Raw genomic sequence first — 115,343 nt, forward strand, 5'->3', positions numbered from 1 at the left:
CCCTCTTCACGCAAAATATCGAACATTTTATGATATGCAGGCAATAAAAGACTTTCAGTCTGGAATAGTGTTCCATCCATATCAAAAACAATCGCTTCCGGCTTGTTCAACTTCGAGTGAACCGTGTTCAGTTCTGTTCCTTGTACTTCATTACTCATCTGTTGTTCCTCCCCATTCTCTTTTGCTTTAGGTAAGCACATTCATCTGCACGAAATTTCCAGTACAAGCCTTATGATATATGAAATCACTTCGGAATGTCCATGCTCTCCACATTTCTAGTTGAAACATAAAGATGAGCTATGATCGATTGCACATTGCTAGTCTAAACAAGAGGCAAGTAGACAGTAAGTTTCCTATTATACTATCCCCTCTTATTCATCCGCACCTTTCGCTGAACTAGAGAAACCTGCGTGAGTACAGTTTTTGAGCAGATATTCTCTTCATTAAATCCTAAACCTGTAAATGTGCAGGTATATTCTCACTTATAGCTCGGTGACATCATCTGAAGTAAGAATAACTGCAGATTTGCAGGAATTATCGCTTTAGCCCTCCACGTATCATTAGAAAATGTACTTTTGCAGGTTTATTCATCGGTAATCGTTACAGAATAGTCAACCATCAGCATCTTTGAGCTACACCGTGCTGCTTGTACCCTTGATCGTTCCTTATATTTACGTAAAAAAAGAACCGGCAGCATGCACAAATCGTGTTTGCTGTACCGGTTCTATTTTTAGGAAAAATGTGTGAACAGTAGATTATACTCTGTCAAAGCTAGAGATTAGCTCATCAAGAACATCTTTACTTACCATTTTACCTTTGAAATTAATGAGGTTCTCTGCGCTTCCGGAGAAGATACAAGTAGGCTCGTATTTTCTAAGAATAATCTTTTCTCCATCTACAAAAATCTCGAGCGGGTCTTTTATGTCAATTCCCATCGTTCTACGTAGTTCAATGGGAATTACGATACGTCCCAATTCATCTACTTTTCTTACTATGCCTGTCGCTTTCATCATCGTACATCCTCCCTTGAAATTACATTAATAATCATTTTTGCTAAAAGCTTATGTAGGCTTCTATGTGATAGTAATGATTACGCTATACTCTAATATTAAAGTGCTATTCTTTCCCTGTCAATTTTATTTCTACAAAATATGATATTTATCGACAATTATTCGACAAAAATATGTACGGTTTCGACAAAATGCTGTAAAGCCATCCAAATTATTCGTCTTGAAATTAATAAATATTCAACATTGCGTTTACAAATCAGCTTGCGGAGTAACCCTTTTGATATCCTCTTTTACCCAATACATCAAGTCCGGAAACACTCCAGTGTATATTAGAGCGAATGATACGTTTAATAGATTTAATACAGACTATTTATGCTTTATGCATCTACTTTTTTCGACATTCTAACTCTCTACTATGCTCTGATTTAATATAAGTATGACATATTATTAATAGAAAGATCAAATATTGGATAAATTTAGCATAATTAATTGAATTTAATTACAAAAAAAACCGACCAGTAATCTATCTCTGGTCGATTTACTATACCCTGATTGCAAGCTTACAAAGTAATCTCAAACAGTCTCGCTATTTTTCCTTGTGGGAGAACCACCGTCAATACCCCGGCCGATGGATATAGCTGTATTTCGTACAACTATTCTCGTGATTTACTGCCCTCTAGGTCGATTCTCTAGTTTTTAGTTGCATAGAATACACTTAAATTCAGAATGGTCCGTTTTAGTTATAAAATAATTGTAAAGAATGCAGTTATTTCACTCATTTCGCAATCCAACGAGATCACTCGCTTCATTTTATTAAAGTTGCTTCTCCGTGACCCTGCCATTCGCATCGATAACTGCATTATAAGAGAGGGTATTCATTAGCTTGATTGTCTTCCTATTGTAAGAATCGTCCATAAAGTTGGGCTGGCCACCTATAATTTTGACTGGCGTAATCTTACTCGTCACCTTGGCATCATTAATCTCAAAGTTCACCAGCATCGAGTGAAGTGTCTTCTCTCCCCCACGTGTAGAACGATTAAATACAAAGTTTCCAAGTGAATAATAGATAGGTTTGTTTTTATAGTATTCGATGCCCATCAGGCAATGGCTGTGAGCGCCGAGTATGATATCTGCACCACTATCAATCATCTGTTTGGCTAGCGTGCGAGCGTACTTCTCAGGGTAATCCTTAAACTCTTCATTCCAGTGAATATACACAATCGTGTAATCATTCTCCTTAGACATCTTCTGAATAGCTGTAAGCATAGGCTGCGAGGTGTACGCTGAGGCGGCTCCAGGTCTATTCTTACCAGCATGCCATGAAGGGCCTGAAAGCACTCTGCTTACGCCTAAGATCCCGATCTTCTTCCCCTTTACCGTCTTTGTATACGGTTTGAATGCTTCAGCCTCATCTTTACCTGCACCAGTATGGCCAATCTTGTTTCGATCCAGATGCACTAGCGTGTCGAGCATGGCGTCTTTTCCGTAATCCAAAATATGATTATTAGCCAAGGACACGCCGTCAATCCCAGCATAGGTTAAGCCACCCAGCACTGCTGGTTTGGACCTAAAGGCAAAGGTTTTCTCTGCTGCCTTCCCACGAATAGACACGGGCATTTCCAGATTCGCGAAGGCGATATCTGCCTTTTGCAAGGTAGGTGCGACTTTCGCAAACGGAAAGTTCACTCCGTATTTGGTGATCTGATCACCGACAAAACCGTCCAAGAGAATATCACCGGCAAAAGCAAGCTTTATAGGCTCTGAGGATGGCGAAGCTGCACTGGATGCAATGGCTGAAGGAAATATCAGTGATAACATGAGTGTAATGAGTACTAATCTGCGCAAAACATTCGATCCGAATCTCAAAAAATTCAGCCTCCTATCAACAGTATGTTATCTATTTTAGCTACTATTCTAGCATACTGGAAATAGATTACTAAATTAAGAGTAGGAAGACCTGTTATTCCTTTGATTTTTTCAAAACAGCCCTGAAGCAATGTAACCCACCCCACAAATCTGTATACACAGCATCAGAAGGCAACTCGAAATCGGTCTCCCCCCAATACTGAAATCCAGCTTGCAGCAGTAGATCATTCATAAGACTTAGGTTTACCGTCGGGTAATCAAACGTTAGCACGAGTAGCCCTTCTTCGTTCAACGTTCGGTGAAATTCCCGTAAAGTGCCCACCGTATTCTCTAAGGTCAAATGCTCCAGCACCGATATGCAAAAAATAGTGTCAAAGCTCTCATCCTCATAAGGCAGCTCTGTAAGATTGGCTTGAGCAAAATGTAAGTTGTTAGTTCTTCTCGCGATAACCTGCTTCGCCGCTTTTTCCCCGATCTCATCTGTAATTGTATCTAGAATGGCCTCCCGGTAAATAACCCTGCTGTCCATATCGCAAGCATAGACCTCTGCACAAACCCCAGCTAAATAAAACTTCAAGGGATGAGGAATACCACAAGCTGCATCCAGCACCACACCATGTGGAGAAATGAAGTTAATACACCACTCATATTCAAAGGGACGGCTCCACCAGGATTCCGGAAAATCATAAATTAACTTCTCACGACGAGCATCAGAGTTTACAAAAAAACGCGAGACAAAGGGATGTGTTGGCATGGCCAGGACTCCTTTTTAACGGAATTTTAGGTAGTGAGAGTATATTCATGATTTGCTGATTCATACCATAACCTTACATTGAGCGAGACAAACCTAAAAAAAAACGGCTGCTCCCTTAGGAACAGACCGTCGTTAAATATTATTTATACAAAACAGATTCTCTAAGAGGATTCACGGGAAGCAATTACTGCTTTGCGAATTCCGAGTCAGTAATAGCCCAGCATCCCGCTCCGCCAGTAACAACTACTTTCGCCATGACCGGGTCTCCTTTTCATGACCTATAACTAGCTAAGGATCGCTTCAACTTGTTTCAAAGTATCCTCGGTGAGCTCTATTCCAGAAGCTTTGACACTCTCTTCGACCTGCTCCGGACGACTGGCACCCACCAGCGCACTAGCCACATTAGGTTGACGCAATATCCAAGCTAAAGCCAGATTTCCTACGGAAATATTCAGCTCCGAAGCGACTCCGCTCAATTGACGAACCTTGTCAATCTTCTCTTCCGTAATCGCCTTCTTCAGCCGATCCAGCTTAGCTGCGCGACTATCCTCAGGAATATCGGTGTTATACTTTCCAGTTAACAAACCTTGAGCTAGCGGAGAAAATACAACCTGTCCAATACCACGGCGCTCGCCGAGCGGAATGATTTCTTTTTCAATATAACGTTCGAACATATTATAAATCGGCTGATTAACCACGATATGATCTAGCAAATAGCGATCTGCTACAGCTAACGCTTCCGTCATTTGCGCCGCAGTCCATTCACTAACTCCGACATAATACACCTTACCCTGACGAACTAGATCATCCAGCGCACGTAAGGTCTCTTCAATTGGAGTTTCCGTATCAAAACGGTGGCAATACATTATATCCACGTATTCTACTCCGAGACGCTTCAAGCTGGCATGGCACTGCTCAGTGATATGCTTACGGGATAAACCACGGTCGTTAGGACCCGTTCCCATTTCGCCAAATACTTTAGTTGCGAGCACATAGGATTCTCTCGGATAGTTTCGCAGAGTCTCGCCTAGTACTTTCTCAGCAGCACCCTTTTCGTAAACATTTGCCGTATCAAAAAAATTCACGCCTAGGTCGTAAGCGGTTTCAATGGCTTTAACAGCATTATCTCTTTCTACGTATCCTCCGTATGTCAGCCAGCTTCCCAAGCTAATCTCGCTAACTTTTAGGCCAGTTCCACCTAATCTACGATATTTCATAATAACTGCTCCTCTCCATAGTTCCGTGTTATGATTTCGGCACGTTGCCTAACGCACATATTCATTCTAGAATAGTTTGTATATAATAGGAAGAAGTGAAATTTAGTTTATTATATGATCTCTAGAGTAGTTACTATACTAGAGTATAGTGGCACCAAAACAGGAGGAGATTCCTTGGATACAGCTAAATCTACCAGTAATTATATCCCTAAAACCCCACTTACTATTGAATGTAATGTAGAAAAAACACTTGAAGTATTGGGCGGAAAATGGGCTTTTCTTGTGCTAAGGGAGCTGTTTAATGGCACCCAACGCTTTGGAGCACTACAGCGAAAAATCACTAATGTTAGCCCCCGTGCGTTAACTAGTACGTTGCGCCATTTAGAGGAACACGGTGTGCTTGAGCGCAACGTATTTCCTACCGTACCGGTTACAGTGGAATATTCATTAACTCCAAAAGGTGAGGATTTACATCAAATTTTGAAGGAAATGAAGCTATGGTCGGCCAAATGGACGTAGCTTTGGTAGGTTAGGCTGCGAACTGATTTATAAAAGAGGCTGTCCAAAAAGTAGAAAATTCTACTTATGGATCAGCTTCTTTTTTTATTAATAGACTATATAACGGATTCTTACTTTAACCCATGGAGTAATTAGTTATGATGAACGAAAGGCAGCCCCTGTTCGCACACCGTAGGTTAAAATGGAAGTTGAAGGACAACCATTTCAGAGCTACATGCGAAAGGAGCTGTTAATATGAAGAATACCATAAAATACGTAGGTTTGGATGTATCAAAAGAAAAAATTGCGGTGGCGATTGCAGATGAGGGTCGAGAACCCGCACGATATTATGGAGCCATATCTCATACCCCAGATGCTGTGGCTCGAATGATTCGGAAAATCAAAGGTACAGGGATTACACTGGAGGTCTGCTATGAAGCCGGGCCTACGGGGTACGACTTATATCGCTGGCTGACGAAAATGGGGATTTCCTGCGTGGTAATCGCACCTTCGCGTATGCCACAGCGTCCCGGCGATGCTATAAAAACCGATCGACGGGATGCTGAAAAACTGGCTCAACTGCACCGCGCAGGAGAATTGACTGCGATCCATGTGCCGACTCCTGAACTCGAAGCCTTAAGAGATCTCATTCGTGCACGAGAAGATGCTAGGCAGGACTTACATCGGGTTCGGCAACGGCTCATTCATTTTCTGTTGCGTCACCAAATTCACAAGCCAGAAGGCATGAAAAAACGTTGGACCAAAAGGTACCGGGAATGGCTGTCTATGTTGAAGTTTAATAATGTAGCTCAAGAAAAAGTTTTCGCGGAATCCCTGCAACAGCTCCGGGAAGTGGAGGAGCGAATCAAGCGACTTGAAGCCGCAATGCGAGAAGAAGCACAGATCTGTCCATACGCACCTGTCATTCAAGCGTTGCAAGGTCTGCGGGGAATTGCCCTGCTGACGGCTATGACTTTAGTTGTCGAGATTGGAAATTTTGAGCGTTTTCGTTCACCGGCTCAGCTCATGAGTTACCTGGGACTAGTGCCACGGGAGTATTCATCGGGAGCAAGTACCAAAAGAGGAAGTCTTACAAAAACCGGAAATTCCGGTGTGCGACGTGCACTGGTGGAGTCCGCATGGAGTTACCGTCACCGTCCTGCAGTTAAAGGAGATTTAGCAGTGCGCTTAGAGGGTCAGAGTGCTCATGTCCATGAAACGTCGTGGAAAGCCCAAGAACGGTTACACAGCAAGTATTTAAAGTTAGTCAGACGTGGGAAACACCGAAATTTAACTATGGCTGCGGTAGGTCGTGAGTTAGTTGGATTCATCTGGTCAATAGCGGTAGATGCAGAACGGAAAATGGCGTAGGTGAAATGAAAAAAACACAAAAAGTATACCCAAAAGATTTGAATTCTTGGGGCATGGAGACAAAGAGAAAGGTACGAGGAGAATCCGTGAATTCCCTATGCACAGGATCCCAGATCTGACGTGCGAAATTAGTTTGCGGAAGCTCCTTCGACGTAGGCATAATATGTGGTAACCAACCCACGGATAGCAGATTGCCAGCCGACGACTCGCATTTTGTCTCTGTGCCCAAGGAATTGAAAACCCTTTGGTTTAAAGGGGAAAACAGGGGTATTGACTAATTCGTTCATAGCAGGGAAAAACTCCCTGAAAATAGCCGATTTTCGTTATAAATGAGTAGAAAGAGGGAAATCCTCCCTAAAAATCGGGGTGATTTCGTTATCTTCCACCAAATCAGCTAAATTATAGGGAGGTTTTCCCTAATTAATAGTTGGATGACCAGAGATCTCAGAATTATAGGGAGAAATTCCCTAATTATGATGGAGTCTGAATGCTTGGACAATGCAGAGCAGCGATCCTCCATTAACAGGAGAATCGCTGCTCTGTTGAACACTTAGGGGACAACCCCTTCAGTATTTTTACTATAAGATTTAATATTTATCTACAACCGCTCCGAGAACTGCCGTATTTACATATGGCTTTCCTCTAAGACTTTGCAGCTCCTTCGCAGTTCCAGTAACGACGACTCCGAGTAGCTGTACGTCACTGGCATCCGGCGCTACTTTATTTTTTTTCAAATAATTCGAGATCCTCTCAAACTCTCCGTAATACTTGCCCTTCTTCTGAAGCCCAAATGCTAGTGATTGTAAAAAATCCTCTGGTTTCGGTTTAAATAGCCCTTCCCATTTGACGCCATAACCATATACTTGTCTCGCTGATTCCGGCAACGCGTATTTATTTGGACTACTATCGTTCGAGATAAATTCAAGTTTTTTCTTGTTGTCATACGTATCCACCCAATACCAAGTCTGCGTCAATTCTGTTGGCAGCATTTTCTCTACTTCGGCTTGTGTATAGCCTTTATCAAACGAGACGGCCATCTCTACCAGCTTGCCAGGTTCCATTTGTTCGAGCGCAGGCAGGTCATTCAGTACTTTTCCGTTGTAATTCACTCCTGGCACATAAAACATCATTTCTCGCTGTCCATTTTGACTATTATATCCTCGGTAATATTCATAATTTTGGCTTGTCATAACTGGATCAGGAACATTAATACTAGAGTATCCCCTATTAAGCAGAGAAAAACGACTGCTCATACTAAAATCCAGCTTTTTAGTATCCCACACGACAGGTACACCCTCAACAACCTTGTAAGTACTCAGTTCAACTTTGCCCGATAAAAAGCCTAGATCCAGCTCAGTTCTCAACTCATGAAGGTTAGGACTACTAATTTCCATCATGATCCTTTCCTCATCCAGTCCACGCATCGCTAACCAGCTTGTCAGATGGGCATTACCCAACATCCCGCCGAACAACACTATAATTGTCACAACCAGAGAAATGATCGTATTACGAATCATTGTTTTTCGTTTTGCTTTCTTAATTACTTTTGAAAGGTTCTGATCATCCTTTTCTTCCCATGGTGCTGTCATTCCGCTTCACCTCTATACTTTTTTTGAAATTGCTTGCGGGCGCGAAACAATGCCGACTTGACTGTATCCGTCGTGATCCCAAGAAGCTCAGCGATCTCTTCGTAAGACAACTCCAGCTCGTACTTCATGATAATGAGTTGCTTATGGAGTGGAAGCAGTTCCGCAAGAACGCGGTCGATATCTTCCCGTTTTTCTTTTAACAGCAAATGATCCTCCGGCAGTTCCATGTCTGGCACATCCACATCATCAATAGGAATGACTATCCGCTTGCTGCGGCGGCACAAATCATAATAACGATTAATCGCAACCTTATATAGCCATGCACTGAATTTGTTCTCATCAATGGAGTCGATGTACAAAAGTGCCTTATACACCGTATCCTGTACGATATCTTCCGCGTCGGCTGCAGGTGCCCCGAGACGAATCAAGTATTTTTGGATTTCTAGCATTTTCGGTTGAAGTATCTGATGTAGCTGCCCGGGCTTCATCCTGCACCTCCCTTCGTATGTATAACGATTGAGTTCTCGGAAAGTTAGCTGGTCGTGTAAAAAAACATATAAAAGAAAAAACGGCTGCCTAAGAAAGACATGCCGTCAAAACTAATTGATGAATAAAGCTCCGTACAATTCACTATTAATCCCTAGGGTACTGTGCTTGTTGAGCTGTAGATATCAGTATGCTTTCAACTTTCAGCGATTGTTTATCAATACCAAACCCTATACAGAACCCATTCTCCATATTCTCTATCTCGAAAGGTGACAACCTTGGCTCATACACTCCATCATTGTTCTCAAACCAGTAACTCACTACAATCCCATAATTGTTACTCACTGCAACGTATGTACCATATGCCTTTAGCACATCTGCCATTGTACTTACTCCAGGCCGAATATTTCCAAATGTACCTGTGCGGATAGGCCCCCCCTTTTCAACATCTGTGTCTATCTTCCATGAATCTAGTCGACCTGCTGTATCATAATGTACAGATATCTCGTTATACATTTCATAGTTGAACACATCTTGGCCTGTTGAATCCCCGTAGTGCTTCTCAACTAACCCTCTTGAACTACCAAAATCAATAAAAAGATTACGTCCACTGTCAGCTATTCCAAAATCACGATCAGAAACCGGAAATGTTTCAAAATCCTTCAAGCCTGTACCCTGTTCCGGTAACGGAGGCAATAGCTTACGCTCCGATCGTTCTTCTGGACGAGGACTTACGGTATAAACTCCCTTAAGCTTGAGCATTCTCATCCACTCTATAGCCTCTACTCTTGTAAGCGGGACGTTTCCTCTGAATCCAGCTAAAGTTGGCTCATTGGGAAGTGGAAGTAACTCATTCCCCAGCAGATAAATCACTGAATCCACTTCGTTGTAATTCACTCCTAGACCGGAAGCAACTAACCTTGCAGCGTTCATTCTTGTAATTGGGGTAAATCTTGCCACTTGATACTGAAGCCCAGTAACGGGATGTTTCCACATCTTAGCCATTCTATACGGTGCAGCTGTCCACTCTTCACCAAAGCTAGTAGCCTTTGGATATCCGTAAGAAAGATAATACAATTTCAGAAATTCCGCTTCTGTAATGGACTGATCTGGGCGGAAGCTACCATCCTCATAACCAACCATGAATTGGCTGCCTATCGCCCACCATACCAACGTCTTTGCCCAATGATTTTGAAGATCAGGGAACAATCTAGCTTTCGGATCCTCCTCATAGTCCTCGTCGCCTTCCTCGTCTACTTCTTCATATACTCCTGTATTCTCAGGTGTTATTGTGTCAGCATTAACGCTATAACTCGCATTTCCGCATATTACAATAGCTCCTGTAATAAGACTTAATACCAATAGCTTTGTCATCTTCAACTGTAACAATCCCTTCGCGAATATATATTTTTCCAATTAAAGATCAATATGTATATTCCCCTTCTACTGTTACTATCGGGTGAATTGCAGAAATTCTAAATTAACTTCGCAAAAAAATCCCCCTTAAAAATTCGTTATACAAATTAAATGCATTCGATTATGATTTCGCTATGTTTTATACTTTGAAAATCGGAGGGATTGGTATGTCTAGTAAGAGCAATGTAAGAATAGAACAATTACTAACAATTGAAGAATCTATTGATGAGCTTTCAGAGCTCCTAATACAAGTTGTGGAGGATGGAGCCTCCATTGGTTTCTTACCTCCGTTAGATCCATCAGCTGCTACATTATATTGGCAAAATGTCTTGGCTCCCGATGTTATCCTTTTTCTCGCAAAAATGAATGACATCATCGCCGGAAGCGTACAACTACATTTATGTACAAAACCAAATGGAAGCCACCGAGCCGAAATCGCAAAGCTAATGACACACCCCAATTATCGCCGTAATGGGATTGCTCGTTCACTAATGCAACAGGCTGAAGAAAGAGCTAAGCAGGAAGAGCGGAAGTTATTAGTGCTTGATACAAGAGAAGGTGACCCATCCAACCTCCTTTATACTTCAATGGGCTACATACAAGCGGGACGTATTCCGAGCTTTGCTATATCAGCTAATGGTGAATTACATGCGACGATCTTTTATTATAGGATCATTGGCTAGACATTTTGAACTTTAAAACATTCTAAAAGGAAAAGTGGCGGAGGGGAAGTTTGGAACTGTAGGAGCGATAGCGCCCGCCTGAAAGCTTTCCGTAGGAAAGCTCGCTTCAGAAGCATGGGCTGTCACCGGATTTCAACCGTGAAACAAAGTATATAATCAAGAAAATTGGGGACAACAGCGGCCGGAAGTCCAAACATTCACCGCAGTCACGTAACTACCTTAATAGAAAAATCTTAAGTTCATCTAATATAGACATTTACGAAACACCAAGTTATAGTATTAACAACACTTTTAATAACCATTTTCAAAAGTCTAGAGGTGAATAAAATAACCCAAATCGCAAACAATTCTATTCGTGTTAAAAAGATAAATCAGGAGCTTATCAAGCAAGCCTTGAAGTCGATGAAAGAAGGAACCAAATCAACGATCGCAAGCGCCACCGGGTTAAGTATTGCCACCTGCGGAAATATCTTGAATGAACTTATGGAGACCGGTGAAGTCATTGAGACTGAGCTAGAAGCTTCGAATGGAGGTCGACCAGCTCGAAGATTTATCTATAATGTCGATTTCTCCTATATCGCATGTATCTATGCCAAAATCGAAGATGGTCAGCAATCCTTAACCTACGCAGTGACCAATTCTGTCGGCGAACGTGTGGATGATGGATATATGAAGCTTGAGTGTATTGACGCAGTAACCATTGATCATTTAGTAGGTACACTAATTCAAGCCTATAACAACATCAAGGCAATTGGTATTGGAATCCCCGGACTGGTCCACAGAGGTGTCATCAATATTTGTGATATCAAGACCTTAATTGATGCTCCTTTAGAATCACTGCTGAGAGAGAAATACGAGGTTGAAGTCACCGTCGAAAATGATATGAATCTGACCGTTTACGGATTCTATAAACAACAGGATTACGAAGAGGATAAGACCATCGTCGTGCTGACCTTTATCAAAGGCGCCTTTCCAGGTGCAGGAATGATGATCGACGGGCATATTCACAAAGGTAATACTAGATTCGCGGGCGAAGTCTCATTTTTACCGTTTGGAATCTCGCGTGAGGAGCAATTCATTCGTTTAGGGCAGACGGAAACGTTTATCCCCTTGGCAGCTCATACCATCTCTTCATTGACGGCAGTTATTAACCCTGAGACTATAGCGCTCACAGGCGAGCAAGTTAGACAAGAGGATGTGCCACAAATCTATCAACATTGTCTGGAATTCATTCCAGAAGAGCATATGCCTCACCTAATTGTGCTGGATCACCCTGATGATTATTACATGAACGGATTAATTGCGATCACGCTGGAAAGTTTGACCTATTCGTTGCAACTGGTTGAGAAGCGTCGGTAAGAATTTGTCTATTGCCCTAGCATTTGCATCATGGATCTAAAACAAACAAGAACATCAGGAGGAATCACGAATGGCAACAAACAAAGAGAATATGATTGCAGGAAAGCTCTACATGGCTGGTGGTGAAGAATTAGCTAGAGACAGTAAAAGATCCAGAATGCTTACCCGTTTATTTAACAATACAACGGAAGAACAAGGCGAATATAGAGTAGAATTACTTAAGCAATTATTCGAGTCTACGGGCAAATCATTGCATGTTGAGCCGCCTTTCCGCTGTGATTATGGTAGCAATATTACCGTCGGGAATAACTTTTACGCTAATTTTGACTGCATTATCCTTGACGTAGCAAAAGTAACTATAGGTGAGAATGTTCTCTTTGGGCCCAGAGTAGGCGTATATACCGCTGGCCATCCCATTGATACGGACGTTCGTATTAGTATGCTCGAATTTGGTACACCGATTACCATTGGAAACAATGTGTGGGTTGGCGGAAATGCCGTAATCAATCCTGGGGTAAATATCGGCAACAATGTAATCATCGGCGCAGGTTCAGTCGTAACTAAAGATATCCCTGACAATGTAATTGCGGTGGGGAACCCTTGCAGAGTGCTAAGAGAAATTACTGAGGATGATAAACAACACTGGGAAAAGCTTAAAGAAGAGTATTACAGAGACACCGAGCAATAAAGATACCCGATTCTGGAGGTTCTCAAGTTGAAAAAGCGCTTTGGCGGATTTAATAAGATTTATGCCATGCAATTGGCAACGATCTTTTTGGGGTTTATTGTGTTTGGGATATCAGAAAATATTAAAGGGCCAGCCATTCCAAGAATTCAGTTTGACTTTAGTCTGGATGAAAAGCAGCTAGGTACCCTGTTATCCCTAAACGCACTAGGGTATTTGATCGCCTGTTCCTTTACAGCTGTATTGGTTCGTAAGTGGGGGATCAAGGCTGTCAGTATTATCGCTTTCGCATCCATGGTATTCTCAGGCGTTCTAATTTACATCTCCCATAGCTATCCCCTCTTCTCGGCTTCATACTTCCTGATGTATATCGGAAACGGAATGCTTGAGATTGGACTTGCCATTCTGGGAGCACGTATCTTCGTTAAAAATACCGGGACTATGATGAACTTATCCCATTTCTTTTATGGGTTTAGTTCCACGTTAGCTCCGCTGCTAGCAACAGGGTTAATGACAGTAAGTGTATTCGGTCATACACTTGATTGGCGCGGGATGTATCTAATTATGCTTAGCCTTTCTTTGCTACCTATTCTATTTGCTTTACGGAGTACGTTTCCGGGTGACGATCTTCCGCATGAGGACCGAATTCCATTAAAAACGCTGGTCCGTGATCCGGCTTTGTGGCTAATGGTTCTTATCCTTTCCTTCGGGGTTGTGTCGGAGCTTGCCGTAGGCGGATGGCTCGTAAACTTCCTTGAAAAAGCATATGAGTGGGATACCGTCACAGCTTCTGGAATGCTGTCCACCTTCTTTCTCTGTTTCTCGTTAGCAAGGCTCTTGCTTGGACCGGTAACAGATAAAATTGGATTCAATCTATCGCTCATCATCTTTTCAGCCTTCTCTGCCCTGTGCACATTTGCCGCAATTTTGGGTGGAGAAAAGCTCGCCTTTCTATTCGCCGCAGCAGGCATTGGGATTGCGATGATTTATCCTACGGTTATGGCTTTTATCGCAAAGAGATATCCGCATGGTAGCGACACTGCCATCACATTTACAGTTACATTAATGGGTGTGGGCAGCGTGATTGGTAACTATGCTATAGGTGCAGTGATCGAAGGTGTGAAACGGCTTTACGGTGCAGAGTCGCAAACAGGCTTGCTACGTGGACTTCAAGCAGGATATGGCTTTATTGGATTATGTGCGGCGATATGCGCAATATCCGGTTGTGTGCTGTATCGTTATTTACATCGTCGCCAAGAACTTATCTAGAATAGCTGTTGCACTTATTTCTTCCTTCATACAATCAAAACCCTGCCGATTTAATGGCAGGGTTTTTGGTTGGACTTTGGTTTCGCACTCGTTGCTGCACCGGACGGTGTGGTAAAAAGGTCAGCTGTTAAACAGAGCTATTGAGCTGTGCGCCGCCGAGCAAACGAGTTGTGAAGCTATTGAGATGTTGAGCTATTGGGCTTTTGAGCTAATAATCCGTGTAGCTGTGGAACTGTGGAGCTACTGAGTTCTGCGCCACCGAGCAATCCAGCTCCTGTGATATTGTGCTATTGACCGACCAAGTTCACCATCGGACTCAGATGACGCTATTTGCTTAAAAAAGGGCAAAATCGAGGTTTTTCGGACTCCAGAGGCGTTATTGAGTTGTTTTTGCGCAAAAATAGGTGCTTTTTATCCAGATAACGACTCCTGAGTCCGAACGCTCCGCCAAAAGAGGCTAAATCCTGAAATAGCGACTATACAGTCCGAAACATACTGCATGCATATATCGAGCCTATCCAGACACTTATTGCAGCTCAACCATCAGCTCCATTATTTTCCTGAAAATTTGTTCTTCTTCATTGCTCACCTTTTCCGTTGCCAATTCACCAAGCACTGTGTGCTCTCCAACACAAACTGAGTGAGCCGAATGTCTAAACATTTCTATGTCGTTAGCATCGTTACCAAAAGCGATAAATTGCTGAGGTTCTATGCCTAATTGTTGTAGTCCGGTCCATTTATTTACGCCTTTAGGGCTAATATCAATAATGTCCTCTTGGCCATGACGGTAAATTACAATAGGTAATTTATGTAGCTGATCTAATAACTGTTCACCGTTCAGACTACTCAAAATAACTACTTTTACAAGCTCCTCCAGCTCAGCTGGACTAACATTTTTGGCGCGTTGTTCCGGGTCTACATTTCTCCGAATGGGATGGTCCTCAGTACCCGAATACGCATAGTCCCAGTGGCTGTCAATCAAATAAGCTGCATCGAATTCTTCGATTAATTTCAAGATGTTGTCTGAGGTCTGCGGGTCAAAATGTATTGTCGAAATAACCTTTCCACCCCTTGCTATAAACGCGCCATTCCCGCCAACTATTGAAAAATGGTGCATATGGGCAGGTAACACTGGCAATAAATCACGAATAGGTCTGGCAGACGCAAAAATGACCTCATGTCCTTTTTCAATAAGTGCGTCCAAAGCTTGTACGATTCGTTCACTCAAAGGTTTGCCGCTAAAACAAATGGTTCCATCTAAGTCAAAAATAAATTTCATGTCTATATCCTCCCCTTTTTCTCTATCATACCGAGTTCATATATAATAGAAAGGACCGATGTCCAAAAAGGAGTAAGCTATGAAAACTATTCAGGAACCAAAACTTATATCACATTATATTACACAATTTAATCTAGATCAGGTTTTCCCTGAATCAAAATATTCTTTGATCCATTTACGTATCTACGAGCAGAATGAGATTATTTTACGTGAGGGCGATGAGCTGGACGGAATTTATTTTCAAGTTGAGGGGCGTACAAAGGTTTCTTCTAGTGTGGGGACAGGAAAATCCTTGTTATTACGTCTCTGCTCACCCTTGTCGTTATTTGGAGATATTGAGTTCGTACAAGAGGTTGTCGTCCAATCACAAGTAGAAGCCGTACATCAAACCACCCTCTTATTTGTCCCAAAACAAAAGGTTGAATCTGACCTAATGGATAACCACAGCTTTAAAGACTTATTGCTGAAACATCTTTCTTACAAGCTTCTAACCTGCACATCCGCATCACGAACGAACTTACTTGGCGCTGTAGAGGAACGACTCGCAAGTTATTTATTAACGATACAGCTTCAACGGGAGTTTGGAAAAGAAATTCAGACGCCTTATATTCCAGATATAGCCTCTTTAATTGGAACTACACCCCGCCACTTAAACCGTGTCATTCAAAGACTGACCGACATGGAAATATTATATAAAGTTAAACAAGAAATTATTGTGCTCGATTGGGACCGTCTGGATGAAATGTCTAACGGAATACGTTATGAGTAGGAGCGCAGTTTATAACTCCTCCACTAGACTCTCCCCCGGGCTATTATGGATTACAGAATGACTTTCAAACTGAATCCTTGGATCCGCGATATGTATTACATTAAAAAGAGTAAAGTGACCTATCGGTCGCTATACTCTTTTTGTTCTGCTCTCAGAATACCCGCCTCTGATCACCCATTATCAACATTTTCATAATACTCCAGCTTTATCAGAGCTATCTTTAAAAAGCTTCTTTATAGTTAGTCCAAATAATACACAGCAAGTTAGTGCCGCACAAAAATCAGCAATGGGTTCAGCAATAATAACTGCATCTGTTTTCGGGCTAATAAACGTTGGGAGCAAGAGTACCAATGGAATTAGCAAGATAATCTTACGTAAGATTGCGATAAAAATAGAAACTCGAGCTTGGCCCAAAGCAATAAATACCTGTTGAAAAGCTAATTGAATACCAAAAATACAAGTGCCAAGGAAAAATATCTTCATTAATCTAGCTGTCAGAGCCACAAGCTCAGGATTATTGGTAAAAATGTTAATAGGAAGCTCTGGTATAAAGATCGCTATGCTCCACATCGACAATCCAAAAGCAGCGCAAAGAATACTACAATATATAATTGTGGATTTTACACGAGCAAAATCGCGAGCTCCATAATTATAACTTATAATAGGTTGTGCCCCTTGAGCAAAACTAGATATTAGCGTCCCAAAAATTTGCATCAGTGTTCCCATAATCCCCATGGCAGCCACGTACATGTCGCCTCCAAATTTAGCTAGCGACGTGTTAAATACGATTTGGATTAAGCTTTCGGTTGAATTCATAATGAATGGCGAAAGTCCCAATGCTAGTATACTAGCGGCTTCCTTAGGTTTAATGCGAATGTTGGATAGACGCAAGCGCAGATGAGCACGTTTAGAGGTTAAGAACCCCACTACCCAAATGGCCGAAATAAATTGTGCAATAACAGTAGCCAACGCTGCACCCTTAATTCCCATATTCATCTCAAAAATAAAGATGGCGTCAAGGATGATATTCACAACCGCACCAATGCATACCGAGAGCATGGCTGTTTTGGCATATCCTTGTGCTGCAATGAAGGGATTCAATCCCAAAGAAATGAGCACCGCCACAGTTCCAAATAGGTATATGCCTAAAAAATCGTTAGCGAGTGGCAATGTCTGGTCGCTTGCTCCGAATAGCGTCAAGAATGGAGACTTAAAGATAAGAAACAAAGTTGTTAGTATTACAGATGCCATTAGCAGCATAGAAAAACAACTTCCTAGTAATTCTTCTGCTTTCTTATGTTCACCTTCACCCATTTTTATGGAGGCTAAGGGGGCTCCGCCAGCTCCGATTAGAGCCGCAAATGCTGAAATCAACATTATGATCGGAAAAGATATCCCTATAGCAGATAAGGCTAGCGTTCCCCCCTCCTCCATTCTTCCAAGGAACATCCGATCAACAACACTGTACATGGCATTGATCAACTGAGCTACGACGGCAGGAATAGCCAACAAGAAAATCAGCTTAGGAATACTTTGCTTGGCAAAACGATCCTTCATTTGAGTATTCATTTAGTTCACTTCCGCTATAGATTCTCGGAGGCTTTTAGGAAGCTTTTTGACAACCATATCGTAAGAATGGTCAATCATATCAAAGAGATCCCACTCTGGTAAGGAACCATCGATCATGATTGAATTCCAGTGCTTTTTGTTCATATGATATCCTGGTCGAACGCTCTCATGCTGCTCTCTTAGGTTTTCCGCAATGACCGGGTCACATTTTAGGTTTAAGCGAACAGCCATCCCTGCTTCCTCAAAAATAAGTGCGAACATTTTATCAGCAACTTTGATGACCAATGGGGCTGGGCCAAATGGATGCTCCTGAGTCGCTCCTTTCTTTTGCATACAGTATTCAATGATAGTATTCTTCAAAACAGTCTCTCCCCTTCGCTGATCAACAATCTGATCATTTCTGCCATTAAGCACATTTGTTAATTATATCATTTTGTTCGCCGTACAGGCATTAGCATTGCGATGATTTATCCTAAGGTTATCCTAATGGGAGTGGGTATCGGATGATATGTGCTGCAGCAGCGAATAAAGCCATTTCTCCTTAGTTGATTATACGCTGAAGAGGCCTTCGATAAATCGGAGGCCTTTTTGGTTGTCCTACAAATTGTTTCTTTTGAATAGGCTAGTACTACACACAAACATTAGAGAGAAGGGGAATGCTATCAATACTTTTATTGGATATATTTTTCTTGGTCTTTCGCTATCCGCACCTATTGGTCCCATTAATGCTGCTCAACTGGACAAAGGAATTCGGAAGGGCTTCTGGCATGCTTGGGTGGTGGGGCTTGGAGCTATAAGTGCAGATATCATTTTCATGTTACTAGTTTACTTTGGGGTAATCCATCTGCTCGAATCCCCTTTTATTAAAGCATTCTTGTGGTTGTTTGGTTTCTTTGTGCTGGTGTATACGGGCATAGAGAGCATTAAAAATGCTGGTGTGATTTCAGAAACCGGTATGAGAAGCAGTGATTCATCCTTAACTAAGTCTTATTGGTCCGGTTTACTGATGTCTCTATTCAATCCGCTTTCCATATTATTTTGGCTAGGGATATACGGGTCCATTTTGGCCAAAGCGGCCATGGAGTATCCAATGCAGCAGTTGTTGATTTATAGCGGAGCTATTGTACTCGGAATTTTAATCTGGGATGTCTCTATGGCAGCCGCTTCAAGCATGTTCCGTAAAGTCCTGACAACCCGTGTTTTAAAATCGATCTCCGTGCTATCAGGCCTTTCGCTTGTTGGTTTTGGGCTTTATTTTGGTATACAAGCGGCTCGGCTATTGTTTTTTCATTAAGTTTTGTTTTTTTTCGGTTGAATGATTTTTATCGGATCCTTTGAGTAATCTATTATTCCCTGAATGTCTAACAATAGATTTCCTTTACTCGGTTCCTTATCCGTATCCATGGTACGTTTCTTTCGAACACGTGTCACGATCCAATCACAAACAGCGATCAGAGTGACAAGCATCAGACTAATATATAACCCTGGGCGGCTGAGTGAATGAAAAAGAGTACCTGTGACCGCGAGCCCAATGAGTAGCAATCCTAGCCAACGTTTAACCGTGCTAAATCGACTTCCTTTTAACAGCTTTCCAGATGACAGCAGGATAAACGACCAATTATACAGCAGCATTAAGCCGGCAGCAGTAGTGATATATTCATAAACTTTTCCTGGCAACAGTAGAGACATCACCACAGCCGCCGTAATCCCTACGGTGATTAAAGAAAGGGCATAAAAAGGATATTTATCCTTCCACTTCCGAGAAAATAACTTCGGCGCGTCTCCCTCTTGAGCCAAGGTAATCATCATTGAAGTTACAGCGTAGAGTGACGCAGTCATTGTAGAGAAGCCAGCGACAATCAGCACTCCGTTAAATAGATGAGGCACGAAAGCCAAGTGATCGCTACTTAGTGCCAGAACAAATGGACTTTCTTTCGAGTTAAACGCACTAAAGGGCACCATGATTACAGCTAGACCAATAGACAGGATGTATACAATAACCAAGGCGATCAGCATAACCTTTCCTGCCTTTGGTGCATCCTCTGGCTTTTGAAGTCTACTCGACATAATTCCGAGCACCTCAATCCCTCCGTATGCATAAAAAGCGAACAGAAAGGCAGACCACAGCCCCAGACCTCCTTTAGGAAACAGCGAAGAGTAGTTTAATGGAACCTTCGGTGTATACTTCCCTCCGTCTATCCAACCAACCAATAGAGCAGCCGCAATGATTAAGAACATGAGAATAGCAGCTATTTTTATTACAGCCAACACATTCTCAACTCGGTCAAAACCCTTATTCCCAAAAAAGACGATGACAAGTCCCAATAAAGCAAACCCAGCAGCAAATATCCACATAGGCACCGCTGGGAACCAAAAGCGCGAAAAAATAGATAATGCAGTTAGTTGACTACCCATAATTAACAATTCCGAGAACCAGTAAACCCAACCACTGCAGAAACCCGCCCAGCTGCCAAACGCTTTTTTTGCATAGGAACGAAAAGATCCTTGCTCTGGTTGTTCTACTGTCATACGTGAAAGCGCATCAAATACAATATACGTTCCAATAGCAGCCAAGATATAAGCGAATAGTACTGCAGGCCCGCCGATAGAAATTGCTAAGCCTGAACCTAAGAAATACCCGGTTCCAATTGTACCTGCAACGCCTAATAAGCTTAACTGCCACCATTTCAATTTCTTTTCATTTTTTGAATTACCAGAAGCTTGGTTCAAAGAATTCAGTCCTTTTTTAAAGAAGATATAAGGTCACCTTCTGGATTTTACTCATACTCCAATAGGCTGTCCCTATACTCTTAACTACATGCGGACTTTTTTATTCTATATTAGCTGTCAACAGCACCACGATCTCATACAGTATAAATTAAAAAAGAGTAAAGTGACCTATCGGTCGCTTTACTCTTTTTTAGTATCTCTCAGAACACCCGCTTCTGATTCCGATCATCAATAATAATCTGCACCGCTTCTTTAAAGCGAATCGCATGGATAATCTCCCGCTCCCGCAGGAACTTAAGACTATCCTGCAGATCCACATCATCCGTCATATCAATCAGCCACTGGTATGTAGCCCGAGCCTTTTCTTCCGCCGCAATATCCTCATACAAATCTGCTAGCGGATCACCTTTAGCTTGAATATACGCTGCTGTAAAAGGGACACCCGCAGAGTTCGAATAGAATAACGCATGATCATGCTGCGCAAAATGCGGGCCTAACCCAGCTTCCTCTAATTCGCATACAGAAGCGTCCTTTGTCAGCTTGTAGATCATCGTGGCAATCATTTCGAGGTGGGCGAATTCTTCTGTAGAAATATCATTCAAAACGCCAATCACTTTATCCGGAATCGTGTATCTTTGATTCATATAGCGCAGGGCTGCGGCGAGCTCACCATCAGCGCCTCCATATTGCTCACTTAAATAACGCGCCATCCGGATATCACATTTACCGACCCGTACCGGATATTGCAGCTTCTTCTCATAGATCCACATTCGGGAACTTCCCTCCTCTAGAAACTTAGTTCCTTACAGTACATCCTTCTTACACCTGCCAAGGCCAAGGCGTCTGATTCCATTCCCACGGACATTTAGAATAAGCGCGGCCAAAATTCTGCAGCGGACCGTATAATTCCTGAAATTGATTCGCAAGCATGGTACGTTCATAAGTCAGCTGATTAAATTGTTCAATACTTCTTAAATCATCAGGATGAGTGTTCAGATACAAGTTTAACTCCACCAATGCAAAATCAAGAGTCTGCAGCTGCTCAAGCATTTCATAATAGCGTTGATCGCAAGGATTTGCTTCCATAGTCTACTTTCCTCCTCCTTTGCACTTGGACTCATACGGACTGAACAGTGCTGGCCAGAGCGTGCCGTGCCTCAAAGCTTCTTGTAAACTAAACTGCGGAAGATCCGGGGGCTGAAAGTTGATGAACTGATTCGGTGGAACTACATAGGTCTTGAACGGCACCGGGGGGCAAGGATCGAACGGGCCCCTAAACGGGGTGTAACTTCGTAGCTGTGATTCCATTTTTCGTACCTCCTTTGTTCCTGTTCCTTCTTTATTACTCCCTTAGCTAACTTATGACAGCAGGACACATTATAAAACGTTAATTATAAAAAAAGCACTTGAGCAAGATTTTTCATGCAATTGCACGACAAATAAGCTGCCTTCGGAAAAGTACCCGAAACAGCTTATAACTTGGATCTTATTTAGTATTAAGATCAAGACTTCACTTTTTTGATGAATCTTCGTGGGTAATCTCAAGGATATCCAACATAAATACAAAGATGGGAATGCCAAGAATAAGTCCCCAGACACCTATATAATGCTCAGAAAACAACAACACGATGAAGGTGTAGAACATCGGCAAATTCATTTTTGTGGACATCAACTTGGGATTCAAGAAATATCCTTCGACAAAATGCAACACCGCAATGATCGCCAGCACATAAGTGACTGTTGTCAGACCGCCGATGTTGTAGCCGATGATTAAAAGCGGAATAAGCGAAATCAAAAAACCAACCACTGGAATGAGACTGAACAGAAAAATCAAGATCGACAGGGCAAATAAATATGGGAAGTTAAGCAGCCCCAAGCCAATAACAGTAAGACAGGTGTTGAACAAGGCAATGAGAATTTGAGCTTCAATTACTTTCCCAAAGGAAACGATGAATTTTCGGCTGAAATACTCCAGATCTATATAAAACCAGGCAATCCTGCTCTCTCTCATTCTAGAAGTGAAACTGACAACCCGGTTCTTCTCCAGAATAAACACAAAACTTAGAATGGTTGATACAACGAAAGTCGCCCCCCAGTTGCTAACCTTCAACACATAATCAATGCCTCTTTTGATGTAGGACTGATAGTTAAGGTCCCTGAGCATATCATACAAATACAATGTAATCTTGTTCTGCGGGAGATCATCTGCTTTTAGATTGGTAAGGAAGATGGTTAGTTGCTTAATCTGTTCCAATACCTTAGGAAGATATTTAGCAAGGGCCAGTACAATCACTGCGATTAAAGCGAGGTATAAAATAACAATAATCACCTTACTGTTAACCTTCATAAATTTACCAATTCGTTTACTAAGTAATGTCTGAAAGCTATTCATGACAAAAGCAATCAAAAACGTCAGCAACACTAGATTAAGCATCCCTCGAATACTGTACAGCAGCAACCCGATAAGTGCGAGAATAAAAAAGCGTTTGGTGGTTATATTCGCGTAGAATCGCTTGAATACATTCATTGATCTTGCTCCATTCGATTGCGATTAATAATGCTGATCATCCATTGGCTATAAAAAGGAAAACTTAGCCCCCACAAAAAAGCCGATGGAAACAAAAAGGAGAGACCAGGTTAGCGCTCCTGCAGTCGTTATGAGTATATATTTTTTGAAAGACATAGCACTGATTCCAGAGATATAGCTTGATACATGCCTCAGACCAGGAATAAAATACGCAATGAAAATGGCCCAGTTGCCGAACCGTAAAAACCATTTTTTCATACTGGCAAAACGCTTGGGTGTAAGGCCAACCCACTTGCCGAATTTTTCTACCACAGGTTGCCCTAGTCTTAAACCAATGGTATAGCTGATAAGCATTCCTGTGATAGATCCCATGAAACAAACCAATACCGAAAGTGAAAAGTCCAAAACCATAACCGAGGATAAATAACCTACAAACAGCATTAATACCTCATCAGGTACAGGAAGTCCGATAATCCCAAGTGCCATAAGGGCAAATATGGCTAAATATCCGTACTGCGAAATGATTTCAATAATCCAAGGCATGGGTGTATCACTTCCTGTTGAAGGATTTTTTAAGGGACGGAAATGGGATTCGACTGACCATCATTACGGACAACAATGCCATTAATACGATGATCAGTTCTGGTTTCATGCGTTCATCTAGTAAAGAAATCATCGAAAGAATGACTCCAGCAGCAGTAATGGGCATCCCCACGAACCCTTTGGAAGGCGCCGACATATTAAATCTGGCCAAACGAAGTGCGCCACAGATCAAAAAGAAAACCGAAGCTGCAGGTCCAATCCAGTGAGCATCTTCTAACCTATACAACAAGATAAGGAAGGTTGGCGCTAAACCAAATGATATAATATCCGCCAATGAGTCTAATTGTTTACCGAATTCACTGGTACATTGCAGTATCCTTGCCAGTAATCCATCGAATACATCGCATATTGCCGCGAGCAATATCATTAATAAAGCCAAGCTATATCGTTCTTGAATCGTGAAATACAAGGATAGTGATCCTAGTCCCAAATTTCCGAGTGTGCACATGGAAGGCAACCAGTTCAATTTCATACAATTTCACCCCTTTCATAGCAGTATTTCTGTTGATCCGGTTTAACCTTCAAAGGTCACAGTAAAGCTGACACCGTTCTCCGTATTTTTCACTGTATAAAGACAAGCGTGCATATCTAGTATTCGCTTCGCAATGGAAAGCCCCAGACCCGTACCGCCTGTCATTCGACTGCGGGATGGCTCAGACCGATAGAATCGTTCCCAGATATGCTCCAGCTGATCTTCAGGGATTGATTCTCCTATATTTTGAATAGTGAATACAATAGACTGGGCATGACTCTCAATATTGACGGTGATGGAACTTCTTTCTTCCGCATGCCTAATAGCATTGGTCATAAAATTTAGCACAACTTGTTCGATCCAGTTCACATCAGCATATATCGGTAATTCATTTGCAGGAATAATGATGACCTCCAAATGTTTATCACTCAGTAAGTGAACCAGCTTGTCCGTCACCTTTTCCGTCAGTTCGCTTAACATAAAGGAAGTTTTCCGAAGTTTAATCGTGCCAGACTCCAGCCGTGCTAGATCTAGCATATTTTTAACAAGAAACTCCATTTTATCTGCTTCCTCAATAATCACCTTAATGTAGTGATCCTGCTTGCCGGCGCTAACGCCGTCTTCCAATCCCTCGGCAAAACCTTTGATAATACTGAGCGGTGTCTTCAATTCATGGGAGGCATTGGCAAAAAAGTCCTGCTGCATGATCTCCATTCTTTGTTTCTGCTCCATATCCTCAACCAGCTGCTGATTGGCCTCTCTTAACTCTCGTAAAGCAGAATCCAGACTTAGTGATAAGGTGAACATGCTATTAGAAAGGCTGCCTAACTCATCCTTCTGTCGAATCGATGTATCCCCTGTAAAGTCCAGAGAAACCATCCGTTTGGCTATGTTATTTAACTTAATTAGCGGACGCGTTACCATTTTCGAAAAAAAGAGAGAAAGAACCAGAATCAGGACAATGCCGCCAATTCCCAGATATAAAAAGAACCAACGCAACGCCTCGTTCGAATCCTTGACTTCCTGTAATGAGGTGATTGTGAATAGTAGTTCAATTTCTCCGGTACTTTGCTTAAGGGGCAAAATAATCACAGAATTGCGACTCCCACTCCAGGGAGCAATCCAATCTTGCTTCTGCATTTTCAAATTTTTGAAGTCGTCTATCTGCGCCGGCGTCAAAGGAAACCATTCCTCTAGAGCTTCAAACAGTATTCCTTGGCGTGGATTCCATATTTTCAGATCAGGCAGTACAATTTCTGCTACAGTACCAGATGCATGAATCGTCCCAACTTCTTCCGTTTCCCCTATTGTTCCTCCCCCTTTTTTTGTAATACTTAGGGGGTAGAGTATAGCAGGTGAAGAACTGTCTACATCCAGAAGTTCGCCTTCAACACTCAACAGATCATCTACTTTAATGTTAGCTGCTCTCAGCGCATCTCCGTACTGATTCATGAAAAGGGATAAAGAAACAACCATACTCTTCCCATCATCATCGATTAGCTTTATATGAAATGGATCTTCTGAATTCATCTTTCCATCCAGCTTCAAAATAACCATTTGTGTTTTATTACGCAGCATAAACCGGACAAGCTCCTGAGAGGTTCGAGTGCTTCCCCACGGCTCACTTATATATCTTGCAGCAAAGCTCTTAAGGTGTTTCTCCACACGGTGCTCTTTTTGCTTCTGATAGAAATTGTCAAACAACAGCAATTGGCTTAGAATCACCATGCCATAGAAGCAAAGGAAGAAGATAACGGTCATCACAAACAGTTTGAAAGTAATTCCCCGTCTTCTCATGCCTCTTCCTCGAACATATACCCTGTGCCAATCACCGTACGAATAAAACGTGATTCATAACCCAATTTACTTCGCAGCTTTTTGATATGACTGTCCACAACTCTGGAATCTCCTTCAAAATCAATTCCCCAGATCCGACTAAGGATCGTATCCCTTGAAATGACAATCCCTTTATTTCGTATTAAAAGCCATAAAAGATCATATTCCTTAGGGGTAAGCTCCACTTCCGCATCTTCTACCTCTAGCTGATGAGCCAAGGTATTAAACATCGCGGAACCAAATTTTATTATGCTAGATTCAGGCTGATGGATCCCTTCAACCCGCTTCATAAGTGCATTTGCCCTAGCTACCAGCACCTTTGGACTAAATGGTTTTGTAACATAATCATCGGCTCCTAATTCAAAGCCGTAGATTTTGTCGTCATCTGTGGACTTGGCGGTTAACAAAATGATAGGTACCGCTGATTTCTCACGAACTTCACGGCACACTTCAAAGCCATTCATAACAGGCATCATGATATCCAAAATCAGCAGATCCGGCAGCAGTGAGTCAAACCAAACCAATGCATCTCTTCCATTATCCGCTTCGAGTACTTCCCAATCATTCTGTATGAAATAATCAGACACCAGTTCACGAATACGAATTTCATCCTCAACGAGAAGAAGCTTCTTTTTCAATCTAGAACCCGCTTTCTAACAATTTATAAACATTAGCATAGTCTAGCGTTATGTCCTTTATGTGTCCACAAAAAAATCCCCCTGTCATGAGCCATACAGCTCTTGCAGGAGGAGTTCATTTTATCCCTGATCACTCGGAACAATTCGTTACAATTTTCAATAGGTTATTCTTTGTCCTCGTCTTCTTCAGTAGAGGTTTCTTCCTCCTCGACACGCGGTTCATGATGGATATTAATTCTGGTTATCCGCAGTCTTGTCGATTCCTCTACTTCAAAAACAACATCTTCAACTTTAACTCGTTTTCCCTTACTAGGATTTCCTTCCAGCTCCTTAAATAGCCAGCCACCAATAGAATCCACTTCATCATCTTCAATTACTACACCCGTAAGATCGTTGACATCTTCAATCAACATCCGGCCCTCAACGGAAATATAATCTCCACTACGTTCCACACTCGGACGCTCATCTTCGAATTCGTCATGCAGGTCGCCTACGATTTCTTCCAGAATTTCTTCTGCTGTCAGCAGGCCAGCTGTACCGCCATATTCATCGACAACAAGCGTTAGCTGAGCCTTGTTCTTCTGCATAAATCGCAATGTATGGCTGATCTCCATCGATTCCGGTACGTTTAAGATCGGTCGAACCAGAGTCGTAAGATCATTCTGCTGCTCTGGTGGAGCAAACAGCAGATCGGTAATATGAATAAAACCAATAATACGATCCTTATCTTCAAAGGCTACCGGATAACGCGAATGTCTCGTTTCGGTTATGATTTTCATATTTTCTTCGAGCGAAAGATTGCTGTACAGCACATCCATGTCCGTACGAGGCAACATGACTTCACGAGCGAGCAGATCTGAGAATTCAAAGATGTTATCCATCAGCTTCATCTCATCTTTATCAATAACACCACTCTTAGCACTCTGATTCATCAGGATACGAATTTCCTCTTCCGAGTGGGCGGCCTCACTCTCATTCGCTGGCTCAACACCCACTAAACGAAGCAATGCGTTCGCCGATGCATTCAATATCCAGATAAAAGGCATGAACAGATTATAAAAGAACATCAGCGGTGCCGAGAGCAGTAGAGCTGCCCCTTCTGTTTTTTGAATCGCAAGGGATTTCGGTGCAAGCTCACCAAGTACAATATGTAAAAATGTAATAATCGAAAATCCGATAACAACAGAAACGGTAGAAATCAGAGTACTATCGGTAATCCCCATTTGATACATTAACGGCTCAATAAATAACTCAGAAATGGCCGGCTCACCGATCCAACCTAGCCCCAGTGACGCGAGTGTTATCCCAAACTGGGTGGCAGATAAGTACGAATCCAGTCTCTTATTTACCTTGAGCGCATATCCAGCCATTTTATTACCTTCACTGACAAGTTGGGTCAGGCGAGATTGCCTGACCTTAACTAATGAGAACTCCGCTGCTACGAAAATACCGTTCAATAATACGAGCACCAGAACAAGCAAAAGATTAAGCAATAATCTCCCTACTTCAAATTCCGTATGCACCACTTTAACAACGCCTCATTTCTACAGATTGATCGCTTTTCTTGTTTTGAAATCCACTTCCGGATAATACATATCCGCTACTAACAGATTAGGTCCGCAACAACCTGCTGCATCGCAGTAACAGTTCACCTTTTGATTCAGCGGATGCTTAGTCTGCCAATCGATAAATATATCATCCAGTTTTTGGTTGTCTATGTTGCCAAAAGCTGCGATATCAGCGAAATCTGTAACAAAAACATCTCCAGTAAACATATTAACGTTCACACGATTCCGGCCATCCGGATCATTACGTAGCGTAACATTATTCTCTGCACGCATTCTGCTTAGCAATTTCTGATCTTCCTCTAAGAAGCTGCAAGCAAAAAACGGAAGCGTGCCAAACAACATCCAAATCTCCGGATCACGTTGGTCCAGTAACGAATGGATCGCCGTCCGCATTTCATTCAAAGATAGCACTGGCAGAGCGGAAGCAAAGCTCGAATTGTACATTGGATGAACCTCATGTCGTTTTGCTCCCATGTCGAGAATCAGCTTATGAATTTCAGGCAGCTTTGTGTGGGTACGGTAATTAATCATAGTTTCCGCAGAAATTAACATACCATCCTCACTTAGCCGACGAGAGTTCTCAATCATTGTATTATAAAGCCGGTAAGCGGCTTCCTTGGCAACCGCATGACCACTGTTCGCAAAACCGACTTCATGAAAATCGTCACCGTTCACATAATTAAATGAAATATGCATAACGTCCAGATAAGGAAGCAGCTTCTCATAACGGGAATACGGCATCGTCAAATTAGAATTAATTTGAGATCTGATCCCCCGCTCTTTGGCGTATTTCAACAATGGTACAATGATATTATCCACCGTTCCAGCGCGGAACATAGGCTCTCCGCCCGTAATACTAATGGTCTCCAGATGCTCAACTTCCTCTAAACGGTCCAGCATATTCTTAAGCGGTAGCATTTCCCCTTCTCTAGAGGTTAGACTATCACCTACAGCACAGTGCTCACACCGCATGTTGCATAAATTGGTTACGGTGAATTCCACACTCGTTAGCACATGGCTTCCATGCTTACGTAGAGAAGTGATTGGATCCCACGGATCGTAACTTGGCGACAGCTCCCTCGGTGAAGATGTTAATGGTCTAAAAACATTCATTTGTACTAGCTCCTTTAAAACTTATTCCTATTATTAACCCAAAATCATGAAGAAAGAACGATGTCTTGCCCTATATCATACCACGTTAGTCAGAAAAACTGCACTTCTGATGTCATTCTAGCTGTCTTTACTTACCTTGCCTTGTAACAAAATAGAAGCATCGAGACGAAAAATAGGCTTCCGACATATATTCGGACAAGCCTAATCTTCTCTCCACGCTGCTATTATAATTAATTTGGCGTTTCCAGAGAACCGCCTTGGTCTGCGACGTCAACGATAACTACGGAGAGGGCTTTACTAAGCTCCCGTTCAAACGGTGCGACTTTCTCTCCTTCTGGACCCGTGAGCACACGTACGGTGGGTCTGTGAGGCATACTTGGATCTATTTTGACCACAACCCCGCTCTCCCCCGTACTGAGCTTCACCGTAAGACCCAGCGGATAAATAGCGACGCGATCTCTAAACAACTCTAAATACTTCTGTTCGTACAATGTACCGGAACCAACATAGAGTGCCTCAACGGCTTGATGTGGCAGCATAGCCTTTTTGTAGACTCTATTGGAGGTCATGGCATCGTAGGAGTCCGCTACACCCAGCCACTTCGCGTATTCATGAATTTGAGGTCCTTTTAATCCGCGAGGATATCCGGAACCGTCAATACGTTCATGATGCTGCAAGGCACAATGCGCTGCGAGTAGCGGAATGTTCGGCTCATCCTTGAGAATCTGAAATCCGATCTCAGTATGAGCCTGCATGTGACGGAATTCTTCATCACTGAGCTTGCCGGGTTTCTGTACGATTTTTATCGGGATTTGTGTCTTCCCAATATCATGCAGCAGCGCACCCAGCCCAATCACTCGAAGTTCCTCTTTACTGTACCCGTGAGCAATGCCAAGCACCAAAGTGTACAAGCAGACATTCAGGGAATGGACGTACAAATAGTTATCAGCAGTGTGCATATCCATCAGCATGATCATCGGATCTTCTTGTAAAGACATATCGTCTAAGATAAAGTCCATGATCTTGGAGAATTTTTTATCGAGATGATAAAATCCCTTAGTAATTCCTGAAGTACTAGTCATATCCTGGAATTGGTTGCGAATTACTTTTAGAGCTTGATTCCGCGTCTCATCCTGAAGCATACCTGTAATCACAATATCGTCTGTAATGGAATCTTCTATGTAGATATAGCCGATGTCAATCCTAGCAAGACGCTTGATCAATGCATCAGTAAGCTCCACCCCGTCCGAGAGTAGAGTTAGACCTTCATCATTATATATTTTTTTACCTAATTTCATGCCTGCTTGAAGCTGATTCACGGATACTAAGCGCACTTAACTCACTCCTGCCTTTAACGGTAAAATGCTATTCTGTATTGAAATCCTTGGGTCACACGCTTTGTCTATACCGTTTCTATGAAAGTTAAGACAGGTGTACCTTAGAGAAAATCAGATGTCTCTACACCTATGCCTACAGGCATTAACGCATAATAAACAACCAGAATATAGCAGCAAGAATAAATCGATAGATCGCGAAATGCGTTAAACGAATCTTTTGAATCCATTTCATAAACAAGATGACCACTAAATATGCCACTACAAAAGAAATTAAAAATCCAATTACAAAGTAACCAATCGTCTCACTTGTGAAGTTTTTATACGAATCCAGCAGTTCATACCCGGAAGCCGCGCACATAATAGGAATAGCTATAAGGAAGGAAAAATCCGCAGAAGCTTTATAGCTGACCCCGCTTAACATCCCCCCAGAAATTGTAGACCCGGAGCGAGAGAAGCCCGGCCAGAGTACCGAAATAATCTGATACAACCCAATCGCCAGTGCCTGTCCGTAAGACAGATCATCCAGTTCATGAGCAGTAATTCGTATTTTGCGTTTATTCACCCATTCTGCGACAATCATAAGAATCCCTCCGGCGACAAGCGCCCAGAGCACAGTCGAAGCTCCAAAGAGGCTTTTGATAAAGTCGCGGGCAAAAAATGCCACAGCAAGTGCTGGGGCAATCCCAAGAATCACATGGATTAAGTTCAGACGAGATGCCGGCATAACGCCACCTCTAACCGAGCTTTTACGTCCAATCCCCAGCAAATTAAGCACTCGCTTACGGTAAACAAGCGCAATCGCCAAAATCGCCCCTAGCTGGATTACAATTTCATAAGTCTTCATAATCGAATCCTGCTCAGCGAAACCTAAAAGCTTCGTAGTCAAGATCATGTGTCCTGTCGAAGATACAGGAATAAATTCAGTGATCCCTTCGACAATTGCTAAAATAATAGCTGTAATCGTGTCCATAATGTCCTCCTATTTTTGGGAATCTAGCACTGTTAAATGGAGTCTATAAGTGTAGATTGTGAGCGGCTGGCCTTATTCAGACTTAGCCTCCCAGCGAGTGAGCATGCATTCATCTAGACTGTTTGGACGCTGCAACTCGATCCGCAAAAGATCGCGCAAAAAGTGTGGTAATAGAAACAAAGCATCCTTTCCATTCGCGATCGTCTCATAGCCGGCCTTGAAAGTAAACATGTCCAGCGTACCAACATTATACTCTCTATCATCCTCCAGTGGGTTTCCTTCGACAAAAACTGCAACACTCTTATCATACGGTATCATCAGTGGGTCGTACAAGATTTTTAATCCATCTACTGCCAAGCTGCCCAAATGGTTCCCACGGAATCCGTACCCGTAAATCACCTTATTGTAGAATTCCTCTGTAAGGCTCTGTTCCACAGCTGTGCGAATATCTATACCTCTCAGCTTGATTATGCAAGTATTGATAGGGGAAGGACATAGCGCATGCAGCATCCCTGTGGTTACCTCGCCTTCAGGCAATGGACCCAGCAGCTGACCCGTGTTCACTAGCGACAAACTAGTACCTGTAAATCTACGTACTGCTTGTGCCAAAAGATTGCCGAAGGGAGATTCTCCCTTCAAGCTCAAAGGAAGCTCACGGTCAGTAATCGCAACTATGGTCTGAAGAGCTTCACGCCCATGCTCCAAATGAATAGCTACAGCAGGTCCTATTACATCATCCTGTAGAACTGGGTCTATAGGAATACATTCACCCGTCACAAAGCTGAAATCAGACTGACCATCTTTCCGCTCAAATTGAAGCCGCCCGAGATACCGGCCGAATTTACCGGCACCACATACAGCTGTGCCGTTAATCATAATAGGCACCTCCAGTAGATGATGCGTATGTCCACCAAGAATGGCATGCACACCCTCCAACCGCTCAGCCAATATTTTATCCGTAGGAAGTCCAAGATGCGATAGAATGATTAGAATATCCACCTGTGGTGCTAGAAGTAGGCATTGTTCCCGGAGCGCTGTCTCAGGGTCTAAGGCATCCCAGCCGAGCAGGGAATAGAATGAAGTAAATGCCGCAGTTGCTCCGGTCACTCCTATTCTAATTCCATCTTTCTCTAAGATAACATGACGCTTCATCCAACTTGGTGGCTCTCCTGTCGAAGACTCTACAAAATTACAGCATACTACCGGACATTGTAACCCAGAAAAAACAGACGACAAAATCTCCTGTGAAAACGTAAGCCCCTCATTATTGCCAATGGTTACAGCATCATATCCTGTTAAGTTTAGTACGTCGATGTTAGCCTGACCCATAGTGCCTTCTGTCTCAACAGCTGCACGATCCATATGATCACCAATATCTAGCAGCAGTACAGGCTCTTCTCCCGCTGCAGCCCTCTGTATGGCGATTTCTGCTGCCACCGGACTCACCATCTCAAAATGGCTATGAATATCATTGGTATGAAGTATGGTCAGTCTTTGCGGCACGTGCCCCATAAGCAACATTCCTCCTACCCGTAAAGCTACTTTTTAATGAAGCAGCCGCGTGATCTTATAGAGCCTAGCATAACATTTTCAGACTCATTATGGTATATTGTAGACATCAGAACATACATCAGAGGAGAATAAAAATGCACATTACTATCCGCCTGTTCGCGGGTCTGGCTGAGACAATCGGCTCTTCTTCGCTATCCTTCCATGTGACTGAGATTCCCTTAACAGCTGGAAAGCTTAAGGAAGTTCTATCCGCCTCTTATCCGGATGCAGCATCCCAAATTGGAGCTTCTTTGATTGCCGTTGACCGGGAATACGCTCCCGATGATTCTATCATCACAGAGTCTTCCGAAGTTGCACTCATTCCACCAGTTTCCGGAGGAGAGAATGGTTCATTATATGAGAGCACTACAGATGGTCTTTATAGCATAACAGACCAGCCTTTAAACGCGGAGAAGCTTCTAGATGCTGTCCTCGACGTTAATCACGGAGCATCCTTATTGTTCATCGGCACTACACGTGAAATGACCGGAGAACAACGTACAACTGCACTTCATTATGAAGCCTACATCCCTATGGCCTTAAGTAAGCTGGAGGAGATTGGACAAGAAGTCAAGAACCGTTGGGACGCAAACTGCGCAATATCACATCGCATTGGGCTTGTAGGTCTAAAGGAAGCAAGTGTGATCATTGCAGTCTCAACCCCTCATCGCGATACCTGCTACGAAGCCAGTCGCTTTGCCATTGAACGTTTGAAACAGACGGTTCCTGTCTGGAAAAAAGACATCAATGAATCAGGTCAGCATTGGGTAGGCTCTGATCAAAAGGCTACCGATTCAAACCACAAATAATCTTTTCTCCTTTTTGATTGAAAAATCTGCACTTTGTTGATATTCTGGATAAAATCGGATAAAAGGTGGCATAGGCATTGAGAGTACACGTCTCGGATCTAAAACCTGGTAATCACCTCAACGCGGACGCGTATAGTTCAAGAGGTTTACATGTATTACCAAAAGGATCACTGCTCCAGATCAGTGATATCGCCAAGCTGATGCAGCTTGGAGTTGATTATGTTGATATCGAGACGTTAGAGGAAGAAGCATCCCCCCTCAGCAGACCTTCAATAATTCAGACGGTGACCACTAGTTTTGATACCATGATTGACGGCTTTGAGTCTCTTTATATGGAAGCACTTTTAAAAGGAAGCTTCAACCAATCTGTGGTCAACGACATTCTTCAGCCTTCGCTTCAAACTTTGGACAAGCATAAAGATGTAGTATCCCTCTTGCTTCTACTAGATCGCGAAGATAATTATACCTACAATCACTCCCTTCAGGTAGGCATGCTCTCTTATTATATTGCGATATGGCTTGGTTATTCCAAACAAGAGTGCTATGAAATTGGTCGAGCAGGTTATTTGATTGACATTGGAAAATGCCGAATTTCACCCTCTCTCTTGAATAAACCAGGGAAGCTAACACCAGATGAGTTCGAGGAAATTAAACTACATACTAAGTACGGCTACGAAATCATACGCAATTCGATGGACGATTCTTACACAGCTTTAACCGCCCTTCAGCATCATGAACGTGAGGACGGCTCTGGATATCCCAGCGGTCTAACCAAAAACGATATTCACCCTTATGCACAAATTGCAGCGGTAGCTGACATCTATAGTGCGATGACTTCTAAACGTGCCTATCAGTCCAAGCAAGAGCTAATTTCCGTCCTGCGTGAAATAAACAATCTCAGTTTTGGTAAACTGAACGCTAGAACTGTTCAAGCCTTTATCCAGCATTTAATGCCCAATTTCATCGGCAAGCGAGTGTTGCTGAGTACGGATGATACAGGTGTGATTATCATGAACAATCCTGTTGATATTTTCCGTCCATTGGTAAAGATTGATGGAATGTTTCTTGATTTATCCCGTGAGCGTAACGTTGCTATTGTAGAAATTTACATGGACTAAGGCGTTTCGATCCCTCCCAAACTCTCTGTTCCAAGGCGAGTCCCAAGGGCTCCACCCTCTGGACACCTGAAAGTTTAGTGGAAGCTTGTGACGGTGTGGATAGAAGGAACTCCGAGTGTGACCTTGCCTTGAGGCCCCTGCTTTGCTGTGCAAAGATCGGAGCCTCAAAGCTATCTTTCGTATTCCATGATCCCCCGTTTTCTTTCGGGGGATTTTTTTCTGTTGTATTGTGTGCAACAGAATTTATGGAAATGAAGCTGGATTGGAGTTCTATTGTATTTTGTGCAATCAAAATATGGAAAATCCCCTATAATGGCTCACTTCCCGAATTCAGTTGTACAAAGTGCAGTAGATGCTATTTGGTGAGGCTGAATGATGCTTTCTATTGTAAATACTGCAGGCGTGTTGATTAGCTAATTTTTGGAAGGGAAACGTTGTATTGGCTAAGTAAATACCAGACCAAGAAACCAAGCTAACTAGTTCTCACTCTGCGGGAGATCTTATGTGGACGTGGGGGTTGTTTGTACTTTGTGCAATAGAACGTTGATTAAAGAGACAGAATGGTTATTTCATTGCACTTTGTACAATTAAAATAGTCTAACACCGTCTTTTTTGTGGATTCCTCGATAATCTATTGCACGAAATACATTAGACGACGGTACAATTAGATGGTTTCAGGTCGATTCAATTGTACAGAGTGCAATTGAACGTTACATTTTATAGTGAAAAGCTACCAAACCACAAAGCAATCAAGCCATAAAGCAGGTATCAGCTGCTCTGACGCTTGGTACCTATATCGCTCTGACATCATCCCAGACACAAATAGTTGCATTTCGTGCACTTAAACTAACTTTCCTTAAAGGATTTGGCAATATAGTTGCAGTTTGTACACTTATATCAGCCAAATATCCGCCGAAAGCTCCTAGTAACGTTTTTTAACTGCACAGAGTGCAATTAAAATGGTGGAGTATTAACATACTCAGCAGGATAGTTGCAGAAAGTGCAACTACCCAGTCGGAGAAGGTGCTAGTGTGTCGATCCTAGGAACGGAAGCAAGGAAACGGGAAAGTGAGTGTTGTGATAGTAAAAGGCTAGGCAGATTGGCGAACAAATCTCTGTTTATACCATGATTTAGTTAATCAACAGGCGTATAAATACTGCAATAGAATGATCCGAATTCAGAATGCTAGGTCCCTAACTTCCTAGATCCTTACCATCCTAAATCCCCACCTTCCCCTCTTCATCACAGCTCTTCTCCCTGGCTCGTAAACCCTAGTCATTCGTAACCCTCCTATCATTAATCACATGATGATTGAATTACAAATTTCTTGGCGAGACTAATATGTGGCTTAAATATTTCTAGGAGGTAATAAGTATGCTTCCAGTCCATGAACGTCTTGCCGAGCTGTTCACTCTAAGTCGTCTACGCCAGCTTACAGCCTCCGAAGAAACGGAGCAGCAGCAATGTCTGCAAGTGAACGCCACTTACTGTTGGGAGATGGCTCGACTACAAAATGAAATACTGTTAGCGGAACAAACAACGGATACACGGTGGCATCAGGATATTTGTGCCCAATTGTTTGAGCTGCGTGTAACAGGTAGGTTACCCAAACGTCCAAAGTAATTGGACGTACAATATAAAACAGCCCACTCCTCACTTGCTTTCGCAAGGGGGAATGGGCTGTTCTTCTGTACTATAGGAAGCGGAATTGCGCTTCTATCAAACCGTTATACACACCATCACGAGAAGTCAGCTCCCGATGGGTTCCTTCCTCTTTGATCTCACCGTGGTCCAGAACGACTATTTTATCCGCATGGCGGATGGTAGATAGTCTATGGGCTACGATAAAGGAGGTGCGGCCCTGAAGCAAGATTTTGAGTGCTTCCTGAATCTTCAGCTCCGTCTCTGTATCTATACTGGCTGTTGCTTCATCAAGAATTAGAATCCGTGGATTCGCCAATAGTGCACGGGCGAAGGAGAGAAGCTGACGCTGTCCCATGGACAAGGCACTACCGCGCTCTTCTACCTCTGTCTCATACCCTCCAGGAAGCTTCATAATAAAGTCATGGGCGTCCACTGCTTTCGCAGCATTTTCCACTTCTTCATCGGTAGCATCCAGTCGACCAAACCGAATGTTATCGCGAATCGTTCCTGAGAAAATAAAGGTATCCTGCAGCACGATTCCGATCTGCCTTCTCAGACTATCCAGTGTAACCTCACGGATATCTTCTCCATCAATCGTAATTTGTCCGCTCTTTATATCATAGAAACGGCCAATCAGGTTAATAATCGTACTTTTCCCTGATCCTGTATGACCCACAAGGGCGATTGATTGCCCAGCTTTTACATCCAGATCGATACCTTTTAAAGCCGCCCGACCTTTTTCATATTCAAAGACGACCTTATTAAAGTTAATATCTCCACGAATAGTGCCTAGTGGCTTAGCCCCTGGATTATCTTGAACCGAAGGCTGCTCATCCAAATATTCAAAGATCCGTTCCGAGGAGGCCATCGCTACAAGCAGCTGGTTATACATCTGGCCCAGACGGTTGATCGGGTCCCAGAAGTTACTGACATAAGAGCTGAATGCTACCAGCAAACCGACTGTAAGCTCACCAGATTGGATCAGATAAGCCCCTAGCCAAAAGAGGATCATCGTTCCAAAACCACCAGTAATCTCAATCATCGGCCCGAAAGCTTGGTTCATCGCAGATGCTTTATTCCAGGATTTTTTGCTGTCGGTATTCATAACATCAAAATAATTCATATTTTCACGTTCTTGTGTATAAGCCTGTGTGACCCTGATCCCCTGAATCGATTCATTCAAGTGAGAATTAATTCTGGAGTTCTTCATCCGTACATCCTGCCAAGCGATCCGAATCTTCTGGCGCAGCTTAGTAGAAATAAAGAACATGATCGGAACGGTAACCATTACAGCAAGACCAAGTTTCCAGTTGATCAATAGCAGTATAATGGTTATCCCCAAAAGCTGAACGCAGTCAATCATTAGATTGACTACCCCGTTCGTGAACAAATCCTGCAGTGAGTTGATATCATTCGTCACACGTACTAATACCGAGCCTGCTGGACGTTTATCGAAGAAGTTAAACGAGAGCTTCTGAATATGCTTGAACAAGTCAGAACGCAAATCATAAATCACTCTTTGTCCGATGATGTTCGTGTACTTAATCCGGTACACACCAGCAATCCATTGAATGAGATATAAGACGATCACACCTGCCGTAAGCGAATAAAGAAGTGTTAAGCTGGGATTTCCAACCTTAGGTGCTATGGCACGGTCAATAGCTAAACTTGTCAAGAATGGAACGGTCAGCTTCGTAATGGTTCCCAGAATCATCATGATAGAAACCAGAGGAAGCATCTGTTTAGCGTATGGCTTCATATAACTGAATAGTCTGCTGAACTGCTTCCAGTCAAACGCTTTGTCGATAACATCATCATCTTTGTATACAAAGCGTTCATCCAATGTCTGCTGCTCGGCTGCTTTACTCTTTGCTCCCGTAGCGGTGTTCTGTTTGGCTTCAAGTTTCATATGCCTCACTCCTCCCCTCTTCCGGTAGCTCTTGATAGATAGTCCGCATACTGTATCCGGTACACATCTTGGTAGGGACCTGGAACCTCTATTAGCTCCTGATGCGTACCACGCTGCTGAACATGACCTTCGTTCATGACGATGATCTGATCCGCATGACGTAAGGAGGATATCCGATGAGCGATAATAAGTGTTGTACGCCCATTCATGACCTCTTGGAAACCAGCCTGAATCTCATGCTCCGTTTCCATATCGACAGCGCTGGTCGCATCATCGAGGATGAGGATACGCGGATTCTTAAGCAGTGCTCTTGCGATGGCAATCCGCTGCTTTTGTCCGCCAGAGAGACCCATCCCGCGTTCGCCCACTACAGTGTCATAACCGTCTGCCATCTCCATAATAAAATCATGCGCTTTTGCCAACTGTGCAGCACGGATAATCTCCTCCATGCTTACATTTTTCAAGCCATATGAAATGTTGTTGCGGATGGACGAGGAGAACAGGAACGTTTCCTGAAATACGGTGGCAATCTGTGACCGCAGACTGCGCACATTGTATTCTCTAATATCGATGCCATCCAGCGTAATACTACCTTCATTTACATCGTAAGCGCGCATCATCAATTGTGTAATGGTTGATTTACCTGAACCTGTACCACCAAGAAATCCGATAATCTCACCCGATTTGGCTTCAAAATGGATGTCAGTAACCGCAGGTAATTTATTCCCGTACGCAAACGTTACATGATTAAAGGCGACATCCCCCTTAACCTCAGAAGGTACGAGTTCACGGGCATCTTCTTTATCCTTCACATCAATTCTTTGATTAAGTACTTCAAGTACACGTTCTCCCGAAGCTTTGGACTGTGTATAGTTATTAATATGAAAACCTAGGCCCCATACTGGTCCAATGATGTACCAAATCAAGCTGAAGAAGGCAACCAATTCTCCTAGTGACATTTTCCCTTTAATGACGAGCGTGCCACCTACGCCTAACAGAATCGCTATACTGACTGATGCTAGAAGCTCCATGACAGGAAAAAACTTACTCCAGAGCTCTGCGGCAAAAATCTGATTGTTCTTATAACGTTCATTACGGTGTGAGAATTTCTCAACTTCGTGAGCCTCTCTAGCAAACGATTTGACAGTACGCACACCGGTAATATTCTCCTGTACAGCCGTTGTCAGAGAACTCAGCGCAAGGCGCATCTCTTGAAAGGCCGGATGAATCTTCGACTCAAATCTTAAAGCTACAGCAGCCAGAAATGGCATAGTAATCAGTGTAACCAATGTTAGCTGCCAATTAATGGTGAACATCATGATAGAACCAAAAAGCACCATAAAAAACACATTAAGCAGTTGAGCAAAACCAAAACCGATAAAGTTTCGGATCGCTTCCAAATCCCCGGTCAGCCGGGACATCAGATCTCCTGTTTTCGCGGTATCATAATAACGGAAAGATAGAAATTGCAATTTCTCATAACAAGCGTTGCGTAGCCGGTATGCTAGAAAATTACCTAACCGCCCTCCGTAAAAACCATGTGCAAATTGTAGGCATGCTTTTACGATTACTACTGCTAACACGCTGAGAGCCAACACGGGCACCTCTTCAAACTTGAGTGGAACAATTACATCATCGATCAGCCTTCTTAACAAATTGGGGGTAATTAGCCCCACTGCAGTTGCGGCGGCCAAGCATACAATCGAAAGAATCAAATAATGCAGCTTCTCTCGGTAATAGCCTCGCAGTTGCCTGAGAACATCCATATCTCTCCTCCTTAAAGCTTACAAAGTTTTTTTAGCGCTTACAATTTTATTGACTTTATGCAGTGTATCATCCCTAATTTAAAGCGGCAAAGGGTAGATTTGCGCGTTTATCCCGTTATTTCGGAAAAAAGACCCATATATAGGTGATAAACGACCATCATTGTCTTAAAATACTCGAGTTTCCTCCTTAATGCTGTTGAATTAAGAAACATCATAATCCTCATCGAGATTGGGCACCCCAAAGATACCCTTTATCAGGTTTTTTACATAGAATTTGGATTATATCCTTTCAAAAGAAAACTTCACTTCGATTTCCAAATAAAAATACGTATCCGAGTAACTTGAGCATTAAAGCATCAAGATCACTACGAATACGTATTTGCTATTACCTATAAAAGTGAAGCAGGTCCCCCTTGATTAATCAAGGTTAACCGATACTTCCCTCCATCTCAAACTTGATCAAACGGTTCATTTCGACCGCATATTCCATCGGCAGCTCCTTGGTGAACGGCTCGATGAAGCCCATAATGATCATTTGTGTTGCATCAGCTTCTGTGAGGCCACGGCTCATCAGGTAGAACAGTTGCTCCTCAGAAACTTTGGACACTGTTGCTTCATGCTCAAGAACGATGTTATCGTTCATGATTTCATTGTAAGGAATCGTATCCGAAGTGGATTCGTTATCCAAAATGAGCGTATCGCATTTAATGTTCGATTTCGCACCTTCTGCCTGACGGCCAAAGGAAGCAAGACCACGATAAGTTACTTTACCGCCATGCTTACTGATCGATTTTGATACAATAGTGGATGTTGTGTCTGGCGCCAAATGAATCATCTTAGCACCTGCATCCTGATGCTGGTCTTTACCCGCTACCGCGATGGACAGTACTGAACCTTTAGCTCCACGGCCTTTAAGAACAACCGCAGGATATTTCATGGTCAGCTTGGAACCGATGTTACCATCGACCCATTCCATCGTAGCATTCTCTTCTGCAACCGCACGTTTAGTAACGAGGTTGTAGATGTTAGGAGCCCAGTTCTGGATTGTAGTATAACGAACGCGAGCGTTCTTCATACACAAGATTTCAACAACCGCACTATGCAAGGAATTCGTGCTGTAGATCGGCGCTGTACATCCTTCTACGTAATGCACAAAGCTGTCTTCGTCCGCTAGGATCAAAGTACGCTCAAATTGTCCCATGTTCTCGGAGTTAATACGGAAGTATGCCTGCAAAGGAACTTCGCATTTCACACCCTTAGGAACATAGATAAAGCTTCCGCCTGACCAAACTGCACTGTTAAGTGCGGCAAACTTGTTGTCTGCAGGAGGAATGATCGTTCCGAAGAACTTTTTAAACAATTCCGGATGTTCACGCAGTGCAGTGTCGGTATCTGTAAAAATAACCCCTTGATCTTCAAGGCTCTTCTGCATGCTGTGGTATACAACCTCGGATTCATATTGTGCCGATACGCCAGCGAGGAATTTTTGTTCCGCTTCTGGAATACCTAGCTTATCGAAGGTTTCTTTAATTTCAGATGGTACTTCTTCCCAAGTCTTCCCTTGCTTCTCGGAAGGTCTTACATAGTATTGGATTTCATCGAAATCGAGATCATCCAGGTTGCCGCCCCATGTCGGCATCGGCATTTTATAAAATTGCTCCAGAGATTTCAAGCGGAAGTCAAGCATCCACTGTGGTTCGTTTTTGATTGCTGAAATTTCTTTAACAATTTCGGCCGTCAAACCTTTACCAGACTGGAATATCGACTTATGCTCATCACGGAACCCATATTGGTACTCTTCCATATCAGGCGCTTTTTTAGCCATGGTGTCAGCCTCCTTGTTCTTCTATTAATGATGTTGCTCTTCTTCGTCAATTCCTTTACGAAGTGCGTTCCAAGCCAGCGTTGCACATTTGATTCGTGCAGGAAATTTATTTACACCCGAAAGGGCCTCGATATCTTCATAATCCCCAAAATCCACTTCTTCACCCTTCATCAATAAGGAGAATTTATCGGCCAGTTCAAGCGCACGTTCAACCGTTTGTCCTTTGATCGCCTCCGTCATCATCGAAGCCGATGACATACTGATCGAACAACCTTCACCGTTATAACGGGCATCTTTCACGATTCCATCTTCTACCTTAAGCTGAAGTGTAATACGGTCACCACAAGTTGGGTTATTTAGTTCAATTTTCAGAGCATCATCTTCAAATGAACCACGATTCCGAGGACTTTTATAATGATCCATAATTACGCGTCTGTATAAGTCATCCAAGTTCATAATTGAAGTACTCCTTCGTCTTGATTAAAGCGTCCACCAGTCGATCTACATCCTGCTCAGTATTGTAGAGGTAAAAGCTTGCACGTGCTGTTGAACTGGCTTCCAGCCAGCGCATCAGCGGCTGACAGCAGTGATGACCAGCACGGATGGCAATGCCTTCCGCATCTAGCACTGTAGCGACATCATGCGGGTGAACGTCACCCAGATTAAAGGTGACAACGCCAACTTCACGATTCTTGGGACCATAAATGGTCAAGCCATCAATTTCAGATAGACGCTGCTCTGCGTATGCTGCAAGCTTCTTCTCATGGCTGTGAATCTCATCCATACCGATTTCCTGTAAGAAATCTACGGCTGCACCTAATCCAACAGCACCAGCAATGATCGGTGTACCCCCCTCAAACTTCCAAGGGAGCTCTTTCCAAGTCGATTCATAGAGACCCACGTCATCTATCATCTCACCACCGAACTCAATAGGCTCCATGGCTTCGAGGAGTGCCCTCTTGCCGTACAAAGCCCCAATTCCAGTCGGTGCGAGCATTTTATGTCCGGAAAGTGCATAGAAATCACAATCCAGATCCTGCACATCGACCTTCATATGAGGTGTACTCTGTGCGCCGTCTACGACAATTACCGCACCGTGACGATGAGCAATAGCCGCAAGCTCTTTAATCGGATGAGTTACTCCCATAACGTTGGATACATAAGCGATAGCTACGATTTTGGTTTTATCCGTAATCGTCTGCTCAGCATCTTGAAGTGTAATCGTTCCGTCAGGTTGCAACGGTATATATTTTAGAGTAGCGCCTGTCTTCTTAGCTAGCTGCTGCCAAGGGATCAAATTACTATGATGCTCCATCAGGGTGATGACAATTTCGTCGCCTTCACCCACCGCAGATGGCCCGTAAGAAGAGGCGACAAGATTTAGTGCAGTGGTTGTACCGCGCGTAAAGATAATTTCTTTCGTGCTGCGGGCGTTAATAAACTTAGCTAGCTTCTCCCGGGCTCCCTCGTAGGCATCTGTTGCACGGCTGCCTAAAGTATGGACGCCACGGTGTACGTTGGCGTTATCCCACTCATAATACGACTTGACCGCCTCAATCACTTGACGAGGCTTCTGCGAAGTTGCAGCACTGTCCAGATAGACCAGTGGATGTCCGTTCACATTCTGGTTCAGTATGGGAAATTGCTCCCGGATGGCGTTGCTAATCATTGACCTAACTTCCTTTCCACAAGAGATTGGAGCTGATTGCGCAGTCCCTCTAGTGGAATTTGCGACACAACAGGAGCCAAGAAGCCATAGATGATCAGAGTTTCTGCATCATGCCGTGTAATTCCGCGGGACATCAGGTAAAAGACTTGCTCGTGATTGACCTGTCCTACGGAAGCGGCATGGCCTGCTGTAACATCATCTTCATCAATCAATAGAATCGGATTGGCATCACCACGGGCTTTTGGACTCAGCATCAGTACTTTTTCTGTTTGCTGCCCATCAGCTCTAGTAGCACCTTTCTCTATCTTGGTAATTCCGTTGATGATAGAAGTAGCTGCATCACGCATAACTGCACGAGTGATCATGTCACTTGGTGTGTTTTTGCCGAAATGTTGAGCTTGTGTGGTGTAGTTCAACTTCTGTGATCCCGAACCCACTGCAATGACCTTAGCATCTGAGCTGGAGCCATTACCTTTGAGAATAGACTTAGTGTCACTCGCTGTATCCCCGTAGTTCATCTCACCAACAATCCATTCGATTGTTCCATCATTCTCAACAACTGCACGGCGGTAAGTAACATCCGTAGTATCCACGCCAAGTTGATGCACTGTAGCATAACGTACTTTAGCGCCAGCACCCACGAATACCTCTACTGCACCATTGTGTAGTCCGGCTTCCGATTTATCAGATACATAGTTATCAACGTATGTCAGGGAACTGTTAGTATCAGCTACGACAAGAATGTGAGGAACAAAGGATGCTTCCGCATCATCTGTTAACAGCACAGCCTGAAGTGGAGTTTCAATTACAACATTCTTAGGCACATAGAGGAATACTCCACCAGTCCAAAGAGCAGCATGAAGCGCCGCGATAGAATGCTCATCAGGCTGAATTGCCTTATGCAAGTAACGTTGCACCAAATCTCCATGTTCTTTCACTGCCGTTTGCAGATCCGTAAAAATAACACCTTGTGCTGCAAGCTCAGGAGCAAGTCTTGTATATACTGCACCAGAGTTACGCTGAATAATCAGGCTGCCTTCCTCTTGATCCTTGATCAAGGAAGAAATAGAAGCAGGTGCGTCATTCAAGGAAGCAATAGGTTCGCTTGCTTTATAACTACCGTAATTGTTCACATTCCAACGATCAATCCGTGTCTTCTCTAATTTAGGCAGTGTTAGAGTAGCTGCCAGTTCAAGTGCTTTCAAGCGGCTTTCTTTCAGCCAACCCGGTTCGCCGCTACTATGCGATAATTCGCTCAAGCGCTCGGCATCCACCGGAAGAATGGTCTGTGTCGTCATAAGTGTTCTCCTCCTTCCTGGCGTTTCTTACGCTTCTTGCCCTACTGTTTCGTCTTCAATTCCAAGTTCTTCTTTAATCCATTCATAACCTTCAGCTTCCAGACGCTGTGCAAGCTCAGGACCACCGGATTTCACAATTCTGCCCTGCATCATAACATGTACAAAATCTGGTTTGATGTAGTTCAAGAGACGCTGATAGTGGGTAATAACTAGGAAGCCGCGATCTTCACTCCGCATGGAGTTTACGCCTTCGGCTACAATTTTCAAAGCATCAATATCAAGGCCAGAGTCAATTTCGTCTAGAATCACGATTTTTGGATCTAGCATCATCATTTGTAGAATTTCGTTACGTTTCTTCTCACCACCGGAGAAGCCTTCGTTCAGGTAACGGTGTAGAAACTCAGGATTCATATCCAATTCCTTCATCTTTGCTTCCATTAGACGAATAAAACGAATCAAAGAGATTTCGCTGCCTTCTTCACGACGGGCATTAATGGCAGAGCGCAAGAAGTCGGAGTTCGTTACCCCGGAAATTTCACTTGGGTACTGCATAGCAAGGAAAAGACCTGCACGTGCGCGTTCATCAACCGCCATCTCCAGAAGATCTTCACCTTCAAGTGTTGCCGTTCCTTCAGTTACTTCATATTTAGGGTGACCCATAAGAGCGGATGCCAAGGTACTTTTACCTGTACCGTTTGGTCCCATGATGGCGTGAATTTCGCCACCTTTCATTTGAAGGTTAATTCCCTTCAAAATCTCTTTTCCCTCAATCGTCGCTTTAAGTCCCTCAATGACAAAATCTGCTGCCATAATATTATTCCCTCCATTGATCGATTTGCGAAATCAAAAGTTGTATTGAAACAGGGTGACCCTGATTGCCAGCACAATTAGATTCTATATCACATTATAATTATTATAAATTGAATCACAGTGATTATCAATGATTCTCAACAATTTTATAACAAAGCCTGTCTTTTTACAAATATCTCTTTTTATTTTTCCTATGATGTTTCGCATATTTTCGCTAATTTTAACGTTAATCTTCCTAACACATTTATTTCCTGCCTAACGAAAAAAATAAGACCTCCCGCAGGAAGCCCTATTTAAAATGCTTTATCTTTAGCTAAGGTAGGAACGAAGCATCCATTGATGTTTCTCTAGATCACCACGAATTTTTATAAACATGTCAGATGTTGGCTGATCCTTAATTTCTTCAGCAAGCTCGATACCTTCTGTCAGTTCTTCAGAAATAGTAGCGAAGTCTTCAATCAATGATTGAACCATACCACGCGTATCTTCCTTACCTGTAGCTTCTTGAATCGTAGCCAACTCCAGATATTCTTTCATTGTTGCTGCTGGACTGCCTTTGATGCTTAGCAGACGTTCTGCAACTTCATCCATTTGGAGTGTAACTTCATTATATAAATCCTCAAATTTCACATGTAGAGAAAAGAATTGTTCTCCTTTTACGTACCAATGAAAATTATGAATTTTAACATATAGTACATTCAAGTTAGCAACCTGACGGTTCAAAATCTGTTCTAGTGAAGTTGTATTTACTTTATTAGATGCTTTAGCCATGAGATGATCCCTTCCTTATCCATTATATTTACCGGCCCTACTTTTTCCTTCGTCCGGCAGCAACTTGTCTATTCTTAATTTACCCCTTAGCCTGTACGACGAAACAAGGAGAACTCTTCCATATTATCAATAGAGACACTCTTCATTTTGTTCAAATTCTAGTCCTTGCAAAAAACACAAGAGGCCTATGGCCTCTTGTGTTTTGGATTGTGTAAGATTGTACGGTCAGACCATAAGAAGTAATGCTTCTGCGCCTGTCATGCCTGGTACGATACCTAGACTCTCCGCTTCTATGGTTACAGACTCCAATGGGGCAGCTAGCAGCTGTGACAGTGTACGTACACCAACCGCCCGGGCCGCGATAATATGCCGATCACTGAGCTTCTCATTGAGCAGGCCAACATCCAGCGCACCACACATAATATAACCTCGGCTTGTGCTGATCGAGAGCAGCGTTGTTTTCGGAAGCTTAACCTCTACTCCGATCAGCGTATGTTCACCTACGGTAATGGGCTCCATGGTAACCAATAGCAGCACCTCCTTTATTCACCATCCACGTTGTATATGTATGCGAATTTTCTTGGTATTGTGCTGACGGTAGTCCTATATTTTTCATAAAAAACAGTACAATGGTCCCGATTTCTCCAGTCACTACTATATGATTATTACTTGTTTAATGTTATAGTTTATATACATTCTTATATAAGCAAATGAATGTTCTAATCGAAAAAGCTGGGGGATTTATGGACAAAAAACTACAACACACTGACGGCAATTATTTATTTAACGTCGACATCCTGATTAATGCCCAAACCAACCCGCTTGCATTACAATATCTGCTTGAAATGTTGAACAATAATGACAAAATCACAGATTTCAACATTAACTCCGGTCTCGAATTAGGGAGAACCATTGACAGTTTGCTTCGTTCCGCTAAACTAGCCTTGAATCAAAGTTCTGCTCCTCCTCCCATTTCTTTAAAGCTGCCACCTCAATCCACCAAGAAGCAGCTAGATGAACCGATAAATAAACAGATAGAAATGCCTGCGCAGCAGACTGCAATTGAAACGCCAGCTGATGCACTCGGGAAGATTCGTCAGTATATTCAGAATAACCAATTAGTACGTTTACGAGCAAATCGGTATGGAAAACAAGTGTCTATGCCCTGTCGTATTTTAAACTTTGATGAAGAAGCCCATTCTATCAGTGTTTACCATGTGGATGAGAAGCAGGTATACCGTTTTAACCTCAATGAAATTGACGAATTCATGTAAACGTATACGTTACATTTAAATAAACATCCGCTCCTACACGGAACGGATGCTTATTTATATACCCTCTGTAATTGGTTGTCTAGGATGCCTTTTTGCTACGTGAGAATGCTTCCAAAGCCAAACATAGCCAGCCTGCTATGAAGCACACTCCACCAATAGGTGTAATCGCTCCAAGCACCTTAATCCCGGAGATACTCAGAACATACAAGCTACCTGAGAACAAAATAGTGCCAGCTATTAACAGACGCCCTGCCCAGCGTAACCGGGCACTTTCTCCCCATTGACCTACAGCCAGTGCTATCAAAATCACACCAAGCGCATGTACCAAGTGATACTGTACACCAGTCTCATATACCTTCATATATTCTTCGCTGATAACAGGTTTTAATAGATGAGCGCCAAAAGCGCCTACTCCTACTGCCAGCATCGCTAGCAAAGCCCCCCAGGCCATAAGTTTCCGTTGCATACGATTACAACTCCTTAATATTAGACTTCTTCTATCATAAACGATTACCAGTTGCTTTTTCCAGCAACCATTTATGAATTAGCCACAATCAGGGGTTGCTTTTTTAGCATCAATATGAAAAAGTGGTTATTAACAACATTTCATACATCTCTCAAGGAGTGCAACCCATGGACCTTAATTCTCTCTCAAAATCTGACGTACCTACAGCAGAGGTAGGAAATCCCCAACCTAATATGAGTCAGCCAGATGCTGATTCAGCATCTTCCTATCAAAAAGTAGAACATGACCTACAACACTCTGGACCTGGTATTGCTTCTTTCGTTATCAGTCTCGTGACCATTCTCGGTTATGCCGCCCTCTTTCTCTTCATTATTGTGAAGGCTTCTTCAATGGTTAACGAGAACTCGAATCTACTAGCTGAATCATCGCGGTCTATCATGCTTCTAGGAATGACTGTAATTATTCTCTCAGCGCTTAATGTGATTGGTGTTGTCATCGGCATTATTGGACTTTCCATCCGGAAGCGACGTAAGGTGTTCGGCGTTATAGGTACAATCATCAACGGTGTGATTATCCTACTCTTTATGTTGCTTGTTACTATTTTCTTAGTTAATGCTGGGACGTTATAACATTCAAATCAAACGCCATAACAAAAGGGCTGTTCCTGAATCAATTAGGAGCAGCCCTTTTGTTATTTATAAATGATAGAACTCATTTATTTTGCAAGTGACAGCTTCGATAGCACCCGTTGTTTAACGGTAGCATCGCCTTCCACTGCTTTTTCTACATATTCGAAAACTACGGGATCATCCGTATTCAACTTCTCAAGAACGCTCTCCATTCCAGCTGTAATCTCGAAAGCCGTAGGACCTTCTTTTGTCTCAATCTCAACAGAATGACTATCTATTTGTCCGACGTAAACGCCTGTTCCTTTAATAATTTTAGCTTCTGGATTTGCAGTAGGTTTTGGTGCTGAAGTACTTGGATTCTCTGTAGGTGCAGTTGTACTCGTACTTTCTGTAGGTACAGGCGTGCTAGTGGTCTCCTCTGTTGGTACTGGTGAAGCTGTTGCAGTTGGTTCTGCAGATGGCTGCGCTGAATTATTAGTAGCACCGCAAGCGGTTAAGGCAAGCGTTAATGCTGCGATTGCAGCTATGGCGGGTAAGGAACGTTGTTTTTTCATGTTGACTGCCTCCTCTATGTTTAGCGGTTGTTTTCAAAGTCATTTTCCACAAGCCTACTCCTATAAACGTTATCAACTCTGCTAAGGTTTCATAATACTTTACTTTTTAATAACTTCCATTCTTTAATAGGCATCCGCCGGATGCAGGCTGGAGCAGGGTTAATACAATAATGTTGAGCCTGATTTATCCCTAAGGAGTGGTCCCCTTGAGAATCGATATCGGCTGCGGATCCAGTAAAGAGGCAGGTTATCTCGGGATCGATCATATCGCGGGTCCCGATGTGGATATTGTCTGTGACATTAACCAAGGCATCCCTTTGCCGGACAATACCGCCGAGTTTGTAATGGCTAGTCGTGTTTTACCCTATATGGATGATTTATTCGCGGTTATGTCGGAAATTCACAGAATTTGCATCCACAAAGCCGTTGTTTGCATTCTGGCCCCTTATGCCCACAGCTTTGCCCATATGTCCAATCCTGCCTTCAAGCAAAAGTTTGATGAATATACTCCGCGGTATTTGACAGGATCCTTTTTCCAGCCACCATCAGGTCCAGTATGCCCAGCTATTTCAGACTATCCCATACCTGTTCCACCGTTCGATTATCGCCTGCTCAGGATGGAGCTGTTCTACCAACTCCCTTATGAAGATCCTCTTTATGAAACAGAGGAATTAGAAATACTCAAGACCCTTCAAGCCAATGTTGTGCATGAAATCATGTACCATTTCACCGTAATCAAAGAAGAAATCTCCATTCATGAGCTGGAATTGATGAGTAGAGGTCACTATGCTGAACCCCGTGTTCTTATGAAGCGCAGGCTAAAACCATACATTAGACAAAACTTCCTATAATTTATTGATGGGACATACAATTATACCCGATTTGCGTCATAGGCTAACATACAGATATTAACTGTGCCGTCCTGATTAAGGGACGGTACACTTTTTTCCAATAAATCAACCTCGAAGGAGGTGAGAATCATTCCACTAGTCGTACGGGCAACGATTAATGCGACCGGTGCTATCACATTTACGGGCAACACACTCGGACTTAGTCGCTCCGATACGGTCGGAGTGCCAGGGACACAGGACAGCATCGGCGGCTTTACCACTGTTAACACTTCATCCATTTTTGGCACCTATCCAAATGGGACAACAGGTCTTTATACGAGCAACAGTTCAGCAGCTATATTGATCCTACCCTCAGGAAGCACTGTACTATATGCAGAGCTGATCTGGGGCGGTACCTATATTAATGGAACCGTGAATCTCAGTGCAGCCATAAACAACCCCGTCTCTTTCATAACTCCTGCTGGGACTACATTCAGCGTTACTCCCGATCCAGCAACGAGTAACGTAGTCGATTTGGGAAGTGGTGCATCAGCATATGTACGTTCCGCCAACGTAACCAGCATCATTCAACAAGGCGGTGCTGGCACCTATACTACAGGCGGCGTTGTCGGAACAATTGTAATTCCAGGTGACCCTACAGCCAACCATGCAGGCTGGACTCTAGGTGTTATCTACCAGAATACAGCTCTCCCATTTCGCAATATGTCCCTTAGAGCAGGCGCAATACTTGTACAGGCAACATCAGCCCCGGTTTCAACTACGATAACTGGATTCGCAACACCAATTACAGGTGCGCTTGGGGGCAGGGCACTATTCAGTGCACAGGAAGGAGATGCAAACCGTTCAGGGGATCAGGCCTTGTTCGGTCCAACCTCGGCTACACTCGTAGCATTGTCTGGACCTAACAACTTTGCTAACAATTTTTTCGCATCACAAATTAATAATGATACAGGTAACCTCAATACAACGGGAACGTTTGGAACCCGCAATCAGACGAACGGAAATCCAGGCACCAACATCATCGGTGGTCGCCAGGGCTGGGATATTACGAATGTTGACGTGTCTGCCAGACTTGTAAATAATCAGTCTTCAGCGATCTTACAATTAACTACCTCTGGCGATGCTTATGTACTCAACGGTAATGCCATACAAGTCGATATCAATGCACCCAAAATAAACGTTACTAAAAGTGCCAATGTGTCCGGACCTATCGTCGGAGATACGGTAACTTACACTGTAATTGTCAGTAATACCGGTACAGCGGGTGCGGCTAGCGTCGTTTTATCCGATGCTCTGCCAGCAGGATCTACCTTTGTCACCGGAAGTGTAGTCGTTGCTAGCGTCGCAAAGCCAACCTTTGATATTACAGCGGGAATTCCTCTAGGTTCATTAGCTTTAAGTACTTCAATAACGGTTACATATCAAGCCAAAGTCACTTCATTACCACCAAGTCCGCAAAATATCGCTAATACCGCAAATGCTGCTTTTACATTTCAAAGTGTAGCCGGAGGCCCTATCATGACCGGGGTCATTCCATCCAATACAGTAACTTTACCTGTATACTCTCCCATCCTTAACATCGTAAAATCTTCCAATATTGCAAATGCGACTGTCGGAGATCAAATCACTTATACCCTTCAAATCACAAACACTGGAAATATCGGCGCTGTAACCACCCTAACTGATAACATCCCTACTGGAAGTTCTTACGTTGCGGGTAGCTTCACCGTCAATGGAACACCATTCGCTGGAAATCCTGCTACAGGTATCGCCATAGGGACGATAGCTGCTGGAGGCAGCTCTACGGTTCAGTTCCGCGTACTAGTCAACAGTCTTCCGTCTCCACCGCAACTAGTCGATCAAGCAAGCGCCGCTTATACCTTCCAGATTCCAGATGGGCGGACTGTAGCAGGATCAGCTTCATCCAATACATTATCTATTCCAGTTAGAACACCTAATGTTACCGTAGTCAAAAGCGCAAGCTTTGCTGACGTCGCTGTAGGAGATACTCTGCTCTACACCTCCATAATCAGCAACAACGGGATTGCAGCAGTTACCAACGTATCGCTTTCAGACAGCATCCCTGCCGGAACTTCACTGGTCTCAGGAAGTGTTACGGTCGGTGGCACCGCACAGCCATCCGCTAATCCTGGTACGGGGATTTCTGTTGGTGCCATCCCTCCAGGGAATTCCGTTGCCGTCACCTTTCAAGTCAACGTGGTCTCATTACCCAGTCCCGCACAGCTATTGAATAGATCTTCTGCATCCTTCAGCTCGGGATCGTTTACTGGTATTTCACTTTCAAACACAACTACGACTCCGGTATATCAACCGGTAATCCAGATAGTCAAAAGTTCGAACGTTGCCAGTGCCACTGTAGGTGGCAATATTCTCTACACATTGAATGTTCAGAATTCAGGAAATATTGGAGCAGCTGTAATCCTCAGCGATAATATTCCTTCAGGTAGCTCCTTTGTTTCGGGTAGTGTCACGGTTAACGGAGTTGCTAGGCCTGCTGACTCTCCACTAGCAGGAATTAACTTAGGTACTGTAGCCTCAGGGGTTAGTGTTCCTGTGACCTTTCTTGTCTCTGTGCAATCTTTGCCTTCACCACCTGTTCTGAACAATCAGGGCAGCAGCAGCTACACCTACCAACTACCAAGCGGAAGATCATTATCCGGAACCAGTCTTTCCAACATCCTGAGCATTCCGGTCTCCGCTCCAAATATTACGCTAACCAAATCTGCAAGCCTTACTGCAGTAGCGGTCGGCGAGGATCTGACATACACAGTCGTAGTGTCCAACACAAGCAGCGTTGCTGTGAATAACGTCGTCCTCTCTGACCCCATTCCTTCAGGAGGTAATTTTGTAGCAGGAAGCGTTATTGTTGGTGGTTCATCTGTGGCAGCTGCTAACCCAAGTACAGGAATATCAATTGGTAGTATTGCAGCAGGAAGCTCTATAACGGTCTCTTTTATAGTGAACGTTGCTTCCTTGCCAAATCCATCGCAGTTTGCAAACAGAGCCAGCGCCTCTTTCTCATCTGCTGCCTTCACCGGATCTTCACTATCGAACACGGTAGTAACACCGGTGTACCAGCCGATCATTAGTATGGTCAAAAGCGCTAATACAGCCCAAGCCTCCGTAGGTGGCTCTCTGTCATACTCCATCCTGATCAGCAACAGCGGGAATATTACAACTACTCTGTTGGTAACTGATATCCTTCCACCTCAAGCCGTCTTTGACACGAACAGTGTAATCATCGGTGGAACGCCTCTGCCCGGATATAATCCGGCAACAGGAATCCCAGTAGGCCCTTTGGCACCAGGTGACAGCGTATCTGTAAGCTTTCTGGTCACGATAACTGCATTACCTCCTTCACAGATGTTGCTGAACACAGCCTCGGCAACATATAGTTTCACCCTCCCAGACGGGCGTCAACTCGGAGGAAATGTAGTGTCGAATACGCTCTCTGTCCCTGTTTCTGCACCGAACGTAAGTGTCGTAAAAAGCGTGAACGCTATTTCTGCCGTTACAGGCGATATTTTAACATTCACCTCGGTATTGACAAACAACAGCATTGCTACTGTAAGCAACATCATTCTCAGCGATCCTATGCCTGAGAATGTAGCTTTTATTCCCGGAACCGTAATTGTAGGCAGCATAACCCAGCCGCTAGCAGTTCCGTCCGCCGGTATTCCAATCGGTAGTCTGGGTCCAGGCGCCACAGCTACCGTAACATTTGAGGTGAGGATAACGATGCCGATACCATCACAGATTAATAATCAGTCGTCCGTCAGTTTTACATCCGGTGTATTCTCCGGATCTTCTTCATCTAATATTACAAGCACACCCGTCACTCAGCCACAGATCTCCTTAGTAAAAAGTGCCGCGGATGGAGACGGCGATTTCGATGCCCTAGTTGTAGGTGATACCGTCATCTACACAGTCGTCGTAAGCAATACAGGTAATCTTGCCGCAAATGTAACCCTAACCGATAACATTCCAGCTGGGACTGTTTTTAATCCTAATAGTGTTATTGTCGGCGGAATGCCACAACCAGGTGCAGCTCCAAATACCGGTATATCCGTAGGGAGTGTCGCACCTGGAGCCAGTATTTCTGTCAGCTTCTCTGTCGATATCGTCTCCTTGCCAACACCGCAACAAATCAGCAATCAAGCTTCTGCAAGCTTCACCTTTACTCCACCCGACGGTAGACCCTTAAGCGGAACTGCTGTGTCTAATACCGTCACACTACAGGTTTCTGCTCCTAATATCGTAGTAGTCAAAAGCTCAACCTCTACCTCGGTAGCTATCGGTGATACGGTTACTTATAACGTAAACATCACCAATAACGGTTTAGAGGCTGTTAATAGCGTGTTACTAAGCGATCCAACACCAGCAGGTGCTGCTTTTGTGGCGGGCAGCGTATCTGTAAACGGAGTACCTTTTCCGAATATGAGTCCAGCTTCAGGGATAACTATCGGTACCTTGGCAGCCGGGGCATCAGCGCTAATTGCTTACAGCGTTACCGCCACCTCTGTTCCTCCCACGGCTACACTCATCAATACTGCATCCGTAACCTTTACTTCAGGTGTTTTTTCTGGTACAACTTTTTCAAATGCAGTTACTATTCCTGTATTCCAGCCGAACATTTCTGTTGTCAAAACAGCAAGCACGAATAACGCTACAACAGGTGACGCAGTCAGCTACACACTGACCGTTAGTAACACGGGGAATTACCCAGCAAGTTTAATCGTTACTGACAACATTCCAGCCGGTACCACCTTCGTTACTAACAGCGTGCTTATTAATGGACTCCCATTAGCGCAAGCAGATCCGTCTACGGGTATTCCTGCCGGAGTTATTCCTCCCGGTGGTACAACAGCAGTAGTGTTCACAGTAAATATCACCTCATTGCCAAACCCACAACAACTAGTCAATCAGGGAACAGTGACTTATAGCTTCACGCTTCCGGATGGGCGTACACTAGGTGGCTCAGTCCTATCTAATACGATTACTATCCCTGTCTCTTCTCCTAATCTAGCTGTAGTTAAATCCACTACAACAATATCAACCACGGTTGGGGACACCATCACATATTCCGTCGCTATTACTAATAATGGAATCGAGACTGTTAATAATGCTGTATTCACAGATGCCCTTCCTGCGGGAACTACATTTGTATCTGGCAGTGTGCTAGTAGATGGTGTGCCTCGTACGGGGGTTAGCCCTTCCACGGGGGTAACCTTGGGCAGTATTGCACCAGGTGTAACTGTAACCGTAGTATTCACAGTGAATACAGTCTCATTGCCACCTTCCGGCCTACTAGATAATCAGTCAACGGTCAGCTTCACCTCAGGGGTTCTCTCTAATGTAGCCTTCTCTAATATTGTAACAACACCTATTTACTTACCAATTTTAGCCGCAGCCAAAAGCTCAAACACAATTCAAGCAACAGTTGGGGATACCATTACCTACACGATTAACGTAACCAATACAGGTAATTACGGGGCTTTGGCTACTCTGAGTGATACCATCCCATCAGGTACGACATTTGTACCAAACAGTGTACTTATTCAAGGCGCTCCAGCTCCGGGAGCAGATCCTGCGGCAGGCATTCCACTCGGTGTGATTTCCGCTGGTGCATCTCTGTCTGTCATGTTCTCAGTACTCATTACGACACTGCCTGCAAGCCAGCAGCTGATTAACCAAGCATCGGTAGCATTTGCTTACACATTGCCTGATGGGCGTACCTTTAACAGTTCGATTAATTCCAATACGACAACTATTTCAGTATCCTCACCGAATGTTCTCGTAACTAAGTCTTCACCAGCTACAGATGCCGTTGTGGGCGATACAATTACCTACAACCTGATAGTTACCAATAGTGGAATCGCTAATATCAGCAACGTAAACATTAGTGATCCAATACCAGCAGGTTCTTCGTTTGTTGCTGGCAGTGTGGTCGTTGATGGCACTCCACAGCCTAATGCCAATCCAGCGAATGGTATCTCGCTCGGCACTCTTGCACCGGGTGCATCATTTAATGTCTCGTTCAACACCATTGTAAATGTACTGCCTAATCCTGCAACGCTAACTGATCAAGCTTCCGTCAGCTTCACATCTGGAGCATTCTCGGGATCCTCATTCTCTAATACACTTGTTATTCCGGTATATCAGCCTATCATCGTTGTTGTCAAAGGCGCGGATAGAACTGCAGCAACGGTCGGAGATACAATTACTTACTCCCTGAACGTAACGAACACCGGAAATCTAATAGCAAATGTGGTCATAACTGATACCATTCCTAATGGAGCTATCTTTGTTCCAAACAGCGTATTAGTTAACGGAGTGCCGCAACCAGGCTCCGATCCGTCTACCGGATTAAATATTGGAGCAGTTGCTCCGGGAAGCACGGTAACAGTGACCATAACCCTTCAGGTTACTGTAGCCTCTCTCCCGTCACCGCAGCAATTAGTCAATCAAGCTTCATCAACTTTCTCATTCACACCACCAGATGGTCGACTGCTCACCGGAACTTCACTTTCAAACGTCCTAATTATCCCTGTCTCTTCTCCGGATGTGAGTGTCGTTAAGAGCACTACCTCTATAGATGCCGTTGTCGGCGATATCATCACCTATACGATTGTTGTCACCAACTTGGGGATTTCGCCAGTCAATAACGTCATCATGGTTGACCCTATCCCAGCAGGCAGCCAGTTTGTAACAGGCAGCATCACTGTAGACGGAACCCCACGTCCTAATGGCAGCCCGGCTTCCGGTATTGCCATCGGAACGATTGCTGCTGGTGCTACTTCAACCATTACCTTCCAGGTTCAGGTAGTAGCGTTATGATTCCCGGCTCACGTACCCAACCTGTCGTAACCAATCAATCCATGGTACTCTTCAACTCGGCAGCGGGTGTTGACGGTATTGTCTATTCCAATACCGTTAACACCCCGGTCGTGGGCCCGGTACTTTCATTGCTGAAGAGTACAGATAAACTTCATGCCTCTTTAGGTGACACTCTGGTGTATACCATTAAGGCTGCTAATAATGGAAACACAGAAGCTTTGCTAACGGTGTATGACATTCTTCCAGAAGGTGTATCCTTTATTTCCAACAGCGTGCTTAGAGACGGTGTGCCTCTTCCCGGGGCTACACCGTCTTCGGGCATAACGCTAGGTTCTATCGCTCCGCAAAGTCAAGTGAGCATCGCCTTTCAAGTCGTCATCATTTCACTGCCGTCTTCATTAATGCTGCAAAATAAAGCGCTAGGTCGTTTTTCTTTTGCCACACCGGAGGGAAGAATCGTTAACGGAGATCTATATTCTAATTCCGTACTAGTTTCTTTACGTTCCTACCAGCTCTCTACTTCGTTGTCTTCAAGCACGCCAACTTCTTTTATAGGGGATGTAGTTACCTACACATTGCGGCTTACCAACGAAGGAAACAGTCTTTTAAACCAAATCATCGCAACGATTTCCACTCCGAACGGAGCCGTCTTCATTCCAGGGAGTGTCATTGCTGGTGGAATCTATTATCCAGAATCCGATCCTACGCAAGGAATATTACTCGGTCAACTTGATAAAGACCTAAGCATTGATATTACTTTTCGCGTTCGTGTTATAGAGATCCCTCCATCCTCGGAGCTGACCAACTGTGCAGTTGTCACTTATACCGTTGATGATGATTCCAATACAACTGAGAGTAACACGGTGGTTGTCACACTCGTTCAGTCGGGAGTCACCATCAGCAAAAGAGTAGATCATGTTACAGCATCTCCAGGCGACAGCCTAAGATACGAGCTTACGGTAACCAACAGCGGGAAATTGGCCGTAAATGCGGTCCTGACGGATGCCATACCTTCGGGTACTCTTTTCGTATGGGATAGTGTTCTCATAAACGGAGTGATGCAAAAAGGCGCTCGCCCTGCTGAAGGCATTCAGCTTGGTACTTTAAGAGGGGGAACTACAGCGGTCGTAGTCTTTCAAGTGAGTATACCTGCAGCCATAAACATTCATGCAGTCGCAGCTGTACAAAACCATGGCAGTGTGCAGTATACTTTTGTGCTCCCGGACGGACGAACAGTAAGACAAACCTCACGTTCCAATACAGTTACTACCTTAATAGTCACACCTGTCATTTCTCTCGAAATTCATGCAAAGCCTACTCTTGTGGAAGCAGGAGAGCGTGTCCAGCTGTGGATCTCACTTACGAATAGTGGAAATTGGCCTGCAGAAATATCCTTGAATAGGTTAACACCGGAAAAATGCCTTCTTGATCCCAGCAGCATTGTAATTGACGGCATTCCTAATCCGCAATCTTCATATACAGGCTCCTTGCAGCTAGGTACGGTCAAGGCTGCTGCTACTGTTAACATTAATTATTTTGTCAGGGTAAGTGAACATGTACTAGGTCGTTTCCTTAAAGGCTTAGTAACTGCTCAATATTTTTTTAATCTAGATGGACGTGAATACACTGGCGAGAGCCTGTCGAACAGTTATATTTTGACCGTGGAAGAGATCAGTGAATAAGAAATCACATATCCCCCATCCCCATGAATATACTTTAGTTACAACCCAAGAAGAAACGACGTAGTCGTCTTTTAAAGACGATAACCGTTTCTCGTAGAAATATATTTTCAAAACATCCCCACAAAGTGAAGCCTTGCTTTCGATACGTACTCAGGTACTTTGCGGGGGCCCAACTATTCTTTACCTAAGGTTCCTTCAGTCAGCATTTATATTCCATGGGAGGTGGTCATCCTGTCGCAATCTTCCGGTCCCTTTTCCTTCGTAGTCTCAAAAGAAGACTGGTCCCTTCATCGCAAAGGCCATCAGGATCAGGAACGTCATCAGCAGAAGGTCAGAGAAGCCATCAAGGATAATTTGCCGGATCTCGTGACCGAAGAAAATATTATTTTGTCAGGCGGTAAGCAGATTGTGAAGGTTCCGATCCGCAGTCTGGATGAGTATCGGATTATCTATAACTTCCGTAAGCAAAAGCATGTAGGGCAGGGAGACGGGGAAAGTCAGGTTGGCGATGTACTTGGTCGCGATTCACAGTCGGCACAGCCCGGCAAAGGGGAAAAAGCAGGTGATCAGCCTGGTCAAGACACCGTGGAAGCAGAAGTCAATCTGGAGGATCTGGAGGACATCTTATTTCAGGATATGGAATTGCCACATCTGAAGCCAAAGAATAAGGAAGAGATCGAGGTTAAATCCATCATCTTCAACGATATCCGAAAAAAAGGTATGATGTCCAACATCGATAAGAAGCGCACCCTGCTGGAGAACCTTCGTCGTAATGCTAGCAGAGGCAATCCCGGTATTCACAGCATAAGTCCTGATGATCTGCGATACAAAACATGGGATGACATTCGAACGCCTCATTCCAATGCGGTCATTATTGCGATGATGGATACGTCAGGCAGTATGGGTTCTTTTGAAAAATATTGCGCCCGCAGCTTCTTCTTCTGGATGACCCGTTTTCTGCGCCGTCAGTATGAGAAGGTGGAGATTGTCTTTCTCGCCCACCATACAGAGGCTAAGGAGGTCAGTGAGCATGATTTCTTCACTCGTGGTGAGAGTGGGGGAACCATCTGTTCCTCCGCCTATCAAAAAGCGATTGAGATTATCGATAGCCGATACCCGCCTGCGCAATACAATATTTATCCGTTTCACTTCTCCGATGGTGATAACCTCACCTCCGACAACGAACGTTGTGTGAAGCTAATCGGAGAACTGCTGAAACGAAGCAATATGTTTGGCTACGGCGAAGTGAACCAGTACAACCGCAGCAGCACGTTAATGTCCGCTTATCGTCATCTAAAGCACGAACAATTCATGCATTATGTCATAAAAGACAAAAAAGAAGTGTACCAGGCGCTGAAGACCTTCTTCAGTCAAAAAGGCACTGTTAAAACATAAGCTCCCTTTAAACGGGTGTCCCCTCAGCCATTTCATGGCTGAGGGGACACCCGTTTTTTTTGGGAGGTTCTCCGCTTTGAACCAAATACCAAACTTCGTTTGATTCGGGTAACATTCACGCATACAAAGCAGCCTTCGGACTCAGATGACCTTATACGCGACTTTTAAACACATTTGGCTTACTATCGGACTCCATAGCCGCTATTCGCACAAAAAACACCAAAAATCAACCTCTTTCTATGCAATAGCTGCACTGGAGTCCGAAACTACGTTAAAAAGGCGATTAATTGCTAAATAGCGTCTTCTGAATCCGAAAATATCAGGGGATGAGCTACCTAGTGAACCTTCTCTCTGTCCTTGCCTTTGTCAGATTCACCAGCATTTTTATTCGCTGCTTCCCGGTCCTGCATCATCTCATCAACCGTCTTCACCTTTAGGCGAGCCGCACCTTCATTGTTAGCATTCGTTGGGATCAGCTCTCCGGTGGACAGCCGTTCCTTCGCTTTTGCAATAGCTTCGCTATATTGAGGCAGCCATTGCTCTCCGGCCACAAGCATCTCATCGACCATCTGCCAGATTTCTTTCGGATTACATACTGCACCTACCAGCGGGTCCATCATAAAGGCTTGACGAAGTAGCTTATCATCTCCATGTACAGCGGCTTCAACAGCAAGACGTTGCACCGAAATGCTGACGTTGCACACGGCTGCAGGTCCAAGCTGTAATTCACCTACAAGCGGCATGGAGATTCCATTCCGATCCACATAACCCGGTGCTTCGATGATAGCATCATCAGGCAGATTAGAGATCACGCCGTTGTTCACGATGTTAAAGTGACCTCTGTACACTCTGCCTGTCTCCAACCCTTCAATAATATAAGAGCCATGCTCTTCTCCGCGGTTCTCCGCCTTATACTCCAGTGCCGGATCCTTCATCCAGTTTGGGAAATCAGTCTCGAACCAATTACGTCCTTCCGTGCAGACGCGCAGATATCCACCAGTCTCACCGTTAATCCAGCTTCCGAGGTCAATCCAATCCATAATTTCATCGCTGCGTTTACGGTACCATGGCACATATTCACTTAAATGCCCATTGGATTCAGTACTGTAAAATCCAAAGCGGCGCAGCATATCGATCCGTACTTTTTCCGTCCGACTGAATTCCGGATGCTTCTCAAAAGCTTCTAAAAGTCCCTCAGTCAAATCTTTACCCTCATGGCTTGCAGCAATATACCAGGTCTGGTGGTTGATGCCCGCACAAACGATATCCACTTCCGATTTCTTCAGTCCATACACATCTGCAATCTGTTGATGTCCATGCTGCACACCATGACACAAACCAATCGTCCGTACACCACCGTATTTGTTGCAAGCCCAAGTCAGCATAGCCATTGGATTCGAATAGTTCAGCAAAAGCACATCCGGTGCAGCTACTTCCCTAATATCACGGCATATATTCAGCATTTCTGCAATCCCGCGCTGTCCATACATGATGCCGCCTGCACAAAGGGTATCCCCTACGCACTGATCAACCCCATATTTTAATGGAATGTCCACATCTGTAGCAAAGGCTTCCAGTCCACCCATGCGAATAGTACAAAATACGTACTTAGCATCCTTCAGCGCTTCTCTTCGATCCGTTGTCGCCTGGATTTGAATATTTAATCCATTCTCTTTAATATCACGTTGGCACAGCTCGGTAACCATCTCCAAGTTGTGACTATTAATATCCATAAATGAGACTTCAATATTTTTGAATTCCGGTACAGTTAAAAGGTCCCGCAACAATCCACGAGTAAATCCGATACTACCTGCTCCTATAAAAGAAACTTTAAATGACATCCTTATCATCCTCCGGTAATGAATTGGTTGTTCCTGTCCATTGTAGCAAGGGAGCTATGGAAAGCGTAACCAATATCATGACCTCTTTTGAATGAAGGTGTCAAAAATCCTAACCTATCTATTGAAGATCCATCTCTTCATAGCTCCAGGAGTGACGTTCAATGGAATTTCGATATTGTACAGGCGTGCGATCGGCGTATTTTTTGAACAGGAGGTGAAAATATTGTCTGCTGCTAATTCCTACATAATCAGCGATCTCAGCAATCGGGATATCGCTCTGTCCGAGCAACATCTTCGCTTTCTCCATCCGCAGCATGTTCAAATAATCGCTGAGTGTTCGGCCTGTATGTGTCTTAAAAATACGATGCAGATATCCGGGATGCAGATTGACCGCGGCAGCGATATCTTTAACCTGAATGCTCTGGTCATAATTCTGATGCATAAACTCGATGCTCCGTCGCACATAGAGCTGTGATGGCTGTTGACTAGTATGAAGCTGCTCTTGACGCAATCTAGATAAACGTAGCAGAAGCTCACAGAACAATAAATCAACCATACTTCCACCGTTCCCGCCACTCTGATCAAGCTCCAGTACAAGTCCCTTCAGTACATGATAGATCTCCTCAGGATCTGGCATGACTAAACTGGAAAAGGGAATCTGCAACAGTTCAAAAAGCGCCGATTCTTCCCGTGCGAGCTTGCCGACAGATGGAGCAACCCCTGTGTATTCCATAAATCCAAATTCCACATTCAGCATCCGACAGGGCACACCAGCCTCGACAATCAGTCTGTGCGGGACATTTGCATCGAGGATAATCAATTCTCCCCGCTTCAACCTAAACCGCTCTTCTTGACCCGCTCTTGGATGGACATCTACGATACAGCTCCCGGAGATCAAATACATGATTTCGGTTGAATTATGCTGATGATAAGACATACTATAGTTGTTCCACTGTTTATAATAGTAAGCAAAAAAATGAGGACTATAATCCCCTTCAATTAATGCCTTCTGAAAAAGACTCCCACTAAGACTTTGATGCAAATTCGTCAATTGATCACTTCTTTCTTCTATTAAAATGTTAAACCAAGTGTATCTCCCAAACCACTTCAAAGACAAGAAGAGCTACTTAAAATCATAAAACTAGAAAAAACGAGCAAAACTCCAATACACAGGAGAGTTACTCGTTTTATTGTTATTACTATAAAGATTTAATTCTCATACTTGAAAAGAAACCATAGATTGCTTAAGGTCTGCTGCTAAGCTCTCTAGCTTTTGAGATAAGGCTACAAGCTCTTCACTTACAGTAAATTGCTGTGAAGACATTGAAGCTACCTCTTCCGTCGAAGCCGTCGTCTGCTGCACAATGGAACTGACGCTGGCCATAGATTCACCTAATTGACGCTGAAACTCTATCAGTTCAAGGATAGAAGCAGAGGATTCACTAATATGCCCCATGAAATGTTCCATTTCCTCTTTGACACTCGCAAATATCGTCGATGACTCACGTACAGAAGAAATCTGTTCACGGAACTTTGGAGCGGCCTCATTAATATCTTTTACAGTGTTCTCAATGTGTAGGCCAATCTCTTCCGTAATCTTGGAGACCGATTGAATCGACTCATTCGATTGATTAGCGAGCTGTCTGATTTCATCAGCAATCACTATAAACCCTCTGCCTGCTGCACCAGCTCTTACCGCTTCAATGGTAGCATTTAGCGCCAAAATATTGGTTTGCTTATTTACAGCAATCATAGGACTAAGAATACTGCGAATTAGATGGGTACTCTCTCTGAGCTTGCTGGAGTTCTCTTGTATTCGATTGATCATCTCCACCGTAGATTCACTCTGCTCTACTAACAGCTTCATCAAAGCTGTCCCCTGATCGCTAACCTCAATGACTCGCTCCGCTGAAGCGTCCATCACTGTATTTAGTTTGGTCACTTCACTCATCTTGCTGCCAATGATTTCAACACTATGATGGCTTCTTTCTGCTTCGACAGCGAGGCTTGCTGCTCCAAGTGCAATCTCACCCGTAGCGGAAGCAACCTCTCTAGCATGAAGTGAGGTTGTACCTGATGCTTTAACTAATTGTTCCGAAGTACCAAGTACTTCATCCGCTGACAGCTCACTCTGACTTGCAAGCAGAGAAATCTGCTCCATCATTTTGTTAAAGCTATGTCCAAGCCGGCCAATCTCATCCTTACCTTTAAAATTAGTTCGTACACGAAGGTCTCCTCGCTCGCCTTCTTCCATTAAGCTCGCCAGTTTACCCAGAGGACGACCAACCAAACGAACAAGAATATAGCCAATGAATAGCGCTATTAAGGCAGCTGCCAGCACGACAGAGAACGTGATATAAAGAAGCTTGTCCGCCGACTTCGTAAAATCACTAACTGGTGCATATCCCATGAGCGTCCACTTTGCAGTCGTTAAAGGCTGATACACGACAAGCTGAGGACTCCCCTTCTCATCCGCCGCTGTAAATGAATGACTCTGTTCTACATCTTGCCCTTCAGTAACTTTTATGTAAGAGGGTTGGCCCAATTTAGAATTATCCGTACCATAAACTATGTTACCATCTGTGTTCAGAATTCGAGTCTCACCGGTAATCCCAATCTGAAGATTAGACAACATTTCAGTCATGGCCTTCCCTTTTATTTCAATTAGCATGTAATACTCCGCTTCAGGATGTAAAAGATTGCGCAGCAATCTTCCCATGGTTAAAGACGGTTCAGTATAAGCATCAAAGAAGCCCTTTTCGCGTACGGGAAACCAAACTGGTTCTCCTTTTGCATCTGCGATTTGCTTTAATCTTTCAGCAATACCTTCATCACTCCGAATGCCACTGATACCTGCAGATTTATAAGATGCCACTTCTTCCAAGCTCTTGGATACCAGCCTGACGCCATACATCCGCTCATCTGATCCTTTTACTACGTCTAGTTTTCTACGAATCCGATCTTCTGCGGCAACTTTGGCTACCGTTGTAAGTTCGCCACTATTTATTTTTTCTAAATCACCTTTTAATGCAGCATCGAGTGCAAACTGTCTTGAAAGCGCTTCATATTCTGCCAGGACAAAGTCCAGCTTGTCCGCTGCCTGAACTACAGACTGTGAGGAGGCTGCGGCAACCTCATTCGTAATGATATCTTTAGCGGCATAATATGAAGTCAAGCCTAACACAGAGGATAAGAGCACTATGGAACTGAATAGAATTACGAATAATTTTATTCCAACTGATCTAAAGTTTAGCGTCCATTTCTTTTTCATTAAGTTCACCCCCTGCTGAAATAAGGGTACAGCCTTCCGTTCCTGTACAAAGGCTGTACCCTATCCATTCTTTAATACAAAGCAAATTTGTTTACCCTTTACTAGCTCCTGCAGTCAATCCATCTACAAGCAAACGTTGCAAGAATACGAACAAGATCATAATCGGGATGGAGATCAGAACAGCACCGGCAGAGAACAAGGTAAAGTTAGTGTTTTGATTCGTGTTAACCATATCCCACATTCCGACTGCGACAGTCCAGTTCTCCTTCGTCCGTAAAATAAGTCTGGCGAAAATGAAATCCACCCAAGGACCGACAAACTGAGTCAGTGCCATGTAAGTAATCATTGGCCGTGACAATGGAAGAATAACTCGCATAAATATTCCGAAATTGCTCGCCCCGTCTATTCGAGCCGCCTCATCCAAAGAACGAGGAATCGTGTCGAGGAATCCTTTGGCTATAAAGGTTCCCCCCAGTGGCGCCCCAGCAGCATAAACGATAATCAAGGCAATATGTGTATCCAGCAAGTTAAACTCCTTAAGGAGCATATAAATGGCAATCATACTCATAAAACCAGGGAACATACCCAGGATCAGAACGGTAGATAACGCTGTTTTACGCGCTTTAAACCGGAATCTGGATACAGCATAACTAGTTAACAAGGTAAGAACTACACCGATAAGCATGGAGAAGATCGCTATTTTTAATGTATTAGCATACCAAGTCCCAAACATATAACTCGGTGATGTGAACAATTCTCTGTAGTGATCGAAGGTGAATTGCTCAGGGATAAACGTTTTACTGTACAGTGATTTACCAGGCCGGAAAGAAGCAAATAGAATCCAGAGGGCCGGATAGAGTGCCGCTATCGACAAAGCAATCAAGATGATGTAACTACCACTTAAGCGAATAAAGTTCGCGACCTTTTTGCTCATTGGATCATATCCTCCTCTTTGAATGATTTCGTCCGGCGGTAATTGTACAGGGAGAATGATGCAACAATGATAAAGATAATAATCCCTATTGCCGAAGCCATGTTGTTTTTATTCTGATCAAGTGTTAATTTGTATAGCCAGGTTACTAGCAAGTCCGTAGAACCGGCATATTGATAATCACCATTTACAGGACTACCACCTGTTAATAGGAAGATCGCATTAAAGTTGTTAATGTTACCTGCGAACTGTGTAATTAGAGTAGGTGCTGTGGAGAACAATACCATCGGTAACGTAACAATACGGAACTTCTGATAACCTGATGCTCCATCCACCTCAGCTGCTTCATACATATCACGAGGGATTGTAGTCAGCACGCCCATGATAAGTAACATCGAGACTGGAATACCAACCCACATGTTAACGATAATTACGGTAACCTTAGCCCAGAATGGATCTGTCAGCCATGGTAATCCGCCCATTCCAAAATACCCGAGGTATTGGTTGATAGGGCCGAATTGACCGTTAAATAAATTGCGCATGAGCAGCAAAGAGATCAATTGTGGTACTGCGTAAGGCACAATCAGAATAACTCTCCACATTCCTTTGAAACGAATACCTTTTTGGCTCACCAATAAGGCTACCAATAGTCCTCCGAAATATGTAGTGATCGTTGAAAGAACTGCCCATATAATCGTCCATGTTAATACGCCATAAAAAGTGTGACTCCAGGTTTTGAGAACCAATAAATTACGGAACGTCTGAAATCCAACCCAGTCAACCAATTTAGCGGGTGGAAGATGATCAGGTGCGGAATAGTTCGTAAACGCTAGTAGGATCATGAAGATAATTGGCATAATCGTAAAGAATAGAACACCAATACCCGGCAAGACCAAGAACGTCTGAGCGAACTTGTAATCCAGTATATAGCGAACACTCTGTTTAAAGGTGTTTGCCTGAAGACCGTTATCGCGTTTCTCTCCAGTCTTATAAGCATCTTTAATGTTCAAATACCAAGCGAGGATTATGATGATAAGCATTAGAATGGTGATCAAGCTTTGAATCAAAATATAAATCGAGTGATCCCCAGCTACCATCTTAGCGATGCCTTTTACTTTTACCAAACGGCTAGGGTTTTCTCCTAGTGTGACAATACCCCATAATGCAGTAGCAAGATTCTGAATAAAATAATAAACAGCGGCTGCTTCTACAACTAAAAACATGATTCCTTTGACGAATTGGCGGTTATATATTTGTCCCAATCCCATGAAAATCGTCGACAGTACTGCGGCCCTCGTGCGATGTCGCTGCATTTCGCTTCCGTTCTCCTCTCCGAGTGAAAATAAGAAGCTGCCCTCCGCTAAACATGCGACGGGCAGCTTGATTCACTGTATGCTGTTAAGACTGTGGTTTATGATCCTTATTGCGCTGAACTGTTGTTCAAATCTTTGATTTGTTGAACGGCTTTGTCCATTGCTGCTTTTGGATCTACACCTTTATCCCAAATTTCTGGAAGTGCTGCATTTACAGGGCTCCAAACGTTACCCATTTCAGGGATAGAAGGCATTGGTTGGGAGCTCTTAGCTTGTGCTGCAAAAGCGGAAACAAATGGATCGTTAACGATTTGTGGATCAAGAAGCGCTTCGTTGTTTGTAGGAACAGAACCGATCGTTTTGTTCAGTAACAATTGAGCGTCTTTGCTTGAAGCAAAATGAGCGTACAATTTAGCAGCATTCGGATATTGAGTAAACGAGTTAACCGCGAAAATTTTGATACCAGAGAATGTGATAGATGTTTTGCCATTTACTGTAGGGATCGGTGCGATACCAAGGTTATCTCCAAGAGCTGCTTTGTATCCTCCAAGCTCCCAAGGACCAGTGATATCCATTGCTACATCACCTGAGTTGAACAAGCTGCGTTTGATATCACTATTGATATCTCCGCTCTTAATTGGCAATGCTTCTTTCATTTTCACAAATTCTTTAAGTCCTGCAATAGCTCCATCGTTAGCAAGTCCGATATCTTCTTTATCCGTACCGTTCTTACCGAACAGATATCCACCATCGGAAGCGATAAACATGTAGTTGAAGTACAGGTTTCCTACTTCCCACATAATTCCGTATTTGTTCTTGGATTTATCCGTGAATGTTTTGCTGAATGCAAGAACATCGTCGAAAGACTTAGGTGCTTCTTTAACGAGTGATTTATTGTAGAACAATGCATAAGTTTCTGCTGCTCTTGGGTAGCCATACAATTCGTTGTCGTACGAAGATCCGATAATCGAAGCTTCAGTATTGTTAGCCTTTGTTTCTTCACCGAAAACGTCGTTAGGAAGAACCAAGCTCGCACTTGCCGCTTTACCTAAGTTGTCGTGAGGAATAAGGATAACGTCTGCTGCTAATCCCGAAGGACCATCTTGAGTAAGTTTAGTTACTTGATCTGGTGGTGCCAACTCTTCAATCTTGACTGGAACGTTATATTTCGCTGTGAACTGCTTAGCAATCTCATCTGCGAATGGTCTTTCTTCCTTACTTTCCCATACAATTAGAGTCGCTCCATCTTCAGGTACAATCTCTTCTGTTGCTGCTGCATCTGTGCTCTCTGGCGCAGCAGTCTCTGTAACGTTATTAGCAGCATTAGTAGCTTTTGCCGCGTTGTTCCCCCCGGTATTCCCATTGTTGCTCGAACCACACGCTGTAACGGATAGTGCCATAGAGACAGCAGCGGTGATGACCATCACTTTTTTCAATTTCATAACTTTAACCCCTCCCAATTTTTATAAAAGCTAAGATGGTAAAATAGTAGAGCAGAAACTTGCGCAAACGATTTCAGAAAAGCTAAAAAAAAAGTTCCACTTTTTAGCTTGCTCCTTCAAGAGCTGCATTTAGCAGAGCAAGAAAGCGCTTCATTCATGAATACATCATACAACAGTATCGTTTGTTTTTAAAAACGTTTGCACATACCATATTCGACCATTTTCCATTAATTGATAAACGCTATAGGCATTTATCTCCATTTTTCACATGATATCTTTTAATTAATCAATTATTCTTGTGTTTAAAAATGGAATCTCTATTTTATTCGCCCCTGATATACCACAAATTCACTTTTCCTATAGATTTACAAATATCTAGCCGTAGAAACGCTCATATACTCAAGTGAAAATTTGTGCAATGGTTTGAACAAGAGTATTGAAAGCCCTTTTATTCCATGCTATAATCCAAATCGTTAAGAGGCTATCCAACATGAATCATTGCATCTATTGTCTGCCTCCTGTTCCATATAATTAAAAGGCAATGTTACTTATGAAAGGTACAACCTCGGACAAGCTACTTCGCGGCGGTTGTGCCTCTTTGTTATATGCAAATTTGCTCCATCTTTTGCGCATGTTGCATAAAAAGTTGTGCAACCAATAACAATAGCGACATTCTAAAACCCACGCGCTGTGGTGAATTGTTCGGTGAAGTATCGCTCACAAAACTAAGCGTATACTTTCGAAGTAGTTTTGCCGAAGATGATCGGGGAAGTATTGCTTACAAAACTAAGCGTATGCTTTCGATGTGGTTTTGCCGAAGGTGTTCAGGGAAGTATCGCTTACAAAACTTTAGGAGGATTTATTCATGTTACTGGAAGCAGTGTACCATCGCCCGCGGTTAAATTGGTCTTATGCCTATAATGAGAGCACGATTCACTTGCGTCTCCGCGCTAAAAAAGGAGATTTAACAGAAGTATTTGCTTTTGCAGGGGATAAATACACTTGGGATTCCACAAAAGAGCTGATTCCCATGACCCTTTTCACCTCTGATGCTATGTTCGATTATTGGGAATGCGCCTCGGTGCCCATCTATCGCCGATTGAAATACGGATTCTTACTGCAAAAGGATAACGAGAAAATTTGGATGACCGAAAATGATTTTCAAACGAACCGGCCGGAAAATCCAAACAAGCTTTTCGAGTTCCCATTTATTAACCCCGTGGATGTGTTCACTCCACCTGCCTGGGTAAAGGATGCTGTTTTCTATCAGATCTTCCCTGAACGCTTTGCAAATGGCGACCCTAGCCTCGATCCAGCAGATGTTCAGCCATGGGGAGCAGAGCCAACACCAACCAACTTTTTTGGCGGCGACCTGCAAGGGGTTATCGATCATCTGGATCATCTTAACGAGCTTGGCGTCAACGCTATTTATTTCACTCCAATCTTCACAGCAACCACTAATCATAAATACGATACAGAGGATTACATGAAGGTTGATCCGCATTTTGGGGATATTGCAACATTAAAAAAACTAGTCGACCTCTGCCATAAACGTGGGATCCGCGTGCTATTAGACGCTGTATTCAACCACTCAGGTGGAACCTTCGCTCCGTTTTTGGATGTTCAGGAAAAGGGAGAGGACTCCATCTACAAAGATTGGTTCCATATTCGTGAGTTCCCACTTCAGGTTGTAAACGGTATTCCTACTTATGATACTTTTGCCTTTGAAGCACATATGCCAAAGCTTAATACCGAGCATCCTGAGGTTAAAGAGTACTTACTGAAGGTCGCAGAATTTTGGATCACAGAAGTAGGAATCGACGGTTGGCGCCTCGACGTGGCCAATGAAGTCGATCATGATTTCTGGCGTGAATTCCGAAAAGTGGTGAAACGTGCTAATCCTGAGGCCTACATCCTTGGAGAAATCTGGCATGAATCTGCTCCGTGGCTAGAAGGTGATAAATTTGATGCCGTCATGAACTATCCCTTCACTGATGCCGTTTTAGACTTCTTCGTTCATGGCAGCCTTGATGCAGAAGGGTTCGCCAACTCTATTGGCAGGCAGTTATCGCGCTACCCACTGCAAGCAAGTGAAGTTGCTTTCAATTTGTTAGATAGTCATGACACTCCACGCTTGCTTACACTGGCTGCTGGGGACAAAAATAAAATGCGATTAGCTGCACTATTCCAGTTCACCTTTATGGGTACTCCGTGTATCTATTATGGTGACGAGTTCGGAATGGACGGTGAGGGTGACCCAGGCTGTCGTAAATGCATGGAGTGGAACCCTGAGAAGCAGGATCGTGATCTGTTCGAATTTTATCGTCAGCTCATTCAAATACGCAATGACCAACCAGCACTTCGTACGGGGACATTCACCTTCTTGGAGGCAGGTCGCCAAGGCAGTAAGATAGCCTATGAGCGCCGATTGGATCTACAGACTATAGTTGTACTGATCAATAGCGAAGAGACCGCTCAGACGTTCCGTATTGACGTAGACGAGCGGAATTGGGAGAACTTATTCACTGGCGATACAATGCGTACAGAACGCGGCAAGCTGATTGTGAAGATGCCTGCTTATGGTTTCGCAATACTTAAGGCTATTATCTAAGCACATACGCATTCCAGCAGTATAAAACATAACAAAACAGGGTATTCCACTAGCTATGATAGCTGCGGGATACCCTGTTTCTTTTAATGGTTAGTAAGAATGAACTTTATATTACTAATCAGAAACTAGTACTCCGGTGCACTAAAAATCAGCACACCGGATTCCAGCTTACTTGCTTAGTAGTGTATAAATAACCTGTGCACTCTCAGCGCGGGTCATCCATCCTTTTGGAGCAAATTGATTGTTCTCTCTGCCCTGCAGCAGTCCTAGCTCTGCTGCAGCCTTAACATAGCTAGCTGCCCACTTGCTAATGCTGGAAGCGTCAGCAAATGCCTTAGAGCCCACTACAGGTTCGACCTTCTTGCCAGACCTCGCTTCGAGTGCACGGATCACCATGATAGCCATTTCCTCACGGGTAATGGAAGCATTCGGTGCAAATGTATCCTTGCTTCGACCACTAACAATGCCCAGCTTAGAAGCTGTTGCTACATATGATGAATACCATGCATCTGACTGGATATCAGTAAATTGAACCTGCCCTTCCGCATTTAAACCAAGTGCGCGAACTAGCAATGCGGTAAATTCCGCACGGCTAACATTGCTCTTCGGATTAAACTCGGTTGTTGTAACCCCTGAAACAATTTGTTTTGCAGCAAGAGACTGTATGGCGTGGAATGCCCAATAAGTAGTTGGAACATCCTTAAACGACTTCGCAATCTCAAGTACGGCATATTTACTAAAGTGCGTGACTTGTGCAGATATCACGTCTCCATTCAGCTGTCCACCCACGTACTCAAGCTCACGATTATCGCCTAAATAGAAGATACCCAATAAGTCTTTATTCGATTGACCACTAATCTTAAACGATATCGTAATAGGCTCATCGAACTTCTTGACTACAATCCGGCTACCATCTTTCTTCAGAATGCTAAGTCTCAATTCAAATACATCAGAAAGCGAAGTAACGGTTACACCTTCTTTATTAAAACCATCTACTAATGCTTTCGCAGCAGACTGGGCCAAAGGTTTCAGCTCTAACAAGATTTGAGAACCTTCCGCATCTGTGCCTGAAGCTAAACTTGGAATTGTGCTTAACAGTTTGTTAGGGATAGTAACTAACAGATCCCCCACTTTTAGGACTAAGTCATTAGTTCCCAACGTTTGTGCAGCATGCAATGGTAAGAGGATTGATGTCTTACCGGAGGCGATCTCAATTTGTACCTTACCATCTTTACCATTCTTCAAGCTATTCTCACTGATAACTTGAGTATCAGCAGGAGTTGTAGGGTTAACAGCAGCACCACCACCAGGTGTTTGTGTTACTTTAGATACCCCAGATAGAATAACCGTACCCCCATCATCTCTACCTGGTAGATCAATGATTACTTTTTGATCAGCGTATACTGTGTAGGTTTTACCGCTGTATTCATCTTTTGCCGTCGAATTGGCAACAAACGGTACTGGAATTGTTACGGATTCCTCACTAGTCTTAGTGTTAATAACCGTTACGACGTTCTCACCCAAGTAAGCTTTGTTGAAAGCTAAATACCCCAAATCATCTGAACCTGCCAGCTTCGTGCGCGTACCTTTGGAATACACTTTGGAGTATTTTGCACGAATATTCAGCAGCTTCTGATAATGATCATGAAGTGACTTCTCTGCTTCTAGCTGATCCCAAGGCATATCCTTACGGTTTTCACTGAATTCTCCTTTAGACATTGTTCCAGCAGTTTTACCTGATTTACCTAGCTCTTCTCCATAATAAATGACTGGCTGTCCTTTAGCGGTGATTTGTAGGGCTGCTGCGATCTTCAGCTTACCTTTGTCTCCACCTACTTCTTCTGACAAGAAGCCCTTCTCGTCATGACTACTAAGGAATTGAGCCATCATCTTTGTATTATCAATCATCGACTCACGTAGCTGTAAATAGGAATCCACACTGTTTATCTTTCCTTTAGTAAAATCTAATGCTGCATCATTAAATCCAAAATCAAGTAGGCCGTCCATTTGACCTGTTTCGAGCATTCCACCATTGTTATCAATAGTTCCGCTGAAATACTCACCCGTCATTTTGAAATTTGGATCGATTGCAGTCAGAGCATTTTTAAAGGCTTTCCACGTCGTATCTTCGACATGCTTGACAGTATCCACACGGAAGTAGTCAATCGTGTCTCCACGTTCTGTACGAGCGTTGTCTAACCAGCCTGTTTGCCAAGCAATAATCTTCTCACGAACAGCTGGATCTTCTGTTTTGAAATCCGGTAAACCATCAAGCTCACCTTTAATTTCGTCCGTACCCGTTGCTACACCATCCGTACGAAGCATTCCTTCAAAACGCGCCTTATCTTCAGCTGTAATCGTCGGCTTGTTATCCCCTGGTTTAAGACCGTAACCTGTATGATTGAGTACAACGTCAACCATGATCTTGATGCCTTTGTCATGTGCTTTCTCGATTAGCTCTTTGAAGGTATCCATGTCACCAAGATGCTCATCAAGCTTTGTAAAGTCTTTAGCCCAATAGCCGTGGTAACCGTATTGTTTAAAGCCACTACCTTGATCAAAATCAATATTATCTACGATTGGTGTTATCCATAACGTATTAATACCTAGCTCTTGCAAATAATCGAGACTGTCAATCATCCCTCGGAAATCACCACCGTGGTAGGCTTCCAGATGGTTTTTATCAACATTCTGATTATTCGAAGTATCCCCATCTTTAAAACGATCGGTCAGTGCGAAGTATATACGCGCTTCATCCCAGTCGAAATCGAGCTTGTCACCTGAATAGGTTCTTGCTTTGATCTCAATCGTAGCGTTTTGCGTATGGGAATTACCATACTGGTCTACAAGCGTTACTGGAATATTCTTGATCCCTGCTGTCACTGTATCCTTCACTGCAATCGTCTGTTTCAGCAGTACCGTATCCAGTTGAACTTTACTTGGTCCACCAAGACTGGTCAAATCCATATATCCATCCGTATAGATGATTTCTTCTAAAGTAGAAGCGTTAACGGTCACGACAGCATTCTGATTAGAGGTTATTACCTCTGGACTCAAGGATGTCGTAATCGCAATTTCAGGGGTACGATATTCAAAAGAAGATTCATCATTTACTGTATTCCTTGGATCTGTGTATTCAGTTGTGACTCCGTTCTTCGTGATTAAGTAAGTATACTTATACGTGCCTACTTTTAAATCACTCAGCGTGTATGTGAAGAATTCATTAACGGAATCATAAACCATTGGGTACTCTTTACCATTCACTTTTACGATAGCAGAAGATATCGCATCAACATTTCCAATACGGAACAAGGCAGAATCGCGATACCTAAAAGTAGCCGTTCCGTCCTTTAAGGTCGGTTTTCCAATGCTTGGCTTGATTTCAATATCCTTTACCCCGCTGGTGACATTCACTTTAATGAACCCATCACCCGGTGTCAGCGGAATAAACCGATCAGTACCATAAGGATCCTTATTCGACCAATCATCACCTTGCCCTTTACGAACAACGAACCCTACTTTAGTCGCATCTTCAGCAACCTCAATTAGAACACTCGCTGTACCATTCTTAATGGTTGTAAAATCAATCTGGTCAACTTTAGCTCCTGTACCCCAAACCCAGATATTCCAACCCTCATAGTCCTTGTCACTACGAGTATAAGTGAATTGGACGTATCGCTTGTCGGTAACAGTAACGGTAGCCGTTTTAGAAATACCACCATAAGTTATGATAATTCTGGCCGTTCCTTCAGAAATCCCTTTCACTTGACCTTTACTAGTAACTGTAGCCACTTCAGGGTTATTAGAAGTGTAAGTAGCCATTTGGGAAACGTTTCTTCTGCTGTTGTCATCATATTTCGCGTACGCAGAAGATTTGTGTACTTGACCTATTGGCAGATTGTAGCTCGTGCTGTCAAGCTCCAAGGCTGTAATTCCAGCAGCATCAGCTTCCTTTTTAAGAATTACTGCAGTTAAAGGTTCTAGCGTAATAGAATTTGCTGTTAAACTAAAACCTGACTGATTCTCAGTCGGAATCGCAATAACACCAGCTTCATCATTGTCGACAAGCACCTGACCACTCGTCAAGTCCTCCGATAAAGTCAGTGTTCTGGCTGTGCTGTCACCATTCATGAAGACATAATAGACCCCTGTGCCATCTGTTGCTTTGTTTGAATAAGCAATAACCAGATCCTCAGTCTTCACTTCTGGAGCAGTAATTAATTTAACATTTGAATTAACCAAATCAATATCGCCCAATCGGAAAGCATCCGTAGACTTTCTCAGTTCCATCAGACCCGAAGTGTATTTTCTAGTTGTAGTCTGAACAGGGAATTGTAGCTCATCTGTTGCTTTAGCCCAATCGAACTTATTGACCGCATCCGATGAATCATAGGAATCATGAATGAAATAACCAAAAGATTTGCCCTCGCTATCAAACATTTCAGTGTATTTATCCTGAGGAACCGTGGTTCCATTCCACTGCTTCGTACGCCCATATTCCTGACCCGCATGAATGAAAGCTGTACCTTGGGAGGTTAGAACAAGCATGTTTCCAAGTCTAATCCGTTTTTGGATTTCAAGCTCATTCGCTGGAATTGTAGGATCTTTCTTGATCGTTTGTGCAATAACATCGTGCAGCGTCAGGTTGTCATGCGCTTCGATGTACGGAACGATATCACCTGGATCATCGGCAGGCGTATTTGATGGCTCCGCTTTAATATTGTTAAAGATTGTCGTTATCGGACGCGCTCCGCCCGTAATAAATCTAGGTTGACCTTCAGAACCATAGCCAGATTTCAATTCATTACGGAATTCATCAGAGAACACACCAACGCTATCCGTTTTATCCATCCAGTCCTGATCTGCACCTTTCCCAGCAAGGGAAGGGTCGGCCGCGGCACCACCGAATGTTCTCCAGCCTTCACCGATAAAAAGAGCCTTCGGATTAATCGCTTCTGCGGCATCATAAGCATGCTGAACAGCCTCTGCTGTCGCATCGCCCATCATATCCCAGCGCATTCCATCAATCTTGTACTCTTCAAACCAGTATTTCACGGAATCAACCATTAGCTTTTCAGCCATTTTATGGTTGGTGGCCAGATTGTTTCCGAAACCTCCGATAAAGTTGCCGTTCGCATCTTGGAACGCGTAGTAATTAGGAACGATGTCGTTTAAAAATTCTTTTTTAGCCATATGTGTGTACACTACATCCAGAATGACACCCATTCCAGCTTCATGTACGGCGTCAATCAAACCTTTTAATTCTTTAATCCGCTCTTCAGGATCGGTTGGTTTCTGAGAATAAGCACCGTCTGGAGAGAAGTAGTTGTGAGGGTCATAGCCCCAGTTGTATTCATTGTTTTTAGCGGAATAATCTGTCTCTCTAGTTCCCATCTTCGTTTCATCCCCATAATACCAAGCCATTACAGGAAGTAATTGAATATGAGTTACACCAAGAGATTTAATATAGTCGAGTTTCTTTTCAAAAGCGCTATAAGAGCCCCATCTTTCGCTCCCCAGACTATCCACGATCGATATATCTGATGTAAAGTCTCTAACGTGGACTTCATATACAATAGCGTCTTCACGTTTTTCGTAGCCTTCAATATCAGCATAGCCAAAAGTATCCGGATTCGTCTGGCTTAAGTCAACGATAGCCGCTTTACCGACTATATCCCCGCCAGCACCAGCAGCACCTGTAGTATCCGTAGTAAATACCGCCATTGATTTAGCATAAGGGTCAAGGACCTTATTGGTTACACCGTCATTCGTCACTTCATATTGATAAAAGAATCCTCTTACATCGTTTGTGGTAGCGCCTGTCAAATCTGCCGACTTCAAATTGACCGACCATACTCCTTGTTCGCCGAGTGTTAAATCCACACTTCCCACAAGCACATTGGAGTCATTCTTATCGTATACATTGGCGACAACCGAGCTTGCTTTTGGTGCCCACAATTTAAATGTGGCTGTTTTGTCAGCGTTATACGTAGCACCTAGATCGTCTCCAGTATAGTTGTACATCTCATCAAGATTTCTCCAGCCAGTAACCGCAGATACTGTTTTACCCGAATAAGTAACGCTAAGCGGGATATTAGCCAGATCAAAAACTTCCGTATCGACTTCAATCGAAGTTTTGCTTGTAATCTTTACAGCAGATATAGGAATAGACACACCGTCTTTATCTTTAACGGTAATCTCCTTCTTTAATGATGCTGCTTCCAAGCCGTCGGTTAGCGTAAAGCCAAGCATGAGCTTACTCGACGATAGCACTTCTGCGGAAACTAAGCCGATTGGTGTTTCACCAAATGGAGAAACATATACATTGTTGTCTCCTTCTTTTATCCACAGCTGATTGTAACGATCCAGCAATGTAAATCCTTTATCACCGCCGTCTTTATTATCGCCATTGGTCGGGTCTACTAAGAGAAACCCTATTTTTTTGGCACTTTCTTTCAATGGAACATCGACATAAGCACCAAATCGATCAATTTGATCTGCTGTGAATGGCGTGGCTCCGGACGGCCAACCTGTTGATTCTGCTGCAACATCGCCCCACATCCACAATCCAAACTGACTTTGGTTGGCGTCCGATCTTATATAGTGAATCCGAACAGTGTTGGCAGGTAGCGCAACAGGTTCGTAAGGTGTGACTACATCGGAGCCTTCTGTAATCCAAACTTCGTTCGTTTGTGGAGTTTTAATCGAAAAGTGCTTATCTCCTCCATCCTTATCTCCAGTAGTACGTGACATAGCGATCATAGAGAGCATTTGAGCTCCAGGCTTCATCGGTACATCAACATATGCCCCGAAAGAGTCTTTTTGATCCTCAGGGAAAGGAAAAGCACCATTAGGCCAACCATCTGTAGGATTTTTAACATCCCCAAATAGCCATAAAGCTTTATTAGTATAATCGTTAGCTTTGTAGTGAACACGAATGTGCCCCGCTGGAACAGGAGTAACATCTACAGGTTCAGTAGGGATTTTATATTCTGCGGTCACACTATGATTTGCAGTATTGTACTTGAAGGTTACCTTAAGATCTAACGGTAGGCTCAACGTCAGATCGGTCTCCGGGTATGACATATCTTCTGCTTCTGTGGCTCCCGGAACAGAAACCTTGTACGTGTAATCTCCCTTCGGCACAGTAATAGCAGTACTGTACACACCATCAAAATCAGGATCTGATAAAGTGGATAACGCCTCTGCTGGGAGGTTTCCTGTCAGTCTTGGCAGCTTATCCGCAGCAATTGGAGTGTAGTACGTTGAATCAGCTATTTTATGAGTTATGTCATTATAATAAAAGGTTACAGTCGTCTCTTCGGCTAGCTCAATGTGAATATTATCTGTACCATCGAGTACCTTCTGAGGGTTGGTGTAATTAGGAAATCCACTTCCATCCCAAGTATCATTCAGAGCTATCTTGTAGTTATATTTCCCCTTAGGCAGAGTCCCAGTAAAAGAATAAAGATTATTATCTTTGTCTGAGTAAACCATTTGGGTGACTACTGATTTCTCATCCCAATTCTTACCGGGATTTTCCACCCCAGTGGAAATAAACTTGGACTGCAAATCGCCGACTAAAACCACTTTCGTCGTTTCTGCTGAAACCTTAACTGGGTGCAACCCAAGACTGGAGAACACAAGAGCAACGATCATAAAGATCGCGAACGACCTCTTGCCCCATAAAGTTATTTTCATTTCTGTAAAACCTCCCATGATTATGAATTCCCTTTGTGCAAGCGGATACATGATTTCTCGGAAGTAGTCGATTATTCTTATGTAATGAAATCATGCGGTTTCCTTCTTATAGTTGGAGAAGGTCTATGTTGCGGCTCGTCAAACCGGATTAACAGCATCACCACCCTTATCATAATAAAAAAATTTCAATTAACACAAAAATAGTGCAAACGTTTGCAATTAGTCGTGCACAAACCTAAGTACATAAAACTCACTCCGTAACGCAACTGAGATCAACCCATAATTACCCAATGTAAACGCTTGCTATATTTTGATTTACATACTAATCCTGTATTTATGGTATTGTCAACCAGTATTTTTATATGTTAAACAAACTCGATTTATCATAAAAGGAAAAATAAAGAAAACATAACCTGAGAATCCATTAGAATTGAATTCAATATTTTAAAATCGTCTAAAATTTCATTCTCGATTCAAATTTAAAATATGCTTTACTTATTGTTTCAAAAAAATTCAAGCCACACGTTTGCATTTACCAAATGCTCATTTCGAAAACACTGGATATCATTTATACATTTTAAGTTCATTTTTGCTTAATCATTCCTACTTTTTTGGTGAAAACAAACAAATTTACATTGAAATTTCTAATACTCTTTCCAAAAGTAGCAATATTGCCCTTCCAAATGACTTTATCTATTTACAATTTAGAACTCTTAGATTAATATTACTGTGTAAAGCAAACGGTTCCATAAGGAGGTTTCTATGACAGTTACCATTAAGGATGTGGCCAAGAAAGCGGGAGTATCTCCCTCCACGGTATCCCGGGTATTGTCCAATCACCCCAGAATCAGCCTGGAAACTTCCCGCAAGGTCAAAGCTATTATGGAAGATATGGGCTATACACCTAACATGATGGCTAAGAGTCTAGTGTCGAAAACTACAAACAGCATATGCTTCAGTCTTCCTAAACCAGCTGAAGAGCTGTTCTCAAATCTATTTTTCATGGAATTAATCCGGGGGATCGTTACACAAGCTAGCCGTTCCGGCTATGATGTGTTAATTAGCTCCGGAGCAAACGAGAAGGAAGAATTGGAAGCCGTTTCAAGACTTCTAAAGGGTCGTCGTGTGGATGGTGTTATTCTGCTGTACTCTCGTACGGATGATGCTGTTATTGATTTTCTAGAGAGCAATGATTATCCATTCGTGCTGGTAGGTCGAAGCGATCGATATGAGAATATTTTATCTGTTGATAACGACAATGTGATGGCAGCATACGATGCTACAAACCACCTTATTTCAATGGGGCATGAACGAATTGGCTTCGTAAGTGGACCACCGAATCTAATTGTTTCTCGTGATCGTCTCGCAGGATACCGTAAAGCATTGCAGAATAGCGGTCTTGAAATGCGTGATGAATGGATTGTTGAAGGTGAATTTCTACAGGATAGTGGATATAGAGCGATGTCTTTTTTCATGAATTTGCCTAATCGGCCTACTGCACTCGTTGCAGTCGATGATATGGTATCGTTCGGAATTTTACGCGGATTGAATGAACTGAACTACAAAGTTCCTGAAGATCTCGCTATTGTAAGCTTTAACAATATTCCATTATCTGAATTATCCAGCCCTCCGATCAGTAGTATTGATATTGGAATTTATCATCTTGGGTACACCGCATCTCAGGTTCTTATCCAGAATATCAAGAGTCCGAATCACGATGCTGGTTATACAAACCGATTTGTTATTCCACATCGCCTGATCGTGAGAGAGTCATCCATGTACTCTCATGCTAAGAACAAAACAGAATGAATAAGTGAAGCGATCAAACGCTTCATTTATTTTTTGAAAGTCTGTACAAACGTTTGCGCTAAATCATTAAATATTTCTTGATCCAGTTCTTTTTAGGGTGAAAATTCGGATCTGAGGTTAAGATAAACTTAACCATTTTAAGCGAAGCTTATACGATCGAAATCAGATTCAGATAGATCAGCCAATGGATCACGATATCGTCACAACTTTTAGGAGGTACTACAATGACGGAAATTAAAGCCTGCTTGTTCGATTTGGATGGTGTCATCGTTGATACTGCCAAATACCATTATATCGCTTGGAAAGAACTTGCAGATGGATTAGGTTTTCACTTCACTGAACAAGATAACGAACGCCTTAAAGGAGTCAGCAGAACCGCCTCGCTAAACATTTTGCTGGAAATCGGCGGACTAACTATTGATGAAGAAGAGAAAGCTAAGCTTGCGGAACAGAAGAATAATCGTTATGTCGAATATATTGCGAAGATGGATAGCTCAGAGATTCTGCCAGGTGCACTTGATTTCCTGAAAGAGTGTCGTGAGAATGGCATCAAGGTCGCTCTCGGTTCTGCCAGTAAGAACGCAATGACGATTCTAAATAATACCGGATTAACCCCTTACTTTGATGCAATCATCGATGGTACACACACTAGTGCTGCTAAACCTGATCCGGAAGTTTTCCTGCTAGGAGCAAAAGCAGTTGATGTTGCCCCTGAGCACTGTGTTGTCTTCGAAGATGCTGAAGCAGGAATTGAGGCCGCTACCCGGGCTGGAATGTTCAGCGTTGGAATTGGTTCACCTGAAACGCTCAATGCGGCGAATATCGTCGTTCCATCACTCGCTCATATGAGTGTGTCGCAGCTCAAAGAATCTTTTGCTTAAAGTCTAACAAACATTAATCAACTGAAAGTGTTAATGTGATTCGCCCTGCTGCATCCCACTTATAAATGAAATATATGTATATCTAGAGGTACGCTTGAAGTGGAGATGGCGAAAGGATTGTGTAGAAGCGTTAGCGTTCGCCTTTGTCCCCAGATGCTAACCTTTAATTTTCAAATCTAAGCATCTGGGGACAACAGCGATCGGAACAACCTTCGCCAGCGGAGCGACTCACAAGCACCGAAGCAGAGATATAGTTCATTATATATCCCCACAACATATTTAAAGGAGCCGGTTATCGTGAAACAATATTTAACAATTGATGAATGGTCCATTATTGAAGAATCTTTTGATCCACAGACACAAGAAATCTCTGAAAGCGTATTTAGTCTTGGTAACGGATTTATGGGTGGCCGGGCTAATTTTGAAGAGCAATATAGTGGAAGCAGTTTGCAAGGCAGCTATATGGCTGGCGTGTACTATCCTGACAAAACACGGGTCGGCTGGTGGAAGAACGGCTATCCTGAATATTTTGCTAAAGTACTAAACAGTACAAACTGGATCGGTATTAACATCGACATTGATGGAACTCCTCTAGATTTGGCGAAATGCACTGTTTCTGATTTCCGTCGTGTTCTCAACATGAAGGAAGGTACGCTTTCCCGTTGCTTCACTGCCACACTCGAGGATGGTAAAGAAGTTAAAGTTGAGAGTATCCGTTTCGTTAGCATGACTCGTCAAGAAATCGGCGCTATTCGTTACTCCATCATTCCTGTTAATTTTGCAGGTGAAATTACGATCACTCCTTATCTTGACGGCGATGTTAAGAACAAGGATTCCAACTATGACGAGAAATTCTGGAATGAAGTTGAGAAGCAAGCAGGAACTGAAGGTGGACACCTCACCCTTAAGACTAAAAAACTCGATTTCCATGTAACCTCTGCTATGGCTTTTGATATCGTTGTCAACGGCGAGAAGATCAACACTGAAGCTGAAGCGATTGAACAAGAGAAATATGTAGCCAGCAAAATGAATGTAACCGTACAAACTGGCGATCAAATCGTTATTTATAAATATGTTGCTAACGTTACCTCCCGTAATCACGGTCTTGGACAATTGGTTGATGCCGCTCAAACTGCTCTGAAAGCTGCTAAGGAAGCCGGTTTTGTACCCCTTCTGACAGAACAAATCGAAGCTTGGAGAGAGAAGTGGAAAGAAAGCGACATCATTATTGAAGGTGACGTTTCCGCACAACAAGCGATTCGCTTCAATATTTTCCAGCTGAACCAAACCTACAATGGTGAAGATGACCGTCTGAACATTGGACCTAAAGGCTTTACCGGTGAAAAATACGGCGGCAGCACTTACTGGGATACAGAGGCGTATTGCGTTCCCTTCTATCTCAGTACAGCGGACTCCTCCATTGCTCGTAACCTGTTGATCTACCGTTACAAGCATTTGGAGAAGGCTAAGGAAAATGCTCGTAAGCTTGGTTTTACAAAAGGCGCATTGTACCCAATGGTTACAATGAACGGTGAAGAGTGTCACAATGAGTGGGAAATTACGTTTGAAGAAATTCACCGGAACGGTGCCATTGCCTACGCGATTTACAACTATGTGAACTACACTGGAGACAAAGCTTATCTAGGTCAATATGGCCTTGAAGTTCTAGTTGAAATCTCTCGTTTCTGGGAAGAACGTGTTCACTACGCGGACCGTAAAGACAAATACGTGATGCTTGGTGTAACAGGACCTAATGAATATGAAAATAACGTAAATAATAACTGGTACACCAACCGGATGGCTTCCTGGACTATGGAATATACCTTAGAAGCTCTGGATTATCTGAAAAAGAACGAGTCCACACGCTATGCAGAACTAGTTAACAAACTAGGGCTCAAAGAAAGCGAAACCGCAAAATGGAATGATATCATTGCTAAAATGTATTATCCTGCGGATGAAGAACTGGGTATCTTCTTGCAGCAAGATGGCTTCCTAGACAAAGAAATTATTCAAGTCAAGGATCTGGCACCTGAGAACCTGCCTTTAAACCAAAAATGGTCATGGGACCGTATTCTGCGCTCTTGCTTCATTAAACAAGCGGACGTTCTACAGGGATTATTTTTCTTAGGAGATCGTTACGATTTGGATACTAAAAAGCGGAATTTCGACTTTTACGAGCCGATCACTGTTCATGAGTCCTCCCTATCTCCTTGTATCCACTCTATTCTAGCCAGCGAGCTGGGATATAAGGATAAAGCTTATGAAATGTACTTGCGTACTTCAAGACTGGATCTTGATAACTATAACAATGATACCGAAGACGGCCTACACAGCACTAGCATGGCTGGTACTTGGATGTCGATCGTACATGGCTTCGGCGGACTACGTGTGCATGATGGCAGATTGGCACTAAGCCCATCGAACCCAGGTCACTGGACAGCGTACTCTTTCAAAATCATGTTCCGTGGTTCCCGTCTGAAAGTTAGCGTTTCGGACGCACAGGTTACTGTTACGAATGAAACGGATATCCCAGCTTCTATTACTATCTATGACAAAGAATATACCGTGAACGGACTAAGCAGCATCACTGCTGATAGCAATTCCGTCACAGTATAAACCGACACCACAAGAGACCCTTGAAGCTAATAGCTTTTTAGGGTCTCTTTATTTTTTTCCCTAAATGGATATCTTATAAAAGGAGTGACTATTAATGAAAAGAACATTTTGGAAGGAAGCTGTCGTCTACCAAATCTATCCACGCAGCTTTCAAGATAGCAATGGTGACGGTATTGGTGATCTGCAAGGAATCATTTCACGTCTGGATTATTTGCAGAAGCTCGGTGTCGATGTAATTTGGTTATCACCGGTATATAAATCGCCAAATGATGATAATGGTTATGACATCAGCAATTATGAAGACATTATGGATGAATTCGGAACGCTAAAGGACTGGGAAGAACTACTAGCCGGACTGCATGATCGTGGCATGAAGCTAATGATGGATCTTGTCATTAACCACTCTTCTGATGAACATCAATGGTTCGTAGAGTCCCGCTCGTCAAAGGATAATCCGTACCGTGATTACTACATTTGGCGTCCAGGTGGACCTAAAGGCGAACGTCCCAACAATTGGAGCTCCATATTCAGCGGACCAGCTTGGGAACTAGATGAAACGACCGGTGAATACTATCTACATCTATTCTCACGCAAGCAGCCAGATCTCAACTGGGACAATCCAAAGCTACGCGAGGAGTTATACAAAATGATCACCTTCTGGCTCGACAAGGGTGTGGATGGATTACGGATGGATGTCATTAATTTGATTTCTAAAGCAGAAGGGCTACCTTCCTATCAAAACGAGGGTGAAGCGCCAGAAGAACTTGCTTGGGGTGGCGATTACTTCATGAATGGGCCCCGAGTTCACGAGTTTTTACATGAAATGAACCAAAAGGTCCTTTCGGGCTATGACATTATGACCGTTGGTGAAACACCAGGGGCTTCGGTAGAGGATGCCGTTCTTTACACAGACGAAGATCGCGAAGAGCTTCAGATGGTGTTCCAATTCGAACATATGGATGTGGATTCCGGTCCGGGAGGCAAGTGGGATGTAGCCTCATGGACATTAACAAAGCTGCGCGATATTCTTCATAAATGGCAGGTTGGTCTAGCTGAGAAGGGTTGGAATAGTCTGTACTTAAATAATCATGACCAGCCGCGTATGGTTTCCCGGTTTGGTGATGATGGGAAGTACCGCGTGATATCTGCCAAAATGCTCGCAACCTTACTACATACACTTAAAGGCACCCCTTATATTTACCAAGGTGAAGAAATTGGAATGACGAATGTAAAATTCACAGCTCTGGAAGATTATAAAGACATCGAAATTTTGAATATGTACCGTGAAAAAGTAACAGAGGGTGGCGCAGATCATGATACGATTCTGAACGCTATCCATGTCAAAGGACGGGATAACGCCCGTACCCCAATGCAATGGGATGCATCTGCTAATGCTGGATTTTCTGAGGGAGAACCATGGCTCAAAGTGAATCCGATCTACAAGGACATTAATGTGGAGCAAGCATTGGCTGATTCTGATTCAATCTTTTACTACTACCAGAAGCTAATTTCTTTACGCAAAGAGAATCCTATTATGGTATATGGAGAATATAAGCTACTGCTGCCTGATCATGAGAACATCTATGCCTATACCAGAACTTTAGCTGATGAACAATGGCTGATCCTGCTGAACTTCAACGAGGCTCCACAAACCGTAGATCTAACTGTAGAGCTGAATGCTGTTACTAAACTAATCATTGGAAATTACCCAGATGAATCAGCGACACGAGAAATCCTACGTCCTTACGAAGCAAGAGTGTACAAATTATAAGACTGACTCTGTCCACCTTCCTGAGTTATCCTATATAGGATGATTTTGTTAAGATCATTCACCCTCCAGCAACCTGTCATTAGAGAGCAAGGAATAACAGGCTTTGCAAAGGATGGCATGATAGTATGAAATCAAAGGGAGATGGCAGACTTGGAATGGCTTATCCGAATGAAAGAAGCTTTAGATTATATGGAGAGTAAAATGGAGGAAACCCTTAATATAGAAGATATAGCAAAGGTGGCTTATTCCTCCCCTTTTCACTTCCAGCGTATGTTCTATATGCTTACCGGAGTGTCAGTCAAAGATTATATCCGTAAACGCAGATTGACTCTGGCTGCACAGGAACTCGCTATTTCTAAAGTTAAGGTGCTAGACGTCGCACTAAAATACGGATATGACTCTCCCGAGTCGTTTGCCAAAGCATTCCGCAAGGCTCATGGAATTACTCCTTCTGCTGCGCGGGAGTCAGGGGTACAGCTCAAAGCCTTCCCTAGACTCTCCTTCCATCTATCACTGAAGGGAGATAAAGAAATGGACTACAGAATTGAGAAAAGAGACGCCTTTAATGTTATCGGACTAGTAGAGGAAATGACAACGAAAGATGGGGAGAACCTACGCCGCATCCCTCAGCTGTGGATCGAAGCTAACGCAAACGGTACGTCGGATAAGCTGATCGAGATCGGTGTAGATAAGGATATCCTTGGTATTTGCAAAGATTTCAATCACGAAAAAGAAACCTTCTCTTATTGGATTGCTGTCGAAGCCACTCCAGAGACGGATGCTCAGGGCTTTGCTTCTACGACGATACCAGCTGCGAGTTGGGCTGTATTTACCTCAGTAGGACCGATGCCGGATGCAATCCAGCAAGTATGGGCACGGATTTTCCAGGAATGGTTCCCAGCAACAGGTTACGAACATACAGGAGGGCCCGAGTTTGAGCTATACCTTCCAGGGAGACCAGATGCAGAGGATTATCGCTGTGAGATCTGGATACCCGTTATGAAAAAGGATTAACGTTTACCAAGACAAGACTATTCGGAATCCCGGGTAGTCTTTTTTTCTTTCAGAATTCCTACTATTTCATTTTGAGAATTGGCTCAATCTTGGTATAATAAATAGATTATGTAATTCAATAATGACTATTGTCGTCCGATTATCGGTGAAGGAGAAATTCATGTCTACTGTAAAAATATTTTCAGACAGCACTTCCGATTTGCCACAAGGCTGGAAGGATACTTATAATATCGGCATCGTTCCCCTTTACGTGGTGTTTGAAGAGGGAACCTACAAAGATGGTGAAGATATCACACCAGAAGAAGTGTATCGCCGTGTAGCCGCAAGCGGAGTATTGCCGAAAACTGCAGCACCTTCGCCAGCTGACTTTATTGCCGCTTTTCAACCAGTAATTAGCAGTGGAAATGATATTGTATATCTTAGCCTCTCCACTTCACTATCCTCTACATATCAAAATGCGCTTTTGGCTGCTGGGGAATTCCCTGAGGGGCGTGTACAGGTTATTGATTCACAGACTTTATGTGGAGGCATTGCTCTTCTCGTTATGAAAGCTGTCAGAGCTGCTGAAAAAGGGCTCAGTGCCAGAGAGATTGCAGCAATGCTGGAGCACAGCCGCAATCTAGTAGAAACTGAATTCGTTGTAGATACGCTCGATTACTTATATATGGGTGGACGCTGTTCAGGTATGCAGAATTTCATTGGTAGTCTACTCAAAATCCGCCCTGTGCTGAAATTGGTAGATGGGAGCATCGTACCTATTAGCAAAATCCGTGGCAAAAAAGAAAAAGCCGTGGAGCAAATGCTCCAAAATGCTTTAGTTAACGTCAATCGGATGGATAAAGAGCTACTTATCATTGTGCATACCTTGGCGGAAGAAGATGCATTATACCTAGAAACAGCTTTACGTGAAAAGACTCTAGTGAATGAGATTGCTATCATCCATGCAGGTTGTGTTATTAGTAGCCATTGTGGCCCACATACTGTAGGTCTCATGTATATGCTTGAAGATTAATAAGTACACACAAATCTCCGGCCATTGCTTCTTACGTCAATGGACCGGAGATTTGTGTGTAACCATCTAATTTGAAGTTAATTTTAACTCGACTTCTTCCTTTATGAAGGGTAGCATAAACCGGAATGTTGAACCTTTATTCTCTTCGCTTTCTACAAAGATGGTCCCACCCATCAGCTCAACAAGCTGTTTACAAATAGCGAGCCCCAATCCTGTACCGCCATATTTGCGGTTGATGATCGGATGCAGCTGTGAAAAGGATTGGAACAACAGATTAAGTTTATTATCGGCAATCCCTACACCTGTATCGCGTACTGAGAATTCCAATAAATATTCTTTTGAATCCGAAAGTGGAATATTCTTAACCGATAGCGTGACGCTTCCTTGTTCTGTAAATTTCAGAGCATTACCTACCAGATTTACAATAATCTGTCGCAATCGGATCGGATCGGCCATTAATGTTGTTGGAACACTTGTATCTGCCCACCACCGCAAGGCCAGCTTCCTTTCTTCGGCTTTAGGCGTGAATAAATCAATGATGTCTGAAAGCATCTCCCGAAGATCAAACTTTTCGAATTGCAGTGGCATTTTACCCGCTTCCATCTTGCTAAAATCAAGGATGTCATTCAAGATCTGTAATAACGTATAACTACTGCTTCGTAAAATCTCGACATAACCTCGCTGTTCTTCTCCAAGATTAGTTTCAAGTAAAAGATCTGACATGCCAATCATTCCATTCATCGGTGTCCGAATTTCATGACTCATCATCGCTAAGAAATCAGATTTGGCTTGCGCCGCCTGCTCTGCAGATTCTTTAGCGTGAATGATTTCTCGCGCATTCGTGATATCGCTAAAGGCAATCACTGCACCTTCGATCATCCCCTCATCCATAAGAGGTGCCACCTGATAATGGACGAAGAAGCTGGTTCCATCCTTACGCCAGAAGATCTCATCGTCTTTCCTGCGAACAATTCCATCCTCAATCGTAAGACTGATCTGACATTCAGGACTCGAATAACGTGAGCTATCACCTTGGATATGATGGATATACTCCATAAGCTTCAGACCAACTAATTCTGCGGGCTGGTAGCCTAGCATATCCGCTCCCTCTCGGTTAATGAAGAGGGTTCGACCCGTAGTATCGAGCACAAATATTCCTGCTGAGACACAATTCAGAATTAGGCTCGATCGCTTATCCTCGACTGCAGCAGCAGAAATAGGTTTGAAGTTTCTCTCCAGTTCTAACTTATCACGTAACTTAGCATTAAAAGAATCCGCTAATGCGTCTAGCCAGACATGCAATGCTTCCGAATGAGAAAGATAGTTCCCGTTAGCAATGTGAATAATCGCGAATACCCCAGCTATTCCTTCTTCTATTGTGATAGGAATAAAGTTAATCCTCACAGCGTCCCCTTTTGGGTTCTCCAGATCCTGCAACTCAAAGCTAGATGGGTTTCCCTGCAGGGCAATCTCAAAATTAGCAACATCACCAAGGTTTCTTTTCTTAGGTAATATCACACCTGTATTTTGAAACGGTGCTTCTGCGCTAGATTCTAGATAGAAAGTACGATTAGCTCCTACGCAGCGACCTTGCCGATCCAACACAAATATTAAATTAGGATGATTGTCATATAACGATTTATAAGCGCTCTCTTCCGAAAGCAATCGTGTTAAAATGGACGTCCAGTCCTTATCCACAATTCATTTCACCTCAGGCTCTCTCATCCATTATCATTACCCTAAAACGAGCGGGAATCATCTCAATTTTTTAAATCTTCTATTTTGATCATTATAGCAAATATACCGAAATCAGTCGCTGATAAACGCCAAATCCCCCTTCAGAACCCAGCCACGATGATTTAACATCGCACTAGGATTCTTAAGAGGGATTTCTGTAAATATCTTAGGCTATATCTTTATGGTCAATATTACGAATTGCCAAATAGGCAATACCTGCTCCTAGCAAGCCAAGCGAGATCGACACCGCCGCTAAATTACCTAAGCGCGCTTGATCAAATCCACCAGAAATTAAGGAAGCAACCAATACAGCTGAGACGATGGTGGCTGGGACTGATTTTTTCTTCATCCCAAAGTACAATGGAATTAGAGCGATACCCGCTGCGTAAAATGCGTTTGCACCTAACTTGATCAGCTCTGAAGTGATCATTTGAAGGGTTAACTCACCCGGAATAAGCCCTACAAAAGAATTGAATCCTATTAGGATAGCGCCAACCACAATGTCTGACACGATGATGGCAACAAATGTGAAGGCGAACACTATCAATATTTTCGCAGTCATTAGCTTTTTACGTGAGATAGGATACATGAAGAGAAGAGTAATGGTGTTGTTCTTATACTCATCAATCACCAGCTTGCTAATAATAACGGAAGCGAAAATAATATAAGCAGCCTTAACAAAAACGAACACGCCCTCAAACAACTCTGCAAAAGAGGCGAACGACGGTTCACTCTCATTGTGATCAACGAATAAAACCATTATCATAAAAGCAAGAATAGCAAGATTGACGATTGCTGCACCTGTAAGAAGCGTTTTTAGCTTATTCTTCCGAATCTCCAAAGATATTAATTTAAGCAACGCCTTCACCCCCAATCAATTGCAGAAAATAATCTTCCAGCGTATGTTGTTTCTTGCTGATGGTTTCAATTTCCACATCTGCTAGCACTAACGCCTTATTCAGATCACGCTGTGAGATTCCACCGTCATATATTCTTACTGTAATATGATCCAGTACTTTGAAATTATTGAGGCCAAGCTTATGCTCCAACACGTACACTGCTTTGCTGATCTCATTCGTAACTACTTCGATATATTCTGTATTTTGACCGCGAATGGAATCCATGGCCACTTCTTCTACCAGAGCACCCTGCCGGATCACACCGATAGTATCAGCGATCTGTTCGATTTCCCCCAAAATGTGGCTAGATACGAGTAACGTCATCCCATATTCACGACTAAGCATCCGGAACACTTCACGCATCTCTTTGATTCCCACAGGGTCTAGTCCATTAATCGGCTCATCCAGAATGAGTAGCTCCGGTTTCGTCATAAAGGCTCTGGCAATACCAAGTCGCTGCTTCATCCCAAGCGAAAATTGCTTCACCGGCTTTTTATCGATACCCGTCAGCTTTACCAGCTCCAGCGCTTCACCAATCGCCTGTGGATCGTAATAGCCCATGTATTCTCCATGCAGGATCAGATTTTCTTTGGCTGTCAGCTTATCATAGAACACTGGATATTCAATAATGCAGCCCATCCGTTTGAGCATTTCATACGAATGATTTGTCATTTTCTCATTAAAAAATTCGATCTCTCCACTCGTAGGTTTAACGAGGTTTGTGATCATTTTCATGACCGTTGTTTTGCCGGCACCGTTCGGTCCGAGAAAGCCATAAATTTCACCTTGTTTAATATTCATATTCACATTGCTGACGGCTTCTTTGCCTTGATAAGTTTTCGTTAAATTTCTTGTTCGAAGAATCGTAGTCATTTCCGCGCTCCCCTTTGTTTTCGTCTCGTCTTCCTTAGCTCTTATTGTACACAGCAGAATTTTCTTTTTTATTACTGAATTCTTACGAAAATCTTAAGCTGGATACAATATCTCCCCTTAGAAGCGCAATCTGCGAAAAGAAAGGGTAAATACCGTTCTCACAAACGGTTGACTAACTAGTGTAATGGTTCCCTGCATCTGCTCCGTTAATCTTTTTGTGATGGTCAGACCCAGGCCGCTGCCTTGATAAGATCGGTTTCTCGAATCCTCCAGCGTATACAACCGTTCGAAAACTTTGTCCTGGTGAGCTTCACTGATGCCTTTTCCCCTGTCCCAAACCTCTATGTATACTTTGTTCTCATCACTATAAAGTTTCATGCCTAATATGCCTCCGGCATCCCCGTAAGCAATCGCATTCGATAACAAATTGGACAATATCCGGTCAAGTGCCTCTTCGTTCCCCATGAAGTAAAGTGTCTCATCAGGGATATCTATTTTCACTTCGCTGCCCTTAGCGCTAAGGATATCATAGAAAGAAAGGATATTGCGTCTGCATACTTCGCCTGCATCAATACGTGAAAGGCTAATTTCTCTATCCCCTGATTCCAGCTTGGCTAAGTCAAAGAACTTGTTCATCAGAAGGATGACTTCATTAGCTTTCTGATGAATTGTATTCATCAGACGATCCCGTTCCTCGGCTGGCATATGCTCATCCTGCTGAATCGTCTCAATATAACCGAGTACTACTGTTAGCGGGGTCTTAAGATCATGGGAAATATTCGACAGCATATTACGCATGGATTTCTCCAGCTTCACACGCTCAATACTTCCTTTATGGTTAACGTCGAGCAGCCGATTTAGATCAATCAGCACATTTTGCAGCTCTACATTACTGCTGAATAACAATAGTCTTTCATGTGATTCTTGAGTCATAATACTACTCAGCTTGTTATGAATATATCTCAGGTCTTTTGAAGCTTTGCGTGAATTCTGATATTGCCACACAATTACGACTAATAAGAGCACAATGACAACACCAAGCACCGCACTCATTATAGTTGTTCTCCTAGCTTATACCCGATCCCCCATAACGTCTTGATGTACGCTGGATGGGAGGGATCATCTTCTATTTTCTCGCGTAGTCTTCTCATATGTACATTAATGACGTTCTCATCCCCGAAATAATCATCTGACCACACGCTTGCATAAATCTGCGCTTTGGTGAAGACTCTGCCCGGATGCGTGACGAACAGCTTAAGAATATGAAATTCCTTAGACGTTAGCTTCACTTCTTCCCCGTTCTTTAGCGCACAGAAATTATCTAAATCCACAGTCAGTCTACCAATGGAGATCATTTGCTTCACCGGAATCGGAGCTTCCACTTGGATTGGGGGAGTAGCATAACCTGCTCGTCGAATCGCCGCCTTCACTCTTGCAGCCAATTCGATCATAGAAAATGGCTTCGTAATGTAATCATCCGCCCCAAAGCCTAGTCCAAGTGCTTTATCCACATCACTATCCTTGGCAGACATGATCAATACCGGAACGAGACTTCCTGCACGGATCGTCTGGAGAATGTCAGTACCGCTGCGTTTGGGCAGCATGAGATCTAGTAATACAAGATCAAATGGACTGCTAGTACGGAATGTCCTTTCCGCTACTTCACCATCAAACGCTGTTTCTACTTCATAGCCCTCTTTTACTAAATAGGACCTAACCATTTCACTAATCGCTTCATCATCTTCAATTAACAATATACGGTGCATGAATGCTGCCTCCAATGATCTGAGAATAGATATAAATGCCACTCTTCCTTTTTAAAATGTTTTAGATTCAACTCATATAGATTATTCGTAATGCCCCTTAACCTCAGGCAGCTGCTTATAAATACTTCCGGCCTGCACGATCTTAATGATCGCTTGAGCCAAGTCAGTCATCTGACCGTCATCCTTCGTATTTTTACATTCCGTCCATAGATAATGACGCTCTCCATTATTGATCTGAACCGATAAATCGTAACTTACAGCAGGTTTTCGATTACACTCGGTGGACAGTTCTTTTTCACCTAAATAATTCGCCAGAACCATTTCCTTATAGATTTGCCCACGTTCCTGTTCAGAAAGCCCAAAATCACTAACCTCGACGACCTCCCCATTCTGGAGATCTTTGACTAGCTTCATATCAATGGTGTTGATTTCATTCTTTAAGTTCACACCATATTTTAAAACAAACTCAAACTTGTCTTGTTTCGTTACGTCAAAAGGAATCTGTAGCAGCTCGAGCTTTGCTTGTTCTCCCTCGCATCCCGTTAAGGTATACGACAGAAGCTTATCCGTTTCGTTTCTAACAAGGTTCTGACAATTGTATATTGTTACTTGGGGACTACCAAACTTATCTTCTGAATTATCATGCCGCATTTCAATCCCATGGTCGGTGTATTTCAAGTCATTAAAAATCGGATCACCTTCAATCGTGTAATGAACCACGCGTTGCGTACCCTTTTTGTCTTGGATGAAAGCATCCAGCTTCTCACGATTCTCAACAATCATTCCATGGCTGTTTATAACATCTTCTTGTTCATTAATGGTAGTCGTGAATTTGCCTTCTCCATTTGTTGGCTGGTTAAAGCATCCGGTTATTATAAGCGTTATAAGAATAAGAAGAATACCGCTTGATCTCATCGATCATAACCTCCTTAAGCACTCCAAAAGTAGAATCATTTGTTAAAGTATACCAATATTTATGGAGGCTGGGTATCCCTTGAGGGGGATATCGGATGATAAAGAGTTGGATCTAAAACTAGATATAAAAAAAGCCGATTGGATAACCAATCAGCTCAAAATGTATTATCGAATGAACTTTACAAGCTCGGCTGGATCAGCCTCATACTGAGGATTAAAGTCATTCGACTTCATGTAACTGATAATGCTAGAAAGAAACTGTCTTCCTTCTGTCACCTCAGAAACTTTCTCAACATCTATCGCACTTATAAGAAGCTTACCTTTTCCAACACGACATTCAAAGAGCAGACCTAATTTATGATTCCGTTCAAAATTATCGATCGTCTGTACAATTGGGCTCCATTCTTTGCCCATACCATCCATAATAATAGATTTAGAATTCGATACGATATTCCACCAAGGATACGTGGAGAATTCATCAGATGGGAAATTTGCGAATACCGGATGATCCTTATCAATAAGTAATCCCATTGTTCCAACTGGCACCGGGCGATTCATGCTTTCAGATATGGAACGAAACATTGGGTAACACCAGAAATCAGTGCAATAATAACCATCAATTGCATTAGATAGATGCTCCGGCTTTGGCACCAATAGTACATTCTCACCTGCCTCTAGCAAGGAAAGCGCTTGACTCGTAAGTGAATCAAAATAATGAATGTCTGAAAAGTCTACATGTACTTGCCTCGGATAAATCCAAAGAGGATAGGTTTTACGGATATCCGTACCTACGATACTGAGATTCAAATTCGCCTTACACATCTTATTGACGTGTGGCAAGCTGATGTTCAAATCACATAGATCCAAATAATTGGACTGACTTGGAGCATTCACTGTTACTAACCCCTCTGATAATACTTCACTCTCAGACGCTAGCTCCCACTTTAATTCAAACACTTCAGGATGATCATTGCGGTACCAGCATAGTTCAACCTGCGCTTGAAATTGTTCTTCGGCAACACAGTTATAGCTTGAAAATCTAGCCATTAGGACAGCATCATTGCAGAAGGTACGCCATTCGTCTGGTTCGATTAATCCTTTTGAATCCATAAATGCATCTAACATGCCTACCAGCGCTGTTCCTTGTCCACTGAAATCTTGAAGATCTAAAAGTTGGAATCCAGCGAGTTTCTTCGAACGAAATGCAGCTTCAAGCTCTTCTTTATAGCAAGCTACTGCCAGCTGACCAGAGCATTCGAAGAATTTGGCAGCCAAATGCCCCATACCCCTCTCTTCTAACCGATCACGGAAAACCTCGAAATTTTTAGCCTTCAACGATCCTGTATACTTGGGAATTTCATTAAAATTAGGGAACGTCGCGTATTGTCCAATCTCATGAGAGATGACAGGTATTTCAGGAATCCATTCTTTCGTTATGTCATCAACCTTCACATCTTTTGCTTCTGTTCCATACTGAATTTGAATGGTGTTTCCTGTCTCGTTGGATTCCATGTTGCTGATATCTAGACTCATAGGGCTGATCATCTCATCATAATCCCAAAGTGTATTTGGTACTAAGGTCTGAACATTCCCAAGCGGTGCATCGCACATAGCATAGGAACCTCGAATCAGTCTTTCTTTTGAGAAACGAACCCCACAGAAAAAATCATCATGCTCCAATATTCCAGGGATAAATTGATGATTATTAGAACCTTGTGTGTACAATCTTCTATTATCAAATGACTTATAAGCCTTCAATATAGCATCTATAGTAGACCTGCTTCCCCATAACTCATTACCTAGCGACATCATGACAAAAGATGGATGATTACCAAACGCTTCTAGAATAGCGTATCCTTCTTGGATTAAATATTCCTGTTCCGCAGGATTATGTCCTTCATCTGACAGCTCGGTAATCGTTCCCCAGAATGGTAACTCTGGTTCCATGTATATGCCAAGCAAGTCCGCTGCAGTGAAAGCTGCTTCTGGAGGGCAACAAGTATGAAACCGATAATGGTTGATACCATATGACTTTGAAATGCTAAGCACTCTAATCCAGTCCTCCAGATTGGTTGGAGCAAAACCTGTGAGCGGGAAAATAAGTCCATCGTGCTTGCCACGGAGAAAGGTCTTCTCTCCATTGATTGTGAATTTATCCCCTTCCGCTTTAAATTCCCGAAGTCCGAAAGTGATCTCCTGTCGATCAAGAACCTCACCTGATATATCCTGCAATACAACATTTAATTGATAAAGATTCGGTTCTGCCTCACTCCACAGCATGGCGGATGGACCCATATCATACGTAATAGAAACCTTTGAATCGAGCATGTCATATACTTGTTCTGCTACATCATGTTTAATGGTACAGTTCAGGCTTGAGGCGGCAACAATTAATTTCCCTTTAACCTCACCCATCACATTGGCAGTAACCTGTATGGATCGTGTCGAAATATTCGGATAGATTTGAATACCACTCAGATAGGATTCACTAAAGAATTGCAATTCAATTCTCCCTGTAATCCCATTCCAATTCGTCTGTGTATCCGGAGAGGTCATATGTCCACCCTTCGTCGGATAATCGGTATTATTCACACAGATCGTAAGTGTCTGCGATCCACAAGAAAGATGTCCTGTCAGATCATAAAGATGCGGAGCATTCATACTATGACTTGATCCAATTTCCACATCATTTACCCATACTCTCGTCATTCTTGTCCGCTCTAAATAAAGAAAACAATTTTTATCTACTAGTTCCATAGGAATATCAATCTTTCTCGAAAACCAAGCGTATCCTTCAAATAGATAATCATCGGTCAATGACTCTACGAGAGCGCTTTCGTTTTTAAGACCTTTTCTAGCATGTGAAGTCGTACCAGGTAAATACATAGAATCTGTGAACGGTAAGGATAACCCTTCTTTCTTATCATCTAATTGCAGTTTCCATTCACCAGCGAGATTTATTTTTGTTAGCAAAAAAATCACTCCTTGTAATAATAATCTCTAAAACATTCTAACATTTCAACGCGGTCAAAGTACAGAACTTGACTCCAACCCATGGGCTGTTCCATATAGAAGATCCAATTTAAAAGTCACAAAACGGGTCAGGAATTGGCCCTAATGAAGACTAGCCCAACCCTCAAGCGAAATCGCTCATGGGTTAGGCTATTTTTGTCACATACATAATTTCACTTTATCTTAATACTGTGCATCATCTGTGACCCTTAATGCAAGAAATGCATCAGGAACGGTGCTGCCGCTGCGCCACCTAACATGGTTATTCCAAATATCGCCCAGTCATTTAAAATATGTGCAATGATCGAAGTCCAAATGTTCTTTGTTTTCATGTAAGCAAGCGTTAGAACCACTCGAGCGATTCCGATTCCCAGAATGGCCTGAGTAAAATTAAAATGATACGTTGGTAGATGCAATGCACCAAACATGAGTGCTGTTACGATTAGTGCAATGAGCACGGACGCCTTGCGTGACATTTTAAAGCCCATGAAACAAAGCTGCATAATCGCCAGGAATGGCAAGATCGTTATCAATTCTTCGCCGATCAATTGAAACCCTGTTTGAAACATTGTCCAGAGCTTCTCACTAATTGATAGTGTATTCCCATGACCAAGCAATGCATTATCTGCTAAAGAAACTCCAAGCGATTTAAGCAGCATTCCTACCGACATCGTTACGATGAGATTAATAATAAAGAATAAAATCCCGTATAATATATGACTCACTTTAGGCTTTTTGAAGATAATCCCTAACTTTCCTTTCGTTGCCCACACTAATCCGATTAACGGTAACAACGTGAATAGAAACGGACTGATCTTGTTCTGCACTTCGAGAGACATCAAAGGAATATCTACGAGCATTGGTAATACACCTAAAACGACACCTGCAAGGATCACTACCCATTTGCCAATAGGCATGAAATAAGGCTGTCCATTATACAATGGATAATCTACTGTTTGTTTTTCTTTACTCATGTTGCACGTCCTTCCAACGTTTATTATTATACTGGGTATCCTATCAATGGTGTATGAACTAAACATGAACTGACAATTCTATGCATAAAAAAGCCCCCAAGGAAGACACTTTAAACAAAGTGACCTTCTTGGGGGCTGTATTAAGACTAGTGACCCATCATCATCGCTGGATCTACCTCTTCACCTATATTTGCAACTTGTTGTATTCTAGGCTTGCGAAGGATAAGGGACATAGCAATACCAACACATACGATACAAGCGGTCAGGAAAAATGTATCTCCAAAACCAGCTACTAAGGCAGTCTGTGGATTTCCCGTCTTTCCAATTGTCGCCATGTGAGTATTGATATGAGATGTCAGATAAGCTGTAAGACCTGTAACTGCGAACGATACGACAACCTGTTGGGCTGCAGAAGTGAGCGGTGTCACACGGCTAACCAAATCACGTGGAGCTGAGTTTAATACATGAGTATTAAGAGGCATCATAGTTGACCCCATACCTAACCCCATCACACAAACCGCGACAATAACCATCCAAATCGGTGTATCCACGTTTACCGTTGAGAGTATAAACATCGCGGTGGCGATAACACTCAACCCACAGAACGCTAATGGACGAGCTCCAATTTTATCGAACAACCTACCGCTAATCGGCATCATAAGACCGGCACATAACGCTTGCGGCATCACGATCCAACCGGTATGAAGTGCAGTATAGCCTTTAATATTCTGTAAATACAAAGGAATCATCAGCGTAGCTCCGAACAATGCCATCTGTACGATCCAAGTAAGAATAATACCACGTGTGAAATCCGATGATTTAAACACCTTCAGTTCAAGCAAAGGATACTTCTGTCTAAGCTCCACTACAATAAACAATATTAATGCGATACCACCAATTGTTAAGCCTGTAATAGCGCCTGTTGAAGACCAATCTGTCCCCCCCTCGCTCACACCATAAGCAAGCATAGCGAACGCGATCGGCGCAAGACACATCCCAAGAATATCAAGATGTGTTGACTTCTGCGGTTCAGTCTTCGGTAAGTATTTCTTACCCAGAATGAAGGCCACAATACCAATTGGCAAATTGATGATGAAAATCCAGTGCCAACTCACATAATCGACAAGATAACCAGATATTACAGGACCAAAAGCTGGGGCCATCAACATGGGGATCCCAAGAACACCCATAATAGAGCCACGTCGTTCAGGTGGAGCTAATTTGAATACCATTGCCATCCCAATCGGTGCAACCATACCTCCGCCTAGACCTTGGATAATACGGAATATAATCAGTTGTTCAGGTGATTGGGCTAAGCCGCATAGAACAGACCCTAACGTAAACAGCACGATCGTTACAAGGAAAATACGCTTTGATCCAAATTTATCGGTCATCCAACCGGCAAGTGGTATCACTGCGGATAGTGCCAATGTGTACCCTGTTATCGCCCATTGAATCGTCTTTAGATCAGTATGGAAATACTCCACTAATTTAGGAATCGCATTGTTAACAACTGTACTGTCCAGAATAACCATAATCATACCGACAATAATCGCAAGCAAAGGTGGCAGTATAGCTTTCAGGGAGAACGTGTCGCCTTCCTGCGTAAGGGGTTTTGTTGTAGCATTTGAAGTCATTATGATACCTCATCTTTCTAAATTTTGACTGAATATTTGTGAAAATAATGCTCGAAAAACAAGTCGATACTCTCCTCAATTGAAAAAGGTATATCGAATAGCGACGATTGAATGCTATTGCTCGGCTGACATTTAGTAACAGGATTAACTTTGGTGAACGGTGACATAATGGCAGCAAACATATGCTGTGTCATTAGTAATACCGTCTTTCTATCTGTTACACCTGTCACTTCTATCATGACTGCACTTACTTTTTCGAAACCTTGTTGCTTCATAAAATGTACATATTCGGCTACCGATTCAAACAGAGGATCGTGGCCAAGGATTCGCTTGAGCAAATCAGGATAATCTTTAAGAAATGAAGCATATGTCAAAACGAATTGTCTCAGACGTTCTATTGGCGGATATTCCACAACATCAAATATGTCAAACGCCGAGCGGAATGTTTCTAGGATCATCTTCATTGCTTCATGCATAAGCTTTTCTTTCGATCCAAAATAATAATTAATTAGTGCTACATTGGTACCAGCTTCACCAGCAATCTTACGAATGGTGACACTATCGAACCCTTCGGACTTAATTAAATGCAGCGTTGCGTCCAAAATCTTCTCCTTCGTCATAGAACTCTCCTCAACTCGACATACATTTAAACAGCGTTTAAAACATTGTTTAATATACATTGAAAACTAAATACATGTCAATGGAAATTTCAGAAAGTGTTTTCATAGTTTTCAACAAAGACGAAATAATGAGCTGCAGTGCTTAATTTTGGAGAACAAAAATAACCGGTCGAGAATGATCTCGCCGGCTGTTTTTGTTTGTGATTGTGATTGTGATTGTGATTGTTGTGATTTTAAACTAAATAAAATTTTCATGGGAATTTGTAAATCTTCAAGATTAACCTTAGCCATGTAGCTATATAAGGAATTTCTCACTATAATAGGATAATTAGAACCAAAAATTCATGATTATACGGAATTCCTCCATATAAAAACCTTAATTAGCCCTATTTCCTCTCAAATCAGCAAAATTATAGTGAGATTTTCCCTATAACCCACTCTAAAGACCATAAATCATACATTTATAGGGAGGAATCCCCTATAAACGTATGATTTATCTCGATCAATACGTCAAGCTACAAATCTTTTCACCAAGTTTGTTGATGAAGTGGCATTGATCCGTACCATTCAAGACCCGAAAGAAGCGACGAAAGAACTGCTCCAATCCAGGGACGGCGTTATCATCTCCCACACCGCAAACTGAAGGTTGAGATTCGTATTGTTTAAACTTACCCTTTATTTAGCAATAACATTTCATGGAATGCCATTATCAATGGTGCAACGCCATGTCCATTGTTTTCTACGATCCGCTCACCATGTATGTAATAGTGATAACTTCCATCACGTACAATACCGGTATCAGGATTCCTTCCTAGACCTGCGCTTTTACATATCCCGGCTAATCTCACTTCGCCATCCTGTTCATAAACATATCTATCTACCGTTCCTTGAAAAGCCTTTTCTCCATGAACCGCTAAACGATTAGGAAGATATCCGAGTCTGACACCTTTTAGGATGGCATATGAAAGCATTAACGTTCCGCTCGATTCCAAATAATTGTCCTCTTTGTCTTGCATGTTCACAACTTGATACCACATTCCATCGTCATGTTGATATACCACTGTTTCCTCAATGGTTTCCCGTAATAATTCTACTAACTGTTCACGATCTACGTTCTCCCCTTCTAATAGTTCAAGTACATCTACTAGTGCCATGACATACCAACCAATAGCGCGACACCATACATGGGGGGAATGTCCCGTAACCTTGTCACACCAAAACATCTCACGGCTTTCATCATACGCATGCTTAAGCAAATGGGTTTGATCATCATAAAGAAACTTTCGGGCATTTTTGAATTGATGAATCGTATCCGAGTAATCCTTCACAACTTCAAATTGCTTAATATACTGAACATAAAATGGCTGTCCCATGTACAATCCATCTAGCCAAACCTGATTGGGATAATTATCCTTGTGCCAGAAGCTTCCCGACTTTGTCCGCGGATACACCTTTAGCTGTTCATAAAGCAGATCCAGCACTTGCTTGTAACGTAGATCCTGCTCAATTTGATATAACTGAAATAACACAGAACCCATTCGGATCTGATCAATATTATAATAATCAAGTCTGATACCAGGAATATCACCATTCACATCGTACATTCGGTCTACAAATTGCTTCACATATTGGTAATCTGCTTCATTCCCAAAATACTCGTAGCTATCAAGATATCCTTTTAGGATGCAAGCCTCGACATATGCCCATTTGACACTGTACCCATCTTTCTGTTCTTTGTATTGCTCCTTTAAGCTTTGGATCATCAAGAAGCTCAAGCGCATGACCTCCCTGCTCATATACTAAGAGAAATCCAGAACATCTACCCTTTAATACCTGAAGTAGAAATCCCCTCGACAAAATATTTCTGAAGACTGAAGAATACAATTAGACTCGGAATCAGGGCTAGTACTGACATCGCAAACAACGCTCCCCACGATGATTCACTGCTCGAGTCCATAAACAATCGCAGTCCGAGTGGTATTGTGTACAATTTCGGTGTATTAATGTAGAGTAGCTGGCTAAAGAAATCATCCCACGTCCATATAAATGTGAAAATTGCCGTAGTGATTAATGAGGGTAACGCTAATGGTATAATAATTTTCCAATAAATTCGGATTTTTCCGCAGCCATCAATTGTCGCTGATTCATCCAGCTCTCGAGGAAGTCCCCGTATGAACTGAACCATAAGAAAGATAAAAAATGCATCCGTTGCTAACCATTTAGGAATTGTTAGTGGGTAGTAGGTGTCTATCCAATTCAATTGCTTGTAAAGAATATATTGCGGGATAATCGTTACATGATGTGGAAGCATAATCGTTACAAGCATGACAGCGAACCAGAACTTTTTCCAAGAAAACTCGAGTCTGCCAAACGCATAAGCCGCCATGGAGCTAGATATTAAGTTTCCTACGACACAGAGTATGGCGACGATAAAAGAATTCTTAAAAAAAGTGATAAAGCCAACACGCGAAATGCCTGCCCAGCCTTCACGATAATTGTTCAGCGTTACTTCATTCGGCCATAAGCTTAAGTTAGTAAATATAAGATATCCTGGCTTCAAAGAACTAGAGATTAACCATAGAATAGGATATAGCATAAATAAGCCTATACCAATAATAAGAATATGCATCAGTAATTTGTTGAACTGTATTGACCTGATCATACTATTTCCCCCCGTCTCCGTAATGTACCCAGGATTTTGATGTTGAGAAAATAATGAATGTAAAGAATGCGATAATTATTAGTAAAACCCAGGCCATTGCTGAAGCATAGCCCATTTCATAGAATGAGAAGCCCTTTAAATATAAATACAACGTATAGAACAATGTGGAATCAATTGGCCCTCCTGTACCTCCACTAATAATGAAGGATTGGGTAAATGCTTGAAATGCTGAAATAAGCTGCATGATGAGGTTAAAAAAGATTACCGGTGTTAACAAAGGAATCGTAATCTTCAAAAACTGCTTCCATTTACTTGCGCCATCTACTTGCGCTGCTTCATAGAAGTCTTGGGGAATTTGCTTCAAGCCTGCGAGAAATATAATCATAGATGAGCCAAATTGCCACACTGACAACGCAACGATGGTATAGAGTGAATACTCTGGATTCGCAATCCAATCAGGCGCTTCAATACCAAAGAATAGAAGCAGAAAATGATTAACAATTCCGGTTGCACCGAAGATTTTACGCCACAGCACAGCAATGGCCACACTTCCGCCTAATAATGTAGGAAGATAATATAGTGTCCGATAAAAAGTTAGCCCACGTAACCCTTTATTCATTAAACTTGCTACGAGCAAGGCAAAGATCAGCTTTAGTGGTACCGATGTGAATACATATATAAATGTAACTTTTAATGATGTATAGAACCGCGGGTCATCCATAAACATTTTTTTGTAATTATCAAATCCGATATACGTTGGAGAAGAAATGACATCATAATTGGTTAATGAATAATAAACGGAGCTTATCATTGGTCCAACAGTCAATGCTAGCAATCCAATGAGCCAAGGCAATAAAAAAAGGTACGGAATCGCATTTTTCTTCCATAATCTCGCCATAATTACACCTCGTAAGCCATAATTTATTGGGAATAAAGGACCCGAATTTTTGGTAGCGATTCAGGTCCAATCATTTGGACTCTATTATTTGTTTACAGTGGTTAGTACCTTTTCAAATAAAACTTTTGAACCTTCTGCGATACTCTTCTTCCCAAAAGCAACAGACTGACTTATATTAAGCATTTCAGTTGTAAATTCATTACCATTTGGTGGCTCTGGGTCATTTGTAGTGGAGTTCTGTATTGCGATATCTATAAAGTCATAGATTTTCTTATCTTGAGGTGTAGCATTCTTCATTAATGCCTCACGCGCCGTAGCAGAGGCTGGTATGCCTCGTTCATTGCCTAAAATCATTGTTGCCTCTGGATCATTCACCATGAAATCAATGAACATAGCAGCTTCCTCAGGATACTTTGTTTTTGCATTCACGCTCACTACCTGACTAGGTTGCAGCCATAATCCTTTTTCTGCGCTCTGACCGCCATTTGGAGGAAGTACGATGTTTATTTCATCCTTCATTACTTTTTGATATGCATTCACTTGATTAGACCAAATAAAATGCATTGCTGTCTTCCCTTCTACAAAGCTGGAGTTATCTGGTGACTCTGTATATGCTGCTGCCATTTCAGCAGTGGTAGTCGCTCCCTCTTTACGGAACTTATCCCACATTGATAGCCAATTTACAAAATCCTGCTCTACCACAGAAACCTTGCCATCCCGATATAAGCTATGACCTGATTGACGTGCCATAAAATTAAATAGCAATGGAAATCTGGACTCATCTACCGTACCGTATATCCCTTTACCCAGCGCCTTCGTCAAATCTGCAGCATATTTGCCAAACCCATCCCAAGTCCAATCACCATTAGGCGGCTCCATCCCTGCCTTCTTTATTAGCTCCGTATTGTAAGCGACTCCAAAACTGTTCGATCCAAGACTAATGCCATAGGTTATGCCATCGACCTGTCCAGCAGCAATTGTGGTTTTATCAATATGATCAACATTAATTTTTTTACCGATGTACGGATTAAGGTCTAGCAATGTGTTGCGACTAACATATTCGGGAAAGTTATTCCCTAATTGGATCAGGTCAGGGGCATTACCACCAGCAATTTGGGTGTTAATCTTGTTCCAATACCCATCTGTTCCACCGACGTATTCACCCGTAATTTTAATGTTCGGGTATTTCTTTTCAAATAACTCAATGACTTTTAACGTATTTTCTGTACGGACCTGTGATCCCCACCATGAAAACCGTAGCTCTACTGATTCTTTGGAGCCATTTGCTGATTGATCATCGGATGATACCTTATCTGCTCCCCCAGGTGTACATGCGCTAAGTAGTGTAATAATCGTTAAGATAGTGACAAACAACATGATTCTGTTTTTAGTCATTCTTATGACCTCCTTTACAAGGTTGTAGTATCTACTCTCAAATTGTAAACGCTATCATCATTCAGCTACAACGTTAAAAATTTCGTCTGATGTTGAAAATTTTAGTTTTTGAAAAGCAGCTCTTAACGTTATCTCTCAATTAACAAAAAGGGCAAATATTGCATTTTTTGTATTCGTAGCTAATCTCCTGTGATAAGTTTATATATAGAAATCACTGATGATTGTAGGAGTGGGCTATGTTCAATAAATTTTCCTTTAGCTTTAGGAGCAAAATATTACTTATTGTTCTACTCACTGGCATCATCCCCATTTCTATCAGTGGGTATTTGTCTAATCTAAAATATAACCAGCTTTTAGAAGATCAAGCTCATGACATTACTGAGCAAGCGCTTAAACAAGGTGATGGCTATATAAGTATGTATCTCTCAGAGTTAGAATGGCTTGGAACTACTATTGCCACAAATCAACTTGTACTAGATACCCTCAATAAAAGTTACTCATCGATTTACGATAAAGTGCTTGATGCTGGGAATATTAAACAAGCATTGAGTCAATATATATATTCGCGCTGGGATATTGAGAGAATTGATCTATTTGGATTTAATGGTTTCTCTTTTACAGGAGGGTATTCTATGTATCCTATAGATGAATCTGAGCCTTGGGTTCAGGAGGTCATGAAACGTGATGGTCAACCTTACTGGTTCTTCTCAGAAAATCAGGATCAGGACTTTATTGAATATTCCCGAGTTATATCTCAGAATGGCCAGCCTTTAGGGATTATAAGAATTATGTTGCCTAGTTACCGTTTAGATACAATTATCAAAAAATACCAACCTAATAATACAGGTTTCTTATTTCTAATAGATAAGAACCATCACTCCTTAATTGATAGTAATGAGGCTGTTAGTGAGATAATTGATCGCCTTGACTATTCGCACAATACAAAATACCAGTATGTCAGCCTACATGGAATGGAAATGTTAGTCACAATACACCAGCTAGAGAGCGTAGATTGGATTTTTGTTTCTGTAATCCCACGAGAGGATATCCTTAAGGGGACAGGACAAATTCGCGAGTATTTTCTGAACACTGCAATTGTAATTCTCCTAATAACTTTGACATTAGTATTTTGGATCATTCGTTATTTCACAAAGCCTATTAAAGAAGTTATTGGCTTAATGCATGATGTAGAGAATAGTAATTTCACCTCACGAATGACGATTAGAACAAATGATGATATCGGAATGCTCGCAAAAAGCTATAACAGGATGGTACAAAGAGTAAGGGAACTGATTGAAAAGGTATATGAACAGCAACGCTTAAAAAATGAAGCACAATGGAGCGCATTACAGGCTCAAATCAATCCTCATTTTCTTTATAACACACTAGATTCCATAAATTGGATGGCAAGAATGAATAATATCCCCGACATCAGTAAAATGATAACTGCTTTGTCCATGTTATTTAAATTATCTCTTTCCAAAACAGATAAATATATTCTAATTGAGGAAGAGTTAATGTATATAAAATATTACGCTCAAATCCAAGAAATCCGATTTTCGGATCGAATCCATATCTATGTGGATGTACCAGATTCAATTCTTAAATACAAAATCCCTAGGTTTATATTACAACCTCTAGTAGAAAATGCTGTAATTCATGGGCTAGAACCCAAGGAGGATCCAGGAGAGATTCATATAAAGGGTGGGGAATATGAGGACAAAGTTTTTTTCATTATTCAAGATAATGGTGTAGGAATTCCTGAAGAAAGGTTAAAGGAACTATTATTACCTAAACCAAACGACAGTGATCATTCCCAACATCTCGGCCTAAATAACGTTGATGAGAGGATTAAGTTGTTATATGGACAGGAATGGGGATTGAAAATTGATAGCATTGAGAATATGGGAACTATTGTAGAAGTATGGCTGCTCAAAGATTTTCTCAAAGGAGGCACTTCACAATGATCTATCATATGTTAATTGTTGATGATGAACCCATCGTACGAAATGGTCTACTTTCATTTAAATGGGAAAAGCTTGGGTTTGAGGCAGTTCACGCTTGTAACAATGGACGTGAGGCACTTCAATGGTTGAATGCAAACCCTGTAGAGTTGGTAATGACCGATATTAAAATGCCAGGAATTGATGGTATAGCGCTCAGTGAGAGAATAAAAGAGTTATATCCAGATATAATAGTAATTCTATTAACTGGATATAATGAATTTTCATATGCTCAACAAGCTATCAAACACGGAGTCTTTGACTTTTTATTGAAACCTACAACTGATGAGGATTTTGAACTCGTATTCACTAAAGCGTATAAGTATTTAATGGAAAAAGAAGAACAGAAACGAATTCAGGAAACTATGATGTACCACTTTCTTTTGAGAAATCAAACCATAGATATTCACATTCAAAATAATATGTTAAAAACTGATATTGTTCTACCAGATACGTTTCGGCTTCTACTCATTTACATTCATAAAGAAGTAATCAATGATGAACTTTCTATGATCATGGATTCACATAAATTTGTACAAATTAGTAAAAGAGAATGGGTAACATTTGTAACAGATGAAGAAACTAATGCTCTATTAGAAATGTTTGAGAATCACGATATTATGTTAGGAATCTCATCCATCAAGAAGGATCCAAATGAAATATCTACTGCATATATAGAGGTAAACAGTGCACTTAATGAGAAGTTCTTAGTACCTAACAAACGAATATTTCAATATTCAGAGCAAACAAACGAAGATAACGAAATGCTACTAGTTATAGGCTTATTAAAAAAAATTATAAACTTAAATAGTCACACTCAAGGATTGAAAATTAAAAATTTAAATGAGTTTATCGTTGATATCTTAAAAGAAATGAAAACCAAGCTTATTTCTACACCTTACATAAAACAATTACTAACATCATTTATTTCTATTCTAGAAGGCGAATTGATAATGTTCCCATTTTTCCCTGCAGATGAATGGAGCATGAAAAAGAAGAGTTTCTTACAAACGTTAAAAAAGGCTGAAAACATGGAGATTATTGAGGATTTTATGCTCAACGAAATATGTTACTTTTTAGATAAAATATGTAATATGAAAACGCAGACTAAAGAGCTGATCAAACTTAATCATGTGTTAGAGCATATTCATATGCATTATGACAAGATGCTTTCTCTTGATGTTATTGCAGAAGCTTTTAACATGCATCCCAATTCATTTTCCAAATGGTTTAAAGAAACAAAAGGAGTTAATTTTATTGATTATCTAACTAGATTTCGTATAGATAAATCTCGAGAATTATTAGAACATAGTGATCTCAAATTAAGCCAAATTGCAGAAACAGTTGGTTTTATGGATCCCCGCTATTTTGGCCAAGTATTTAAAAGAATAATGAACTTGACTCCAAGTGAATACAGAACACTTTTCTTAAAAGTATGAATAACTTGCAACTAAGCGTTGGAATATGCCCGGAAGATTTAAGAAAAACCTCACCTACGGCTCGGTCCTTTAAAAATCCGTGAGTAAATCTTTACGATTCAGCTGGTGTGGGGGGGACGGATATGGATTCCAATCGCTGCTCTACTTCTTGTTTCTTTTATTATATTTTATCGGTTGAAACAAGAAGTTCAAAGGCGACCGCTTCGCTTTTCCATTCCATATCCGTCCCTTTCTATTCTACTTGGGAGCTTTCTTCTACTTTTTTCAATGCCAAGTACATCTGTACAAGCCTAATCAGGGGGTGATTTAGGGAGAATTACGGTGTGCCTCGTTCATCTTACCGACGGCACATTGTGTTCTATTTTTCGCATACATTTGGCTCGTTTACGTTACCAGCGATACATTGTGTTCAATTTTACGCATACATTTATCCGTAAGCTCGACTACAACATGTATTTTCGAGGATATAAGGTCCACTCGGTCCGTACATCCATAATTCCGAACGCTATCCAATACTACCTTCGTAGGGAGCTTCCACATGCGGACCGTATGGCCCTTATTTCTGATAAATGTGTACATTTAGTCGGGTTATCGGACCCCATTGCACTTATTCCCTAAAAACAAGCCCATTTTCAGGTGATTTAGGTCGAATAACGGCGCTGGTGTCCGTTTGATTCGAAAAAAACAGGTTTTTAGAGCATATAAGGTCATCTGTGTCCGTTACACCAACACTTCCCTCCGTTTTCACAAGTTGAATAGTGCTCCATGCCCTATCTTTAGCAGAAAATGAAAATAAGGCGTTAGGATATCCTTCACCTCAAAATGTTTTAAATTCTATAAGGTAAACAAAAACAGCGCACACTGATCGAATCGGTGCGCGCTGTTTTAGGTTTTTTCATCGATCTACTTGACAGGGATACGAACAGATTATCGCGGTGGCAAAGCACCTACAACTGGATGCGGAACATAGAGCTCTTCTAAAGCTTGCATTTCCTCAGGCGTTAATGTTACTGAGAGCGCATCGACGGCATCATCAAGATGGTCGATCTTCGTGACCCCGATAATCGGCGCTGTTACAGGCTCCTTCTGCAGCATCCACGCCAAGGCAACTTGAGCGCGTGGAAGTCCACGCTCCTCTGCGATTTGCATAAGTCTCTCCGCGACCAATTGGTCTTGCTGGGCCGTCGGACCATATTTGCTTTTCTGGGCTTGGTCTGTCTCCGAACGGTAGGTTGTCTCGGACCAAGCGCGCGCTAATTTTCCTGAAGCAAGCGGGCTATAGGGAATCACTCCGATTTTCTCCTCTTTACAGAGCGGCAGCATCTCGCGCTCATCCTCGCGATAGATGAGATTATAATGATTCTGCATAGCGGCGAATCGCGTCCAGCCATGCTGCTCAGCAACATGCAATGCCTTCTGGAATTGCCATGCGTACATGGCGGAGGCCCCAATATGTCTCGCCTTCCCCGCCTTCACTACATCATGCAGCGCCTCCATCGTTTCCTCGATTGGCGTATCGTAATCCCACCGATGAATCTGATATAGATCTACATAATCCGTACCGAGTCTTTTCAAGCTCTGATCAATCTCATTCATGATGGCTTTTCTAGACAATCCCGCACCGTTTGGCCCCTCCTTCATACGGAAGAATACCTTTGTTGCAAGAACGATTTCATCACGATTGGCATAATCCTTAAGGGCTCTGCCCATAATTTCTTCACTCGCACCTGTCGAATAAATATTTGCCGTATCAAAAAAATTGATGCCGAGCTCCAGCGCTCTTTTTATAATCGGCCGACTCTGCTCTTCGTTTAGTAACCACGGATGGTTCCACCGCTCAACATCACCAAAGCTCATACAACCTAGACAAATGCGCGATACATCCATGCCTGTATTTCCTAGCTTCACATATTGCATATCCATGAATCCTCACTTTCGACAGTTATTATTTATGTGTCTATTGTACGCTCTAGAGCTAACTCTAAGTCAAGCTTTCATGAACAACCCATCGACTCAAATGCTCCTCGTTTTTCTTCATTCTTTCATGATACGTTGGATCACAAAATCAGTTACTCACATGGATGTTCCGAATTTGGTGGAGTGATATTCTCCCGACATTCGATAGTCTTTGTGCCATTTCATAGGTCGAATCTCTTAATCCATTGTCCAATAAAGCCAATCTTGCCATAGGCGAGAAAGCTTGCGTACGTCGTATCTTCAATTACATTTTCCAACAAGGAATATAGCAGTTCAGATAAACACATGACAAAATTAGGATCTCGATAGCGGTCACGATAAAAATGTTGATACCGTTTTATATGCTCCAGTATAGATATCATAGTAGGTAAGTACTGTAAATAAAAAAACCTCCCCACCTTCGTAATGGTTACGAAGATAAAGAAGGCTATACAGAAGCTGATATACATAAGAAGTTAAGTTTTATCCAGCATTTTCTGGTGTAATTTACTCCACGTACTATTAAAATATGTGTCTTAGTTCACAATCACTCAATATCCTGACCTTTCACAGCTAACGCTATCAACAATCCTTGTAATTCGTAGTTCGTTTATTTTTTGATTATGACAACTGAAATATCATCTTTCGAGCCCGCTTCAATGGCAGCTTGTACAATACTTTGGCAAATCTCTTTTTCAGATATTCCGGCCATCATTAAACTTTCCAACTCATCTATTCCGATAAAATCATGAACTCCATCCGATGTCAGCAGTAATGTATTAAATTTTTGTAACTCTGCAATGCTAATACTGTCGAATAAGATTGCCTTTCCGCCCCCAAAGCAGTTTGTTATTTCATTTTTCCTGCATTGAGAAGCGTCATCAATTCTCCCCATTTTCAACAGGCGGTTATATACCGTATGGTCTGTTGTTAACTGCTTAAGATAGCCCCCCTGCAGAACGTATGATCTAGTATTACCAATATGAACAAGAAGTATTTTGTCTCCTGAACACACGATCCCTGTTAGAGTAGTTGCTGCTGTTGAAAGCCCCTTCTTAATTCCCTCAGTAATCAAAGCAATATTAATGTTTTCTAATTTTTGCTGAAGTTCCGTTTCATTGACTATTTGCTCTAAGTTTATGTTTTTTACTCCCTCAGCAACAAAGGTTGCGGCAAAATTCCCACCAGCGTTCCCGCCTACTCCATCGGCTATACAAACAGAACCTTTTAATTGTAGTGCATATTCTGCATTGCCTCCACAAACAAGCATATCTCCTATAAGAACAATGTCCTCACACTGTTTTTTTCCAGCCCCGCACTGCACTGAAACATAAACTTTCATATGCCACCTCTTGTGCAGTCGATCGAATATGGCATATTTGTTGCGTCAATAGAATTGATAGTGATACTCTCATCACCTTTTATTGCATTATCAAAGAGATATCGTGACAGCGGGTTAATAAGCAAACTCTCAACAATGTTTCCAATTCCTCGCGCTCCATTGGAGAGATTGCCAAGAGACTTTTCAAGAAGTGTAGCACGAGCCTCTTCCCTCAGACTCAACTCAATTCGTTTTTCACTTGACAGGTTAGTGACAATCTTCCTTAATTGTGCATCGAGGATAGTTTCTGCTACCTCTGGCCGAATAAAATCAAACACCACAACGTTTTCGCCTATTCTATTCAGAATTTCCGGACGACCAAGTTCTAGCATAAAGTAGTTTCCAATGGCTTGACGTACTTTCGCCTGAACCTCATTGTACTCCATCTTTTCAGTGACATTTGCCTCTCGGACACCCAGTTCGTTGCGCGTGAAAATTCCGAGATTACTCGTAAAAATGATAATACATTCGGAGAAATACACCGTATTTCCCTGCCCATCGGTCATACGGCCATCCTCAAGGATCTGAAGAAATTTGTCAAATATCGACGGATGTGCTTTTTCAATTTCGTCAAACAAAAGGATTGAGAAGGGATTCTCCTTTACGGCATTGGTTAATTGCCCACCTGCTTCATATCCAACATAGCCTGGAGGAGCTCCAAGGAGTTTTTGGTCACTATGACTTTGACCGTACTCGCTCATATCGAAACGAATGCAACAATTTTCATCGCCAAATAGTTTTTCAGCAAGGGTTTTAGCAGTTTCTGTCTTGCCGGTTCCTGTGGGTCCAGCAAAGAACAAGATGCCCTTTGGCTTGGTGTGAGAGGAGTGCTGAAGCCCCGACATACCAGTAACTGCTCGCTTGACCACGTCAAGAGTTTTTATTATCGCATATTCCTGTCCTTTAATTCTTTTTCTGAAATCATCATGTGCCGTGGAGAATGCATTCACATCGAGATTGTCCCATGGATTTTCTTTTATCCCATATTTATAAAGATCAATGACCGATGGCATCTGACTTATGCCGATACGTTCATTTTTACAAAGTCGACGTAACCCATTTATTTCCGTAAAACAAAACCCTTCAGTTAACCCGATAAATTTGTCCTGTACTTTGTTAAGTTCATTCGGATGCTCTTTGTAATAAGTAATATCTGCTTCATAAACATCCGAAGCGAAGAAACTTGAAAAATTTTCTCCTTTTACAAGGAGTTCTCGTTCTTCACGCGATGGAACCCCTAGCATAATGGTTTTAACATTGGGATTGTCATGATAAAACCATGCGGGAATATCGTTGAGTTTGTTTACTATCATTACAACAATATTTTTTAGAACACCACTTTCTGTTCGGACATCCTTTCCCTCAAGAGAGGAGAGAAGCAAATTTACGAAGCTGTCCACTTCAGCCTGAGTCAAACTATCTGGCGATGTTATATAGCGTGATGCAAGTGTCATGATAATCGCCGTGGCACTGATACTTTGCCCAACAGCTTTTCGAACAATCGAAGCGGCAGAGTTGCTTTTACCGCCAAACTCCGCACGTATATAATTTCCGTCGAGCTTAGAATCCGTGAGATTAGCAAATGCTTCAATGTTGCCATCTTCACTAGAATTATAAAACCCCTGTATACTATCAAAAAAGGTGACTGTCTGATACCCCATATCTTTGAAATAGTAATGCAGATATTCGGGCAGACGGAGGATACTTCCTTTAGAAATACCTCCTTCAACCGGATACTGGTAAACATCAAGAACATTTCCTTCGACGATAATCAGCGGCTTGATTTTACTGAATATACCTAGTTCACGATGCCATTTGGGAATGTAGTTCTTCATGGCGAGCCCCTCTCAATAATTATCTTCACCGGTCATACCTCCCGATGAAATATTTTATTAGAAATATTCTTTTTAAATTCTCGCCTGTGTATGCCCACAGATACAATGCCATCGGTGGTAGTGAAATTCTGAATCTTATTGTCAGCTGTCTTCATATAATTTTCATAAAAAGCTTTGTATTCATTGTTCAAGACAATAACATTTTGATTTTCAGAACCTCTGAGAGCAACATTTGTATTCAACTCCTCAATATATACTCCGTCTACTAACACCGCAGCTGTACCGAGGATCTCATCAATAAAACAAGAATTTTGTAAGCGAAGTTCATCATATTTATATCCCGAATAGATAATTATGTCTCTACTTATCGTTTTCAGATAAGTAATGAGTTCAGCAAGTTCCTGTGGTTGCGACATTGGTTCACCACCAGTTATGGTGAACCCGTCTACATTATGGGTATCAACTACATTACCTATCAGTTCTTTTAAATTAGAGAGAGTAATCTCATATTCTGAACGTTGTTCCCATAGTTCTGGATTGATGCAACCCAAGCACCTCCTTGGGCATCCACTAACCCAAATACCGATTCGATTCCCCGGCCCTAAAGCCTTCACTGGATAAAGGATTCTAGCTA

The 115,343-nt window shown here is 42.5% G+C and carries 87 protein-coding genes (2 of these 87 cut by a window edge); 26 read left to right on the forward strand and 61 right to left on the reverse strand.

Features of this window, described 5'->3' with window-relative positions; genetic code table 11:
* From NSS67_RS24645 to NSS67_RS24665, 5 genes are all read right to left on the reverse strand, one after another.
* Nucleotides 1-158, reverse strand: the 5' end (the start) of a protein-coding gene (locus NSS67_RS24645) for an HAD hydrolase-like protein (protein ID WP_339316304.1). The gene continues 568 nt to the left of window position 1, outside the view; only the first 158 of its 726 coding nucleotides appear in the window; its start codon is at nt 156-158; its stop codon lies off the left edge, out of view.
* 597 nt (nt 159-755) lie between these two features.
* Entirely contained in the window at nt 756-1,013 is a 258-nt protein-coding gene (locus tag NSS67_RS24650; protein ID WP_042125931.1) for an AbrB/MazE/SpoVT family DNA-binding domain-containing protein, read from the reverse strand.
* Between the two features lie 810 nt (nt 1,014-1,823).
* On the reverse strand, nt 1,824-2,876 hold the full coding sequence (locus tag NSS67_RS24655) for a CapA family protein (RefSeq protein ID WP_339316305.1): 1,053 nt from the start codon (nt 2,874-2,876) through the stop codon (nt 1,824-1,826).
* A 94-nt stretch (nt 2,877-2,970) separates the two neighbouring features.
* Nucleotides 2,971-3,630 carry a class I SAM-dependent methyltransferase gene (locus NSS67_RS24660; RefSeq protein WP_339316306.1) on the reverse strand — a complete coding sequence of 220 codons (660 nt, stop codon included), beginning with the start codon at nt 3,628-3,630 and terminating at the stop codon, nt 2,971-2,973.
* A 284-nt stretch (nt 3,631-3,914) separates the two neighbouring features.
* Nucleotides 3,915-4,847, reverse strand: a complete 933-nt coding sequence (locus tag NSS67_RS24665) for an aldo/keto reductase family protein (RefSeq protein ID WP_339316307.1) — start codon at nt 4,845-4,847, stop codon at nt 3,915-3,917.
* A 174-nt stretch (nt 4,848-5,021) separates the two neighbouring features.
* On the opposite strand from NSS67_RS24665, the gene NSS67_RS24670 reads away from it, so the two are divergent.
* Nucleotides 5,022-5,366, forward strand: a complete 345-nt coding sequence (locus tag NSS67_RS24670; protein WP_339316308.1) for a helix-turn-helix domain-containing protein — start codon at nt 5,022-5,024, stop codon at nt 5,364-5,366.
* Between the two features lie 234 nt (nt 5,367-5,600).
* Nucleotides 5,601-6,716 carry an IS110 family transposase gene (locus NSS67_RS24675; RefSeq protein WP_339315492.1) on the forward strand — a complete coding sequence of 372 codons (1,116 nt, stop codon included), beginning with the start codon at nt 5,601-5,603 and terminating at the stop codon, nt 6,714-6,716.
* A gap of 587 nt (nt 6,717-7,303) precedes the next feature.
* Here NSS67_RS24675 and NSS67_RS24680 read toward each other — a convergent pair.
* The 3 genes from NSS67_RS24680 to NSS67_RS24690 all read right to left on the reverse strand — a co-directional run bounded on the left by NSS67_RS24680 (nt 7,304) and on the right by NSS67_RS24690 (nt 10,165).
* Complete coding sequence (locus tag NSS67_RS24680) at nt 7,304-8,305, reverse strand: anti-sigma factor (RefSeq protein WP_339316309.1); 1,002 nt, start codon at nt 8,303-8,305, stop codon at nt 7,304-7,306.
* A complete protein-coding gene (locus NSS67_RS24685) occupies nt 8,302-8,793 on the reverse strand; it encodes an RNA polymerase sigma factor (protein WP_339316310.1) in 492 nt (163 codons plus the stop codon). Before NSS67_RS24685 ends, NSS67_RS24680 begins: the two co-directional genes overlap by 4 nt.
* A 145-nt stretch (nt 8,794-8,938) precedes the next feature.
* The gene (locus tag NSS67_RS24690; RefSeq protein WP_339316312.1) at nt 8,939-10,165 is read right to left on the reverse strand and encodes an S-layer homology domain-containing protein; all 1,227 of its coding nucleotides are present in this window, start codon (nt 10,163-10,165) and stop codon (nt 8,939-8,941) included.
* Between the two features lie 209 nt (nt 10,166-10,374).
* Between NSS67_RS24690 and NSS67_RS24695 the strand changes: the two genes are divergently transcribed.
* The 4 genes from NSS67_RS24695 (at nt 10,375) to NSS67_RS24710 (ending at nt 14,203) form a co-directional block, all read left to right on the forward strand.
* A complete protein-coding gene (locus NSS67_RS24695; RefSeq protein ID WP_339316314.1) occupies nt 10,375-10,890 on the forward strand; it encodes a GNAT family N-acetyltransferase in 516 nt (171 codons plus the stop codon).
* Nucleotides 10,891-11,292: 402 nt separating this feature from the next.
* Nucleotides 11,293-12,249 (forward strand): ROK family protein, encoded by a 957-nt coding sequence (locus NSS67_RS24700; protein WP_339320696.1) that lies wholly within the window; start codon nt 11,293-11,295, stop codon nt 12,247-12,249.
* Between the two features lie 70 nt (nt 12,250-12,319).
* A complete protein-coding gene (locus NSS67_RS24705) occupies nt 12,320-12,937 on the forward strand; it encodes a sugar O-acetyltransferase (protein WP_339316316.1) in 618 nt (205 codons plus the stop codon).
* A 66-nt stretch (nt 12,938-13,003) separates the two neighbouring features.
* On the forward strand, nt 13,004-14,203 hold the full coding sequence (locus NSS67_RS24710) for an MFS transporter (RefSeq protein WP_339320697.1): 1,200 nt from the start codon (nt 13,004-13,006) through the stop codon (nt 14,201-14,203).
* A gap of 526 nt (nt 14,204-14,729) precedes the next feature.
* On the opposite strand, the gene NSS67_RS24715 is transcribed toward NSS67_RS24710, so the two are convergent.
* Nucleotides 14,730-15,482 carry an HAD family hydrolase gene (locus tag NSS67_RS24715; RefSeq protein WP_339316318.1) on the reverse strand — a complete coding sequence of 251 codons (753 nt, stop codon included), beginning with the start codon at nt 15,480-15,482 and terminating at the stop codon, nt 14,730-14,732.
* Nucleotides 15,483-15,561: 79 nt separating this feature from the next.
* On the opposite strand from NSS67_RS24715, the gene NSS67_RS24720 reads away from it, so the two are divergent.
* Nucleotides 15,562-16,251, forward strand: a complete 690-nt coding sequence (locus tag NSS67_RS24720; protein WP_339316320.1) for a Crp/Fnr family transcriptional regulator — start codon at nt 15,562-15,564, stop codon at nt 16,249-16,251.
* Between the two features lie 189 nt (nt 16,252-16,440).
* Here the strand turns inward: NSS67_RS24720 and NSS67_RS24725 are convergent, their stop codons facing one another.
* Together NSS67_RS24725 and NSS67_RS24730 are read right to left on the reverse strand one after the other, a co-directional pair.
* A complete protein-coding gene (locus tag NSS67_RS24725) occupies nt 16,441-17,820 on the reverse strand; it encodes an MATE family efflux transporter (protein ID WP_339316322.1) in 1,380 nt (459 codons plus the stop codon).
* Entirely contained in the window at nt 17,821-18,180 is a 360-nt protein-coding gene (locus NSS67_RS24730; RefSeq protein ID WP_339316324.1) for an MmcQ/YjbR family DNA-binding protein, read from the reverse strand. It lies immediately after the preceding gene.
* Between the two features lie 301 nt (nt 18,181-18,481).
* Here NSS67_RS24730 and NSS67_RS24735 point away from each other — a divergent pair, with 301 nt between their 5' ends.
* Nucleotides 18,482-19,114: a LysE family transporter gene (locus NSS67_RS24735; protein ID WP_339320698.1), complete on the forward strand. Its 633-nt coding sequence runs from the start codon at nt 18,482-18,484 to the stop codon at nt 19,112-19,114.
* Here NSS67_RS24735 and NSS67_RS24740 read toward each other — a convergent pair.
* The 14 genes from NSS67_RS24740 to NSS67_RS24805 form a co-directional block, all read right to left on the reverse strand.
* Nucleotides 19,111-20,550 (reverse strand): amino acid permease, encoded by a 1,440-nt coding sequence (locus NSS67_RS24740; protein ID WP_339316326.1) that lies wholly within the window; start codon nt 20,548-20,550, stop codon nt 19,111-19,113. The two genes, NSS67_RS24735 and NSS67_RS24740, sit on opposite strands and share 4 nt — an antisense overlap.
* Nucleotides 20,551-20,750: 200 nt before the next feature.
* On the reverse strand, nt 20,751-21,320 hold the full coding sequence (locus tag NSS67_RS24745; RefSeq protein ID WP_042125896.1) for a manganese catalase family protein: 570 nt from the start codon (nt 21,318-21,320) through the stop codon (nt 20,751-20,753).
* Nucleotides 21,321-21,369: 49 nt separating this feature from the next.
* On the reverse strand, nt 21,370-21,636 hold the full coding sequence (locus NSS67_RS24750; protein ID WP_339316328.1) for a spore coat protein CotJB: 267 nt from the start codon (nt 21,634-21,636) through the stop codon (nt 21,370-21,372).
* Between the two features lie 3 nt (nt 21,637-21,639).
* Nucleotides 21,640-21,858: a spore coat associated protein CotJA gene (locus NSS67_RS24755; protein WP_339316329.1), complete on the reverse strand. Its 219-nt coding sequence runs from the start codon at nt 21,856-21,858 to the stop codon at nt 21,640-21,642.
* A gap of 202 nt (nt 21,859-22,060) precedes the next feature.
* Nucleotides 22,061-23,077, reverse strand: coding sequence for an AI-2E family transporter (locus NSS67_RS24760; protein ID WP_339316330.1), 1,017 nt, complete (start codon nt 23,075-23,077; stop codon nt 22,061-22,063).
* A 48-nt stretch (nt 23,078-23,125) separates the two neighbouring features.
* Entirely contained in the window at nt 23,126-23,620 is a 495-nt protein-coding gene (locus tag NSS67_RS24765) for a DedA family protein (RefSeq protein ID WP_339316331.1), read from the reverse strand.
* Nucleotides 23,621-23,627: 7 nt separating this feature from the next.
* Nucleotides 23,628-24,152, reverse strand: a complete 525-nt coding sequence (pssA, locus tag NSS67_RS24770; protein ID WP_339316332.1) for a CDP-diacylglycerol--serine O-phosphatidyltransferase — start codon at nt 24,150-24,152, stop codon at nt 23,628-23,630.
* 42 nt (nt 24,153-24,194) lie between these two features.
* Nucleotides 24,195-25,949, reverse strand: a complete 1,755-nt coding sequence (locus NSS67_RS24775) for a HAMP domain-containing sensor histidine kinase (RefSeq protein WP_339316333.1) — start codon at nt 25,947-25,949, stop codon at nt 24,195-24,197.
* Nucleotides 25,946-26,626: a response regulator transcription factor gene (locus NSS67_RS24780; protein ID WP_339316334.1), complete on the reverse strand. Its 681-nt coding sequence runs from the start codon at nt 26,624-26,626 to the stop codon at nt 25,946-25,948. Before NSS67_RS24780 ends, NSS67_RS24775 begins: the two co-directional genes overlap by 4 nt.
* A gap of 164 nt (nt 26,627-26,790) precedes the next feature.
* Nucleotides 26,791-28,149 carry a hemolysin family protein gene (locus NSS67_RS24785; protein WP_339316335.1) on the reverse strand — a complete coding sequence of 453 codons (1,359 nt, stop codon included), beginning with the start codon at nt 28,147-28,149 and terminating at the stop codon, nt 26,791-26,793.
* A gap of 21 nt (nt 28,150-28,170) precedes the next feature.
* Nucleotides 28,171-29,307 carry a radical SAM/CxCxxxxC motif protein YfkAB gene (gene yfkAB / locus NSS67_RS24790; RefSeq protein WP_339316336.1) on the reverse strand — a complete coding sequence of 379 codons (1,137 nt, stop codon included), beginning with the start codon at nt 29,305-29,307 and terminating at the stop codon, nt 28,171-28,173.
* Between the two features lie 230 nt (nt 29,308-29,537).
* Complete coding sequence (locus tag NSS67_RS24795; RefSeq protein WP_339316337.1) at nt 29,538-30,641, reverse strand: HD-GYP domain-containing protein; 1,104 nt, start codon at nt 30,639-30,641, stop codon at nt 29,538-29,540.
* A 145-nt stretch (nt 30,642-30,786) separates the two neighbouring features.
* Nucleotides 30,787-31,614 (reverse strand): undecaprenyl-diphosphate phosphatase, encoded by an 828-nt coding sequence (locus NSS67_RS24800; RefSeq protein WP_339316339.1) that lies wholly within the window; start codon nt 31,612-31,614, stop codon nt 30,787-30,789.
* Nucleotides 31,615-31,686: 72 nt separating this feature from the next.
* Nucleotides 31,687-33,126 carry a bifunctional UDP-sugar hydrolase/5'-nucleotidase gene (locus NSS67_RS24805; protein WP_339316340.1) on the reverse strand — a complete coding sequence of 480 codons (1,440 nt, stop codon included), beginning with the start codon at nt 33,124-33,126 and terminating at the stop codon, nt 31,687-31,689.
* Nucleotides 33,127-33,260: 134 nt separating this feature from the next.
* Here NSS67_RS24805 and NSS67_RS24810 point away from each other — a divergent pair, with 134 nt between their 5' ends.
* The 3 genes from NSS67_RS24810 (at nt 33,261) to NSS67_RS24820 (ending at nt 36,716) form a co-directional block, all read left to right on the forward strand.
* The gene (locus NSS67_RS24810; protein WP_339316341.1) at nt 33,261-33,974 is read left to right on the forward strand and encodes a molybdenum cofactor biosynthesis protein MoaE; all 714 of its coding nucleotides are present in this window, start codon (nt 33,261-33,263) and stop codon (nt 33,972-33,974) included.
* A 77-nt stretch (nt 33,975-34,051) separates the two neighbouring features.
* Entirely contained in the window at nt 34,052-35,092 is a 1,041-nt protein-coding gene (locus NSS67_RS24815) for an HD-GYP domain-containing protein (RefSeq protein WP_339316342.1), read from the forward strand.
* A 1,375-nt stretch (nt 35,093-36,467) separates the two neighbouring features.
* The gene (locus NSS67_RS24820; protein WP_339316344.1) at nt 36,468-36,716 is read left to right on the forward strand and encodes a hypothetical protein; all 249 of its coding nucleotides are present in this window, start codon (nt 36,468-36,470) and stop codon (nt 36,714-36,716) included.
* A 70-nt stretch (nt 36,717-36,786) separates the two neighbouring features.
* Here NSS67_RS24820 and NSS67_RS24825 read toward each other — a convergent pair whose 3' ends face one another.
* The 9 genes from NSS67_RS24825 to NSS67_RS24865 all read right to left on the reverse strand — a co-directional run bounded on the left by NSS67_RS24825 (nt 36,787) and on the right by NSS67_RS24865 (nt 47,313).
* Nucleotides 36,787-38,646 carry an ABC transporter ATP-binding protein gene (locus NSS67_RS24825; protein ID WP_339316345.1) on the reverse strand — a complete coding sequence of 620 codons (1,860 nt, stop codon included), beginning with the start codon at nt 38,644-38,646 and terminating at the stop codon, nt 36,787-36,789.
* Between the two features lie 5 nt (nt 38,647-38,651).
* Nucleotides 38,652-40,412, reverse strand: a complete 1,761-nt coding sequence (locus NSS67_RS24830) for an ABC transporter ATP-binding protein (RefSeq protein WP_339316346.1) — start codon at nt 40,410-40,412, stop codon at nt 38,652-38,654.
* Between the two features lie 427 nt (nt 40,413-40,839).
* Nucleotides 40,840-42,237 carry a Fe-S cluster assembly protein SufB gene (gene sufB / locus NSS67_RS24835; RefSeq protein WP_339316348.1) on the reverse strand — a complete coding sequence of 466 codons (1,398 nt, stop codon included), beginning with the start codon at nt 42,235-42,237 and terminating at the stop codon, nt 40,840-40,842.
* Nucleotides 42,238-42,261: 24 nt separating this feature from the next.
* The gene (gene sufU / locus NSS67_RS24840; RefSeq protein WP_339316349.1) at nt 42,262-42,693 is read right to left on the reverse strand and encodes a Fe-S cluster assembly sulfur transfer protein SufU; all 432 of its coding nucleotides are present in this window, start codon (nt 42,691-42,693) and stop codon (nt 42,262-42,264) included.
* The gene (locus NSS67_RS24845; protein ID WP_339316351.1) at nt 42,680-43,906 is read right to left on the reverse strand and encodes a cysteine desulfurase; all 1,227 of its coding nucleotides are present in this window, start codon (nt 43,904-43,906) and stop codon (nt 42,680-42,682) included. The genes sufU and NSS67_RS24845 overlap by 14 nt, the downstream gene beginning before the upstream one ends.
* Nucleotides 43,903-45,204 (reverse strand): Fe-S cluster assembly protein SufD, encoded by a 1,302-nt coding sequence (sufD, locus tag NSS67_RS24850; protein ID WP_339316352.1) that lies wholly within the window; start codon nt 45,202-45,204, stop codon nt 43,903-43,905. Before sufD ends, NSS67_RS24845 begins: the two co-directional genes overlap by 4 nt.
* A 27-nt stretch (nt 45,205-45,231) precedes the next feature.
* A complete protein-coding gene (sufC, locus tag NSS67_RS24855) occupies nt 45,232-46,014 on the reverse strand; it encodes a Fe-S cluster assembly ATPase SufC (protein WP_042125854.1) in 783 nt (260 codons plus the stop codon).
* Nucleotides 46,015-46,323: 309 nt separating this feature from the next.
* The gene (locus NSS67_RS24860; protein ID WP_042125852.1) at nt 46,324-46,785 is read right to left on the reverse strand and encodes a DNA starvation/stationary phase protection protein; all 462 of its coding nucleotides are present in this window, start codon (nt 46,783-46,785) and stop codon (nt 46,324-46,326) included.
* 225 nt (nt 46,786-47,010) lie between these two features.
* Nucleotides 47,011-47,313 carry a DUF1805 domain-containing protein gene (locus NSS67_RS24865; protein WP_339316354.1) on the reverse strand — a complete coding sequence of 101 codons (303 nt, stop codon included), beginning with the start codon at nt 47,311-47,313 and terminating at the stop codon, nt 47,011-47,013.
* Between the two features lie 215 nt (nt 47,314-47,528).
* Between NSS67_RS24865 and NSS67_RS24870 the strand changes: the two genes are divergently transcribed.
* A complete protein-coding gene (locus tag NSS67_RS24870) occupies nt 47,529-48,059 on the forward strand; it encodes a hypothetical protein (protein ID WP_339316355.1) in 531 nt (176 codons plus the stop codon).
* 79 nt (nt 48,060-48,138) lie between these two features.
* On the opposite strand, the gene NSS67_RS24875 is transcribed toward NSS67_RS24870, so the two are convergent.
* Nucleotides 48,139-48,525, reverse strand: a complete 387-nt coding sequence (locus tag NSS67_RS24875) for a DUF423 domain-containing protein (RefSeq protein ID WP_339316356.1) — start codon at nt 48,523-48,525, stop codon at nt 48,139-48,141.
* Between the two features lie 167 nt (nt 48,526-48,692).
* On the opposite strand from NSS67_RS24875, the gene NSS67_RS24880 reads away from it, so the two are divergent.
* Nucleotides 48,693-49,154 carry a hypothetical protein gene (locus tag NSS67_RS24880; protein ID WP_339316357.1) on the forward strand — a complete coding sequence of 154 codons (462 nt, stop codon included), beginning with the start codon at nt 48,693-48,695 and terminating at the stop codon, nt 49,152-49,154.
* A gap of 86 nt (nt 49,155-49,240) precedes the next feature.
* Here NSS67_RS24880 and NSS67_RS24885 read toward each other — a convergent pair whose 3' ends face one another.
* Nucleotides 49,241-49,708 carry a hypothetical protein gene (locus NSS67_RS24885; RefSeq protein ID WP_339316358.1) on the reverse strand — a complete coding sequence of 156 codons (468 nt, stop codon included), beginning with the start codon at nt 49,706-49,708 and terminating at the stop codon, nt 49,241-49,243.
* A 206-nt stretch (nt 49,709-49,914) separates the two neighbouring features.
* Here NSS67_RS24885 and NSS67_RS24890 point away from each other — a divergent pair, with 206 nt between their 5' ends.
* From NSS67_RS24890 to yhbH, 4 genes are all read left to right on the forward strand, one after another.
* Entirely contained in the window at nt 49,915-50,559 is a 645-nt protein-coding gene (locus tag NSS67_RS24890) for a methyltransferase domain-containing protein (RefSeq protein ID WP_339316359.1), read from the forward strand.
* A 120-nt stretch (nt 50,560-50,679) separates the two neighbouring features.
* Entirely contained in the window at nt 50,680-57,417 is a 6,738-nt protein-coding gene (locus NSS67_RS24895) for a hypothetical protein (RefSeq protein WP_339316360.1), read from the forward strand.
* Entirely contained in the window at nt 57,414-59,099 is a 1,686-nt protein-coding gene (locus NSS67_RS24900) for a hypothetical protein (RefSeq protein WP_339316361.1), read from the forward strand. Before NSS67_RS24895 ends, NSS67_RS24900 begins: the two co-directional genes overlap by 4 nt.
* A 231-nt stretch (nt 59,100-59,330) precedes the next feature.
* On the forward strand, nt 59,331-60,494 hold the full coding sequence (yhbH, locus tag NSS67_RS24905; protein WP_339320699.1) for a sporulation protein YhbH: 1,164 nt from the start codon (nt 59,331-59,333) through the stop codon (nt 60,492-60,494).
* Nucleotides 60,495-60,829: 335 nt separating this feature from the next.
* Here yhbH and NSS67_RS24910 read toward each other — a convergent pair whose 3' ends face one another.
* The 6 genes from NSS67_RS24910 to NSS67_RS24935 all read right to left on the reverse strand — a co-directional run bounded on the left by NSS67_RS24910 (nt 60,830) and on the right by NSS67_RS24935 (nt 69,292).
* Nucleotides 60,830-62,335, reverse strand: coding sequence for an alpha-glucosidase/alpha-galactosidase (locus tag NSS67_RS24910; RefSeq protein ID WP_339316363.1), 1,506 nt, complete (start codon nt 62,333-62,335; stop codon nt 60,830-60,832).
* A 118-nt stretch (nt 62,336-62,453) separates the two neighbouring features.
* On the reverse strand, nt 62,454-63,377 hold the full coding sequence (locus NSS67_RS24915; RefSeq protein WP_339320700.1) for an AraC family transcriptional regulator: 924 nt from the start codon (nt 63,375-63,377) through the stop codon (nt 62,454-62,456).
* Between the two features lie 174 nt (nt 63,378-63,551).
* Nucleotides 63,552-65,606: a methyl-accepting chemotaxis protein gene (locus tag NSS67_RS24920; protein ID WP_339316365.1), complete on the reverse strand. Its 2,055-nt coding sequence runs from the start codon at nt 65,604-65,606 to the stop codon at nt 63,552-63,554.
* A 91-nt stretch (nt 65,607-65,697) separates the two neighbouring features.
* A complete protein-coding gene (locus NSS67_RS24925) occupies nt 65,698-66,540 on the reverse strand; it encodes a sugar ABC transporter permease (protein WP_339316366.1) in 843 nt (280 codons plus the stop codon).
* Nucleotides 66,537-67,850 (reverse strand): ABC transporter permease subunit, encoded by a 1,314-nt coding sequence (locus tag NSS67_RS24930; protein WP_339316367.1) that lies wholly within the window; start codon nt 67,848-67,850, stop codon nt 66,537-66,539. Before NSS67_RS24930 ends, NSS67_RS24925 begins: the two co-directional genes overlap by 4 nt.
* A gap of 107 nt (nt 67,851-67,957) precedes the next feature.
* Nucleotides 67,958-69,292 (reverse strand): maltose ABC transporter substrate-binding protein, encoded by a 1,335-nt coding sequence (locus tag NSS67_RS24935; protein ID WP_339316368.1) that lies wholly within the window; start codon nt 69,290-69,292, stop codon nt 67,958-67,960.
* Nucleotides 69,293-70,157: 865 nt separating this feature from the next.
* On the opposite strand from NSS67_RS24935, the gene NSS67_RS24940 reads away from it, so the two are divergent.
* The gene (locus NSS67_RS24940) at nt 70,158-71,903 is read left to right on the forward strand and encodes an alpha-glycosidase (RefSeq protein WP_339316369.1); all 1,746 of its coding nucleotides are present in this window, start codon (nt 70,158-70,160) and stop codon (nt 71,901-71,903) included.
* Nucleotides 71,904-72,071: 168 nt separating this feature from the next.
* On the opposite strand, the gene NSS67_RS24945 is transcribed toward NSS67_RS24940, so the two are convergent.
* Nucleotides 72,072-79,604, reverse strand: a complete 7,533-nt coding sequence (locus NSS67_RS24945; RefSeq protein ID WP_339316370.1) for a pullulanase — start codon at nt 79,602-79,604, stop codon at nt 72,072-72,074.
* A gap of 762 nt (nt 79,605-80,366) precedes the next feature.
* On the opposite strand from NSS67_RS24945, the gene NSS67_RS24950 reads away from it, so the two are divergent.
* The 6 genes from NSS67_RS24950 (at nt 80,367) to NSS67_RS24975 (ending at nt 88,707) form a co-directional block, all read left to right on the forward strand.
* Nucleotides 80,367-81,413 carry a LacI family DNA-binding transcriptional regulator gene (locus NSS67_RS24950; RefSeq protein WP_339316371.1) on the forward strand — a complete coding sequence of 349 codons (1,047 nt, stop codon included), beginning with the start codon at nt 80,367-80,369 and terminating at the stop codon, nt 81,411-81,413.
* Nucleotides 81,414-81,637: 224 nt separating this feature from the next.
* On the forward strand, nt 81,638-82,294 hold the full coding sequence (pgmB, locus tag NSS67_RS24955; protein ID WP_339316372.1) for a beta-phosphoglucomutase: 657 nt from the start codon (nt 81,638-81,640) through the stop codon (nt 82,292-82,294).
* A gap of 297 nt (nt 82,295-82,591) precedes the next feature.
* Entirely contained in the window at nt 82,592-84,910 is a 2,319-nt protein-coding gene (locus tag NSS67_RS24960; protein WP_339316373.1) for a glycoside hydrolase family 65 protein, read from the forward strand.
* A gap of 94 nt (nt 84,911-85,004) precedes the next feature.
* Nucleotides 85,005-86,681: an alpha-glucosidase gene (locus NSS67_RS24965; protein ID WP_339316374.1), complete on the forward strand. Its 1,677-nt coding sequence runs from the start codon at nt 85,005-85,007 to the stop codon at nt 86,679-86,681.
* Nucleotides 86,682-86,831: 150 nt separating this feature from the next.
* Nucleotides 86,832-87,695: an AraC family transcriptional regulator gene (locus NSS67_RS24970; protein WP_339316375.1), complete on the forward strand. Its 864-nt coding sequence runs from the start codon at nt 86,832-86,834 to the stop codon at nt 87,693-87,695.
* A gap of 160 nt (nt 87,696-87,855) precedes the next feature.
* Nucleotides 87,856-88,707, forward strand: coding sequence for a DegV family protein (locus tag NSS67_RS24975; RefSeq protein WP_339316376.1), 852 nt, complete (start codon nt 87,856-87,858; stop codon nt 88,705-88,707).
* A gap of 66 nt (nt 88,708-88,773) precedes the next feature.
* On the opposite strand, the gene NSS67_RS24980 is transcribed toward NSS67_RS24975, so the two are convergent.
* From NSS67_RS24980 to NSS67_RS25045, 14 genes are all read right to left on the reverse strand, one after another.
* Nucleotides 88,774-90,405 carry an ATP-binding protein gene (locus tag NSS67_RS24980; protein ID WP_339316377.1) on the reverse strand — a complete coding sequence of 544 codons (1,632 nt, stop codon included), beginning with the start codon at nt 90,403-90,405 and terminating at the stop codon, nt 88,774-88,776.
* A gap of 205 nt (nt 90,406-90,610) precedes the next feature.
* Nucleotides 90,611-91,303 (reverse strand): ABC transporter permease, encoded by a 693-nt coding sequence (locus tag NSS67_RS24985; protein WP_339316378.1) that lies wholly within the window; start codon nt 91,301-91,303, stop codon nt 90,611-90,613.
* Nucleotides 91,296-92,216 (reverse strand): ABC transporter ATP-binding protein, encoded by a 921-nt coding sequence (locus tag NSS67_RS24990; protein WP_339316379.1) that lies wholly within the window; start codon nt 92,214-92,216, stop codon nt 91,296-91,298. Before NSS67_RS24990 ends, NSS67_RS24985 begins: the two co-directional genes overlap by 8 nt.
* A 117-nt stretch (nt 92,217-92,333) precedes the next feature.
* A complete protein-coding gene (locus tag NSS67_RS24995) occupies nt 92,334-93,269 on the reverse strand; it encodes a sensor histidine kinase (RefSeq protein ID WP_339316380.1) in 936 nt (311 codons plus the stop codon).
* Nucleotides 93,269-93,982: a response regulator transcription factor gene (locus NSS67_RS25000; protein WP_339316382.1), complete on the reverse strand. Its 714-nt coding sequence runs from the start codon at nt 93,980-93,982 to the stop codon at nt 93,269-93,271. The genes NSS67_RS24995 and NSS67_RS25000 overlap by 1 nt, the downstream gene beginning before the upstream one ends.
* A gap of 81 nt (nt 93,983-94,063) precedes the next feature.
* Nucleotides 94,064-94,897, reverse strand: a complete 834-nt coding sequence (locus NSS67_RS25005; protein WP_339316383.1) for a DUF4362 domain-containing protein — start codon at nt 94,895-94,897, stop codon at nt 94,064-94,066.
* Nucleotides 94,898-95,062: 165 nt separating this feature from the next.
* Nucleotides 95,063-97,870, reverse strand: coding sequence for a glycoside hydrolase family 2 TIM barrel-domain containing protein (locus NSS67_RS25010; protein ID WP_339316384.1), 2,808 nt, complete (start codon nt 97,868-97,870; stop codon nt 95,063-95,065).
* Between the two features lie 248 nt (nt 97,871-98,118).
* Nucleotides 98,119-98,883: a type II CAAX endopeptidase family protein gene (locus NSS67_RS25015; protein WP_339316385.1), complete on the reverse strand. Its 765-nt coding sequence runs from the start codon at nt 98,881-98,883 to the stop codon at nt 98,119-98,121.
* Nucleotides 98,884-99,029: 146 nt separating this feature from the next.
* Nucleotides 99,030-100,520 carry a DHA2 family efflux MFS transporter permease subunit gene (locus NSS67_RS25020; RefSeq protein WP_339316386.1) on the reverse strand — a complete coding sequence of 497 codons (1,491 nt, stop codon included), beginning with the start codon at nt 100,518-100,520 and terminating at the stop codon, nt 99,030-99,032.
* Between the two features lie 17 nt (nt 100,521-100,537).
* The gene (locus NSS67_RS25025; RefSeq protein ID WP_339316387.1) at nt 100,538-101,140 is read right to left on the reverse strand and encodes a TetR/AcrR family transcriptional regulator; all 603 of its coding nucleotides are present in this window, start codon (nt 101,138-101,140) and stop codon (nt 100,538-100,540) included.
* A 668-nt stretch (nt 101,141-101,808) separates the two neighbouring features.
* The gene (locus NSS67_RS25030) at nt 101,809-102,915 is read right to left on the reverse strand and encodes a glycoside hydrolase family 88 protein (protein WP_339316388.1); all 1,107 of its coding nucleotides are present in this window, start codon (nt 102,913-102,915) and stop codon (nt 101,809-101,811) included.
* Nucleotides 102,916-102,959: 44 nt separating this feature from the next.
* Nucleotides 102,960-103,802 carry a carbohydrate ABC transporter permease gene (locus tag NSS67_RS25035; RefSeq protein WP_339316390.1) on the reverse strand — a complete coding sequence of 281 codons (843 nt, stop codon included), beginning with the start codon at nt 103,800-103,802 and terminating at the stop codon, nt 102,960-102,962.
* 1 nt (nt 103,803) lies between these two features.
* On the reverse strand, nt 103,804-104,700 hold the full coding sequence (locus NSS67_RS25040; RefSeq protein WP_339316391.1) for a sugar ABC transporter permease: 897 nt from the start codon (nt 104,698-104,700) through the stop codon (nt 103,804-103,806).
* Nucleotides 104,701-104,784: 84 nt separating this feature from the next.
* The gene (locus tag NSS67_RS25045; protein WP_339316392.1) at nt 104,785-106,095 is read right to left on the reverse strand and encodes a sugar ABC transporter substrate-binding protein; all 1,311 of its coding nucleotides are present in this window, start codon (nt 106,093-106,095) and stop codon (nt 104,785-104,787) included.
* A gap of 236 nt (nt 106,096-106,331) precedes the next feature.
* On the opposite strand from NSS67_RS25045, the gene NSS67_RS25050 reads away from it, so the two are divergent.
* Nucleotides 106,332-108,062 carry a sensor histidine kinase gene (locus tag NSS67_RS25050; protein ID WP_339316393.1) on the forward strand — a complete coding sequence of 577 codons (1,731 nt, stop codon included), beginning with the start codon at nt 106,332-106,334 and terminating at the stop codon, nt 108,060-108,062.
* Nucleotides 108,059-109,537, forward strand: a complete 1,479-nt coding sequence (locus tag NSS67_RS25055; protein ID WP_339316394.1) for a response regulator — start codon at nt 108,059-108,061, stop codon at nt 109,535-109,537. The genes NSS67_RS25050 and NSS67_RS25055 overlap by 4 nt, the downstream gene beginning before the upstream one ends.
* A 927-nt stretch (nt 109,538-110,464) precedes the next feature.
* Here the strand turns inward: NSS67_RS25055 and NSS67_RS25060 are convergent.
* The 4 genes from NSS67_RS25060 to NSS67_RS25075 all read right to left on the reverse strand — a co-directional run.
* Nucleotides 110,465-111,454, reverse strand: a complete 990-nt coding sequence (locus tag NSS67_RS25060) for an aldo/keto reductase (protein WP_339320701.1) — start codon at nt 111,452-111,454, stop codon at nt 110,465-110,467.
* A gap of 649 nt (nt 111,455-112,103) precedes the next feature.
* Nucleotides 112,104-112,835: a PP2C family serine/threonine-protein phosphatase gene (locus NSS67_RS25065; protein ID WP_339316395.1), complete on the reverse strand. Its 732-nt coding sequence runs from the start codon at nt 112,833-112,835 to the stop codon at nt 112,104-112,106.
* A complete protein-coding gene (locus NSS67_RS25070) occupies nt 112,832-114,709 on the reverse strand; it encodes an AAA family ATPase (RefSeq protein ID WP_339316396.1) in 1,878 nt (625 codons plus the stop codon). Before NSS67_RS25070 ends, NSS67_RS25065 begins: the two co-directional genes overlap by 4 nt.
* Nucleotides 114,710-114,741: 32 nt before the next feature.
* Nucleotides 114,742-115,343: the 3' portion of a 4Fe-4S single cluster domain-containing protein gene (locus tag NSS67_RS25075; protein ID WP_339316397.1), read on the reverse strand. It continues 7 nt past the right edge of the window; only the last 602 of its 609 coding nucleotides appear in the window; the start codon falls outside the window, past its right edge — the gene reads right to left on this strand; its stop codon occupies nt 114,742-114,744.

Source organism: Paenibacillus sp. FSL R10-2734, from assembly GCF_037963865.1.
Lineage (GTDB): Bacteria > Bacillota > Bacilli > Paenibacillales > Paenibacillaceae > Paenibacillus_AQ.

Excerpts from the sequence above, each read along its gene's own strand:
- NSS67_RS24650 (WP_042125931.1), bottom strand. The coding sequence starts at position 1,013 with ATGATGAAAGCGACAGGCATAGTAAGAAAAGTAGATGAATTGGGACGT.
- NSS67_RS24660 (WP_339316306.1), bottom strand. The coding sequence starts at position 3,630 with ATGCCAACACATCCCTTTGTCTCGCGTTTTTTTGTAAACTCTGATGCT.
- NSS67_RS24665 (WP_339316307.1), bottom strand. The coding sequence starts at position 4,847 with ATGAAATATCGTAGATTAGGTGGAACTGGCCTAAAAGTTAGCGAGATT.
- NSS67_RS24675 (WP_339315492.1), top strand. The coding sequence starts at position 5,601 with ATGAAGAATACCATAAAATACGTAGGTTTGGATGTATCAAAAGAAAAA.
- NSS67_RS24680 (WP_339316309.1), bottom strand. The coding sequence starts at position 8,305 with ATGACAGCACCATGGGAAGAAAAGGATGATCAGAACCTTTCAAAAGTA.
- NSS67_RS24685 (WP_339316310.1), bottom strand. The coding sequence starts at position 8,793 with ATGAAGCCCGGGCAGCTACATCAGATACTTCAACCGAAAATGCTAGAA.
- NSS67_RS24690 (WP_339316312.1), bottom strand. The coding sequence starts at position 10,165 with ATGACAAAGCTATTGGTATTAAGTCTTATTACAGGAGCTATTGTAATA.
- NSS67_RS24695 (WP_339316314.1), top strand. The coding sequence starts at position 10,375 with ATGTCTAGTAAGAGCAATGTAAGAATAGAACAATTACTAACAATTGAA.
- NSS67_RS24700 (WP_339320696.1), top strand. The coding sequence starts at position 11,293 with ATGAAAGAAGGAACCAAATCAACGATCGCAAGCGCCACCGGGTTAAGT.
- NSS67_RS24705 (WP_339316316.1), top strand. The coding sequence starts at position 12,320 with ATGGCAACAAACAAAGAGAATATGATTGCAGGAAAGCTCTACATGGCT.
- NSS67_RS24710 (WP_339320697.1), top strand. The coding sequence starts at position 13,004 with ATGCAATTGGCAACGATCTTTTTGGGGTTTATTGTGTTTGGGATATCA.
- NSS67_RS24715 (WP_339316318.1), bottom strand. The coding sequence starts at position 15,482 with ATGAAATTTATTTTTGACTTAGATGGAACCATTTGTTTTAGCGGCAAA.
- NSS67_RS24720 (WP_339316320.1), top strand. The coding sequence starts at position 15,562 with ATGAAAACTATTCAGGAACCAAAACTTATATCACATTATATTACACAA.
- NSS67_RS24725 (WP_339316322.1), bottom strand. The coding sequence starts at position 17,820 with ATGAATACTCAAATGAAGGATCGTTTTGCCAAGCAAAGTATTCCTAAG.
- NSS67_RS24745 (WP_042125896.1), bottom strand. The coding sequence starts at position 21,320 with ATGTGGATCTATGAGAAGAAGCTGCAATATCCGGTACGGGTCGGTAAA.
- NSS67_RS24750 (WP_339316328.1), bottom strand. The coding sequence starts at position 21,636 with ATGGAAGCAAATCCTTGCGATCAACGCTATTATGAAATGCTTGAGCAG.
- NSS67_RS24755 (WP_339316329.1), bottom strand. The coding sequence starts at position 21,858 with ATGGAATCACAGCTACGAAGTTACACCCCGTTTAGGGGCCCGTTCGAT.
- NSS67_RS24760 (WP_339316330.1), bottom strand. The coding sequence starts at position 23,077 with ATGAATGTATTCAAGCGATTCTACGCGAATATAACCACCAAACGCTTT.
- NSS67_RS24765 (WP_339316331.1), bottom strand. The coding sequence starts at position 23,620 with ATGCCTTGGATTATTGAAATCATTTCGCAGTACGGATATTTAGCCATA.
- pssA (WP_339316332.1), bottom strand. The coding sequence starts at position 24,152 with ATGAAATTGAACTGGTTGCCTTCCATGTGCACACTCGGAAATTTGGGA.
- NSS67_RS24775 (WP_339316333.1), bottom strand. The coding sequence starts at position 25,949 with ATGAGAAGACGGGGAATTACTTTCAAACTGTTTGTGATGACCGTTATC.
- yfkAB (WP_339316336.1), bottom strand. The coding sequence starts at position 29,307 with ATGAATGTTTTTAGACCATTAACATCTTCACCGAGGGAGCTGTCGCCA.
- NSS67_RS24800 (WP_339316339.1), bottom strand. The coding sequence starts at position 31,614 with ATGGACACGATTACAGCTATTATTTTAGCAATTGTCGAAGGGATCACT.
- NSS67_RS24805 (WP_339316340.1), bottom strand. The coding sequence starts at position 33,126 with ATGGGGCACGTGCCGCAAAGACTGACCATACTTCATACCAATGATATT.
- NSS67_RS24810 (WP_339316341.1), top strand. The coding sequence starts at position 33,261 with ATGCACATTACTATCCGCCTGTTCGCGGGTCTGGCTGAGACAATCGGC.
- NSS67_RS24820 (WP_339316344.1), top strand. The coding sequence starts at position 36,468 with ATGCTTCCAGTCCATGAACGTCTTGCCGAGCTGTTCACTCTAAGTCGT.
- NSS67_RS24825 (WP_339316345.1), bottom strand. The coding sequence starts at position 38,646 with ATGAAACTTGAAGCCAAACAGAACACCGCTACGGGAGCAAAGAGTAAA.
- NSS67_RS24830 (WP_339316346.1), bottom strand. The coding sequence starts at position 40,412 with ATGGATGTTCTCAGGCAACTGCGAGGCTATTACCGAGAGAAGCTGCAT.
- sufB (WP_339316348.1), bottom strand. The coding sequence starts at position 42,237 with ATGGCTAAAAAAGCGCCTGATATGGAAGAGTACCAATATGGGTTCCGT.
- sufU (WP_339316349.1), bottom strand. The coding sequence starts at position 42,693 with ATGAACTTGGATGACTTATACAGACGCGTAATTATGGATCATTATAAA.
- NSS67_RS24845 (WP_339316351.1), bottom strand. The coding sequence starts at position 43,906 with ATGATTAGCAACGCCATCCGGGAGCAATTTCCCATACTGAACCAGAAT.
- sufD (WP_339316352.1), bottom strand. The coding sequence starts at position 45,204 with ATGACGACACAGACCATTCTTCCGGTGGATGCCGAGCGCTTGAGCGAA.
- sufC (WP_042125854.1), bottom strand. The coding sequence starts at position 46,014 with ATGGCAGCAGATTTTGTCATTGAGGGACTTAAAGCGACGATTGAGGGA.
- NSS67_RS24860 (WP_042125852.1), bottom strand. The coding sequence starts at position 46,785 with ATGGCTAAAGCATCTAATAAAGTAAATACAACTTCACTAGAACAGATT.
- NSS67_RS24870 (WP_339316355.1), top strand. The coding sequence starts at position 47,529 with ATGGACAAAAAACTACAACACACTGACGGCAATTATTTATTTAACGTC.
- NSS67_RS24875 (WP_339316356.1), bottom strand. The coding sequence starts at position 48,525 with ATGCAACGGAAACTTATGGCCTGGGGGGCTTTGCTAGCGATGCTGGCA.
- NSS67_RS24880 (WP_339316357.1), top strand. The coding sequence starts at position 48,693 with ATGGACCTTAATTCTCTCTCAAAATCTGACGTACCTACAGCAGAGGTA.
- NSS67_RS24885 (WP_339316358.1), bottom strand. The coding sequence starts at position 49,708 with ATGAAAAAACAACGTTCCTTACCCGCCATAGCTGCAATCGCAGCATTA.
- NSS67_RS24900 (WP_339316361.1), top strand. The coding sequence starts at position 57,414 with ATGATTCCCGGCTCACGTACCCAACCTGTCGTAACCAATCAATCCATG.
- NSS67_RS24910 (WP_339316363.1), bottom strand. The coding sequence starts at position 62,335 with ATGTCATTTAAAGTTTCTTTTATAGGAGCAGGTAGTATCGGATTTACT.
- NSS67_RS24920 (WP_339316365.1), bottom strand. The coding sequence starts at position 65,606 with ATGAAAAAGAAATGGACGCTAAACTTTAGATCAGTTGGAATAAAATTA.
- NSS67_RS24925 (WP_339316366.1), bottom strand. The coding sequence starts at position 66,540 with ATGAGCAAAAAGGTCGCGAACTTTATTCGCTTAAGTGGTAGTTACATC.
- NSS67_RS24930 (WP_339316367.1), bottom strand. The coding sequence starts at position 67,850 with ATGCAGCGACATCGCACGAGGGCCGCAGTACTGTCGACGATTTTCATG.
- NSS67_RS24935 (WP_339316368.1), bottom strand. The coding sequence starts at position 69,292 with ATGAAATTGAAAAAAGTGATGGTCATCACCGCTGCTGTCTCTATGGCA.
- NSS67_RS24940 (WP_339316369.1), top strand. The coding sequence starts at position 70,158 with ATGTTACTGGAAGCAGTGTACCATCGCCCGCGGTTAAATTGGTCTTAT.
- NSS67_RS24945 (WP_339316370.1), bottom strand. The coding sequence starts at position 79,604 with ATGAAAATAACTTTATGGGGCAAGAGGTCGTTCGCGATCTTTATGATC.
- NSS67_RS24950 (WP_339316371.1), top strand. The coding sequence starts at position 80,367 with ATGACAGTTACCATTAAGGATGTGGCCAAGAAAGCGGGAGTATCTCCC.
- pgmB (WP_339316372.1), top strand. The coding sequence starts at position 81,638 with ATGACGGAAATTAAAGCCTGCTTGTTCGATTTGGATGGTGTCATCGTT.
- NSS67_RS24965 (WP_339316374.1), top strand. The coding sequence starts at position 85,005 with ATGAAAAGAACATTTTGGAAGGAAGCTGTCGTCTACCAAATCTATCCA.
- NSS67_RS24975 (WP_339316376.1), top strand. The coding sequence starts at position 87,856 with ATGTCTACTGTAAAAATATTTTCAGACAGCACTTCCGATTTGCCACAA.
- NSS67_RS24990 (WP_339316379.1), bottom strand. The coding sequence starts at position 92,216 with ATGACTACGATTCTTCGAACAAGAAATTTAACGAAAACTTATCAAGGC.
- NSS67_RS24995 (WP_339316380.1), bottom strand. The coding sequence starts at position 93,269 with ATGAGTGCGGTGCTTGGTGTTGTCATTGTGCTCTTATTAGTCGTAATT.
- NSS67_RS25000 (WP_339316382.1), bottom strand. The coding sequence starts at position 93,982 with ATGCACCGTATATTGTTAATTGAAGATGATGAAGCGATTAGTGAAATG.
- NSS67_RS25005 (WP_339316383.1), bottom strand. The coding sequence starts at position 94,897 with ATGAGATCAAGCGGTATTCTTCTTATTCTTATAACGCTTATAATAACC.
- NSS67_RS25015 (WP_339316385.1), bottom strand. The coding sequence starts at position 98,883 with ATGAGTAAAGAAAAACAAACAGTAGATTATCCATTGTATAATGGACAG.
- NSS67_RS25020 (WP_339316386.1), bottom strand. The coding sequence starts at position 100,520 with ATGACTTCAAATGCTACAACAAAACCCCTTACGCAGGAAGGCGACACG.
- NSS67_RS25025 (WP_339316387.1), bottom strand. The coding sequence starts at position 101,140 with ATGACGAAGGAGAAGATTTTGGACGCAACGCTGCATTTAATTAAGTCC.
- NSS67_RS25035 (WP_339316390.1), bottom strand. The coding sequence starts at position 103,802 with ATGATCAGGTCAATACAGTTCAACAAATTACTGATGCATATTCTTATT.
- NSS67_RS25040 (WP_339316391.1), bottom strand. The coding sequence starts at position 104,700 with ATGGCGAGATTATGGAAGAAAAATGCGATTCCGTACCTTTTTTTATTG.
- NSS67_RS25045 (WP_339316392.1), bottom strand. The coding sequence starts at position 106,095 with ATGACTAAAAACAGAATCATGTTGTTTGTCACTATCTTAACGATTATT.
- NSS67_RS25050 (WP_339316393.1), top strand. The coding sequence starts at position 106,332 with ATGTTCAATAAATTTTCCTTTAGCTTTAGGAGCAAAATATTACTTATT.
- NSS67_RS25055 (WP_339316394.1), top strand. The coding sequence starts at position 108,059 with ATGATCTATCATATGTTAATTGTTGATGATGAACCCATCGTACGAAAT.
- NSS67_RS25060 (WP_339320701.1), bottom strand. The coding sequence starts at position 111,454 with ATGCAATATGTGAAGCTAGGAAATACAGGCATGGATGTATCGCGCATT.
- NSS67_RS25065 (WP_339316395.1), bottom strand. The coding sequence starts at position 112,835 with ATGAAAGTTTATGTTTCAGTGCAGTGCGGGGCTGGAAAAAAACAGTGT.
- NSS67_RS25070 (WP_339316396.1), bottom strand. The coding sequence starts at position 114,709 with ATGAAGAACTACATTCCCAAATGGCATCGTGAACTAGGTATATTCAGT.